Here is a 107,022-nt window from a genome sequence, read left to right on the forward strand (position 1 = left end):
GTTCGGACACGAGAGCACGCCGCTCACGCTGTCGGGTCGGGTGACGCGATTCTTCTCGGCCACCTCGAACTCGCGGATGATGTTGATCGTCGCCTCGGGCGCGATGAGCGAGAGCACGTCGACCTCCGACTGCGAGAGTTCGCGATCCTCGACTTTCACAACGTCCTTGCGGCCGAGCCGGTCCGAGGGGACGTTCATCACGACCGAAACGCCGAGCCCCTCCGAGCCGTCGATGCCGAGGATCGCGAGCACGTTGAGCGCCTGTCCGCCCTCCACGTGGTCGATGACGGTGCCGTTTCGGATCTTCGAGACGCGCAGTTCGTGGTCGCTCATCGGTCCGCCTCCTGGCCCTCGTCGGCCTCGGCGTTCTCGATCAGCGTGTCCAGAAGCGCCATCCGGACGGGGATCCCGTTGTGCGCCTGCTCGAAGTACCGGGCGTGGTCCGTTTCGTCGAGGTCGGGGGCGATCTCGTCGACCCGCGGGAGCGGGTGCATCACGGAGAGATCGTCGGCGGCAACTTCGAGGGTCTCGGCGTCGATGCGGTACTCGCCGGCGACCCGGTGGTACTCGTTCTCGTCGGGGAACCGCTCCTTCTGGATCCGGGTGACGTACAGCACGTCCAACTCCTCAAGCACGCCGTCGAGGTCGGTGTGCTCGCGGATCTGCGCGCCCGTCTCGTGGAGGTCGAAGCGAACCGAGCGGGGGAGCCGCAGCGACTCGGGACTGATGAAGTGCTGGTTCGCGTCGAACTCGGTGAGCGCGGCCGCGAGCGAGTGGACCGTGCGTCCGTACTTTAGATCGCCCATGATCCCCACGGTGAGGTCGTCGAGCCCGTGATTCTCGCGGATCGTGTGGAGGTCGAGTAAGGTCTGAGAGGGGTGTTGACCCGCCCCGTCGCCCGCGTTGACGACCGGGACCTCGACGTGTTCGGACGCCAACGTGGCCGCGCCCTCGCTCGGGTGCCGGAGCACCATGGCGTCCGCGTAGCCCTCGATGACGCGGACGGTGTCCGACAGCGACTCGCCCTTAGAGACCGAAGAGGAGTCGACGTCGCCCATGTCGATCGTGTTCATCCCGAGGCGCTTGGCCGCGCTGTCGAAGCTCATCCGGGTGCGCGTGCTCGGCTCGAAAAAACAGAGCGCGAGCACGCGTCCGGCGTGCCGGTCCGCGTAGGCGGCGGGGTCGTCGGCGACCGCTCGGGCCCGGTCGAGCACCGCCTCGATGTCATCCCGCGAGAGCTGTTTCGCGGTGATGAGGTGGTCCTGACGCATCGTCGAAGAAGGGAACTGGCACGCTCTTGAATCTCCCGGCTCGGGCCGCGGCGAGGGTGTCCACATCGGTGGGGATCGGTCGCCGCCGCGCTTCGAGATTCGAAGTCGATACCGTCCGACCGATCGGCCGACGCGACGACGCGCCGACCGACCGCGGCCGGAGACATAAGCCCATTCGGCTCCAACGACTCCCCATGTCCGAGAACGACCAAACCGATTCTGCCGACCCGGGCGACCTGCTCCCGAACGACCACGTGAAACAGGCCGCCGTCAACGGCGAGGTGACGCAACTCCACCGCGGGAATCAGTACGGCGAGGTGGGCGACACCTTCGAGGTCGACGGCGTCACCTTCGAGTTGACCGAGGTGACGGAGCGCACGCTCGGCGACATGACGGACGCGGACGCGAAACGGGAGGGGTCGCCGTCGCTCGACGCCTACAAGGAGCGGATGGTCCGCGCCCACGGCGGGAGCTTCGAGTGGAACGACGACGCAGACGTGGTGCGCCACCGGTTCGAGCGCGTGGTGTGAGGTGGCGCGGCCGGCGATCGGCCGCGTATACGCGTCTGTGAGCCGATCGCGAGGGAGTCGGGCGCGACGCGGGCGACGGGAGGAGCCCGCGCGACGCGCCCGATGAGGCTGGGGAGGCGTGAGGTGTGTTCGCTGTGCGGTGCGGGACACCAAAGGTGAGATTCGAGGGAGTACCGCGTCAGCAGCGATCGACACATCGCCGCCGGTGCGCCACGGGTCACAGACGTCCCTCCGACAACGCTACGAGACGAACTTCAGCAGGTCGTCTCGGTTGTGCTCGTGGAATCTGGTCCGGAGACACTCCTCCAAGGACTCGATGTCGCCGCGTTTCGCGCAGATCGGGGCGATGCGGTCCGACCACTGCTGCCACGGCGGGAACAGCCCGAGTCGGTCGCAGATGTCGTCGAGCCGCTCGTCGAGGTCGTCGATCTTGTCGGTCTTGTTCACGGCGACGATGGGGGCGACGCCGACGTCTTCGAGGAAACCGTACATCTCCACGTCGTGCGGGACGTTCCCGCGCTCGCGGTGTCTGTCGATGATGTCGACGGCCGCTTTCCCGTCCATCACGACCACGCCCGCGAGAATCGAGTCCGCGTTCGCTTCGAGGTACTGCACGATGTCCGTCTTGATCTGCTCGCGGCGGTCCTCCTCGACGCCGGACATGAACCCGAATCCGGGCAGGTCCGTGAACATGAACCCCTCGCTGGCCCAGTCGAAGTGGTTCGGCTGCCGGGTCACGCCCGGCTTGCCGCCGGTCGAGAAGTCGTGGCCGGTCAGTTCGCGCATCAGCGTGGACTTGCCGACGTTCGAGCGCCCCACGAGGACGACCTCGGCGTCGCGGTCCGGCCGGTCTTCGAACATGTACGTCCGTGCGCGACAGAGGCGGTTAAAATGCGCGTCGCGCGGTCGGCGGCGAGGGACCGCTTCGGTCACCCGTCAACCGACGTGACCGACCCGAGAGACCGTAGCACATATCCTCGCGCCGCTCCGAGCCTTCGTATGCGCATCGACTTCGACCGATCCGTGACGGGACCGGGCGGCCTCGACGACGCCGAGGCGTCCCCTCGGACTGTCGTCCGGGAGGCGGGCGTCGCGCTCGCTCCCCGGGTCGACCGCGTCGACGACCGGCGGGAAGAGACCGCACCGAACGGAGGTGCGGCCTGATGGGACTGTTGAGCGAACTCAAATCCGACGTGGTCGGATTCGTTCGGAATCCGACGGACGAACAGAAGCTGCTGTTCGTCGCTGTCGTCGCGATGGCGGTCGCCGATCGGTACTACTACTGGATCGATTTTCCGATCGTCGTGCGGACGACCGCCGCGGTGGGCGTCGGATTCATCGCCCTGTTCGTCGCCAGCTACCTGTATACGGGGTCGTTCGTGCCGCCGGACGGGAACGTCGACGACGAAGACGGAGACGACGCGTACGTCGACGAACTCGACCCCTGACGGCGAGAACGGTCGCGGCGGCGTTCCAAACCGTTTATACCCGCGCCGGGGGAAGGTGCGCGCATGCCGCGAGAGCAGAAGCAGGTTCGCGAACTACAGGAGGGCAGCTACGTCATGATGGACGACGCGCCCTGCAAGATCAACCACTACAGCACCGCCAAGCCCGGAAAACACGGGAGCGCCAAGGCCCGCGTTGAGGGGAAAGGCGTCTTCGACGAGAGGAAGCGCTCGCTCTCTCAGCCCGTCGACGCCAAGGTCTGGGTCCCGATCATCCAACGGAAGCAGGGACAGGTCGTCTCCGTTTCGGGCGACGACGCCCAAGTTATGGATCTGGACACCTACGAGACGTTTACCATGCGCATCCCCGAAGGTGAGGACTTCTCCTCAGACGACACCATCGAGTACCTAGAGTACGAGGGCCAGCGAAAGGTCGTCGGGTAGTCGGCGATGTTCCCGGGAGCGACGACAGACCGCGAGGCTGCTTCGTACGTGGTCGTTGGCGCTCCCCTCGATGCTACGACCACGTTTCAGCCGGGTACCCGATTCGGACCGGATCGGGTCCGGCGATTTGCCGAGACATTCGACGACTACGACCGCAAAACCGGGAGCTACTTCTCCGACCTCGGCGTCTGTGACGCCGGCGACGTGCGCCCGTGGGACGACACGGACGCGTACCTCGACCACCTCGCCGCCGAACTCAGGAGTGTCGTCTACGACGACGCCGTCCCCCTCCTCGTCGGCGGCGAACACACCGTCACGCACGCGGGCGTGGCCGCGACCGATCCCGATGTGCTCGTCGTCTGCGACGCCCACCTCGACCTGCGAGACGCCTACGACGGGAATCCCCTGAACCACGCGTGCGTCACGCGACGGGCCATCGACGACCTCGGCGTCGACCGCGCCGTGATCATCGGTGCACGCACCGGTTCCGAGGCCGAGTGGGATCGCGCCGCCGAGGCCGACGTGACCGTCGTCGCACCCGAGGACGCCCGGGCGTGGGTCGACGGCCTCGGCGGTGACGGCGGAGGTGACGACGAAGTCATCGAAGGCGACGAGTTCGTCGGAGACGATGAGTCCGTGTACTGTTCGATCGACATCGACGGGCTCGACCCCGGATTCGCGCCGGGAACGGGCACGATGGAACCGTTCGGACTCTCTCCGCGGACAGTCCGAGACCTCGTTCGGGCGGTCGCGCCACACGCCGTCGGCTGCGACGTCGTCGAGGTGAACGACCGCGACGACGGGCAGGCGGCGGCGCTGGCCGGAAAACTCCTCAGAGCGTTCGTCTTCGCGCACGCGGCCGGCGAGACGGACGACTAGGGCGAACGTGGCGGACTGTCGACTCTTACGAAACTTCGGAGAGCCGCTGTCGGGCCGCCATGACGGCCTCCATCGCGTCGATCCACTCGCGGGGGTCCGTACACCAGATGCGATCGCCTTCGATACTGACACAGAACACGGAGTCGCTTGAGGGCGTGAGCGTTACCGCGTCCACGTCCGGGCGATCGCCGAGGTACGAGTCGATCAGGCGGCGGGCCGTCTCGGCCTCCGGCTGGAGGTGACTGCCGGCGGCGTACTCGATGGCGATGTCTGCCATGCTCGTTCGAACGTTCTGCATGATTAATAACTACGCTTTGCTGGCAGCGATTGCGGCGTTCTGTGTCGCCGCGCCGCACACCTTCACGCGCTTAACGAGACTCACACGCGCTTATCGGGATGCATACGCCCTGTCTGTCGCGATCAGATCGTTACCACGCCGACCACGCCGTCAGACTCTCGTCGCGGGCGTACACCCGCTTGAGGTCCTTGGCGTACGCGAAGTCGCCGGCGTGATCGAGCTTCTCGTGTCGGTACTCGGGGGCGTCCTCGCGGATCTGGATCCCCTCGACGGTGAACTCCTCGTCGCCGAACTCGACCGTCTCGTCGACGGTGAACTCGTAGTCGCCGGGGACGTTCACGCGCAGCGAGCGCGTCTGATCCGCAGTGCCGTCCTTCGGGTGGAGTGTCACCGCAACGGCGACGTTGTCGACCGCGCGCGTCCAGAGCGTCTCGACGTCCTCGATGTCGGCCTCCTCGACGCGTTGTTCCGGGCCGACCTCGATCCCGGTGACGCGCACCTGCATCAGCGCGTCGGGGGTGTCGACGACGAACTCCTCGCCGGTCGCGACGTAGGTGTCCGCGGGCACGTCCATCTGCGTCGAAAACGACTCGCCGTCCTGTGAGACGACGATCGTCAGCTCGACGGTCTCCTCCTCGGGGATCTCGGTCTTGTACGTGTGATCGCAGTCGGTACAGCGGACGGTCGACTGTCCGCCGGGGCGCAGCACCTCGTGGACGGTCTCCTCGTCCGGCGAGCACGCCGGACAGGGGAGACCGACTCGGTCGCCGCTCTCGATATCGCTCATTAGGGCGTCGTACCCGTCCGACGCGTAAATATCCGCCCTTGTCGTCCTCGTGCGTAGGCGGATGGCGTGTGCGGCTCGCTGACGCGGACGGATCGATCGCTGACGCGGACCGAGCGCCGCTCACGTCGCGACGTGCCGCGGCCGCGCCGGTCGCACCGACCGCGACGACCGCGTCGACGGTGTACAGAAACTGGTTTACCGGTGACCGGGATACGGACGACCATGATCGTACCCGGATCCAGCTCACAGCTCCTCGCGGCCGCGCTCGCCGAGGAGACGGGACGGCCGCTCGCCACGCCGACGTACGACCGATTCCCCGACGGCGAAGGGCTCGCCGCGGTCCCCGACTTCGACGGCGAGTCGGCGACGGTCGTCGCCACGACGGATTCTGATGCAACATGGGTCGAACTGCTCCAGCTACAGGACGCCGTGCGCGAGGCGGGTGCGACGGACGTGACCACCGTGATTCCGTACATGGGATACGCACGACAGGACCGATCGTTCGGCGACGGCGAACCCGTCTCGGCGCGCGCGATGGCGCGAGCGGTGTCGACCGCGACCGACCGCGTCGTCCTCGTCAACCCACACGAGCGGGCAGTCACGGAGTTCTACGACGTTCCCGTGACCGTTGCCGACGCCGCGGCCGTCCTCGCGGATCCGCTTCCCGCAGACCTCGCGGACCCGCTGTTTCTCGCGCCCGACGCGGGCGCGATCGACATCGCCGAGACGGTCCACGACGCCTACGGCGCGGGCGACACCGACTACTTCGAGAAGCACCGCGACCGCGACACCGGCGACGTGGAGGTCTCACCGTCTGACGCGTCCGTCGGCGATCGGGACGTTGTCGTCGTCGACGACATCGTCGCCACCGGGTCGACGATGAGCGAGGCCGTCGGGGTGTTGACCGACCGCGACGCCGCCCGGGTGTTCGCCGCCTGCGTCCACCCCATGCTCGCCGCGAACGCCGTGACGAAGCTCCGGGGCGCGGGCGTCGACCGGATCGTCGGCAGCGACACGATCGAGCGGGGCTGTAGCGTCGTCAGCGTCGCCCCGGCGCTCGCGGACGCGCTCAAATCGGCTTAACCGTCGCCGGCCGGTTCGCCGTCCGGATCGCTGTCTTCGACCGGAATCTCACGGATCACCCGAGCGGGGTTGCCGCCCGCGACGACGCTCTCCGGCACGTCGCTCGTCACGACAGAGCCGGCCGCGACGACCGTGCCGTCGCCGATCGTCACGCCGGGCGTCACGGCGGCGCGGCCGCCGATCCACACGTCGTCGCCGACGGTCACGGGCTCCCCACGCTCGCGGCCCGTCGCGCGCTCTTCGGGATCGATCGGATGCGTCGGCGTGTACACGTGGACGCCGGGACCGAGCAGACAGCGGTCGCCGAAGCGGACCGGGACTACGTCGAGGAAGACGCAGCCGAAGTTCGCGAAGAAGTCCGCGCCGACCGAGATGTTATAGCCGTAGTCACAGCGGAGCGGCGGCTCGACGATCGCCTCGTCGCCACCCGCGTCGAACAGCGTGTCGAGGAGCGCCCGTCGGCGGTCGCGCTCCGCTTCGGTCGTCGCGTTGTACCGGCGGACGAGGTCGCGCGCCCTCGCGCGGTCGGCGACGAGGTCCGGGTCCGTCGGATCGTAGGTCTCGCCGGCGAGCATGCGCTCGGTCTCGGTGGGCATGGTCGGTGTGGTCGCCGCACCCCGATAGTGGTTTTCCCGCGGGCGAGGTTCCCGCAGGACGGGCCCGTTGGCGTACCGTTATTTGTCCCGGGGGCGAACCGGGAGATATGTACGACGACATCCTGGTGCCGACCGACGGAAGCGAGGCGGTCGACCGAGCGCTCGATCACGCGGTGCGGCTGGCGGGTGACCACGACGCGACGATTCACGCGCTGTACGTCGTCGACCGCCGGATCGTGACCGCGAACTCCGGCGACCTCCACGACGAGATCCTCTCGGACCTCGAAGCGCAGGGCGAGGCCGCGGTCAAGCACGTCGCGGAGCGCGCACGCGAGGCCGGACTCGACGTGAAGACTCACATCGTCGAGGGAACGCCCGACACGGAGATCGTCGCCTACGCCGACGAGGGCGACATCGACGTGATCGTCTTGAGCCCCGAAGGAAAATCACCGCGCGAGCGGATCCAGTCGCTCGGGAGCGTCTCGGACCGCGTCGCCGACGACGCGACCGTCCCGGTGTTCCTGATCAAGTAGCGAGCATCCGACCGGTCGATCGCCCACCGTGGGGAACTTAGGCCTCTGCGTTCACAGCCACGATCATGGAACTCACCGTGCTCGGCTCCGGCAGCGCGATGCCGGTTCCGAACCGCGCGCAGGCGGGCTACCTCCTCACGGACGACGATCGGACGCTGCTCGTCGACTGCGGCGAGGGCGTCCTCCACCGGCTCGCGGACACCGACCCCGGCTACGAGGGCGTCTCGACCGTCCTGTTGACCCACCACCACCTCGACCACGTCGCCGCGCTGTTCCCCCTCCTGAAAGCCCGCTGGCTCGCCGGGGCGGACCACCTGAAGGTCGTCGGACCGACCGGAACGAAGGCACTCGTCGACGGCCTGCTCGACGTTCACGAATATCTCGACGGTCGGATCGACCTCGCGGTGCGTGAGGTGTCGCCGGCGCGGTCGTTCGTGACGGCCGGCTTCGATGTCGCGGCCCGCGAGACCCGTCACTCGATGGAGGGACTCGCCTATCGGTTCTCGCCGCCAAGCACCGACACTCCGGCGGAAGCGGGCCCACTCGTGATATCGGGCGACACGGAGGCGTTCGCGGGGATGGCGTCGTTCGCGGACGGCAGCGCGGTGACCGTCCACGACTGCTCGTTCCCCGACGGGACCGACGTCTCGAACCACCCGAACCCGACCGAGCTGGGCGAGGCGTTCGCCGACGCCGACATCGACCGCCTGTTGCTCTCGCATCTGTACCCGCACACGGGAGGTCGAGAGCGGGAGATGGCGCGGAGCGTCAGGGAGGCGGGGTTCGCCGGCGAGGTCGAGGTCGCTCGGGACGGGCTCGTCGTCGAGCTGTGACGGTCGACGGCAGCCCTAGCGGTCGGACGCCGCGGCCGGGAGCAGGTCTCCGAGCCGGCGCACCGCGTCGACGGCGGTCTCGCCTAGCACGTAGGTGATCGGCTCGATGCCGAACGCGCCCTCGTGGTACACGACCGGCCGGACGCCGTCCTCCCGGAACCGTTCGCGGAGCCGGCTGTCGCGGTCCTCATAGCCGGCGTCGACCCGGAGGGGATCGAACCCACGATCTCGGGCGGCGTCGAGCAACGCCTCGTCGGTCCGGACGTTGATCGCGGCCCGCACGGTCGAGTCGACGGCGGCCGCCGCGAGAACGGTGCCGGCCACGTGACGGGACGCGCCGAACTCCGGGTTCGCCGGCACCTCGACGCGGCCGTCCATCTCGTAGATCCGGCCGGGGATCGCGGCGACGTCGGCGTGGTCGGTCGCGTCCGGGAGGGCGGTGCCGACGTTCGTCCCGACGTTGGGGACGACGCGGGCGGTTCCCTCGGTGCGGGCGAACAGCCGCGCGGCCTTCCGCACGTCGGCGAGCACCTCCCGTTCGGCCCGGAGTCGGTCGTCGTCGCCGCGAACGCACAGATCGCACCCGAGCCCCGCCAAGGCGGGCATCTCCGCCTCGTGGATCGCGCAGATCGGCCCGCGGTCTTCGAGCTCGTCGACGAGCGCCGACAGCTCCGCGAGCGCCTCGTACTCGTCGAGAGTGCCCGATTCGAATCCGTCCGCGACGGTCTCGACGGTCCTCGCAGTGTGCGGGTCGTCGGCGATCCGATCCTCGATATCGGCGTCGCCGCTCACGTAACGGCTCACCGCCGCCTGCGTGACGCCGAGTCGGTCCGCGATCTCCTGTTGCGTGAACCCCCGCTCGTCGAGCGCCCGCGCCAGCAACACGCGGACGGTGGGGAGGAACCGCTCGACGACGATCTCGCTCGGCAACTGCAGCGACATGTCGAACGGAACGCGAGCCGCCTCCTAAAAGGGTCCGCCAAGACGCGAGTACGTCGAGAGCCGGGACGGCGAATCCGAAGGCCCCGCACCGCGAAGATATACACTAGTTATATTAGTTGCTAATACTACGGAGTATCCATGGCGTTCAGCGACGACCTGCTCGACGCAGGCGCAGAGATATGGGCCGCACAGCTCGACCACCCGTTCGTCACGGAACTCGCCGCGGGTGACCTCGATCCGGTCGCGTTCCGGCGGTGGCTCGAACAGGACTACCGATATCTGTTCGATTACGCGCGAACCTACGCCGTGGCGGGCGCAAAGGCGCGCGAGGAGACGGCGATGGCGACCCTTCTCGGCGGGGCCGACGCCGTGCTCTCCGAGGAACTCGATCTCCACCGAGAGTTCGCGGCTGAGTACGGCGTGAGCGAGGGGGATCTGGCCGAGACGACGAAGACGCCGACCTGCGAGGCGTACACGAGCTTCCTCGTCCGCACGGCCCACGAGCGTCCCGTGCCGGTCGCCGTGGCCGCGCTGTTCCCGTGTATGCAGGGGTACCTCGACGTCGCAGACCACATGGCGGAGCTCGCGGCGGGCGACCACCGATACACCCCGTTCATCGAGACGTACACGAGCGACGCGTTCCGGACGGAGACGGCGGCCCTCCGTGACCTGGTCGACGACCGCGCGGCCGCAAGACCCGGCTATCGCGACGAGATGCGGGAGGCGTTCCTGACGAGCGCCCGCCTCGAACTGGCCTTCTGGGAGATGGCGTACGCCGGCGAGGGGTGGGTGGCGTGAGCGACCGATTCACGGCGACGCTCCGCGACGGAGTCGCAGACGAGTGGACCGCCGCGACCGACCACCGGTTCACGCGCGAGCTGGGCGACGGGAGCCTCGACGGCGACGCGTTCGCGCGGTACGTCGTGCAGGACTACGCGGTCGTCGAAGACCTGACCGCGGCGTTCGCGGTCGCGCTCGCGGACGCGCCGTCGACGGACGCGCGCCGCCGCTACGTCGAGTTCCTCGACACGCTCACCGACGCGGAGAACGACTTCTTCGAGCGCGCGTTCGACGCGCACGGCGTTCCGGAGGGGGATCGGACCGACCCCGACCTCGCGGCACCGACCGCGGCGTTCCGGGACCTGCTCGGCCGCGCCCGCCACGAGGGCGGGTACGCCGAGACGCTGGCCGTGCTCGTGCCCGCGGAGTGGGTCTACCTCGCGTGGGCGACCCGGGAGACGACCGACCGCCCGGCCGATCCGCTGTTCGACGAGTGGATCGAGCTGCACGCCGCCCCGCCGTTCGCGGCGTTCGTCGACTTCCTGCGTTCGGAACTCGACCGCGTCGGACCGACACTCGCTCCGTCGCGGCGCGAGCGCGTCGCCGACCTGTTCGGTCGAACCGTCTCGCTCGAAGTCGCGTTCTTCGACGCGGCGTACGGAGCGGAGGGGGTCTGATGGTCTCCACCGAACTCGCGCTGGCGGTCACCGTCGCCGCGCTGGGAGCGTTCACCGTCGCGGGCGTGCTCCACGCTCGCGGGCGCGTTCGGACCCTCGACGACTACGTCACGGCGCGGGCGACGACCGGGCCAGCAGCCACGACAGCCACTCTCGTCGCCAGCGTGATGGGGGCGTGGATCCTGTTGGCCCCCGCCGAGGCCGGGGCCGCATTCGGCGGGCTTCCCGCGGTCCTCGGCTACGCGCTCGGGAGCGCGGTCCCGTTCCTGCTGTTCGTTCCCGTCGGCCTGCGCGTCCGGGAACTGCTCCCCGAGGGGCACTCGCTGACGGAGTTCGCGCTCGCGCGGTACGGCCGGCTGATGTACGCGCTCGTGGTGACCGTCTCGATTTTCTACATGTCCGTGTTCCTCGCGGCCGAGTTGACCGGTGTGGCGGCGGCGCTCGCGCTTGTCGCCGAGGTCCCACAGCCGTACACCGCCGCGCTGATCGGCGGGTTCGTCCTGCTGTACACGGTCTACGGCGGCCTCGTCGCGAGCGTGTTCACCGACACGCTCCAAGCGATCGTGATCTTGCCGCTACTGGTAGTGAGCTTCGCCGGAGCGGTCCTCGCGCTCGGCGGGACGGGCTCGCTCCACGACGCCGCTGTCTCGGCCGACCCGGCGTTGCTCGATCCGACCTTCGGACCGGGCGTCGCCTTCGGCGTGTACGTCGCGTTCGCGGTGCTCGGCGCGAACATGCTGAATCAGGGCGTTTGGCAGCGCGTGTACGCCGCGCGCGACGATGGGTCGGTTCGTCGTGGCTTCGGCGTGGCCGCGGTGGCCGTGATCCCGCTGGTGTTGCTCGCAGGACTGTTCGGCGTCGCGTCGGCGGCGCTCGGGCTCACCGCCGACGGCGGCGCGTCCGTCGCCTTCTTCCTCCTCGTGATCGAGGCGTTCCCGGAGTGGATCGCGCTGTCCGTCGTCGTCCTCGCGGTGCTGCTCGTCGCCAGCTCCGCCGACACGATGTGCAACGCCATCGCGAGCCTCGTCACGGTCGACCTCGCGCGGCTGGTCGACACCGACAGCCGAACGCTCGGCCGCGCCGGTCGCCTGCTCACCGCGCTCGTGGCGATCGGCGCGGCCGTCGTCGGTGCGCAGGGATACAGCGTGCTCGCGCTGTTCCTCACCGCGGACCTCGTCGCCGCGGCCGTCTTCGTCCCGTTCCTCGCCGGGCTGTGGTCGACGACTCTCTCCGACCGCGGGGCGCTCGCCGCCAGCGTCGCCGGGTTGGTCGTCGGCACCGCGTACTTCCCGCACTTCGCGCCGGCGCTCGCAGCGCTGCCGGTTCCGACGCCCGCTCCATCGTTCCTCGTCGCGTTCGCGGGCGCGACGCTCGTCTCGGCGGCCGCGACGGCCCTCGCTCACGCCGTGGGCGACGACCGGGCGGATCTCAGCGGGCTCGGCGCGGAGGTTCATCGTCTCGACCAACCCATGACAGACGGCGGTTCGGAGGATGATCCGGCCGACAGCGGTTCGACGCCCGAGCAGATCGACAGCGGTGCGACGCCCGCACAGATCGATGCCGGCGCGGAGCCCGAGCCGACCGACGGGGGTGAGGAGGCGTGACGCCCGTCGTACCGGCGGCGATCGGGGCGACCGCGTTCGCCGCGCTCGTGTGGGGATCGCTGGCGCTCGTCGCGCTCGTGTTCGGCTACGTGGCGGTGGCGTACGCGCGGGAGGCGCTGTAGCCGACCGGCTGACTCGATCACCGAGATGAAATAACCGAATTCGGTTTCTCATCCCGGTGATCGAACCGGATATTTAAGCTATCCCAGTGGCTCCGTGTGAACATGGACCGGCCGCTCGCGGACGACTTCGGACGGGAGGTGACGGGCGTTCGGATCTCGCTCACCGACCGGTGCAACTTCGACTGCGTCTACTGTCACAACGAGGGGCTCGGCGACACGCGCGGACCGATGGAACCGAGCGAGTCGGAGATGAGCGCCGACGAGGTGGTGCGATTTCTGGAGGTCGTCGAGGAGTACGGCGTCGACTCCGTGAAGTTCACCGGCGGCGAGCCGATGCTTCGCCAAGATCTGGAGGAGATAATCGAGCGCACGCCGGACTCGATGGAAGTTTCGATGACGACGAACGGGACGTTCCTCCCCGGACGCGCCGCGGACCTGAAGGCGGCGGGGCTCGACCGCGTGAACGTCTCACAGGACGCGCTCGACCCCGACGACTTCGCCGAGGTGACGAAGTCGGGCGCGTACGAGCAGGTGCTTGAGGGCGTGGAAGCCGCGGTCGACGCCGGGCTCGACCCGGTGAAACTCAACATGGTCGTGTTCGAACACACCGCCGGCTACGTCGAGGAGATGGTCGAGCACGTCGCCGACAACGAGGGGCTCCAGCTCCAGCTCATCGAGTACATGCCGGAGCTGACGGGCAAGCCCGAGTGGAACATCGACATCGGGCGCGTTCACGACTGGCTCGCCGAGAAAGCCGACCGCATCGAGCACCGCGAGATGCACGACCGCAAGCGGTACTTCGTCGGCGAGGACGCGTCCAACGAGGGCGGCGGCATGATCGAGATCGTCGACCCCGTCGAGAACGAGGAGTTCTGTGCGAACTGCGGGCGCGTCCGCGTCACGCACGAGGGGTACCTGAAAGGGTGTCTCAACCGCAACGACGACCTCCGGTCGATGGGCGAGATGACCCGCGCGGAGATCGCGGAGACGTTCGAGGCCGTGGTGGCGAACCGCGTCCCCTACTACGGCGAGTACCTGATCGAGAACGACGACGGCGAGTACGAACTCAACGAGAAGTATCTCGGGACGCCGTCCGCGGCGGACTAACGCGGCGGTCCGCCGCGATCGACTCGACAATCGCGTCTCTGGTTCGATCGCGTCTCCGGTGCGAGTGCTGCCGTCCCAAGCCGTCCCGTTCCGCGCCTTTTAATCCCGTGAGCGGCGAACGACATCCATGTCCCAGCCGCGCGTCCCCGGTGACGACGAGAACACGCTGGAACTGCCGTGCGGGGAGACGATCGGCGTCGGCGAGTTGGATCTGGGAATGCGCGAGTTCGCGTGCGACTGCGGCGAGACGCACGCGGTCGTGATGGACGTGCATCCCCCAGAGCGGTTCCTCCCCGACTTCCTCGTCGAGGTGTTGCGGGAGGCGATCGAGACGACGAGCGAGGAGATGCCGGAGTTCGACACGCCGCACCTGCTCGGCGTCGTGTTAGAGGAGTTCCCCGACCGAGTCGTCGCCCACGACGCCAGCGAGAACGCTGACGTGGGGTACGCGATGGTGTGGGTGACCGACTTCGATTCGCGTCGGCTCCACGAGGTCGTCGTCGAACTCATCGTCGAACTGATGGAACACGCCGTGAGTCACGCCGACGACGACGAGGCGCTGTCGTCGTTCGAATCGGAGATGATCGAGTTCGACGTGAGCGAGTTCGTCGACCAGTACCGCACCGAGCGCGACCTCGAGGCCGAGGATCCGTACGCCTGATCAGCCAGCGCGGCCAAATTGGGCTGAAACAGGTGAAAACCGCTGTCTCAGCCCCCGTGTCTGACAGTTGTCCGACCCGTGTCTCACTGAACCCTATATGTTCAGGGACCGTACGTAAGACGCATGAGCACCGGTGAATTCGACCGGTACGACCGTATTCGCGACGTGCTCGCCGCCGCCGACGAGCCGCTGACAGCGCGGGAGATCCTCGGACTGATCGACGAGCGCGACGACCTCGACAGTCCCCACCGCGTCGCGACCGTGCTTGGTCGGCGAGCCGAGCGCGGCGAGATCGAGGTCATTGCGGAGCGACCGTACCGGTACGCCCTCGACGCGTGACCCAGTCCCCGTGCCACTAATCTGTGCCACCACGACGCACACGGTACGGCACACCATACCTTGCGAAAATCGCAAATTGACTGCGAGATTCGTATTCTATCGTCGGCCTTATTACGATGAGCGTATTCCGTCCGCTCAATGAGCGAGGACCGGACCATACTGCTCATCGGTAGCGGACCGATCCAGATTGGACAGGCAGCGGAGTTCGACTACTCCGGCGCACAGGCGTGTCGCGCCCTGCAAGAAGAGGGTGCGCGCGTCGTCCTAGTGAACTCGAACCCGGCGACGATCATGACCGACCCGGAGACGGCAGACCGGGTGTACATCGAACCCATCACGCCGGAGGCCATCGCGGAGGTCATCCGGATCGAAGAGCCGGACGGCGTCATCGCCGGACTCGGCGGACAGACCGGACTGAACGTCACCGCCGAACTCGCCGAGCAGGGGATCTTGGAAGAACACGACGTAGAGGTGATGGGGACGCCGCTCGACACAATCTACGCGACCGAGGACCGCGACCTGTTCCGCCAGCGGATGGAGAACATCGGGCAGCCGGTGCCCAAGTCGACGACCATCTCGCTCGGCGAGGACGAGTCGGTCACGGACTTCGACGAGGAGGCGTTCCGCGAGCGCGTCCGGGACGCCGTCGACACCGTGGGTGGACTCCCGGTCATCTCGCGGACGACGTACACGCTCGGCGGCTCCGGCTCGGGCGTCGTCGAGGAGTTCGACGAACTCGTTGAGCGGGTCCGCAAGGGGCTGCGGCTCTCGCGCAACAGCGAGGTGCTCATCACCGAGTCCATCGCGGGCTGGGTCGAACTCGAGTACGAGGTGATGCGCGACGCCGACGACTCCTGTATCATCATCTGCAACATGGAGAACATCGACCCGATGGGGATCCACACCGGCGAGTCGACGGTCGTGACCCCTTCGCAGGTGATCCCCGACGACGGCCACCAAGAGATGCGCGACGCCGCGCTCGGCGTCATCCGCGAGCTAGGGATTCAGGGCGGCTGTAACATCCAGTTCGCGTGGCACGACGACGGCACGCCCGGGGGCGAGTACCGCGTCGTCGAGGTGAACCCGCGCGTCTCCCGCTCCTCCGCGCTCGCCTCGAAGGCGACGGGGTATCCGATCGCCCGCGTCACCGCGAAGGTCGCGCTCGGCAAGCGGCTCCACGAGATCGAAAACGAGATCACCGGTGAGACCACCGCAGCCTTCGAGCCCGCCATCGACTACGTGGTGACGAAGGTGCCGCGCTGGCCCATCGACAAGTTCGACGACGTGGACTTCGAGCTCGGGACGGCGATGAAGTCGACCGGCGAGGCGATGTCGATCGGTCGGACCTTCGAGGAGAGCATGGTGAAGGCGCTACGCTCCTCGGAGTACGACCCCGCCGTCAACTTCGACGAGGTGTCCGATGACGAGCTTGAGTCCGAATACCTCGAACGCCCGAGCCCCGACCGCCCGTACGCGATGTTCGAGGCGTTCGACCGAGGCTACGGCATCGACGACGTGATCGACCTCACCGGCATCCACCGCTGGTACGTCGAGCGGTTCGAGAAGATCGCCGACGGGACGGCCGCGGCCGCTGAGGGCGATTTCACCGAGGCCGCCATGGTCGGCCGCACCGACGCCGAGATCGCCTCGGTCGCGACCGCCGGCGGCGTCGAGGCGGACGTGAGCGAGGTCGAGACGCAGGTGCCCGACCGCACCTACAAGCAGGTCGACACCTGCGCGGGCGAGTTCGAGGCATCCACGCCGTACTACTACTCCGCGCGCCTGCCGGAGTTCCTGCAGGGCGCGGACACCGCGGGCGCGGCCAACGAAGTCCGCGTCGACCCCGACATCGAGAGCGTCGTGGTCGTCGGCGGCGGCCCAATACGGATCGGGCAGGGCGTCGAGTTCGACTACTGCGCGGTCCACGCGGTCCGCGCGCTCCGTGAACTCGGAATCGACGCACACGTCGTCAACAACAATCCCGAGACGGTATCGACGGACTACGACACCTCCGACGGGCTCTTCTTCGAACCTATCTCCGCCGAGGAGGTCGCGGACGTGGTCGAGACGACCGGCGCGGACGGCGTGATGGTCCAGTTCGGCGGGCAGACATCAGTGAATGTCGGCGAACCGCTCAAAGCGGAGATCGACCGCCGCGGGCTCGATTGTGATATCATGGGGACGAGCGTCGAGGCGATGGATCTGGCCGAGGACCGCGACCGCTTCAACGTCCTGATGGACGAGATGGGAATCGCCCAGCCGAAGGGTGGAACGGCCACGAGCGAGTCCGAGGCACTCGATCTGGCCCACCAGATCGGCTACCCCGTGCTGGTGCGCCCCTCCTACGTGCTCGGCGGCCGCGCGATGCGCGTCGTCGATAACGACGCGGAGCTCGAAGAGTACATCGAGGAGGCGGTTCGAGTCTCGCCAGACAAGCCGATCTTGGTCGACCAGTTCCTCGACGACGCGGTCGAACTGGATGTCGACGCGGTGGCAGACGTCGGCGCGTCACACGCGCCTGCAAGCGAGACGGAGTCTCGCCCTGGCGAGGACGTGCTGCTCGGCGGCGTGATGGAACACGTCGAGAGTGCGGGTGTCCACTCCGGCGACTCCGCGTGCATGATTCCGCCGCGCTCGCTCGACGACGACACCCTCGCACGGGTCCGCGAGGTCACGGAGGACATCGCCCGCGCGCTCGACACCGTCGGCCTGCTCAACGTCCAGCTCGCCGTCACGGGCGTCCACGACGCCGACGCCGAAAGCGAGGTATTCGTGTTAGAGGCAAACCCACGGTCCTCGCGGACGGTCCCGTTCGTGTCGAAGGCGACGGGCGTCCCGATCGCGAAGCTCGCGGCGAAGGTGATGACGGACGACATTTCCCTCGCTGACCTCGACGCCGACGAGCAGATTCCGGAGCACCTGAGCGTGAAGGAGGTCGTCCTCCCGTTCGACCGCCTGCCGGGCTCGGACCCGCGGCTCGGGCCGGAGATGAAGTCGACAGGTGAGGTCATGGGCACCGCCCGGTCGTTCGGGAAGGCGTACGACAAGGCGCAGGACGCGACGAGCAAGCCGATTCCCGAGTCCGGCACCGCCGTGGTCGATCTCTCGGCCGAGGAGTTCCCCGACCCCGATACGGAAGCTGGGGAAGCGCTCGTCGAGGGGTACGCAGAGCACTTCCAACTGAGCGAGGCGACGGACCTGATCGAGGCCGCGAAACACGGCGAGATCGATCTCATCGTCTCGCGCCAGCGCGAACTGCTGGAGATCGCCGTCGAAGAGGAGATCACCTACTTCTCGACGTACGCCTCCGCGACGGCCGCGCTCGAAGCGATCGAGCACGCCGGCGACGACATCGACGTGATGGCCGTCTCCGACCGGCCGAAACGCACCGAGAAGTGGGGCGCGAGCGAGTAGCCGAGGTCCGACGAGTTCGGTCGAACCCCGGGCCGGTCGCGTGACGCTCCCGTGAACTACAGTTCGCCGTTTTCTGCCAGTTGACGGACCTCGCTCGCGCGCTCGCGGATCGCCGCCCACTCCGCGTCGTCTTTGTCGTCGACGTGCGAGTACATCAGACCCATGCGTCCGGTGCCGCGAAGCGTCTCCTCGTGTTCCCTCAGGAAGTCCCAGTAGAGCGCGTTGAACGGGCACGCGCCCTCGCCGGTCGTCCGGGAGACGGCGTACGGACAGTCGGCGCAGTGGTCGCTCATTCGGTTCACGTAGCTGCCGGACGCGGCATACGGCTTCGAGGAGAGGAGGTCGGTGCCGAACGAGCCCATCCCGACGACGTTCGGCGTCGTCACCCAGTGGTAGGCGTCGACGAACCCGAGGTGGAACCAGTCGTTGAGCGCGGCCGGTCGAGTCCCGTAGAGCAGCGCGAAGTTCGACAGCACCATCAGCCGCTCGATGTGGTGGGCGTAGCCGTACTCGCGGACGTGTCCCACCGCCTCCGAGAGACACCGCATGTCCGTCTCGCCGTCCCAGTAGGCGGGCGGGAGATCTCGGGTCTGCTCCAACTGGTTGGCCGCCGCTAGCCCGGGCATCGCCTCGCGGTAGGCGTGTCGGACGAACTCGCGCCAGCCGAGCACCTGTCGGATGAACCCCTCCGCGGCGTTGAGCGGAACCGGTGCGGCCGATTCGTTCGGGTCCGTCCCCCCGTCACCGAAGTCGTCAAGCGAGGTCACACCCGTTCCGCTGTCGCCGTGTTCTACGGGGTCGTACCCGCCCGGTTCGACGCCCCGCTCCTCGTAGGCCGCCTCGACGGCGCGGACCGGCTCGCGCGGGTCGAGGAGGCCGAGGTTGACCGCGGGCGAGAGCAGCGAGTGCGCGAGGAACGGCTCGCCGCCGACCATCGCGTCCTGATACCGGCCGAACGCAGGTAACCCGTCGCGGACGAATCGGTCGAGCGCCGCGGTGGCCTCCTCCCGCGTGACCGGCCACGCGAACCCGGACCGCGCGTCGCCGTCGCCTGCAAGCGAGTCGGTCCCCCACGTGTCGAACCGGTCGACGACCCACGCGTGGGTCTCACGGGTCAGGTCGTCTGGTTCGAATCCGGGTCGTTCGGGCGGGGACCAACCGTCCGGCGGCGTCTCGCGGTTTCGGTCGTCGTAGTTCCACTCGCCGCCGACCGGTTCGTCGCCGTCCATCAACACGCCCGTCTCCCGGCGGACGTGACGGTACCAGTTCTCCTGGCGGTAGGTGCGAGTCGCCGTGCCGTCGTCGCGGACGACGGAATCCCTCGGTTCAGCCGTCGCCGGATCGCCGGCGTCCGGGTCATCCGAGGTGCCGGCCCACGCCCGCCAGTCCGCGGGCGTCGTCCAGAACAGTTCGTTGTCGACGAGCGTCAGCGTCGCGCCGCGCTCGGCGGCCAACTCCCGGAGCCGCTCGCCGGCTCCGTGGCTCGCCGGGCGCATGAGCCGAAGATCGGCGGCAGCGTCTCCCGGATCGCCTTCCGAACCGTCTCTCGACCGATCGCGACCGGCGAGGAACGCGTCGAGTCCCTCGCCGAACGACTCGGCCCGAACGTATCGAACGTCGTGTCCGCGGTCGCGGAGGTTGTCGCGGAAGTGGCGCATCGCGGCGAACACGAGCGTCAGCTTGTGCGCGTGGTATCGCTTCCGGTCGGCGAAGCCGTGCGCTTCGATCAGCAGGACCTCGTCCGCGTCGGCGAGCACGTCGAGGTCCGGATTGAGTTGGTCGCCGAGCAGCACAGCGTCGTCCGGTCGCTCACACGCGTGGTATGACCGACACTCACATAGCTTTCGGGGGCGTCCAGCGGATTTATGCCGCGCGCTGGAGAGGTTGCCACATGGACAACGTCCTCACGAACTGGCTGCTCGGGCTGATCGCCGCCCTCCTCGCTGTGCTTGTGCTCGCGACGACCGGACCGGAGTTCCTGTTCCCGCTCGCACCGATCGCGAACGTCCTCGCGCTCGTCACCTTCCTCGCGTTCGTCATCCTCACCGGTGCGTTCCTCGTCTACACGGCGTCGTTCCGGAATCAGTGAGCGGTTCAAACTGATCGTTTCGCTCGGGTGAATTTTTGTGCCGGGGCGTCGTGGGCCGCGTATGGAGTATACAACGCTCGGGAGCACGGGCATGACCGTCTCGAAGATATGTCTCGGATGCATGAGTTTCGGCGACCCGGACTGGCGCGAGTGGGTCTTAGACGAGGAGGCGGGCCGCGAGCTGATCGACCGGGCGATCGAGCTCGGAGTGACCTTCTTCGACACCGCGAATATGTACTCGAACGGGGCCTCGGAACAGGTTCTCGGCGACGCGCTCGCGGAGTACGACCGCGACGAGTTCACCGTCGCCACGAAGGCGTACTTCCAGATGGACGAGTCGAACCCGAACTCGGGCGGGCTCTCTCGCAAGGCCATCGATCAGGAACTCGCGAACAGCCTCGACCGGCTCGGAATGGACACGATCGACCTGTATCAGATCCACCGGTGGGATTACGACACGCCGATCGACGAGACGCTCGCGGCGCTCGACGACGCGGTCCGTCGCGGCGACATCCGGTATCCGGGAGCCTCCTCGATGTGGGCACACCAGTTCGCTGAGGCGCTCCACGTGAGCGATCGCGAGGGGTACGAGCGCTTCGCAACGATGCAGAACCACTACAACCTCGCGTACCGCGAGGAGGAGCGCGAGATGCTCCCGTTGTGTGACAGAGAGAACGTCGGCGTGATGCCGTGGAGCCCGCTCGCGCGCGGCTACCTCACTCGGCCGCACGAGGATGTCGACGCCACGCTGCGCGGCGAGACAGAAGAGCACCTCTACGAGCATCCCTACCGCGAGGGCGGCGGACCCGCAGTCAACGAACGCGTCGCGGAACTCGCCGACGAGAAGGGCGTGAAGATGGCGCAGATCGGACTCGCGTGGCTGTTCTGTAAGGACCGCGTCGACACGCCCATCGTCGGAACCACGAGCGTCGAGCACCTCGAAGACGCCGTCGAAGCGCTCGACATCGATCTTTCGTCGTCGGACATTGACTGGCTAGAGGAGCCGTACGAACCAGTTCGAGTGTCCGGCCACGAGTGAGAGCGGTCTGACCGACCAAATTCGGGTGAGCGTTCCGACCACCACGAGCGGGAGGTACGATCTCCGGCGTCGACGCCTGTCAATATCGTATTCGGTGTTTTAGGAGATATATGGGCAACGCATATACAATGTGAGATAGTTACACGCACTCATGGGCGATGGGGCAGATCGCACTCCGGTCGAGTCGAGCACCGAGTACGCCCGCACGCGGACGCGGTGTCCGAACTGCGGCGACCACGTGCCGGCGATCGGTCGCGACGCCGAGACGACCGAGTGCCCGAACTGTCGGATGCCGGTTCGGGTCTGAGCGGAGTGCAGGCCACCGACAGGGGCCGGTCGGCGGCCGCGCTCGATGTGCGGAGCGACAACCCTTTTCGCCCGGGGCGTCGAACCTCCTCGCATGGCAGACGACGCCAGCGATCCCGAGGCCGGCGACGAACAGGGCGGCGACGCCGACAGTCAGGACGCTGACGCCGGAGACGGCGAAGAGAAGTCCTTCCGCGAGCGCGTCGAGGAGATCCGCGAGCGCCGCGAGGAGGAGCGCGAGGAGGGCGACCGCCCGAGCCCGGAAGAGATGATGGGCGGCGGGGGTCCGGGCGGAGCGGGCGGTCCGCCAGGCATGGGCGGTGGCGGCGGCAACCCCTTCGCGCAGATGATGTCCGGAATGATGGGTGGCGGCGGGGGTCCGGGCGGCGCAGGCGGCCCGCCGGGCATGGGCGGCGGCCCGGGCGGCCGCGGCGAGGAGGGCGGCGACCAGGTCGGCAACGAGGAGCTCGTTCGCGAGGTGCGCCAGCTCCGCGACGAAGTCCGCGACGCGACCCGTCAGCTCCAGCGCATCGCGCAGGCGCTCGAAGACGACTGAGCAGTCGCAGACGAGCGGTTCGTGGGTGCAGTTGGCACCCGTTTTTATGTATATTGTCGATCGATACGGACACCGTCGAGTCCCGTCTCCAACCGCGACCGCACCTCAGACCTCCCCAACCTCGTCCGGACCGTCCGCCGGCCGCTCGGCGGACGGTCCGGCCTCCCTCGCGCGGGCTCCTCGCGCCCTTTCTGGGGCACTCGCAGGCGCGCGCCTTCGGGACCCACAGAGCGAGGGGGTTCTCGCCGTCGGCGATTCCGCCACACCCGTTTATATGCGTCAGCCGAGCCGTTCGTCGAGGATCAGTCGGGTCTTCGTCGATTTGACCTCGTCCATCTCTCTCGCCTGCGAGATCAGTTCGTTGACCGCGCGCGTGTCCACGGCGTCGACAACGAGCACGATGTCGTCTTCCCCCGACACCTGCCAGACGAAATCGACCTCCTCCCAGTCGACCATGCGATCGCTGACCGCGGCGGTGTCGACATTCATCTCCACCGATATCTCGATCATCGCCTTCACGTTTCCCGTCCGAGTGGTGACGGTAAACCGTTCGATCACGCCCTCCTCAGTCATGCGATCGACGCGATTCCGCACAGTCCCCTCCGAGGTACCCACCCGATCTGCGATCTCCGTGTACGGCGTTCGCGCGTCCCGGCGCAGGATAGAGAGGATCCGGCGGTCGAGGTCGTCCATACATCACACATTTTCCCCGATGACTTACTCGTTACGAATATCGTAACGGAGCTTCGAACGACGCATTTATTATCCTATACGCGTACGTTTCTCGTAATGTCGGACGCCTATATCGCGCTGGCCGACGGTCGCGTGCTCGAAGCGCGCGCCCGTGCGCCGGGGCGCACCCGTGGCGAACTCGTGTTCACGACCGCGTATACAGGCTACGAGGAGTCGCTCACCGACCCTTCCTACGCCGAGCAAGTGCTCACGTTCTCGTACCCGTTGATCGGGAACTACGGTGTCCGAACCGAGCGGTTCGAGTCCGAATCCGTCCAACCTCGCGCGGCGGTCGCCCGCGAACTGACCGACGACGTCGCCGAGTGGCTCGAAGACGAGGGCGTGCCGGCGATCGACCACCTCGACACCCGCGAGATCGTCACCACCGTCCGTGAGGAGGGTGCGATGGCCTGCGGCATCGCCGCCGGACCGGACGCCACGCCCGAAGACGCCGTCGAGGAGATGGAGGCGTGCGTGCCGATGAGCGACCACGTCGACATCGGCGCGCAGGTCTCCGTCTCCGAGCCGACCGTCTACGAGGGCGGCGGCGCGGCCGATATCGCGCTCCTCGACTGCGGTGCGAAGGGCTCCATCATCTCGTCGCTCACGGAGCGGGGCGCGGACGTCCACGTGCTCCCGTACGACGCGACACCCGCGGACGTGGCCGCCGTCGAGCCCGACGTGTTATTCGTGTCCAACGGGCCGGGCGACCCCGAGAACTTCGTCGCCGCACACGAGGTCGTCGACGAGTTCGCCGGCGATCTGCCGATGGCCGGCATCTGTCTCGGCCAGCAGGTGATCACGAGCGCGCTCGGCGGCTCGACGGAGAAGATGGCGTTCGGACACCGCGGCGTCAACCAGCCCGTCAAAGACCTCCGCACCGACAAGGTCGTGATGACGACGCAGAACCACGGTTACACAGTCGACGACACCGGCCCGCTCGACGTGACGCAGGTGAACGTCAACGACGACACCGTCGAGGGGCTCGACAACGAGGAACTGGAGATCATCACCCGCCAGTACCACCCCGAAGCGAATCCCGGCCCGCACGACTCGCTCGGCTTCTTCGACGAGGTCATGGACCTCGCGCAATCCACGCCACACGTCACGGCCGACTGACCGCACGCCCGAACGCATTCGTCGATTTCTCTGTCCGTGTCGTCGCTCTCGCGTAGTGGCGGTTCTCGACCAGCGTAGTAACGGTTCTCGACCGGCGACGTTTTGGCCCGCCCGCGACGACTGACTGGCATGACCACGACGGTCCTCCTCACCAACGACGACGGTATCGACGCCGTCGGCATCCGCGCGCTTTCGGCCGCGCTCTCACGCGAGTACGACGTGACGGTCGTCGCCCCGGCGACCAACCAGTCCGGCGTCGGCGGTGCGCGCTCGTGGTGGGACACCACGGTCGAGTACACTGAGACGGACGCCGGCTACGCGGTCGAGGGGACGCCGGCCGACTGCGTCGCCGTCGCGGACGCGGCGCTCGGTCTCGACCCGGATGTCGTCGTATCCGGGTGTAACCACGGACCGAACATCGGCGCGCATATCCTCGGGCAGTCAGGGACCGTCGGGGCCGCCATGGAGGCGTCGTTCCTCGGGATCCCGGCGATCGCGATATCGCTGTACGACCGCGGGAACCTCCCCGTCCCGCCGACGCTCGGCACCGACGCGTTCGCGCTCGCTTCGACGGTCGTCACCGACCTCCTCGACGACGCGACGCGCGGCACTGACGGCGACATCGCGCTCCCGTTCGGCGCGGACGTGTTGAACGTCAACGTTCCAGCCGCGGACGACGAGGCCGCCACCCAGCCGACGTATCGACTGACTGAACCCGCTCACGGCTTCGACGTGATCGAGTTCCGTCCCGGTGAGACGGCGGCCGGCGAGACCGGCTTCGACGAGCGGCGCGGAGAAATGGGAATGGAACTCCGCGACCGGTTCTGGCGAGAGTTCCTCCGTGGCGACGTACCCGACGATCCCGGGTCAGACCGCCGCGCGGCCGTCGACGGCGAGGTGAGCATCTCACCGCTGTCGTCGTCGCGGTCCGTCGCCGCCGATCAGACGGGCGAAGTCGTCGCGATCGGCGACGAGGAGTGACCGGTTTCAGCACGCGGCTTCCAGGCAGAACGCCGGCCGATCGCGTCTCGCCTATCGTCCGCGCCTCGACCGTCGCGAGCCCCCGGTGAACTCCTTCGCGAGTCGGCCGAGGTACCACACCAACGCCAGCCCGAGCGCCACTCCGACGGCGAGCGCGGCGAGTAGCTGTGTCGGCGTCGCCCCCCACTGGAGAGCGATGAGCGGCGGCGACACAGCGACGAGAAGTAAGAAACCGGCCTTGATCTTGCGGTTCCCCGCCTCGCGCTCCGCATCGGACATCGGGCCTACCACGGACTCCACCTCGACGACCACGCAGCGTCCACAATTGCGCCCGCGTTCATGGGCGTGCAACGGTGCGAGCGAGTATCAACCCGGCGGAGTGCGTCTCCGGTACTGACGTGTCTCGGCTCGGCGGCCCTGTCGCGTCTCGGCTCGACGGACCCACCACGTCAGGCCCGACGAACGAGATGGCCGCGAACGGCGTGTTGACACTCGTCACAGATCCCGTTGAGACGCGTCGCCGTACACAGGACAGGATACGTTACTGACAGGTCCGCATACACGTACTCGACCAGCGAGCGGTGCGTGATCCCCACCTCCGCGTCCTTGCTCGTGGCTCCGTTCAGGAACGCCTGCCGCTCGCGACAGACCGCTGCACACTGCGTCCGGAGGGATGCCAGTTCGTCGTGCCGCGTCCGGAGCCCGTCGAACCCGAGCTCCGTCAGAGGAGTCTCATCGGCTTCGACGAGCCACTCGACTACGTCCTCGATCTCGTCGGCCGCCGACCGAAGCGACCGCGCTTCCGCGCCGAGCACATGCTCTGTGACCCTCAGCTCTCGCTTTCGTTCCGCGACCGCCGAGAGAACGGCGCGTTTGGTCATCGGCGTGAACCGTCCGCTTGACTCGGGAGCCAGCGCCGCCGCCAGATCGTCCGTGAGTTCCGTACGCATCGTTTCCGAGAGCGGTTCCGGCGTCTCGTGGTCCTCGACACGATAGGGATGGACCGTCTCGGCGAACGCGTCGCGAACCGGACGACACCCGTCAGTCGTCGGACCGGATCGGCCGACCGGCGACGCGGAGGCGACCATCGCGTCGCCCGACGCGGCGTCGGAACGCGCGACGGTACCGGACTGGAGTTCGATGTCGAGGTCGCGGACGGTTCGTTCGAACTCGTCGAAGGCAGTGCGCTTCTCGGTGAGCAGTTTGCGTTCGTCCGCGACGCGGTCGAGCGCCCGGCGAACGTGCGTTCGGACGGTCACGGCGCGGACACCCGAGAGGCGGTCGTCACGTCGGTCGACTCCTGACAGACGATCACGTCGTAGTACGGCAACTGCGGATCATACCGGCGGAGAGTGGCGCGGTACCGCTCCGTCTCGCGCGCGGCGGCCCGCGCCACGGCGCGGCTGTCGAAACGTAGCTCGGCCGCGGGAACCGGTCGATCGCCGTACCGCGCACAGACGAGTGCGAACTCGCCGCTCTCGCTCGCCAGTTCGCGGATCCGGTCGCGGATATCGACGAGTGTGGGTCGGGACATCGTGGTGGTGTGATACGGGCGATCTGTCGGTTATCTCCGGATCGGCACCGAGTTTGCAGCCCAGATGAACGGGTCGATCCTCGCAGCCGCTGAGAGTGCAATCCCGCCGGAGTCCGCTCGAGAGACGGACAACGTCGAGGGGCCCGGGATTCCGTGGTCCGTCGGAACGTCGTCCATACGTTTTAGGCCAACCTAAACAAACAAAACTGTTACGATTTTTGGCCGGCCTAAAACTGAGTGTGCGTGAGTTGCGGCACAGTCGCGACACCGGATCCGAACCGCAGATCGGATCGCGGTCGGCGTTACCAGAAGTGTTCATCACTTCCGTCGGACGACACCCGTTCCGATCAGTGGCCGACTGCGCGGCCGCTGGTCGGTTCCGCGAGTGAGAAATGAAAATGAGCGAGCTACAGTGCCGACACCGCAAGCGTCGGCGTCTGTGTCACTCGTTGCCGAACATCTGGCGCATCATCGGATGCATCTCCATCAACTGCTCTTCGGCGATCTCTTCGTACAACTTGTACGTGATAGAGACCGCAAGCAGCAGTCCGGTTCCGGAAACGCCTCCGATAGTGCCGAGCAGGTTCGCCATGACGGCGAGGAACCCGACCAGCGCGCCGCCGATGACGGTCACCTGCGGAATGTACCGCTCCATGACCTTCTCGACGACCTGCGGGTTCCGACGGAAACCGGGGATCTGCATCCCGGATCCTTGAATCTGCTGTGCGGTCGCTTCCGGGCCCATCCCGGTCGTTTCCACCCAGAAGATCGCGAAGATAGCGCCGCCGATGACCATGAACGTCAGGTCGATCGCTAGCCGAACGCCGATCATCCACGGCTCAACGCTCGCCGGAATTTCGCCGAGGAACCACATCCACTGCTCCCGCGTTTGAATGGGGTTCAGGTAGTAGAACAACCCGGAGATAGGCTGGCCCTGCTGGCTGTACTGTCCAAGCCACGCTGGCATCCCCGCCCACTGCGAGGAGAGGATCTGTCCGAGGAACTGAATGTTCGCCTGCAACGCGCGAACGAGGATCATCGGTAGGACAGACGCGTAGATGAGTTTCACCGGGAAGCGTCCCCGCGCACCCTTCACACGAGCGTGTGACAGCGGAATCTCGACCCGGACCGACTCGGCGTACACGACGATTCCGAAGATGAAAAGCGTCGTGAACAGCGCGAGGATGTTGCCCGGCTCGAAGAGCAGATTCTGCAGACCCTCACCGGTGAACGGCGATAACGTGCTCGGATTGTCACCGAAGATGAGCCCGTACCAGCTGGCGAAGAAGCCGTTCGCGCCAAGCGCCGAGAAGCTGAAGAAGCCACCGACGATCTGCTGACTGACCGAGGCGATGATGAACAGCCCGACGCCAGAACCGACGCCCCACTTGCTCACGATCTCGTCCATGAACAGGATGAGGACGCCGCCGGCGAAGATCTGCGCGAAGATCAGCACCTCGACGCCGAACGTGCCGACGCCGAGTGACTGTCCGACCGCCGGGTCCGCGGGGAGGAACTCACCCGTGAACACCATCGGCGCAGCAGTGAGCGCCGAGACGATGATCACCAGTAGCTTCTGGAGGCCCTGATACAACACTTGGTCGCGCGGGTCGTCCGTATCGAGCCCGAGCAGGTTTGCCCCGCCCAAGAGCTGCAAGACAATGGACGCCGTGACGATCGGACCGATACCGACCTGTAGCAGCGAGCCGGACGAGCCGGCAAGCACCGACCGGAACTGCCCGAAGAAGTCAGACCCCTGACCGACGGCCAACCCGAACGGGTTGATGTTGGTCAGGAAGAAGTACACGATCAGGACACCGGCCGTCCACGTGAGCTTCCGCTTGAACGGGACGTGACCCGCCGGTCGCTCCACTACGGGCATCCGCGAGAGCACCGGTTCGGCGGCCTCCTTCCAGCTCATGATTACGCCTCGTCGGCCTCGTCGTCTGAAGTGTTTTCTGATTCGTCAGCGGCTTCTTCGGCGCGCTCTGAGAGCGTCGCCTCGCCGCCCGCTTCCTCGATGAGTTCGACCGCACCGGCGGTGAACGCGTCGGCCGTGACGCGAAGCTCGCGGCGGACCTGTCCGCCGCCGAGCACCTTCACCACGTCGGCGTCGTAGCCGTCGTCGACGACGTCGCGCGCGTCGATGACGTACGCATCGCCGTCCTCCTCGGCGAGATCGTCCGCGGCGTACAGCGCCGCGTCCTCGTCGAGCTTCTGAACCTTGACTTCGAGGACCTCCGTCTGGGAGTCCTCAGGCCGCTTGAACCCGTGTTTGCCGAGCGGGCCGTAGTTGTGGTACTCGTGTTTCGCGCGGCCGGCCGCACCGCGGCCGCCGCGGTGACCGGCACCGCGCCGGTTCTTGTGCGTTCCGCCGCCGTGGGTCCGAGACCCGCGCTGTCTGCGGTTCTTGTCCGTCATCGCATGGCCTCCAAGAGGGAATCGATCTCCTCTGTGGTGTGGCGACCGAGTTCGCCGCCCTCGATCACCGGGTGTTTGATTCCCTCGTGGCCGCCCCGTGGCGCGTGGAGCCGCAGCGTCGGCGAGAGTCCCTGGTCTCGCAGAGACGTCTCCTCGTCGACGAGCGCCGCCGCCAGCGCTTCGAGGTCGGCGTAGTCGGTGTTATCGTCGATCCACTCGTCGTCGATGTCGGCGGAGCCTTCGAGGGGCTCGCCGCGGTGCGCGATAGTCCGCGCGACCGCGTCGACGCTCGGCTCACCGAAGGCGACCACGTCGTTCACCTTCGTTATCATACCATGATACGAGTCGGTCTCGGGAACGAACGTCGCGTGGTTGACGCGCCCGATATTCAGCATGTCGAGCGTGTCCTCGACGCCGTATTCGAGATTCACGTCGCCGCGGAGTTGCACGATCGCTTGCATCACCGACCACCCTCCTCGTAGTGGACTTCACGCGCGTGCTGGGGTGTGCGAGACTGCGCCGCGTTCTCTAAGGCGTTGAACGTCGCCTTCGCGAGGTTCACGGTCGTGCGCGTGTTGCCGTCGGAGTTCGTCCACGCGTCTTCGACGCCGGCGAGCTCCAAGATGTTCCGAACCGTCTCCGCGGCCGCCAGCCCAAGCCCCTGTGGGGCGGGCTTGATCTCGACGGTGACGGAGCCGGCTTTCCCCTCTGCCTTGCGGGTGAGGGAGTTGGTGCCGCCGGGCTGGTCCTCCCAAGAACCGGAGCCGCGATCGACGCTGATGATGTTCAGCTTCGCGACGTCGATCGCCTTCTGGATCGCGCCGCCGACCTGGTCGTCCCGGGCCTGCGCGTAGCCGAGGTAGCCGTCGCGGTTGCCCACGGCGACCACGCAGCGGAACTTCACGCGCCGGCCGGAGTCGGTCATCCGCTGGACCATGTTGATGTCCAGCACTTCGTCTTCGAGTCCCGGCAGGAGCTGGTCGACGATTTCGGCCTCCTTCATCGGGAGTCCGGAGTCGAGCGCCTGTTCCATCGACGAGATATCGCCGTTCTGTACCTTGCGGCCGAGCCGCGTCCGCGGTTCCCAGCCGTCGTTGTGTCTACTCATGGTCCTCCTGGATTGTCGCGAGCACGTCGTCGAAGTGCTCGGGTAGGTCGGCCGCGTCGAACTCCCCCGAATACAGCGACTCGTCGAGCTGCTCGGCGTACGCGGCGATGTGCTCGCCACGCGTGCGCGACCAGTCGGCCAGCACGCTGTCGTTGTGCGGGATCTCGAGGCCGGCGTCGATCGCTCCTTCCTGTACTGCGAACGTCTTGTTGCCGGGCGTCGCCGTGTTGAGTCCGATGTCGAGCACGGCCTCATCGAGGCCGGCGTCGACGGCGCGAGCGCCCGCGAGATAGCCCGTGAGGTACGCGCTGGGAAGGTTGCCCGTGGGGGCGTCCCAGCCGTACTCCGCGAGGTCCTCGCTGGAGGCGGCCGCGTGGGTCTCGTCGCCGTCGGGTCCGGGAGTGATCAGCTGCGCCCTGACGTGAGCGTTGCTCACCCGGGCGACCAGGCGAGGCTTGCCCGATTTCAGCAGGCGCAACCTCTGATGGTAATCTGTCCGGACCTCGCGGCGGCGGCGCATCGGCACCTTGTATCGTGGTCCTGTCGCCATTAGTTCGTCACCTCGTAACCGTACTGCGTCTCGATGTACGCCTCGAGACGAGCGACGTCCTCGAAGTCGCCACCGCTCGCTTTGTTGTACAGCGTGCGGTATTCGCTGGCGTCAAGCACGTCTTCGTCGTCGCGGAGTTCCTTCAGACGCGCGCGCTGTGCGCGGATCCGCGCCTTCCAGTCGTCTTTCGTGTTCTGTCGCGCGCCGGCTTTCCCCTTCCGGGTGCCGGCACCGGACTTGTGACCGTACGAGCGCTTCTCGGCGCGCTCGCGGGCCCGACCGCGGGAGTTCGTCTTCGCGTCCTTCGCGCGGATCGTCCCCTGATCTATCAGATCACGGATGTCCTCGCGGGTGATCGCGTCTTCGATCTCCTCTTGTGCGTCGGGGTCGAGCCAGACGCGGCCCTTGCCGACATCGAGCTCGTCCGCTGCGAGTCGTTTCTGCGCTTTCAGGTCACTCATCGCCGACCTCCACCTCGACGTAGGTCGGGTTGAGCACGCGAATGCCGCGCTCTTCCGCCTCGTCTTCGATCAGTTCGCGCTTGCGTCCGCCGACCTTCGAGGCGATCCGCACCGCCTGCGTGTCGCCGTCGACACCCTCGAGATCGTCCGTGTTGTGCACACGAACCTCCTCGAAGCCGCTGGGGTGCAGGTCGCGCGACGCTTTCGGCGAGCGGAACCCAGCCTCGACGACGGGGCCCTTCGCTTTCATGCGGCGGCGCTGCTTGGAGAGCCCGCCTCGCGGCTTGCGCCACGATGTCGGGATCCGCTTTTTCTTGTGGTAGTCCTGCCGGTTGAACTGCGGTTTCCCCTCGCGGTGCTTCTGTGCGAGCGCGCGAGCGGTCTCGTCGTCCAGTTCCGGCGTCTTGTCGGCGTGGCCACGGGGGCGAAGCTCCGTCTCGACCGTCTCGTCGGAGTCGGCCTCCTCGGCTGCCTCCGCCTCGGTCTCGTCTTCGATCTCCGCGTCCGCCTCCTCGTCGACCTCCAGCCCGCCGACGTCGGCTTTGATACGCGCTGCGAGCGCGTTTCCAACGCCGTCGACCTCGGAGAGTTCGGACTGAGAGGCGGCCTTCACGTCCTCGACCGTCTCGTAGCCGGCCTCACGAAGCGCGTCCGCCTTCGAGGGACCGACACCGCTGATGTCTTCCAGTTCGTCTGCCATGCGTTAGGCTCCTCCGGTGGGCTTTTCGACGATGTACACGCCGTCTTGGAAGACGCGCGTGTCCTTGTCGGTCACCTTCGTCAGCTGTTCGATGTCGGCGGCGGTCTGCCCGACGGCCTCCTTGTCAGAGCCCGTAAGCGAGACCGTCTCGCCGTCGATCTGTACCTCTGTGTCTCCGCGGATCGGCGTGCGTCGCTGTGCACGTTCGCCGAGGAAGTTCTCGATGACGACCTCGTCGCCCTCCACGGTCACCTGCATCGGGAAGTGGGCGTAGTACACTTCCATCGTGTACTCCCATCCGTCGGTGACGCCGTGGATCATGTTGGCGACGTGGCTCTCGAAGGTGCCGACCGTGGCGTTGGTCTTCGCGTCCTCGTTCTCGGCGGTGATGACCACCGACCCGTCCTCGACTGACACGTCGACGTCGGGGTACCAGAGGCGTCGCGTGACGCTCCCGTTCGGTCCCTCGACGGTGAGTTCGAGATGGTCGGTCTCGGCGGAGACGTCGTCCGGAATTTCGATTTCGACTCTATTCATTGTTAGTAGACGTATGCGATCACTTGGCCGCCGATACCCGCTTCGCGGGCCTCGTAGTGGCTCATGACGCCGTGGCTCGTCGTGACGATGAGCGTCCCGTAGTCACGGGCGGGGAGGTATCGCTTCTCCCACTTCTCGAATTCGTCTGCACCCGCGGAGTAGCGGGGCTTGACTGCGCCACACTCGTTGATCGCGCCTTTCAGTTCGACCTCGAACTTCCCGGCTTTCCCGTCGTCGACGTACTCGAAGCCGTCGACGTACCCGCGGTCGTAGAGGACCTCGAGGACGGAGCCGATGATGTTGGAGGCGGGCTCAACCGTGTACGACAGATGGCCAACGCTCTCGGCGTTGTCCATGCCGGCGAGCGCGTTGGTGAATGGATCGTTTCCCGTCATGTTCAGCTGTACTTCTCGAATCCCATGTCTCGGGCGACCTCGCGGAAGCACTGCCGGCAGAGGTTGATGTCGTACTTGCCGACGAGTCCCTGCTCGCGGTCGCACCGTCGGCAGGTGTGCCGGGAGTCGGTGCGCTTTGCGGCGTGCTCGCCCGTATCGTTGTTCGCTTCACTCATGCCGTTACCTCGACGTCGAAGTTCGTTTCGAGGAACGCGGCCGCGTCCTCGGCTGTCATCCGGTGGCTGGCCGGGATCGACGTCGTCCCCTTGTCGCGCTTGGAGACGCGGTAGCCGGGACGGACGATCGTCGTCGTCACGTCGAGCCCGTAGATCCCGATGTTGGGATTGTACTCCTGGCTCGGGAAGTCAGTGTGGTCCTCGACTCCGAAGCTCAGGTTACCCGTGTCGTCGAACTGGCTCTCGTCGACATCGACGATGTCCAATGCGGTCTCGAGGAACGCGTGTGCGTCCTCGCCGCGCAGCGTCACCTTGACGCCGATCGGGTCGCCCTTGCGGATGCCGAACTCGGCGATGGTCCGCTTCGAGGTCGTCCGGACCGACTGCTGGTCCGTGATCTCCTCGATAATATCTTCGGCGTCGGCGAGGGGTTCACCGCCCTGCCCGACGCCCATGTGGACGACGACCTTCTCGAGGTACGGCTCGCGCATCTCGTGGGCGGCGCTCTCGGATTCACTCATCCGAATCACCCGTCTCGTCATCGTCACCGATGAAGTTCTCGTCGATGACGACGAGATACTCCTCAACCGTCTCGTAGCCGTCGGTGTCGTCACCGACGGTCACGGTGTTGGATCCGGAACCGAGCGTCACATCTATCTCGTTGACCTCGCCGATACGACCGGCGTGTTGGCCGGCGACGGCGGTGACGAGCGCGCCCTCCTCGTACTCGAAGTGGGCGACGATCTCCTTCGACTCGTTGTCGACGACGATCGAGTCTTTTGTGTCGTACTCGGTGTCGGCGTCCACGCGGACGTTCGTCCCGTCGTGGAGCGTCAACTGAGCGTCCCCACCGGGGACTATCGTCTTGTTCGTTATCTTCCCGAGCCGGCTTCCGGCTGCCTCCTCGTCGACGGGTGTCAGCGCGAGCCGACCCCCCTCGTCGGGGAACACTCGGAAGAACTCCCCGCGCTCGGGGAACGCCAAGATGTCGAACATCCCGATCGGACGCTGCTCGTCCGAGATGGCGTCCCCGTTGACGAGGACCGAGTCGTTGTTCAGCGCGTAGCGCGCCTCCTTCGTCGAGTCGACGTATCCGAGCACGTCCCGCAGCAGGACGACGAGCGGAACGCCCGCCTCACCGTGCGGGCCGGCGTCGGCCTTGACGGTGAACGTGTCGGTCTTGCGCTCGACCGGCCAAGAGTTCGGTACTGCCAGTCGCTTCTGATGTCGCGTCATTCGTTATCCTCCTGGAGCCGCGCCTCCCGGCGCTCGTCTTCCAGGTTCAGTTCGGTCACCCGGACGTTGCTCGCCGGAATGGGATGGGGAACCTCCTCCCCGTCCGCCTTCTCGACGGTGACGTCCTCGACGGTGATCCGTTCTGCGGACAGGTCGACGGAAACGACTTCCGCCTCCGTACCGGCCGCGTCGCCGCGAAGCACCTCGACGGTGTCGCCAGCGTTGACGCGGACGTTCCGCTGACCGTACTCCTCGCGGAGGTCGTCCGTGAGGGTGGCCCGAACCTGCTTTTGCCGCTCGTGGAGCGGCGCGGTCTCCGACCGTTTTCGCTGTTTGCGTGGCTGTTCCGACATGATTAGACGATCATCGTCGCGGTCGAGGCGATGCTTCCGAAGCGCTCGGCGACTTCGCGAGCGACGGGGCCTTTGATCTCCGTGCCCCGGGGCTCTTCGAGGTCGTCGATGACAACGGCCGCGTTGTCCTCGAACTTCACGCGGGTTCCACTCGGACGGCGGATCGGCTTGCGCTGGCGGACGACGACCGCCTCCAGCACCTGCCGCCGCATCTCCGGGGTTCCCTTAGTGACCGAGACGGTCACCTTGTCGCCGATACCTGCCTTCGGGTGTCGGTTCTTCGTGCCGGAGTAGCCCGACACGGAGATGACCTTCAGCTCGCGTGCGCCGGTGTTGTCGGCACACGTGATGAGCGAGCCCTTCGAGAGGCCCTGTGTGACATCAGCTTTGAGCGCCTCCATCACAGATCACCCGTCAGGTTCTCGACGACGACGTGGGACTTCGTCTTCGAGAGCGGTCGCGTCTCCGCGATCGTCACTTCGTCACCGACTTCGAGCGAGTCGAGCACGCCCGGCACGTGAGCCGGGATGCGCGAGCGACGCTTCATGTACCGATCGTATTTCGGTACGAACACATCGTATTCTCGCTCGACGATGACGGTCTTTTCCATGTCCGTCGACACGACCGTTCCCTCACGGGTCTGGCCGCGGACGGAGAGTTGCCCGTAAAACGGGCACTTCTCGTAGTCGTAATCCTCCGGGTTGTCTGGCTCCGGAGGCGTGGGTACGTCGATTCCTATCGCCATTGTGTGACACCTCGTTCGGTGCGTTCGGCGGGTCGATACCGCAACCGATCGCCATCCACCGTCGCGTAGACCACGTCTTTGCACTCGCCTCGTTGGCTCGCCGGCCCCGCGCCGTCACCGTCGACGACGCTTTCGGACCCGGACGGGCCAGACTGACGGGGGCGGACCCCCGTAGTATCCGACCCGAGTTGGGACGTGGACCCCGACGACCGATCGTCGTCGGCGGCTTCATCTGTGCGAACGGTCGGCCGATCGACGAGGCCGAACTCGAACGTCGCGCCCGACTTGGGCACGCGTTTGTCCCCCGACCGCGTTCGGACCACGAGGGTGCCGAACGTCTCGGACGACACGCGACCGGCGATACCGACGTGGGCGTCGCTGTCGGCGTCAGCCACCCGAATCGGGAGGCCGACGAGTTCGTGTCGAACGAGTTGGTCGAGAGCTATCATCGTTATTCGTCGTCGAAGTCGCCTTCTTCCTGCTGGATCGTCTTGATCCGCGCGATCGTCTTCTTCAGTTCATTGACGCGACCGGGGCTCTCGGGCATCCCGCCGGCAGCCCGCTGCGCCTTGGAGTTGAGCAGTTCGGTCTCGATCTCTTCGAGTTCGACCTGTCGCTCCGCCGCGGTCATATCGCGAATCTCCTCGGTGTAGAGGATCGCCATTTATTCGTCCTCCTCGTCTTCGTCGGCCGCTTCCATCTCTGCGACGAGGTCGGCCGCCTCGGATTCGATCTCCTCGTCGAGCTCGTCGATATCGTCGGCGTCGGCATCGCCGACCGGCTCCTCGGCGGCGACGTCTGTCGCCTCCGTGGCGGTCTCTTGCGTCTCCTCGACGACTTCCTCGACGACCTCTTCGTCGATGACCTCTGCTGGATCCTCGTCGGGCACGTCGACATCCTCGTCGGCACCCACATCGGGGACCTCCTCGGGCTCTTCTTCGAGCAGCGACTCGACGCTCTCGTCGTCGACGTCGGCGGTCGCCTGCTCGACATCCGGCACTTCGGCGTCCTCTCGGATGTCGAAGTCGTCCGGGAGCTGCGCGCCCGGCGGGATGATCTTCACGTTGACACCGATCGTCCCGAGCTTCATCACCGCGACGCCTTGGCCGTGGTCGACGACCTCCTCTGCGGGCTCGCCGTTGTGTTTGATGTAGCCGCGGTTGAACTTCTCGACGCGCGAGCGTGCACCAGTGACCTTTCCGCTGAGAACGATCTCAGCGCCCAGCGCGCCGGCGTCCATGATCCGGTCGATCGTCGTGTGACCGGCCTTCCGGAAGTACCAGCCGCGTTCGAGGGCGTTCGCGAGACGGTCCGCGACGATCTGGGCGTTCAGGTCGGGCTCGTCGACCTCCTGAACGTCGATCTGCGGGTCGTCCATGTCGAAGCGGTCCTCCAACTCGGTGGTGATCTTCCGGATGTTCTTCCCGCCCTTCCCGATTACCATGCCGGGCTTCTCCGCCTTCAAGACGATCTGCGTGCCCATCGGCGTCTGAGCGACATCCATGCCGCCGTAGCCGGCGCGGCCGAGCTCGTCTGCGAAGAACTCGTTGATCTGCGAACGGCGCAGGCCGTCCTCGATGAATTGGTGTTCGTCAGCCATTAGTCGTCAGCCTCCGGGTCCTCGATGATGAGTTCGACGTCGGCGAGCGTGGTGTTCCACTGCGTCGCGCCCGCTGCGCGCGGGTTTCGTCCCGGTCGTTCGCCGACCTTGTGGGGTGCGACGTGTTTGATGACCATCTCGTCGCCGTCGAATCCCTGTTCGTCCGCGTTGTTCTTGACGTTCTCCAAGAGTTTGAGGAAGTCCTTCGCGGCCTTCTCCGGGTACCGACCCGCGTCCCAGCCGTCGATGTCGGAGCGGTGACCCGCGCCGGCGTTGTGCTGGCGCATCGGCACCGACGTCTCCTCGTCGATGACTTCTTGGAGGAACTCCTCGGCGTCGGCGACCGTCTCGCCTTTGATCTCCCGAGAGATCTCCTTGCTGTCCTTCACGCTGATGGGCCGGTCGCGGAGCATCCCCTTGGCGGTGGTCTCCGGATCGGCCTCGACGCTGTAATTGATTCCCATAGGTTACTTGAGGGGCACGAACTTCGAGGACCGGGTCGCGCCGATGCCGGCCTGACCGTGTTCGACGGTGCTTCGAGTGAGGTGGAACTCACCGAGGTAGTGCCCGATCATCTCGGGTTCGACCTGCACGCGCTCGAAGCTGTGTCCGTTGTACACGGAGAAAGTGACGCCGACGAACTCCGGCAGGATCGGCATGTCGCGCAGATGCGTCCGGATCGGATCGTCCGCCGTCGTCTCCTTGTCGCGGCTCCGGACCGTCTCCATCAGCTTCTGCTGTTCGGTGCCGAGTCCGCGAACGATACTTCGCCGCTGGCGTGCGGGGAGCAGTTCCGCGACCTCGTCTACGTCCATCTCCTGCAGCTCGTCGAGCGAGTGACCGCGGTAGGCGAACTCCTTGCCCTCGCGGCCGGTGCGGTAATCTGAACTCATTTGTTGCTACCTCGTCCGGTGCGCTTGGATGCGATGTCACCGACCTTCCGTCCCGGCGGGGCGTCCCGCGAGACCGACTTCGGCTGGCCGGGGTGTTGGCGACCACCGCCACCGAAGGGGTGGTCGACGGCGTTCATCGCGACGCCGCGGACGCGCGGGTATTTGGTCCCGCGCGCTTTCATCTTGTGGTGCTTGTTCCCGGCCTTGACGAAGGGCTTCTCCGTCCGACCGCCGCCGGCGACCACGCCGACCGTGGCGCGGCACTGGGGGTCGAGCCGTTTGACTTCGCCGCTGGGAAGCTGAACGACCGCGACATCGCGGTCATGGGTGAGAAGCGTCGCCGACACGCCAGAGGCGCGCGCGAACTTCCCACCGTCCCCGCGGTTGCTCTCGACGTTACAGACCGGCACGCCCTCGGGGATCTCCGCGAGAGGAAGCGTGTTCCCGGGCTTTATCTCCGCGCTCACGCCGACCTGTATCGTGTCGCCCACGCGCACGCCTTCCGGCGCGAGCACGAGCCGACGGTCGTCGTCCTCGAACTCGATCTCCGCGAGCGGAGCCGAGCGAGCAGGGTCGTGTTCGATCCCGACGATTTCGCCGGTGATCGTGTCCACGTCTTCGAGCTTCTTATGCGACAGTTCCGCCTTGTAGCGGTGGGAAGGGGCCCGGAACGTCGGGCCGCCGCGTCCACGCCGCTGTCCTTGAATTCGTCGTCCCATCTCAGAACACCCCGATGCGTGACGCAATCTCCGTCGCGTCGTCGTCTTCAGAGAGCGTGACCGTGGCCTTCTTCGTGCCCTTCGAGGTCACCTGCGTGTTCACGTCGACGACGCGAACGTCGTACCGCTCGGAGACTTCATCAGTGACCTCCGGTTTGGTCGCGTCGACGTCGACGACGAACACCAGCTTGTTCTTGAAGTCCATCTGATTCATCGCCTGCTCGGTGACGAGCGGGTGCTCGATGATCGAATTCATCGCTCGGCCACCTCCTCGACGGCGGTCTCGGTCCACAGTGTGAGCCGACCCGGATGTGCGCCCGGCGCGAGGTCTTCCGCGTTGACCTCGCTCGCGGTCGCGACATCAACGCCCGAAAGGTTGCGGGCGGCGCGAGACGGCTCCTCACTCGTGACGACCAAGACGGACTTCGGCTGACTGTACTTGCGGCCGCGGGTCTTCCCGCGGCCGGATCGAACGGAGCGCCCCTCCTCTGCGCGCTCGATATCGGCGTCGACGCCGACGGCTTCGAGCACGCCCAAGGCCTCTTGGGTCTTCTTGAGATCCTCGAACTCGTCGCTCACGACGAGCGGGAGGTCGAGGCTATCGTCGAACGCGTGACCGCGTTCGGCGACCAGCTCAGCGTCCGTGGTGGCCGCGATGGCCGACCGGATAGCGAGCTGTCGCTCCTTGTCGTTCAGTTTCTTCGACTGGTCTTTCTCGGCCTTCGGCGGGTGCGCGGCGCGTCCCGACACGGCGTTCGGGACGCGGCGGGCGACGTTCTCGGAGCGGGGAATGTGTGCGAGCCCGCGCCCGGAGCCGAACGACTCCGCGGGGGTTCGCAGCCCGGCGAACTCGTCGGCACCGTAGGCCTGCTTCCGGTTGGCCTGTGCGGCGGTGACCGCCCGACCGATGAGGTCTGGTCGGAACGCGGTCTCGAAGATCGCCGGCAGCTCGATGCTGCCTGCGTCCCCGCCGTCCAGGTCGTGTACTGTTGCGTTCATGATTTATCCCTGGTTGGATGCGGTGGATACGTACCGGACCTCGGGGTCGAGGCGCGGCTGGTCGTTCGGCCGGATGGCCGGGCGGAAGCGCAGCAGGCGCTTATCCGGACCGGGCAGCGAACCCTTGATGAGCGCGTACTCGCCGTCGACCTCGCCATAGTTGACGAAGCCGCCGTCGACGGAGGCGTCGTCGCCCTCGCCGAAGTCGATGAGGCGCTTGTTGAGTTCGGTGCGCTGGTGGTAGCCGGTCTGACCCTGCTGTGGAACGGTGGAGCGCACGCGGGAGGGGTTCCACGGACCGAGGTTCCCGATCCGACGCCGCCATCCCTGACGGGCGTGTTTGCCCTTCCGTTTTTGGACGCCCCATCGCTTGACGGGACCCTGCGTCCCCTTCCCTTTCGTGATGCCCGACACGTCGGTGTACTGGCCGGCGCGGAAGACGTCGCCAAAGTCGTGGGCACCGCCTTCCGCGACGAGGTCGAGACCGAAGTCGACGCGCTCTTCGAGCGATCCGCCGCCGACGCGGGTCTCCATCACGTCGGGCTTCTTCTTGGGTACATTCGCGAGCTCCGAGGGAGCTGTGTGCGTGATGACGCGAACGTCGTCGACGACATCGTCGTCGAGCAGCGCGCGAAGCGCGTCGGCGTCCTCCTCGAAGGTAGTCTCCGCCGGGAGGTCGAGCGCGCGGTCGAGCTCCTCGTGGAACTCGGTCGCCCAGACCTCTTCGACCGGCTTCTGTCCGTACGGCGTCTCTTCGTAGGCGCGCAGGGCCACCGCGTACATCGGCGGCGTCTCGACGACCGTGACGGGGACGGACTCTTCCATCCCCTCACGCGGCGAGTTGGCCTCGTCGTTGACCATGACGACGTGCGTCATACCGGCTTTGTAGCCGGCAAATCCCTGTAGCGCGGGGGCACCGTCGTCGTCAGGCCACGAACGGATACGCGGTACCTCGCTGTTGGCGCGGGTCCGCGGGCCGTAGCCCAGCGAGCCTTTTCGTGGTCGGCTTGGTTGTGGCATGTGTTTACTCCGTGAGTGTGAGCGAGCCGAGAGTCACGAACAGAGCCTCCTCCGTCCGGACGACCTCGCTCGCTTGTGCCGGGATCGTGTTCAGCCAGAGGTCGAACCCCGGATCGGGTTCGACCGGGCGACCGTCGGCGACGGCCGTCCGAATGTCGTCGGGCGAAAGCCCGAGCATCTCCGGAAGCCCTCGCTCGGGCGCACCGAAGGCGACGGTGTATCCGCCAGCCGTCCGTGCGTCCGAGACGACGTCGCCGAGCCGCGAGACGGAGAGTTCTTCTCCGTGTCGCGACGTCGCGACGGTCAGTCCGTCGCCGGCGAGTGCTTCCGATAGATCCGCGTCCACAACCTGGAAACCGTCCTCCGGCTTCCCGGTGATGCGGGCGCGGACCGGTTCTCTCGAAGAGACCCTGATGGTGACGCGCTCCCCCCGCTCGACCTCCATTCCGGAGGGAACGAGCAGGGAGATTGGGTGTTCCCGCAGCGGGGAATTGACCCGGACGCGGCCTTCAGGTCCGACCTCGGTCACGAGTCCCTGTGTTTTCGACTCTCCCCCGCTCGGGGTCGAGCCGGTCCGCCACGGCACGCGGAGCGGCGGAAGCACGCCGGCGTACCGGAGTTCGTCGCGCTCCCCCCAGAGATCCTTTCGGAGCTCCGGCGGAGTCGCAGCGTACCCCAGTACGGTTCGAACGTACTCACCGTCCCGTCGCCGTTCGCCTTCCCTGTCGGGGAAGACGACCAGTCGATCCGCCCGGAAGACCGCCGCCGCGCGGGCGACGTAGCCGAGTTTGCGAGTTGCCTCGCGATCGTCTTCGGCTTCCCGGACGACCGAAGACGGAACGCAGATCGTGAGTCCGTCTTCGGTACGCATCGTGGCGAGACTGTACTCCTCGATTTCGGATGCCGTGGTAAAAGGGTAGCGGTCCTACTTCCGGGCTGTGTGGCGTTCACACGGCCCCTGACCGGCGATTCGGCCTCGCGAATCGAGCGAACGCGTCGCACGGACAGCGATTGACCGACCAATTGCGATGCGCGGGCTAAACCTCAGGCCGGAACGAGTCGAACTATCGGCGCGTCCGCGTCGTCGACGGCGACGTAGAGGTGTCCGGACATCGGCTCGACCGCGAGCGCTCGCACGCGCCAGTCGCGGTCGGAAAGCAGTGGCTCGCGTTCAGTGACGGTCGCGCCCGTTCCCTCACCCTCGACCGTGAACCGACCGAGGTACTGCGCGGCGAGCGTGCCGGCGAACAGGTTGCCGCGCCACTCGGGGAAGGCATCCCCGTCGTAGAAGACGGCTCCGCTCGGCGGGAATCCGCCCGAGCCGCACGGCCAGTAGTGGACCGGCGCGACCACGTCTCCGCGCTCGCGGTGGCTCGGGGCGACCCGCTCGTCGGTCCCGTAGTGACACGCCTCGCTGGTGACCGGCCACCCGTAGTTGCCGCCGCGTTCGATCGCGTTGATCTCGTCGCCGTCGCGCTCACCGTGCTCGCACTGCCAGATCCGTCCCGTTTCGGGACGGACGGTCATCGCCTGCGGGTTCCGGTGGCCGTAGCTGTAGAGCGCGTTCGCTGCGTCCGGATCGTCGACAAAGGGATTGTCCGGATGCGGGTCGCCGTCGGCCGTCAGCCGGAGCGTCGACCCGAGTTCGTTCGAGCGATCCTGTGAGACGTGGTCCGGACCGAACGCCGTGTCCCGGCGGTCACCCACCGTGACGAACAGCGCACCGTCGGGGCCGAACGTCGCCCGCGACCCGAAATGCTGATCCGAGTCGAGAAACGGCTCCGCGACGTGGATCGTCTCGAAGTCGTCAAGCGCCGTCGACTCCGCGTCGAGTCGAAGCCGCCCGCTCCCGACGTGCGTCGCCGCCGCGCCCGAATCGTCCGCCGCCGCATACGTGAGATACACCCTCCGGTCGTCCGGATACGTCGGATGGACCGCGACATCGAGCAGCCCGCCCTGACCGCGCGCGTACACCTCGGGCACCCCCGCGACGGGATCGGTCGTCCCGTCTGCGGGGTCGAGGAGCGAGAGTCGACCGGGTCGCTCCGTCACCAGCAGCCGACCGTCGCCGGGAAGGAACGCGAGCCCCCACGGGTTCTCGAACCCCTCCGCGACGCGATCGACCGCGTATCTCACGTCCGCGCCGTCGTCGTCGGGCGAATCGGCGTCGGACGCGTCGCCGTTGGAACCGTCATCGCCGTCCCCGTCCTCGTCCGATGCGTCGGCGTTCGGGTCGTCAGAGTCGCCGCCGAGACAGCCGGCGAGCGAGAGCGTCGCGAGGCCGGCGGTCGCTCGGAGTGCGGTGCGTCTGTCGGCGCGCGGTGAGGTATCGGGGTTCGTCATGGCGGGGCCGTCAGTCCGTATCGACCGGTGGAACGGGAACAGGATGACGCTTGCGACGAGGGGTCGCTGCGGGGGCGTCGTTCGGCGTTCGGAACTCTTATATCTCCGCCTCGGACTATGACCGAGTGCAGAGCACGCACCGGTAGTGTAGTGGTATCACGCAACCTTGCCATGGTTGCAACCCGAGTTCAAATCTCGGCCGGTGCATTTCTCGAACGAAGTGAGGGAAATCACCGGGTGATTTGAACTCAGAAAGACGCAGCGGCGAGCGAAGCGAGCCGACCGTCTTTCCCTAGTTCAAATCTCGGCCGGTGCACTTCCTGCTGTCGTGCACCGCCCTTACTCCCGTTCGCTGCTCGCGGTTACACCGCTCGCATCGAGGTGTTCGCTCCGCTCACACCTCGCCTCGCTCACGGGAGTCTTCGGCCGGTGCAATGTGTGAACGACGTGAGCAAAATCGCCGAGTACTTTGAACAGGTAGTGCGGTGGAGCGCACCGGAGGGTGCTCGATGAGCGCGACCGACCGCCACCCCGCACCGCGGCCTCACACCTCCCCAGCCTCGGTCGGCGGCGGCCGCGGAACCGCACTGCATCGCGGCCGCCGCCGACCTCCCTCGCGGTCTGCTCACACCCGCTTTGAAGCGGGTGCTCGCAGGCGCGCCACCGCCAGACGCACTCGGCGGAGCCACAGCTTGTCCGTCAGCGGTCGGGGGTCCAGTCGCCGTCGTAGTTCACGCGCGGCCGATCGGCGTCGATCCCTATCTCACGGAGCGTCGCGGCCGCGCGCTGGACCGGTGCGGGGTCGGCGCGGTCGAGCGCGTCGGTCGTCGCCTCGGCAAAGCGAACCGTCCAGTCGGCGTCGATCACGACGCTCGCCCGGCGCGGGATGTCGGCGTGTCCCTCCCACGAGTCGGCGAGCAGACCGTACGACTCGGCGATTCCGCCGTGGAAGTCGGACACGACGGGAAACGGCAGGGCGTACCGGTCGGCGTACGCGAAGCCCGCGTACAACGAGTCGCCGGTGACGGCGACGACAGCGAGGTCGTCCCGGCCGGTCCAGCCCGCGTCCGCGATCGCGACGAACTCGGCTGTACAGGTCGGGACGAACGTCGCGGGCGCGAGACACAGGACGACCGCCTCGTGATCTCTGACGAGTCGGAACAGTTCCAGCTGCGCGGCGCTGCCGTCTCCGGTTTCGCTCCCCTTAGTCACCGCGGGAGCGGCGAAATCAGGCGCTTTGACGCCGACGTCTATCATGGCGGCACCTGCGGTCGGCGCGAACAAATATGCATCCCCAGCAGTAGTTCCGTCCCGATACCGGTCCCGTCCTCGTCACGCATCGCCGATCCGGATCGGTGGAAGTCAGACGATCCGAGTGAGCACACCGTGAAACGATCTGATTACAGCACGCTATGGCACCTGAGATCGCGTCTCACGGTGTAAGAGCTTTACCTGTTGGCGACCGAGGGGATGCGTGTTCGGCGCTCACGCCGCGACCGCGCTCGCCCTCGTCGACAGCTACGGCGCTGTCGCGATATTCGCCGTGTTCGCGCTTGAAGGCGCGCTCGTCGGCAAAGTGCTCCCGGCTCGGACGCTGTTCGTCGCGTCCGTCGTCGCCGTCGGCGTCGAGGCGGTCGCGGTGCTGCCGGTGTTCGCCGCGGCGGTCATCGGCGCGACGGTCGGCCAGTCAGTCGTCTTCACGGGCGTCCGCCGATTCGGCGTGGACCCGACCTCGCTCGCGATAGTCCCGATCGGCGCGGACCGACTCGACGGCACAACTCGCTGGTTCGACCGCTGGGGGCTGCCCGCGGTGGCGGCCTCGAACGCGGTCCCCGGCACGCGCGGGTGGCTCGCGGTCCCCACCGCGAACGCCTCGTCCGTCTCCGCGCCGCGGTTCGCCGCCGCGTCGCTCGTCGGCTCCGCCGCCTACGTCGGCGCGCTGCTGGCGGTCGGGATCGCGGTGGCGCTCGGGTTCGGAAGTGTCCTCGACCTCCTCGGTCCCGAGTGGGCCGTGGCGCTGTAGGGCCACGCTCGACGCCGTCAAACGGTCGCAGTCGGTCCCGATATACTGTCTCCCGACGAGTCACGCGTCGCAAAATCGAGTCGCCGGCCGATCCGGCGTCACCCAGCGAGCGTCGCTTCCAACCGCTCGATCAGCGCCTCGTTGCCGACGTACAGCGGAACGCGGTCGTGGATCCCGCCGGGCTCGACATCGAGGATATCGCGGTCGCCGTCGGAGGCGGCTCCGCCCGCCCGATCGACGATGTACGCGATCGGGTTCGCCTCGAACTGGAGGCGGAGTTTCCCGTCCGGGGCATCGACGAGGGCTGGGTACGCGAACACTCCACCGTAGGTGAGTACTTGGTTCACGTCGCCGACCATTGCACCGCCGTACCGCAGTTTCAGTTCTGATTCGACCTCGCGGGCGTAGTCGGTGAACTGGTCGGGCCAGTCGGGCACGCGCCCGCCGAAGCCGTAGACGGTCGGCTCCGCGGGGAGAGTCAGGTCGGCGTCGACGATCGTGCGAGTGACTCCCGTGCCGTCGTCGTCGGATTCGACCACTTCCTCGCGCACGCTCGACTCGTCGGCGACGACCATCGTCGTGATCGGGCCGTAAAGCACGTAGCCGGCGGCGACGAGGTCTCGACCGGTCGCGGGGAGCGGGGCGTCGTAGATCCCGACGACGGTCCCCATGGCGTTGTTCGACCGGAGGTTCGAGGAGCCGTCGAGGGGGTCGATGGCGACCGCGTACGCGTCACCGCCGTCGCCGACCGCACCGCCGGCGTCGACGGCGGTCTCGCGCTCCTCGCTGACGAACGACCCGACGCCGGAGACCGCGGTGATCGCCTCGCCGAGCAGTTCGTCGGCGTACAGGTCGCCGGCCATCACGCTCTCGCCGGAGGCGTTTTCGGTGCCGCTTTCGACCCGGCGTCCGGGGAGGGCGGCACGGATCTCGGGGACGGTGGCCGCGACCGCGTCGAAGACCGCGTCGACGACGCTATCGGGAGGATCAGCGTCGCTCCCGGCGTCGCGAGACTCGCCCATCGGTCACGCTCCCGCGTCGGTTTCGGCGAGCGCTTCCTCGGTTGACGCCCCCTCGAAGACGACGAGTTCCAGCGCGTCGAGTATCGCGACCGGGTCGTCGCGCTGGAACACGTTCCGCCCCACCGCGAGCCCGGATGCGCCCGCGTTCATCGCGGATTCGACGGTGCGGAGGAACGACTCGTCGTTTGTCTTCGAGCCACCGGACATGACCACGTCCGTTCGCCCAGCCATCCTGACCGTCTCGCTCATCGCGTCCGGAGAGCCCGGGTACTTCACCTTCGCGATGTCCGCGCCGAGTTCGTGAGCGATCCGGGCAGCGTACGCGATCGTCCGGTCGTCGGTCTCGTTGCGGACGCCCTGCCCGCGGGGGTACGCCCACATAACGACGCCCATGTCGTGGTCGCGCGCGCCCTCGTGGATATCGCGGAACTCCTCCGCCATGCCGATCTCGTTGTTCGAGCCGCCGTAGAGCGTGAATCCGACGGCGTCGGCCCCGAGACTCGCGGCGTACTCCGGCGAACAGTTGACCGGCGTGTTCGGCTCACCCATCCAGAGGTTCGAGGTACCGTTCATCTTCAACAGCAGCGACGCCGCGTCCTCGTAGTCCGGGTAGTACGCCTCTGCAAGCCCCTTCTGTACGGCGATCGCCGTGACCGCGTCGTGCGTCGCCAGCTCAAACACCCGCTCCGGGTCGGCGGTGTCAGGGTTCGGATCGAAATCGACCGGGCCGTGTTCGAGCCCGTGGTCGTACGCGAGAATGAGTGCTTTCCCGTCTCGTGAGATGGCGTCGGCGGCGGTTGGAAGCATCATCCGTGGTTCCAGTCACATTACCAAAAAGGCCTATGGTCGATTGGGTTGGCGGGGAGACGAACCGAGCGGTACACCGGTTCGAACTCCGTCCAATCACCGAAATATTCGATCAATAACTATCGAGGTAGTAAAGAACTACACATTATAATAGACGTTTTACATCTCGAGGGATGCGTCAGCGTACGTCTCGATGGCCCTTCCGTGACGAGGAGCGTCCGGTATCGGACGCCCGCAACACTGAGACCGGTGTCAACACCGAGATCGTCGTCGATCCGCGACGGTCGACGGTGCGTGACGCAAGACGTTACACATCTTCCGCGGAACAACCGAACCGCGGAATGGTCGGCAGACGGGTTCGTTCGACGCTCGGACGATGATTTCGACCCATCCATTGAGGAATTCTCGGTGACACGATCGATACGGCGGCCCTCCGGACCGACTGGAGATCGGTCGCCGTCGAACCCATGGCTAGCAAAACGAACGATCCGGCGGCGCACGCGAACGATCTCGTCTCGCGGCGCGCCGAGGTGTCCGCGTCGATCACGCGCGCTGGCACCAGGATCAAAGACGTTCTGACGTACAGTTCCGCCTACCTCGTGTTCATCGCGATGATCGAGGTGTTGACCGTGCATCTCGTGTTGTCGCTGCCGCTGAGTCCGGCCCCCGTCGTCGTCGGTCTGGTCACCTTCGCGGTGTACGCCGGTGACAGGATCGCCGACGCCGACAGCGACGCGCTGGCGACCCCGGAGCGGAGCGCGTTCGTGACGCGCCACCGCGAGGCGTTGTCGCTGCTCACGGCCGGTTCCTACGGCGTCGCGATCGCGATCGCGCTCACGGGCGGTCCGCTCGCGCTCGCGATCACCCTACTTCCCGGTGGGTTCTGGATCCTCTACGCCTCCGAGTGGTTCCCGACGCTCGGACGGCGGTTCAAGCGGCTGAAACGGATCCTCGTGGTGAACTCGACGATGGTCGCCTCGGCGTGGGCGATCGCGGTCGTCGGACTCCCGCTGGCGTTCGCCGAGGTCGCGGTCACGCCGCTCGCCGGGGTCGTGTTCGTCTACTTCCTCGTTGACACGTTCGTCAACACGGAGATCCCGAACGTGCGGGACGTGGAGGCCGACGCCGCTGACGGCGTCTCGACGTTGCCGGTCGTTTTCGGTATCCGCCGGACGCGACACGCTCTGTACGGGCTCGACCTGTTTCTCGTGGCGTTCGTCGGCCTGACGCTCGCGTTCGGTCCCCTCACGGTCGCGCTCGCGGGAGCGATCCTCGTCGGGCTCGCGTACGCGCTCGTCCTCGCGTGGTTCGTCGGCCGGACGAACGCGCCCGGGCGGCTCGCCATCGCCGGTGAGACCAAACACCTCGTGGTGTTCGCGCTGCTCCTCGTCTCCACGACGGGGCTCTGAGCGCGGTCGCGACGATCCGAACGGGTCTCCACGAGACCCCGATACGCTTTTTTGCTGTCATTCGTCGGGTGATTCATATACACCGATACCGTGCGTACCTCACGTGCTCCCCCCGACGACGATCGTGGTCCCGCTCCTGTTCGGCTCGGTCGCTATCGGGAGCGGTGCCGCGATCCTCGCGTGGCGGGAACGGCCGAGCCCCGGCGCGACCCCGCTCGTGTGGCTGCTCGCCGGGCAATCGATGTGGGCGACGTGTATCATCTTCAGTCTCTCTTCCAAGTCGGTCGACGGGACGCTGACGTGGACGAAACTCGGCTGGATCGGCGTCATGGCGGTCCCCGTCGCGTGGATCCTGTTCTCGCTTGAGTACACCGGGAGAGACCAGTACATCACGCGGCGAAACGTCGCGCTGCTGTCCGTCGTCCCCGTTCTCACGGTGTGTCTCGCCGTCACAGAGCAGTACCACGGGCTCCTCTACGTCCGCGCGACAGGCGTCACCGCGGACGGGACAGTCGTCGTCCAGCAGGGAGGCCTCTGGTACGGCGTCACCGCGGCGTACACCTACCTACTCGGTGTGCTCGGCGTGGTCCCGATACTCGGGCTCGTGTCGAGCCGCGCGACCGCGTTCCGCGGCCAGAGTGCGGCGCTGCTCGTCGCGATCGTGACGCCGTGGTCCACGAACATCCTCTACAACGCTGGCGCGCTCTCCTCGGCCGGGATCGATCCGACGCCGATCGCGTTCGCGGTCTCCGGTGTCGCGTATCTCGGCGCGATCAGGCGCTTCAGGTTGTTCGGAGCCAACCCGGCCCCCACGTGGCGCGCCAAGGAGTTCCTGTTCGACCATATCCACGAGGGCGCGATCGTCGTCGACGGCCACGACACGATAGTCGAGATCAACCAGACGGGAGCGGCGATCCTCGACGTTGACGCGGATCGCGCGCTCGGCTCCGCCGCGTCCGAGTTGCTCCCCGTGAGCGGACCGATACAAGCTGACGGCGGTCGGGACTTCCTGACCGTCGGGACCGAGTCGACGTCGCAGTCGTACGACGTGACCGTGACGGAACTCACCGATCGCCGCGACCACACCCTCGGCTACGTGTTCACGCTCCACAACGTCACGCGGTACCTCCAGCAACAACAGCGGCTGAAAGTGCTCAATCGGGTGCTCAGACACAACATCCGGACCGAGGCGAACATCATACAGGGGTACGCAGAGCGCACCGCAGACGAGACGGCCGAGACGATCAAGCGACGGACCATGCGGATCGTCGAACTCAGCGAGAAGGGCCGCGACGCGATCGACCTGTTCGAGGACGCCGTCGGCGAGTGGAACCAGTCGTCGCTCGACTCGCTCGTCGACGACTGCATCGCCGGTGCCCGCGACGCATTTCCCGACGTGACCTTCGACTTGGAGCGCCCCGCCGAGGACGCGACGGTTCCGAACGGTGTTGCAGTCGTGGTGAACAACCTGATCGAGAACGCCGCGGTGCACAACGACCGGGCGGATCGGCGCGTGACCGTCTCGGCGCGGGTCGACGGCGACCGCGCCGTGGTGCGGGTCACAGACAACGGTCCCGGCATCGACGAGTACGAGCTCGACATCCTCGATTCGGGCACCGAGACCCCGCTCCGACACGGGAGCGGACTCGGCTTGTGGCTCGTGAAGTGGGGTACCGAGACGATCGGCGGCTCGGTCGACTTCGAGTCCACCGAGCCGACCGGAACGGTCGCCACGCTGACCGTCCCGCTGAGCGATCCGGAGCGGCGAACGCCCGCACCGAGAGACGGGTGACGGCCGCACCGGTCACGAGGGGTTAAGATCGTGGTCGGCGAGCGCACCGATCCGGCCGTCGCCGAGTTCGCATATTTGTTCACCGAGGACCTCGGCAAGAAGATCGGAGCGGGGTTCTACAGGCGGAGCAGGCCGAGTGCCTCGGGGCTTGACCCCGAGGGTGAAGGCCGTACGCTCCGCTAAACGTGTTCCGTTCTCTCGATATCCTGCTCAATCGTGTCGGTTGAAACATCGCCTGCCGTCCCCACGTAGTACGATTCCTCCCAAAACCCACCGCCCCATAGGTACTCCTCCAAGAACGGTTCGTACTGTTCCCACATCTCCCGTGCCGTGATGCTCTTGACCGTCCGTACAATCTCGCTCGGTGCGTGCTTCGGATGGGCTGACAGGAACAGGTGTACGTGGTCGAGAGAAATGTGCAATGACAGTATTTCGTAGCCGTACTCATCGCATACGTCGCGGAAAATCGCTTCCAGCGAATCCTCGATTGAGTCGAGAATCGTGTGGCGATACTTCGGACACCACACGAAATGGTAGTTGACGTTGTACACCGTGTGATTCGACCGCTTCTCACCCATATCGAACCCAATCCACCAACACAGTTAAGTATATCTAAAGTATATACTCTTGTATGGCGAATCGCTTTGAAATCGACGGTGAGGAGGTTCTCGACGGTGAGGTCAAGCCGTTCGGGAACAGTGCCCACGTCACCGTCCCTAAACGCTGGCGTGGGACTGACGTGAAAGTCGTCCGAACCTCAGAACCCGACGGAGGAGATGATGAGTAGTAGTACGACAACCGAGTCTGCTCGAACTGCTTCCATCGTTCAGATACTCTGTGAGGCCGAGGGAAAGGACGTTGTTCTTCGGTTCGATGGGTCGATGAGTGCCCCCACATCGAAATATGACGGGTCATCGTACCACCACGACATACTCCCCAAGGCAACCCTAAACGCAACTATATCGCGTGCCAGCATCGAAGACGAAGGGGAGACGCTCATGTGTTTTGCAAAAATCTCGCTGGACGAATTAGACCGGGTGGGGATTGACCCCTTCATCGTGTACACAGAGCCGGTTGATGAACAACCAGAATACTGTGTTGTGGACATTAATGCGTCCCGTCAGTGGTGGCTTGATGAGTACGAGGAATTGACGCGAGAGGAAGCAGAACAAGCAATCAACAACGGGCGTGAAGAAGAAGTTCTGCCGCCGTGGGATGGCCTCCCCACCGTTACGGTCAACGTTGAACGCACCCTAGAGTGCCATGAAAAGTCGTATGATTCTGGATTTCATGTCCAATATGCCTCACCGACCCACGAGATTGGGTGGCTTATTGACGTTCGAATTAAATGACTACTAATCCCCTCGTCAAGACTCTGGACTTCCAACTCGACATTCAGAGTGACAACGAGGGTCTGTTGTACGACGCCACGCTCGAAGCCCGCTCGGTGTACAACGAAACCATCCGTCTCGCCAAAGAAGGCGTGGACTGGAATACGATTCCCGACCGCGTGGCCGACGACGCCAACCTCGTGAAGAACACGACTCAGCGTGTCGTCGCTAAGGCTCTCGGTGCGATGGAGAACTACTACGAGTACGACGACTTCGGACTCCCAAGCCACACCAAGGAAGGCACGTACCCGCTTCGTGCGAACTACGAGGAGGGGTACAACCTGACGCTCACCGACGAAGGGGACGTGGCGTTCCGAATCAGCGCGAAACCGTACAAACACGTCAAGGGCGTCCTCGAAGGGAGTGACGCGCACCTCGATATTCTCAAGACCGCACTCGAAAGCGATGAGTGGAAGGTTGGGACGGCAGAAGCCCTGTTCCACAACGATACTCCCGAGTTGCACGTCAACGTCACCAACACCGAACAAACCGTTCGGGACAAGGAAGACTCACGGATTGTCGTGGGTGTGGACGTGAACGAAGACAACGTGGCTCTTACCGCACTCTCCGAGGATGGCGTCGAGGACACGTTGGTTATTGACTTCCCCGAAATCAAGTTCGAGCGTCACCGCTACTTCACGATGCGAAAGCGCGTGCAGAATGCGGGGAAGGACAGCATCCACGACACGCTGGAAGGGCGTGAAGAACGGTTCGTCCGCGACCGGCTCCACAAAGTGTCTCGGCACACCGTGGAGTGGAGTCAGCAGTTCGAGAGGCCGTGCATCGTCTTTGAAGACCTCAAAGAGATGCGCGACAGTATCGACTACGGCACGCGGATGAACCGACGCTTGCACCACCTCCCGTTCCGTGCCCTACAGTTCTATACGTCGTACAAGGCGTCGTTCGAGGGAATCCCGACTGCGTGGATTGACCCTGCGTACACGAGCCAACGGTGTCCGATATGCGGACACACAGAGCGTGCGAACCGTCATAAGAAGCGGTTCAAGTGCACGTCCTGCGAGCATCAAGACCACAGCGACCGTGGTGCAAGCGTCAATATCGCCGTGAAAGGCATCAAGAAGCATCAGGACTGGAATGTGCCTGCTCTCAACAGCCTTCCCGTTGTTCGGAAGGTGCGACGGCAGGCATCGGGGGCCGTGGACGCCCCGACCGTGACCCACGCGACCGTTCGAGGCTATCAGGCCGATGGTCGGATGGGAGTATCCGACTAAACCACGGGAAGCCTCGGGGCTTGACCCCGAGGCGGTTCACGAGTACGACTAGGCGCTCTCGCGTTCCTCGTCTCCTGCCGTCCACCGCCGCGCGCCCGGGAGGAGCCCGATCAGCGTCGTCACGTACCCGAACTTGAACAGCCCGATCTGTGAGAGCGCGCCGAGGACGAACACGGCGAGGAACGCCGGCGCGGCGAGGTCGAACAACAGCGGTTCGACGGTCGGCCCCGCGGCGGCCGACTCCAGGCTCGCGGGCGTGATCGATCGGGAGGCGAACGCCGCGCCGATGAACGCCGTCGAGACGACAAGCGTCGTCCGACTTGACACGAAGCCGAACAGCGCGCCGACCGCGACGCCGGCCAGCGTCGCGCCGACGAGAAGCAGCGTGCCCTCGATTCCGCCTGCGTCGGCCGCGTAGAGGGGGCCGACCGCGAACCGTCCGGCGAATCCGCCGACGAGTCCGCCGATGGCGACGACCGCGAACGAAAGTCCAGCGTACGCGAGGAAGCCGCCGATCGCGGCACCGACCGCGACGGCCACGCCGGTCAGGACGACGCCGTCGACCGCGACGACGCCGAGGAGGCTCGGGGCGACGACGTAGCCCGCGCCGCCGCCGACGAGGATTCCGGTCAGCGTGACCGCGTACACGGAGACCGCGGCACCGACGAACGCGAGCAACAGCCCGGCGACGACCAGGCCGGCGGTGAGTGGAGTGAGCATGTGCGGACGTGGCTCCCGGTCGGCCTTAAATTGTCGAGGGGGAACGTGGCCGCGGTGGTCGCCGTCGAGCGTTCGCGAGGCAAGCGAGACGTGCGTCCCCACCCCGGGCTAGGTGGCCCGGCTTACGCCAAGAAGACGTGTCGCGGGCGGTCAGCGAGCACTTCGCGGCCCCACTGGACCGTCTCACGGAACTCGTCGGAGCCGAAGAAGGCCATCGCGTCGTCTTTCGCCTCCCACTGACTGGCGATGAACATGTCGTTCTCGTCCTCGACGTTCGTCATCAGGTCGGTCTCGACGTGGCCGTCCATCTCCGCGAGGATATCGCCGACCTCGTCGAAGGTGTCGCCGAACTCCTCGCGGTAGTCAGGCTTGACGGTGTAGAACATGCCCATCGTGCCGAAGCCGGACTCCTCGCCGGCGCGGGCGACGATACCCGGGAGTTCGGAGAGAAAACCGGCCGCCGTCTCGGCCGCGGAGGCGGTGTCCCAGATGGAGACGACCGCGGCGCGGTCGGTCGCGCGGCCCTCGTAGACGGCCGTTTTCACGTGCGTGCCGTAGTGATCGAAGTTGCCGCGGAGCCCTTCGACCTCGTCGAACAGTTCGTCGACGTCAGCCTCGCTGTACAGGACCGTCGCGTACACGTCTTCGCCGTGGGGTTTCCCAGCGTAGATATCGAGGTCGGCGAGTTCGCCGCGGATGTCCGCCGCAGCGTCGTCGGACGCGTCGCCGTGGCGGTCCTGCTGATCCCTTTCCTCGCCGTCCGCGTGCGGGTGGTCGCCCTCGACGTTCGTGCCCTCCTCGCCGTGGGGGTGATCGCCGTGTGCGGACCCGCCGCCGGAGCCGCGATGACCCTCGCCGCGACCGCCGGCGTCGCCGTGGTGACCGCTCTCGCCGTGGTGGCCGCCCTCCACGTCCGCGTCGTGGTGACCGTTCACCTCTCTACCGCCGTCGCCCGTCGGTACCGTCTCGCCGGTGAGGAACGCGCCGAGGTCGGCGGGCGGGAACCGACGCCCGATGTAGAAGTCGCCGAACTCGCCGTACCGCGAGGAGGCGGGATCGAAGCGCATCTCGTAGACGATGTCCTTGATGTCCGTTGGGTCGGAGCCGAACAGCGTGACGCCCCACTCGTGGTCGTCGAGCCCCACGGAGGAGGCGATCACCTGTTTGATCTTCCCGGCGTACTCCTTACCGACCTCGCCGTGGTCGGCCATGAGGTCGGCGCGGTCCGAAAAGGAGAGGTCGTACCAGTTGTACTCCTCGCCGCGGCGCTTGCTCATCGGGTAGAAACAGACGTACTCGTCGTCAGGGATGTCGGGCGTGAGCTTCCCCTCGATGTAGCTTCGGAGGCCCTCGTCGACCGACTCTGGATCCGCGAAGTACTCGTCGGAGACGTAGCCGGAGACCTCGGTGACGGACACGTACGAGGTCGTCCGCTCGGTGAACGCCGCGAGCGCCGTGTCCTCGAATCGCCGCTCGATCGCCGAAAGGTCATCGAGGGACGGGCGGAAGTGGACGAACAGCAGGTCGGCTTTGTGTCCGAGTACGGAGAACAGTCCAGAGTCGCCCTCGTTGGCGTCTGTGACCTGTTCGCGGTGGCGCAGGAAGGATTTTCCCTCCTCGATCGCCCGCCGTCGCTCGCGTTCTGGGGCGTCGCGCCACGCGTCCCAGTCGATCGACCGGAAGTCGTGCAGCGCGAACCAGCCCTCTTCGGTCTGTGGAGCCTCGACCATACGCCGACTTGGGACGCCGTGACTTAGGGGTTTGTGAGTCGTCTCGGCGGGCGAAAGCGGCGTCACTCCCGAAGGTTGATACCGGGCACCCGCGATTACTCGGACTATGTCCAGTGACGAGCCGTCCGTCCCGATCGTGTGCACCGAGTGCGAGACGGAGACCCGCGTCCCTCTGTCCGACCTCGAGGGGGCGCTCACCAGACACAACGACGGGAAACACGACGGCGAAGAGGTGGCCGAGGTCGACCCTGACTTGAAAGATCAGCTCGCCGACCTCGTCGCCGACGACCTCGGGCTGTTCGACGAGGCGGAGTAGGTCGACGGGACGGAATGGGTCGTCGAGATGCGTGACGTTTCGGCGCTCGATTCGGTCAGGGGATTCAGACGCGACCGCGACGCGCCGGCGACTCGAGACTCAGTCGTCTTGGGCGAGCGCGCCCCGGGGATGCCCCTTATGCTGGAGGTTCCGGTTGTCGCGCTTTCGCGTCACCGTCGCCGGAATGACCTCTGTCACCTCGGATCGGGGGCGTCCCGTGTATCCGTGACCGGAATACTCGGCGCAATGGGCCATTGCGTCGTGTGATCCCTCCCACGGGCCGGCCTCACAGTCGTCTGCGGTACAGACGAACACGATGTCTTCAGACATGTTGTCCGACCGTTCCACCGGGGCGTATAAAAGCGCTGTACCCCAATTATCAGAATAGATATCAAGTTGGGGACGAGGGTCGAGGACCGATGTCGGCGGGTCAGTCGCCGATCGCAGGCGCGCCGAACAGTTCGACGCTCGTCCCGTCGCGTCGGCAGTCTTCGAGCGCGTGTTTGGCCGTGAATCCGGCCTCGTGAGCGGACGACCCGGTGCCGACGCCGACCTGTAGCTCGACGCCGACATCGCTTTCAACGTGGGAAACCGCGTCCGTGAACGCGCGTTCCGGGAGGTCCGGGCAGACGGAGATGATGTTGTCGCCGCCGACGAAAAACGAGAGCGCGCCGTGCGCCTCCCGGAGGTGGTGCATCAGCGAGGCGTACGCCCGCTCGACGTTGATGAAGGTGTCGAACTCGTTGATCTGGTCCGTGTACTTGCCGGTGACGTCGACGACGTCGAAGTGCGCGATCTGGAGGTCGGTGTCCGTCGTCTCCGCGAGGTACTCGCCGGCGAGCACCTCGGTCCGATGCTCGTCCTGTGCGCTCCCCTCGGTCTGGAGCCGGCGGTTCGCCGACGTGAGGGCGTCGACGGGCCGCTCTGCGACCGCGGTACCGAGGCTGATACTGACCGGATACCGGTTCCCGATCGACTCCTGTAACGCCGCGTGTGCGGCGTCGTCGACGCCGTTGGTCACCGCGATCATGTTGTCGAAACGCGTGAAGAAGACGTACGCGTCGCGGTGGCCGACGAATTGCGCGATGTCGGCGAAGAGCCGCGACTGGAGCGTCTGGAGGTCCATCTCTCGACGCGGCTCGGGAGTCACGGTCCACGGCCCGTAGTTGTCGATCTGGACGAGGGTCACCTGAGTCGTCGTCACAGTAGACACCGATACGGAGTCGTGCCGCTTTATGCTTCCGTTATCCCGAAGGTGGTAGACGTACCGGATCTGAGATATGAAGCCGCCACCAGGGTTCCGGCGAGACCGTGCGTATCGAGGGAATTTTGTGCTGTCACGCTGTGGCTCGGACTGTCGATGATCGTACTTCACGCGAGTTTTCCCATCGATCCGGATCGGCGTGACGAAGCGCTCGAACTGGTCGACGACCTCGTCGATCAGTCCCAAGCGGGGATGATCGACTACCGAGCGACGACGGACCTCCAGAACCCGAACGTCATCCGGTTCTTCGAGCAGTACGAAGACGCGGACGCGTTCGAGTCGCACACCGAAACGGAACACTTCCAAGAGTTCGAAGCGGCGCTTCCCGACCTCCTCGACGGCGAGCCCGAAGTCATCCAGTTCGACGTCGACAGCGCCACCGAACTGGAGTTGTAAATTCGATCGAGCGGTAGGGTGGGGTAGTTCACCGTCCTACCTGCGTACACGCGGTTATGGAGTTCACCGTCATTCAGGGCGACATCGCCACACAGCGTGCGGATGCACTGGTGAATGAAGAAGTGTGGGGAACAGCGAAATTCGGACCTGCGTCGAATCGGGTTCAGCACCGACTGACGAGGAGCGGTCCTCGCCTTGCAAAGAGATAGGACCGTGGCGACCAGATCGAGACCATGACACTCAGCGGAGCCGTCCTCGACGTGGACGGGACGGTAGTGCGGGGCGACGACCCGATTCCCGGGGCACCAGCGGGGTACGGTCGGCTGCGGGCGGCCGGCATCGAGACGCTGTTCGTCTCGAACAACCCGACGAAGACGCCGCCGGCGTACGTCGACCGCCTCGGTTCCGCGGGCTACGACATCGACACGACGCAGGTGTTCACGGCCGGAACGGTGACGACGCGCTACCTGCGGGAGCACCACGCGACCGACGACCTGTTGTGTATCGGCGACCCGGGCCTGCTCGCCCAAGTCGCCGACGCCGGTCTCGCCACCACGGACGACCCCGAGGCTGCAGACGCGCTCGTCGCCTCCATCGACCGCGAGTTCGACTACGACGACCTCTGTACCGCGCTGTGGACCGTGGAGCGCGGCGTTCCGTTCATCGGGACCGACCCCGACGTCGTCATCCCCGCCCCCGAACGCGACGTTCCCGGGTCCGGTGCCGTCATCAACGCGATCGCCGGCGTCGCCGAGCGCGATCCAGACATCGTGCTCGGGAAGCCGTCCGATCCCGCGATCGAGATGGTCCGCGAGCGACTCCCCTACCCGCCAGAAGAGTGTCTCGTCGTCGGTGATCGGCTCAACACCGACATCGCGCTCGGTGAACGTGCTGGGATGACGACGGCCCTCGTGTTGTCCGGAGTCACCGACGAGGCGGCGGTCGCAGACGCCGCCGTCTCGCCCGACTACGTGCTCGACGACCTCGGCGATATCGACCGGGTGCTCGGTTGATCGACGGCGATCCAGTTGAGATCCGGTGTTCCACCCGATCGGCGTCAGTCCAATCGTCTCGAGAACCAGACATCCATCAGAACGGTCGAGTGCTCACATTCACCGCACGGTGAATATTTATATATCACTCCTGCTTGCGTTCGGATATGAGTGTGAGAGACTCACGCGAGGACGCGGCCGAAGACGACGAGGACCCGGAGCGGTCCGTCCGACTCATCGAGGGACACGCGGTGCAGTTCAACGAGTACCGATACTGAGTCGCCCGGCGCTCCGGCGATCGATTCTTCGACATCGCCGAGCCGTGTCGCAGTGAGGCGGTCGTTGTCGGGAGCGTTAAGTGCGCGTCCCGGGTAGCCGAGGGTGTGACACGGAGGCTCCGACGCGCGGGCGTCTTCACCGCGGTGGCCGCGCTGGCGGTCCTCGCGCCGGCACTCGGCGACGCCGCACTCGTGCCGTTTCTCGCCGTCGGCGGGCTCGCCTTCTTCGGCGTCCGCGACGGCGAGTGGTTCGAGACGCTCGCGCTTCCCGGCGACGGAGACGAGGAGCGGCTCTACGGGTTCGTCTCCTTCTCGCTGGCCGCGGCCGGACTCGCGCTGTTCGCCTCCCTCCCCCGCGCACCGCTCCCCTACGCGGCGTTCGCCGCGGCGGCGCTCGCGGTCGGCGGGGGCCGCCTCGGCCGCGAACTCGTCGGCTCCCGTTCGACCGGCGAGTTCGCGCTCGTCGCCGGCTACGTCACCGGTGGCACCGTGGGCGCGGCCCTTGGACAGGTCGGCGTGTTGGTCCAGACCGGCGGGCTGGATGGCTTCGGCGCGGCGTCCGGCGGCGTCAGCGCGGCGCTCCCCGGCGTCATTTTCCTCGCCGCAGTCGCCGCGCTGACGGCCGCGCTCGTCCGATCGCTGGTGTTCGCGCGCGACGCGCACATCACGGTCATCCTCGTCGCCTTCGCGGTCTGGGGGTTCGTCGCGCTCGACCCGAGCGTCACCGTCGCGCTCGTCGCCTTCGGACTCGGCGTGACCGTCGCGCTCGGCTACGTCTCCGTCGCGCTCGGCACCGCGTCAGTCCCCGGAATGCTGACAGGCGTGCTCTCCGCGCTGTTGGCGGTCGTTCTCGGCGGCGTCGGGTGGTTCCTTACGCTCATGTCGTTTTACGCCGTCGGGGGACTTGCCTCGAAATACCGGTTCGACGAGAAGGCGGAACGCGGCGTGGCCCAAGAGAACGAGGGCGCTCGCGGCACCGGTAACGTCCTGGCCAACTCCGCGGTCGCGCTCGCCGCGGTCGTCGGCTACGCGGCGACCGTACACGTGAGCGTTCCGGCGGCCCCGTTCGCGCTCGCGTTCGCCGGCGCGACCGCGACCGCGATGGCCGACACGCTCTCGTCGGAGATCGGTGGATTATACGACGGGCCGCGGCTCATCACGACGCTTCGCCCGGTCGAACCGGGGACCGACGGCGCGGTGACGTGGCAGGGAGAGTTGGCCGGAGGAATCGGCGGACTCCTCGTCGGCGGACTCGCCGCGGTCGGCATGCCGATCGGCGACCCGACCGTCGGCGGTGCGGTAGTGGTCTGCGGCGGCGTCGTCGGCATGACCGTCGACAGCCTCCTCGGCGCGCTGATCGAAGGCGATGTCGTCGGGAATCAAGCGGTCAACTTCCTCGCGACGCTGTCTGGCGCGGCGGCCGCGGTGGCGCTCTGGGCGGTGGTGCTTCGATGACCGGACGCTCGGACGACGCCGGGACGAAAGACGATCGGCCCGCTCGAGTCCGAACGGCCCGACCCGACGACGCCGATCGCATCCGCGAACTGCAGTCGCACCTCCGACAGCCGAGCCCGGATCTCTTAGAGTACGGACTCGCAGTGGAGTCCGTCCAAGTGAGCGTCGCCGACGGCGACGCGGCAAGCGATGTGGCAAGTGACACTCCGCCAACCGGGGATGTCGTTGGGTACCTTCTACCGGTCGACGCGCCGAGCCGTCCGGGCGTCCACATCGCGGAACTCGTCGTCGCGCCGGCCCGGCGTCGCGAGGGGCGAGCGAGCGAACTGCTCCGCGCCGGCATCCGCGACGCGTCCGGCCCCGTGACGCTGCAGGCGCACCCGGGAAACGAGGCCGCGCTCGCGCTGTACGACGGTCTCGGGTTCTCGGTCGTCGACCGTCGACCGGACACGTACGACGACGGCGACGCGCTGGTGTTGCGGCTCGATTGACGGCGACCGTGAACCCACGTCAGTGTCGACAGACAAAAGGCCTATTCGGGACGCTCGCGTCCGGCGAGACATGAGCGATGTCGATGCGGACGCCGGGGAGGCACACGGTGACGAGACGGGCGCGACCGGGCCGATCGACGTCGACTTCGGCGACGACGGGCTCGTGCCCGCAGTCGCCCAAGACGCCGACTCGGGCGAGGTATTGATGCTCGCGTACGTCTCACCGGAGGCGCTCAAACAGACCCGCGAGACCGGCGAGGCGCACTACTACTCGCGCTCTCGCGACGAGCTGTGGCACAAGGGCGGATCGTCTGGACACACCCAAGCGGTCCGTGAGGTGCGCGTCGACTGCGACGCCGACACCCTGTTGTACCTCGTCGACCAGAACGTGGGCGCGTGTCACACGGGCCACCGGTCGTGTTTCTATCGCACGGTCGACGGCGAGCACGTCGGGGAGCGCGTGTTCGACCCGGACGAGGTGTACTGAATGGTCACGCAGGAGGCGGGCGGCGGCGCGGATACGTCGGGCGAGGCGGTGACGGGAGCCGACGCTCCGGAGACCGATCCCGGACCGGTCGCCGAGGCGGGCGAGGCGGCCGCAATCCTCCGGGAGCGATACGACGAACTCCGACGGATCGAGACTCGCATCGCCGACCTCGGACGCGAGCGCGTCGAGGCCGCCGCCGACGCCTACCGCCGGGCGCACCGCGTGCTCGACCAGTACGAGGAGGACGCGGTCGGGACCGGTGATTTCGGCTCGTACGTCCAGTTCCGCGGGGAGTTCGGCGAGGCTGTCGACATCGACGACGACGCGCTCGCGGCTGACGCGTTCAACGCCGCCGACGACGCCGTCGACAAGAAGCGACTCTCCGAGAGCGACTTCGCGGCCGCCCGCGACGCGCTCGATCCCGCCGGCGAGTACGTCGACCTCCTCGGCGACTACGACGACGCCGTCGACGCGTACCGAATTGCTAGAAAAGAGGCGAAGGCGGCACGGAAGACGCTCGATTCGCGGCTCGACGAACTCCGCACGGTCGCCGAGATGGCCGACGCGGACCTCGACGCCGATGTCGACCGCCTCCGCGAGCCGATCGAGTCGTACAACGAGTCGATACGGGACGCGTTCGCGTCGTTTTACGCCTCGGCCTCCGCCCGCGAGGTGTTCGCCTTCCTCGACCGGGCCGACGGGACTCCGTTCGTCGACGTTGACGTGCCGCCGACCGACTTGGCGGAGTACGTCGCCGACTACGAGGCGGGCGAGGAGCCGCTGCCGACGCTTCTGGAGTACGCCGACTACTCAAACTCGAAGCTCGACCACTACGTCGACGATCCCGGGGCGCTCCGGACCGCGGTCGCGGTCCACCGAACCTACATCGAGCGGCTCGTCGGTGAGCCGCTGACGCTCGACTGGCCCCCGGCCGGCGGCGACGAACTCGGCTACGAGATCGACGAGCTGATCCCGCTCGTCTCGCGGGTGGCCGACGACGAGACCGTCGCGACGCTGCGGTCGGTTCGGGAGCTCGCCCGCGACGACAGCTACGAGCGCCTGCGACGCGCGGCCGAGGTGCGCGACGCCTTGGACGAGTCCGAGTTGGCTCTCATCGAACGCGGCGTCGTCGACGAGCGCGTGCGAGAGGCGGAACGAACGCGGTCAGTCGTTGAAGACGTGCTGGCGGAGACGGAACGGGCGTGAGCCGCCGAGCGCGTCGGCCGATCGGTCGCGTGCGATCGGCCAGTCACGTGCAGTCGGTCAGTCGAGCGTGGGCGCTTTTTAAGAGGCGTCGGATCCGAGGGTGTGTATGACTCGGTTCGACGCCGCGACGGAAGCAGAGCGGCTGAAGCTGTTCGCGGACGCCGCGGCCGCACATCGGAGTCGTTCGAGTGACGTGATGACCGTCGATGTCGACCCCGACAGCGACGAGACCGACGGCGGTGGGGTTCCCCCGTGGATCCAGCTCGCGGGCATGGAGGTCGTGCTCGACTGCACCGATACGGAACTCGATCGGCTGAAGGGTCTCCTCGACGAGTTTCCGGAGTTCCGGATCGACGAACTCGTCAGCCCGAAGGAGGCCGAGGGGACGAACGCGGTGATCACCGCGCGGTCCGACGCGAATCGCGTAGCTGGGTTCATCGAGCGCGTGTTCCGGGAGGTGTACGTGCTCGACGACGACTACCGGGCATGGGTAACGGCGGTTTGACTTCCTTTCTGCGCTGAAGCGCGAGGCTTTCTCCTAGATTCAACGTGACCGACCGCGCCGACCCCGCTGCTCACAGCCGGTCAGTTCTGTTTCACTCGATCCGGAAGCCGCCGTTCTCCTCGGCCGCGCGGACGAGGTCGCCGATGCTGTCGCTCGCGGTGAGTCCCTGACTCGTCGCGAATCGCTTTATTGCGACCGGCGGCACGTCGACAGTGGTGTCCGCGGCGACGAGCAACAGCCCGAGCGCCTCCGGCGTCGGCGAGTTCGGTCCGGCGTTCGAGGCGAACCAGCTCACGAGCGCGTCAAACGTCGCGGTCACGTCGTTCGAGACCATCCGCTGGCGGGTGGTGTCGCCGTCGACGTGCAGCGTCGCGTCGATTCCGTACGTGAACCCGTCGTTGTCGAAGGAACTCGCGAGCCACCGACTCACCGCTTGTCTATCGGCCGCGGGGGCACCGCCGCCGCGTTGTGTACCTCCGCCGCGCTGTGGCCCCCCGCCGCGCTGTGGATCCCCCCCAGCGTGTCCATCGGGCGCTCGTGTGCTCGCGGGCTGGCCGTCGGCCGCCTGCCGGCCGCGGCTCCCGGGTGTCTGTCCGGCGTGGTTGGCGGGAGCCTGTCCTCCGTGGCCGCCGCTCGCCGCTCCGCCCGCAGCCTCGCCGCCGGCCGCACCCTCCGCCCGCTGACCTTCTGCCGGGCGGCGCGCGTCCGGGTTCTCCGGGTCTGCGGGTCTGAACTCGGAGTCGCCTTCGGCGGCGCGGTCCGGCTGCGACCGCCCGACCTTTGGCCGGCCATTCGTCCCGACGACGTACCGGCTCTCCCCGATCTCGACGACGTTCTCGTCGTCCGTGAAGTCGAGTTCGGTGGGATCGGCTGGCGGTGCGTCGTGGTCACTCATGACGTAGTAGTTGTCGCGCGATAAAATAGGTGTTCCGGGCGGCCGACCCGCCGCGGAGGTGGTCAGGAGGCTGTTCGAGGCTCGTTAGAGCCGGACCGCCTCGCCCTCCTCACTGAAGAGGTCGGGAGCCGTCACCTCGATCTGCGTCGTCGCGCCAGCGGGCGAGACGATGTCGAGCGTCGCGTCGTCACCCTCACCGAACGACGACTCATCGGCGAACGCACCCGAAGACGGATTCAGCAGAACCGTGTACTGGTTCTGGTCGTCTAAGACCGGATCCGCGGCGAAGTTGCCATCGGAACCGACGGCAAACTCATCGGAGTTGAGGTTCTGCACATCGTAGAAGGGGTACGGTGCTGAAACATTAACCTCCTCCTCGTCTCCTACGTTACCACTAGAATTTTCTAACTGTGCAGTCACGTTCTCTCCTTCAACCAGTTCGAGACTGGAAACATCGACAGAGACTATCTCTTCAGTCCCACCAGAAACATCCTCTGTCACGTTATTGCCCTGTTCGTCAGACACATTCAGTGTCTCGACACCTGCTTCGGCATTCACACCGACTTCGATCTGTTGATCGCCCTCCCAGATGGGTGTCTGTAGGTTAGTATTATTCGCGGTATCAGGCACAGACACGTCCGATTCGGATTCGAAGGTGTCGGAGTCGTCCGTATCTTCATCGCCGCTCTCGCTGACGAGTGCGACCGTCACGGTGTTTCCGTCGCTCACATTAAGATCGGGGATAGAGATCTCGTTGATCTCTCCCTCATCGAGGTCCTCGACAGGAACAGTAACGTTGTCGGTATCTTCTTTTCCGTCACTGATATTGAGGCCCGTGATATTACTATCATCGATGGTGCTCACGCCGATCTGGACGCTCTCGGCGTCAGTCGGAACGTTCTCCTGAAGCGTGACGTTATTGGCATTCTCAGGAACCGATACGTTAAACGCTTTGTCAGTAAACACAAGGTTCTCCTGTCCACCCGGGCCGACCGCCTGAACCGTCGTATCTGTCAGGTCGATGTCGTCAGCGCCGGGTGCGCCGGTGGTCGTCACGCGAATCTCGTTGAGTGTCGAGGTATCACTGCTGACGATACCGACGGAACTCGTCACTTCGATCCGCTCAGACACGAGGTCCGTACTCTCTTCGCCGGTCGATTCCGCCTGTGACTGGAGGAATCCAGCCGTGTTGATCAGCACGCCCGCGGCGATGGCGGCAACCAGCACCATCGCGATGAACACGATGAGCGTGCCGATACCGACCTGACCGCGGTCGTTGTTAGTAATGAATTCGAACATTGTTACAGCCTCACCGAGTCGCCGTCATCGCCGACCAGCGTGGTCGGGACGCGGATTTCGGTCGTCGTCGATGCGCCGGATGCGGTCGTGAACGTCACCGTAAGCGAGTCGCCCTCGGTGAGCGCGTACCCGTCATCGTCCTCGAACGTATCCGTTGCTTGGAGATTGATCGTGACCTCGGCACGGTCGCTGTTGTCAGTCAGAACGTTGCTGTCATCAGCTGTGGTGAAGATATCGTTGGTCGCCGGCGGGTCCTCGTCGAGCTGGAACGTCTCCTGCCCAGCGGTACCGACGAGTTCGACCGATACCTCGTTGAGATCTATGTTGTCCGCGCCGGGTGCGGATGCAACAACGAACTCGAGTTCACCGATACCCCGTTCGGTGGTGTTCGCGACATCGTCAGAGATGTCGCCAGACTGACTCACGACTTGCAGTCGTTCACTCACCTGACTTGTACTCTCTTCGCCCGTTGCCTCCGCCTGCGTCTGAAGGAAGCCGGCCGTGTTGATCAGAACACCCGCGGCGATCGCCGCCACGAGCACCATCGCGATGAACACGATGAGGGTTCCGATCCCCACTTGACCGCGCTCTTCCTCGTCCAGTATTGTTTCGAACATTGGTTGTGTTGCGTTGGCCCCCGGCCTGCCCGGCGGGCGTTACCGGAGGGAGTAGGAATTCCCTATTAAACACTCTGTGCCGATTATTCGTCCTGATAAACCGCTGCTGTCTTGCGCTTTTGGGGTTAATTTTAGAAGAACAGTGGTGATATTTGAACCGGATCGAACTTCGGCGTTATCGATGGTGATATTGGTTTGTCGGGGGAGTGTCGTCGCGGATTTCGGGTTTCACTCGGCGTCGAACTGGCTCGGCGAAGGGTATCCACGCGAAACCGTCTGTGACGCTACAGCGATCGGATCGATATCGTGGTTCGTCGAGGCGGTCGTACCGACCTACCGGTCCTGAATCCGCGTCAGCTCCGACTCCGGAATCACGAACTCCTGTGTCCCGGGCTCGTACACGACGAGGCTCCCGGCGACGAGCGCCATCGAGGCCGCGAACAGCCCGGTGGTGATAAGCAGGAGCGCCTGCGCGTTCGCAAAGCCCGTTTGAAAGGCAGCGATCGGCGTCCCCACGGCAGCGACGACGACGAGACCGAACCCGACGGCGAGGTACGCCATCGCCGTTCGACCTGACGACCGGTACGCCGCGACCGCGAAGGCCACGAGCGTCGCGCTCGCACCGGCCAACACGGTAGTCGTAACGAGGTACAATCCCTCGATAAGCTCCATACCTACCGTCCTTGAACTCGACGTATAAACCCACCGTGGCGGCTATCACGGGCGATAACACCGCGGAACACGGTTGTGAACGCGATACACGGAATACAGACGTAGAATCCGCGGCGAATCGGGTTCTCGCCCTGTCGTCAGCACCGGTATCCTTTTAAGCGCAAAAAATCAACATCGATAACGTGAATGGTGGGGGACGATCTGATAACGGTTCTCGGTAACAAGTATAACACGGACATCCTGACTGCGACGGGAGACGCGATGTCGGCACAGGACCTCAGCGACGAGATCGACGTGCCGATCGCGACGTGTTACCGCCGGATCAACGAACTCGAAGAGGCGGACCTCCTCGAACTCCACGACCGGCCGCTCTCGGACGAACACCGCCGAGTGAAGGTGTACCGACGGAAAGTCGACGGCGTCGAAGTCGACTTCCGCGACGGACTCACGATCGAGGTCGAAGAGCGCTCCGGGGTGAAAAACCGGCTCGACGATGTCTGGCGGGACCTCTCGTCTGGCCAGTGACGGTTCGGCTGCGCGAACCGCCGACGATCCCTCGCTGACGATCCCCTCGTCAGAACGACGGCTCGTCGGACCGCCCCATCATCGAAAATCCGCCGGCTCGCTCGTGGACCGTGATTCCACCCTCGCCGATCTCCATCGGGAAGATGTCCGTGTCGATGTCCTGTTTCCGCATTTTCGCCACCCACACGTATCGGTTCACGCCAGAGTCGGTCGGCGTCTGGATGAAGTAGATGTTCCCGTCGGTGAGGAAGTTCTCCAGTCCGACTTCCGTATCCGGGAAGACTGCTCCCTGTTCGTTGATGAGCAGCGACGTGAGTCCGTTCGCTTTGAGGATGTCTGAGAACTTCAGGAGATACGTCCGTTTCTCCTGTTCGGCGTCGAAAAACAGCTGGAACATCGACAGCGAATCGAGCACGAGCCGGTCGAACTCCCCGTCTTCGACGGTGTCGAGGAGCCGATCGACCGCCGTCGAGAAGTCGGTCTCGCGCAGCATCTCGCGTTTGTCCAGTATCACGATATCGCCGTCGTCGACGAGGTCGCCGAACCCGTCGAGACCGATGGACTCCGCGGCACCACGGATGTCGGCTTCGTCCTCCTCGAAAGAGACGTACACGCCACGTTCGTCGTGTTCTGTGGCTCCGTGGTGGAGGTACTGGATACCGAAGATACTCTTGCCGGTTCCGGGGTTCCCGGAGACGAGCACGGTCGATCGCTCCGTGATACCGCCGGTGAGGATCGAGTCGAGCCCCTCGACCCCGGTGGAGACGAGTTCAGACATTCGTCTCCGTGTTGGCGACGAGAGTATATAAAAGACGATCCGATGGACCGACCGCACAAACGGCGACAGCTTTATTTCTCGACACACCGCCCGTTCGTGTATGTCCGGTGAAGCGTCTTCCGTCGACCCCGGTGGTGACCGGCGGTGAGCGATCCCTCGGTTCTCGTCGTCGAAGACGAGCCCGACATCGCCGCGCTGTACGCCGGGTTCCTCGACGATCGATACGACGTGGCCGTCGCCGAGACGGCCGCAGACGCGATCGACCGAATCGACGCCACCTTCGACATCGTGCTGCTCGATCGCCGGCTCCCGGACGGGAGCGGCGACGACGTGCTCGATCACATCCGCGAGGCTGGCTACGACTGTCGGGTCGCGATGGTCACCGCCGTCGAGCCCGACTTCGATATCGTCGATATGGGATTCGACCTGTATCTCACCAAACCGGTCAGCCGATCGAAGCTGCTGGCGGCGATCGACACGCTCCTGACGCGGAGCGAGTACGACGACCTCATTCAGGAGGCCGCCGCGCTCGCGAGCAAGCGCGCGGTCCTCAACTCACAGAAGCCGGCGGCCCAGCGAGAGGGGAACGAGGCGTACAACGAGCTCGTCGATCGGCTCGACGACATCGACACCGACATCGACGACCTCAGCGAATCGCTCTCCTCCGACGACTACCGAGCGATGTTCCGGGATATCGGCGAGGCCTGACCAACCGAGCGATCGCCGAACCACGGTCGCTTCTCGCTTCTGCCTCCGATTTCGGACTGTCGCTCTCGATTCCGTCAACCCTCGAATAGACCACGAGACGGATAGCCGGGACGACTCACTAGGGCTGCTGTCGACAGTTACGACCGGGTTGCTGGAAGCGTCATTCAAGTAGTTGCGGCGCTATCAGATTGTATGCCGACTGGTATCACGGGGCGTGACTTCCTCCTCGCGGGCGCGGCTGGCACGGCCGCGGTTGCCGGCTCGTATCTTGTCGCCGGCTGGTCGCGCTCGTTCGTCGTCGCTCCGCTCGACCAAGCGATCGTCAATCTGACACCCGGGCCGATCGTGACGGTCGCCATCGAGACGCTCGGCGACGACGGGCATCTGCTCCACGTCGCTCTGGCGATCGCCGTCACGATCGGTCTGTTCGGCTCGCTGTCGCTTTCCGGACGGTGGATCACGACGCGAACCGACCGTCTCTCGCTCGGCGTCGCCGCGGCCGGTGGTGGATCGTGGCTGCTCGCCGCCGGAGTGACGGGAGCACCTGTTCCGGCACTCGGGGCCGCCCTTCCCGTGATCGCGGTCACTGCGCTCGGTAGCGGAGCGTCGACGAGCGACGACGCACAGCCTGTCGACGCGGTCCGTCGGCGGATGCTCCGAACGGTGTCCGGATCGTTCGCGTTCGCCGTCGCGGCGGTGATCGGACGACACGCGGTCGAGGCGGATCCCGGCGCGGAGGACGACGGTCCCGAGTCGCTCCCCGATGCCCCGCAGTCCGACGGGATCGAGACGCGGCTCCGAGAACTCGACTCGGCCGCGATCGCGCTCGAAAGCGACGACCTCCTCGGAATGGTGAGCCCGATCGGCGAGTTCTACAACGTCGACATCGCGCAACTCGATCCAGAGGTCACCGCGAGCGAGTGGTCGCTGACGTTCGCCGGCGAGACCGACTCCAAACGAACGGTCACGTTCGACGACCTGATCGAGCGTCCCGTAGAGCACCGAGCGATCTCGCTGCGGTGCGTCGGCGAACGGCTGAACGGACGAAAGCTCGACACCGCCGTCTGGACCGGCACCCCGATCCGACCGCTGATCGAGTCGGTCGACCCGGCCGGTGACTGCAACTGTGCGATGGTCCACGGCGAGGACGACTACTACGTCCAGTTTCCGGTCGACGTGCTCGCGGAGGGTTTCCTTGCGTGGGGAATGAACGGCAAGGCGCTCCCCGCCAGCCACGGTCATCCGGTCCGCGTGCTGATCCCGGGTCACTGGGGCGAGACGAACGTGAAGTGGCTCTCGGAGATCGAGCTGTTGAACGTCGAGGAGGACGGCTACTGGGAAGAGCGCGGCTGGGAGGGGACGGGCGAGGTGAAGACGGTCGCCAAGCTCTGGGACGAGGGGGTCACGGAGCTGCCTGACGGCCGGATCGAGCTTGCCGGCCACGCCTACGCCGGGACGCGGGGCGTCGAGCGGGTCGAAATATCGACTGACGGCGGCGAGTCGTGGACCGACGCGACCCTCTCTGACCCAGTCCCTGACGTCGACATCTGGCGACAGTGGCGGCACGTCTTCGATTCCGACGGCACGCACGAGGTGGTCGTCCGCGCGGTCGACGGCGAGGGGAACCGACAGATTCGGGAGGCGTCGGACCCGTCACCGTCCGGTGCGTCCGGCTGGGTCCGTCGGACCGTCGGCGAGTGATCTCTCGGTCGTCTCCGGACGCCTCACCACTCAGAGCTGCTCGCCAACCAGTCGATCGGCCTCCGCGAGGAAGGCGTCCCGCTCGTCGGCGGGGATCGTCGCCCCCGCAGCCACGTCGTGACCGCCGCCGTCGCCGCCGACGGCGCGGCTCGCCTCTCGCATCACCGCCGAGAGGTCGAGTCCGCGCCGCACGAGCGCGTGTGAGCCGCGTGAGGAGATCTTCAATTCGTCGGCGCTCTCCTCGGCGAACGCGATCACGGGCTTCGAGCTGTCGACCGCGGGCGATCCGATCGCCATCCCGGCGACGATACCGACGATCGTCTCTCGGATTCGCGTCCCCGCGTCGAACCACTGGAGATTCTCCTCGTGGGTGACCCCCTCGGTTTTTACCCACTGGAGGCCTTCCGAAAGGTTCCGGCGGTGGGTCCGGAGCAGTCGCCGCGCCTCCGCGAGGGCGTCGCCGCGGTCGCCGAGACACACCGCGAGCCCGACGCCCGCCCGGTCGTACCGCGCAGTGGCGTTGAGCAGGGTCGAGAATTCGCTCACGTCCCGCAGTTCGGTGCCCGCTTCCTCGTCGACGAGCGTGTAGGAGGTGCCGACGAGCGCCTCGATCCGGTCGGCGGGAACGCCCGAGGCGACGGCGCGACGCATCAACCCGGAGGCGAGCGTCTGTCGCTCCGTGCCGTCCAAGTCGACCCACCGCCGCCACTCGCCGTCGCGCTTCGCGTCGACATCGAGGTCGGCGAGGAACGATATCGCGCCGGCCTCGTCGTTCGACACGCCTGGAATCGTTACGTCGGAGGCGTACTCTAGGAGCTTCGGCAGCGGTCGGGTCTGTCTCCCGTACAGGTCCAAGTCCGTCCGCGTCTCGATCACGCCCGCATCGACGCCGTCGCGGACGATCTGTGCGTTGGCACCGACGAGTTCGCCGTCGGAATCCTGCATGTCGCCGACCGCGCCGACGACGGCCAGTGCCGCGAGATCGCGGTTATCGCCGTCGGGACCTTCGAGCGCGCGAGCGAGGACGTAGCTCGCGCCGGCTCCAGACAACTCGCTCGCGCCGTTGATCCCTTCAAGCAGCGGATTGAGGTGTAACTCCGTGTCGGCGTCGGCCGGCTGGTGGTGATCTGCGACGACGGGCGTGAAGTCGCCAGCGGATTCGTGCTCCGCGATGGCGTCGAGCTGTCCGGAGCCGAAGTCGGTGAAAAGCACAGTCTCGTACGTCGTCGCCGCGATACCGTCTATTGCCGCGTCGTCGAGCTGCTTCTCGAAGACGACCTCGTGGTCGATTCCGGCGCGCGCGAGCGCCGTCGACGCGACCGCAGCGCTCGTGAGTCCGTCGGCGTCGATGTGCGACGCGAGGAGGACCCGATCCGACGCGCGCAGCCGATCGGCGCACGCGTTCGCGCGACCGGCCAGATCTGGGACGGGGGAGTCGGCGACTGCCATTACCGTCCGATGGCGCTCGATGCCCGATAAACTCACGCCTCTGACGCACATCCGGACACCGACTCACCGACAGAGGCAACAGTTGCCGTAACTGACAGTTATAGATGTGTTCAGATATATGCACTACACACATGACACGTGGGTTCAACACCCGGAGTCTCCACGCCGGTGCAGAGGCCGATCCGGCGACCGGGTCGCGCGCGACCCCGATCCACCAGACGACCTCGTTCGTCTTCGACGACGCCGACACGGCGGCGGAGCTGTACGCGCTCCGGGCGGAGGGCAACGTCTACTCCCGGATAGCGAACCCGACCGTGCGGGTCCTCGAAGACCGTCTCGCGGATCTCTCCGGCGGCACCGGTGCCGTCGCGACCGGGTCCGGGATGGCGGCGTTCGACGCGATCGCCACCGTCCTCGCGAGCGCGGGCGACAACGTCGTCGCCAGTTCGGAGATGTACGGCGGCACCGCGACGTACCTCTCTAGTATCGCGAACCGGCGCGGGATCGAGACCCGGCTCGTCGACACGCTCGACGTCGAGGCCTACGCGGAGGCGATCGACGACGACACCGCGTTCGTCCACGTGGAGACGGTGGCGAACCCCTCGCTCGTCGTCCCGGACTTCGAGGCGATCGCCGCCGTCGCCCACGAGAACGCGGTGCCGCTCGTGGTCGACAACACGTTCGCGACGCCGTACCTCTGTCGACCGTTCGAACACGGCGCGGATATCGTCTGGGAGTCGACGACGAAGTGGATCACGGGCAACGGCACCACCGTGGGCGGCGTCGTCGTCGACGGCGGGCAGTTCCCGTGGGACCACCCCGACGCCGACTACGACGAGCTCGACGGCCAGTCGCCGACGTTCCCGATCGACTTCGTCGAGCGGTTCGGCGACGCCGCGTTCGCCAACGTCGTCCGCCAGCGCGGCGTGCGGACGACCGGGGGACAGCAGTCCCCCTTCGACGCGTGGCAGACGATTCAGGGGCTCAACACCCTCCCGCTTCGGATGGAGCGCCACTGCGAGAACGCCCGCGCGGTTGCCGAGTACCTCCGCGACGACGACCGGGTGGAGTGGGTGACGTACCCCGGATTCGACGACCACGACAGCCGCGACAACGCCGAGCGATACCTCGACGGCGATGGCGGGATGGTCACGTTCGGCGTCGACGGCGGCTACGAGGCCGCGAAGACGCTGTGTGAATCGGTGGACCTGACGAGCTTCCTCGCGAACATCGGCGACGCGAAGACGCTCGTGATTCACCCCGCCTCGACGACGCACGCGCAACTGGACGAGACCCAACAGCGGCTGGCCGGCGTCTTCCCGAACATGCTTCGCCTCTCCGTCGGCATCGAAGACGCCGACGATGTGATCGCGGACCTCGACCGCGGGCTAGCCGCGGGCGAGCGCGCGGCGATCGACTCGGAGGCGTGATTCGCGTGAGCGCAATCCCGACCGACCACGGTGTCGCCGAACTCGGCGAGTTCACCTTCGAGTGCGGCCAGTCGGTCCCGAACTTGGAGGTCGCCTACGAGACCCACGGCGAGTTCGAGGGCGACAACGTCGTGCTGATCTGCCACGCGCTCACCGGCAGCCAGAACGTCGCGCGATCGCCCGCGGCTAGCCGAGACGAGAGCGCCCGCGGGGCCGGGCAGGCCGGACAGGCCCGCGCGTGGTGGGACGACATCGTCGGACCCGGAAAGGCGATCGACACGACGGAGTACTATGTCGTCTGCGCCAACGTTCCGGGGTCCTGTTACGGGACGACCGGCCCAGCGAGCGAGCGACCGGACGGACTCGACCTCCCCGACGAGCCCGACCACGACCGGTGGGGGACCGCGTTCCCGCCGGTGCAGGTCGAAGACTGGGCGCGCGCACAGCGTCGCCTGCTCGATCACCTCGGCGTGGGCCGGCTCCGGGCCGTCGTCGGCGGCAGCGTCGGCGGGATGAACGTCTTGGAGTGGGCCAAGCGCTACCCCGACGATGTCGACCGGATCGTCGCTATCGCGACCGCCGGTCGGCTGGATGCGCAGTGTCTCGCGCTCGACGCGGTCGCCCGCCGCGCGATCCGCGCCGACCAGCACTGGAACGGCGGCGACTACTACGGCGACGACCGCCCTTCGCCGGACGAGGGACTCGCGCTGGCCCGACAGATCGGCCACATCATGTACCTCTCGAAGGCCTCGATGGAGCGGAAGTTCGGCCGGCGCTCGGCCGGTCGCGACTCGTTGACCCGAGAGGAGGGCGATCTGGGACTACCGCCGGAGCCGACGGCCGCCTTCTTCCCGTACCGCGAGGTGGAGTCGTACCTCGACTATCAGGCCGAGGGGTTCAGCGAGCGATTCGACGCCAACAGCTACCTCTACCTCACGCGCGCGATGGACGAGTATGACCTCTCGGCCGGTCACGGCCACGACGCGGACGCGATAGCCGCCTTCGAGGGCGAGGCGCTGCTCGTGAGTTTCACCGCCGACTGGCACTTCACCGTCGAGCAGTCGGCGTCGCTTGCGGATGCCTTCCGCGACCGCGACGTTCCCGTGGCCCACCACGTGATCGACTCGGACCACGGCCACGACGCGTTCCTCGTGGAGCCCGAACACGTCGGACCGCCGCTCCGCGACTTCCTCACAGAGGGCGTCGAGGGTCGCGCCGTTTCCGACGACGGCGGCGACGAGGAGGACCCACGTCCCGAGTCAGACCACGCGCCCGTCCACGCGAGCCTCTTCAGGGGATGATTTAGGGATAGGTTCGGTCGAGTCCCGGCAACCGACCTAGGAGCCGGTGGCGCGCCGTGAGCGGCCGCGAACACGCGGCCGTGAACGCCCGCGAGGGAGGCCGGCGGGGGCCGCGATGCGGTGCGTTCCGCGGCCCCCGCCGGCCGAGGCTGGGGAGGCGTGAGGTGCTGGGCGGAGCGGTCGGATGAGTCTCTTGCGGCGTCCGCGCCGACTGTCCGCTTACAAAAGACAAACTGCCGTGTCGACGCGGCCGCAAGCGCGCGTCACTCGTCGCGCTCGCCGATGACCCACTTATGCGAGTAGCTCTCGCCGCAGGTGCAGTGGGCGTACGCGTGGACCACGTCGCCGTCGGCGTAGATCCCACCGACCTCCTCGTTTTGCGCCTCCGCGAACGCGAAGACGAACTGCGTCGCGTGGGCGTCGTTGGAGTCACCATTGGCGTCAGATTCGTCGGCATCGTCGCCGCCATCGGTATCGTCGCCGCCATCGGCATCGTCGCCGCCGTCGGCATCGTCGTCTCCGAACGGGCAGACGCCGCCGTCAAGCGACCGCGCGATCTCTCCGTCTGCGCCCATCGCCGTCTTCGCGAACTCCATCGCGCCCATGCCTGTGCCGGCCTCGAACGCCGAGCGGCCGGTCTCGCCGTCGAGGATCAGGCGGACGCCGCCATCGGTCTCGGTGCCGACCGATCGGAGTCGAGAGTCGTCGTCGAGGTACGCGTCGCTCACGAAGAAGACCACGTCGTCGAGCCGCTCGCCAGCGAGGAACTCGTCGAGGTTGCTCATGCCGGCCCGACGCGCGTGAGCGGTAAAAGGCGTGCGAGTCGCGCCGACGACCTGCCCCCGAAGCGATCCCGTCACACCACCTGACCGACGCCAACACAACCGACGCCAACACAACCGACGCCAACACAACCGACGCCAACACAACCGACGCCAACACAACCGCTGCCAACACGACCAAAATCGGGGTAAGTGTTAATACGTACCACTGAGATCCGTTGCGTGATGAGCGCGCAAACCCCATCCGGAGACCGACTCGTCGAGTGGGCACAGTTGGTCGACGAGACGGTTCCGGACGAGGTCCACGAGGACCGCTCCGCCGAGCGATAACTTTCACCCCGCTTCGCGAAGGCTTTAGGCCGGAGGGGGCGTAGGCCCGCCGATGGCGACCGAGGCCGCCGGTATCGACCGACCGCTGCTCGTCGACGACTACCTCCAGCACCGCCGCTACCAGTTCCAACTGGCCGACGCAGCCGCAGCCGACCACACGCTCGTCTGTCTGCCGACAGGCCTCGGCAAGACCACGGTCAGCCTGCTCGTCACCGCACAACGGCTCCACGAGGCGGGCGGGAAGGCGCTGTTTTTGGCCCCCACCAAGCCGCTTGTCCAGCAGCACGCGGAGTTCTACCGCGAGGCGCTCTCGATGCCGGACGACGAGATCGTCGTGTTCACGGGCGACGTGAAACCCGACGACCGCGCCGCGGTCTGGGCGGACGCTCGAATCGTGATTGCGACCCCGCAGGTCGTCGAGAACGATCTGGTCGGCAACCGGATCTCGCTTCGCGACGTGACGCACTGCACCTTCGACGAGTGTCACCGCGCGACCGGCGACTACGCGTACGTGTATATCGCGGAACGGTACCACGCCGACGCAGCCGACCCGCTCGTCACCGGGATGTCGGCGTCGCCCGGCGGCGACACCGAAGAGATCCAGACCGTCTGTGAGAACCTCGGCTTAGTGAACGTCGAGGTGATGACCGAGGAGGACGCCGACGTCGACGAATACACCCACGACACCGACGTCCGATGGGAGCAGATCACCCTTCCCGACGAGGTGATCGCGATCCGGGACGCGCTGAACGAGGTGATTGCAGACCGACTGGAGAAGCTCAAACGGCTTGGCGTGACGAACAAGACGAGTCCCGACCTCTCGCAACGCGACCTCAACGAGATGCGCGGGAAGCTGAAGAAGATGATGGACAACGACCAGTCGGAGGGGTACAAGGGGATGAGCACCCACGCGGAGGTGATGAAGCTCCGCCGTGCCGTCGAGCTCGTCGAGACGCAGTCGGTGGAGTCGGTCCGGCGCTACTTCGAGCGCCAACGCGAGGCTGCCCGTTCGTCGGGCGCATCGAAGGCGAGCCAGCGGATGGTCGCGGACCCCAAAGTCAGAGAAGCGATGCGGAAGGCGGAGTCGTTCGACGGGCTCCACCCGAAGTTCTCGAAGGCCCGGATTCTGCTCGCGGAGACGCTCGGGATCAACGAGGGCGAGCGGGCCATCCTGTTCACGGAGTCCAGAGACACCGCCGAGGCGCTCGTCGAGTTCCTCTCCGCAAGCTTCGCTGTCCGCAAGTTCGTTGGGCAGGGTGACAAGGAGGGGTCCGACGGAATGAGTCAGATCCAGCAGCAGGAGACGCTTGACGCGTTCAAAGACGGCGAGTTCGAGGTACTCGTCTCCACGAGCGTCGCGGAGGAAGGGCTCGACGTCCCCGAAGTCGATCTCGTGTGCTTCTACGAGCCGGTTCCCACCGCCATCCGCTCGATCCAACGGAAGGGGCGGACCGGTCGGCAAGCCGAAGGGCAGGTCGTCGTTCTGATGGCCGAAGACACCCGCGACGAGGCGTTTTTCTGGATATCGCGTCGGCGCGAGAAGAAGATGGCCAGCCAGCTCGCCGAGTTGAAGACCGCCACCGGCGATATCGAGGACTCCGTCGGCGGCGACGGGCAGGCGGGGCTTAACTCGTTCGCTGACCAGTCCACAGACGACGGCAATGCGGACGGCGACGACGGCGACGCTGGTGCGTCCCACAGCGGCGAGGACAGCGACGGGGGCAGCGTCGACGGTAACGGCGGCGACGGTAACGGCGGCGACGCCGGGCTCACCGACTTCGCCGCGAAGGCACGGGGTGGAGACGAGAACAAGACGACGACAGAAACCAACGCGGGCGACGGCGGCAGGGATGCGACCGATAGCGACGAAGGCAGCGACTCGGACGGCGTCGTCGCGACCGCCGGCGTCGAAGACGGCGTCGAGATCGTCGTCGACCAGCGCGAGCTCGACTCCTCGATCGCGAAGGACCTCTCGACGCGAGACGGCCTCCTCACGCGGCTCGAGACGCTTGCAGTTGGCGATTACGTGCTCTCAGACCGCGTGGCCGTCGAGCGCAAATCCGCAGCCGACTTCGTGGACTCGATGCTCGACGCCGACCGCTCGTTGTTCAAGCAGGTCGGAGAGCTGTCTCGCGCGTACGCCAGACCCGTCTTGATCGTCGAGGGAACGAACCTCTACGGCCAGCGCGACATCGACCCCAACGCGATCCGCGGCGCGCTCGCGTCACTCGCGGTCGACTTCGACGTAAGCGTCCTGCGGACCGAAGGCGAGACGGACACCACGGAACTGCTCGCGACGATCGCCAAACGGGAGCAAGAGACCCGCGACCGCGAGGTGAGCGTCCACGGCGAGAAGACGACGAAGACCCGCGCAGAACAACAAGAGTACGTCGTCTCCTCCATCGCCGACATCGGCCCGGTCACCGCTCGGTCGCTGTTAGAGCACTTCGGCACCGTCGAGGCGGTGATGACGTCGCGGGAGGACGACCTCCTCGACGTGGACGGCGTGGGGTCGGTGACCGCCGAGCGCATCCGCGAGGTCGTCGGCAGCGAGTACGAGTAGCGTCCCCCTACAGTTCGTAGACCTCGCCGTCGACCGCCAGTGGCTCCTCGAACGCCTCGTCGGCGGGGTAGTAGTGCGCGAGGTGGACGAGCCGCGTCTGTGTCGCGTCGAGGGCGTCAGCGAGCGAGAGCGCGCCCTCTCGCGTCATGTGCTTCGTCCCAAACGTCCGCGGAAGGCCGTCCGGGCCCTCGTGACGGCCGCCGATCGGGTGATGGTGACAGAGCGACGCCGGGACGATGGCGTCAGCCAAGAGGAGGTCGGCCCCGGCGAGTGCCTCCCGAGAGCGCTCGGGGATGCCGTAGCTGGTGTCGCCGGTGAGCGAGAGCTTCGCGCCCGTCTTCGGATCTTCGATGACGACGCCGAAACACAAAAGCGGCGGGTGGTCGACGGGGACAAACCGGACCTCCAGACCGCACGTCTCGAACGGGTCGAACGGGTCGCGGGCGTGGACGCCGATCCGGTCTTCGAGGTAGTCATACTTGCGTCGGATCGTCTCGGCGACGCTCTCGTCGGTCGCGGGATCGGTCTCGTTCGGCGCGTGGACCGGGAGCCCGTCGACGAGCCGGTAGACGTTGCCGAGTCCGTCGAGGTGGTCGAAGTGGATGTGCGTCACGATCCCGGCGTCCGGGAGCGGGACATCGGCCGCGAGGAACTGCTGCCTGAAGTCCGGGCTGAAGTCGACGAGCAGGGCCTCGCCGGTGCGCTCGTTTTCGACGTGGACGGAGAACCGCGAGCGCGACACCCCTCGTTCGCGCGCCGCCTCGCAGGTGTCGCAGTCGCAGCCGACCGTCGGTGTCCCCGTCGTGTTACCGGTGCCGAGGAGCGTGACGCGCATGGGCAGCCGTCCTCGGGCCACGGCCTTAGCGTCCGCGGTCGGAAGCGATCGCCCAGCTACTGATCGCCCGGCTGTATTACGGCCGCCGGCTGTGTTACGGCCGACGCACCCGGATCTGTCCGTCCGCGTCGACGGTGACGAAGAGGCGCGACCGGACCTCGCGGCCGCGGACCGCGTCGCCAGCGCGGTCGCCGATCGCTTTCATCAACTCCGGCGCGGTCTGGTTCACCTTCACGCCCGCCTCGTCACAAGCGTCGTACACACGCTTCGGGGCGTCGTAGAGGTCCGTCCCCTGCTCGATCTCGACCCGAACTGGCGCAGAGAGCGCTTCCGCGAACGCGACCGTCTCACGGGCCCGTTCCACGTTGTCGCGGGCGCTCGCCTCGACGCTTGAGACGTTCGCCCGCGACGTTCCGAGTCGATCAGCGATGTCCGACTGGCGGAGCCCGCGTTCCCGCAGCGCGAGCACCTCGGCCTGCCGGTCCGTGAGGACGCTCTCGGCGGCGTCGAACCCGGCCCGTTCGAGCAGATCCGCGGCATCGACGCTGTCGCGGTCGGGGTCCGGATCGCTGTCGGCCGGGGCGTCGTCTGCGACCATACCGATTCGGACGAGACGCGCGTTCAAAAAACGGCGGTTTCGAGAAGCGCGTCCCGGTGGCGCGCGACAGAAAAACCGGGTGCGCGGCGGCACAAAAAACAAGCGCGTGAGCGGCGGCGTTCGGACTGTCCGTGGGGCAGGGCCGCCCCGAGAGCCGATCACTTGCCCCAGAAGTTCTCGCGGCTGCCGAGCCGTTCGCGGTCCGGCCGGTCGCGGCGACGGTCGCCGTCGGTGTCTTCCGTGTCTGCGTCCGCGTCCGCCTCCGGGGCGTCTGCGTCAGCGTCTTGGTCGTCTTCGTCGTCTTCGTCGGGGAGGCGCTCAACGATATCCTTCGCGGTTGCGTGACTCGACTTCACGCGGTGGATCCGCACCTCGGCGCGCGCCGGCGGGAGGAGCCCGTCGACGAGCACGATGAAGCCGTCGTCGGTGCGACCGACGCCCGCCCCGCTCTCGTGGATGTCGTCGACCTCCACGACGACCTCCTCGCCGGGCTGGACGGGCTGCTGTTTCAGCTCGTAGATCGGCATGTCGTAGTGGCTACACCACTCCGCGCCGCCCTTGTTGCCGTAGTGTTGACACCCCATCCCCGTGATCTGTTCGTCGAATCTGGGGCAATCGTCGGCGAGTGGACAGTCCGCCATACCGTACAGGAGTCCGGCCGCCGTTGTAAACGTTTTCGACTCTCAGACCGAAATTCGACGGAATCGGGCGATACACGCGGTCGAGCGGCCGCTGATCGAGCGTGTGCGTGTCCCGGACACACGGTGGTCACAGGAACTCGCGAACCTCCGAGTACCACATGTCATGGTGGTCGACGGCACCGATCGCATCAGCCACGTCGACCGCGATCGCGTGCCAGCACCGCTCATCGGGAGCTGCCGGATCGAGGTTGTACGTCGCGTCCGCGCAGGTACACTCACCGTCTTCGATCACATACTCGTCCTCGTGGCCGACGACGACGGTGAAGTCCCGGTAGCGCTTCACTCGCCCCTCGCCGACCGCCTCGATGGCGCGCTTTCCGCGGTCGCCGTGGTCGTCGACGATCGCGGCAGCGATCGGGCCGGTCAGCTCGCCGGCCTCGGCAATCGCCCCGCGCCAATCGTCGACCGGCTCCATGCCGTCCCGTTCTCGCGCGGTCCGTTAAACACCGTCGGTCACCTCGATCCCCCGATCGCAAGCGATTCACCGCCCCCGATCGAAACGAAGCCGATGAGCGAGACGGACGCGCCGGAGGCAGTCCCCGTAACGGTGTACACCCGCGAGAACTGTTCGCTCTGTGTCGTCGCACGCGAGACGATCGAGGACGTGGCCGCCGACCTCGACGTGCCGATCGATCTGGAGCTGGTCGACATCGACGAGGATCCCGAACTCGCCGACGAGTACGGCGAACGCGTCCCGTACGTGTTCGTCGACGGCCATCCGGCGTTCAAATACGAGGTCGACGAGCGCGAATTGCGGCTGAAGCTGCTGGCGGCGACGTGACTGGAAACACGCTCGCGACCCGGTCGCGCAGAAACTCTCTCGACACAGGCGGGGAACGCGAACGGTCATTTTTAACCGAAGCCGCCGCAAGCGTCGGTCGATGACGAACGCGCCATCCGGGTCGTCGACCCGGTACGCGGACCCGGACGAGAACCCCTACGTCGAAGCGCCGCCGACAGACTTCGCGCCGGTCGCGGAGCTGTCGCCCGACGCGGCGGCCGAGCAGGCCGATCTCCTGCGAGCGGCGATCCGCGAACACGACTACCGGTACTACGTCGAGGCCGATCCGATCATTCCTGACGAGACGTACGACGCGCTGTTCGCTCGGCTCCGCGACCTCGAAGACGCCTTCGACCTCTCGACCGAGCACTCCCCGACGCGACGCGTCGGCGGCGAGCCGCTCGACGAGTTGGACACCGTCGAGCACCTCGCGCCGATGCGGTCCATCGACAACGCGACCGACGCCGACGCGGTCTGCGAGTTCGACGAGCGCGTCCGGCGCGGCGTCGCCGACGCAGGGCTCGATCCGGACGCGGTCGCGTACGTCTGCGAGCCGAAATTCGACGGCCTCTCGGTCGAACTCGTCTACGAGGACGGCGCGTACGTTCGTGCTGCTACCCGCGGTGACGGGATAGAGGGCGACGACGTGACCGAGCAAGTGCGGACGATCCGGTCGGTCCCCGAACGCCTCCGAGGCGACCCGCCCGCGCGACTCGCGGTCCGCGGCGAAGTGTATATGCCTCGGGACGCGTTCGCCGCGTACAACGAGAAACTGATGGAGCGCGGCGAGGAGCCGTTTGCGAACCCCCGAAACGCCGCTGCTGGAACTCTCAGACAGCTCGACCCATCCGTGGTCGCCGAGCGGCCACTCGACATCTTCGTGTTCGACGTGCTGGCGTGGGAGGCGGACGGCGGCGAGCGCGGCGGAGCACAGATGGACCGACCCGCCACCCACCGGGAAGAATTCGACGCGTTCGATCGCTTCGGACTCCGACGCACCGACCGCGTGGACGTGGTCGACGACATCGAGGCCGCGATCGACTACCGCGACCGGATCTTGGCCGACCGCGACGACCTGAACTACGCGGTCGACGGGGTCGTGCTATCAGTGAACGACCGCGCCGCCCGCGAGGCGCTCGGGTCGACCTCGCGGGCCCCCCGATGGGCGTTCGCGTACAAGTTCCCGCCGCGGACCGCGACGACGACCGTCGAGGGGGTCACCGTACAGGTCGGACGCACCGGGCGGCTCACGCCGGTCGCCGAGTTGGATCCCGTCGAGGTTGGCGGGGTCACCGTCTCGCGGGCGACACTGCACAATCCCGCCGAGATCGAGGCGCTCGGGATAAACGTCGGCGACCACGTCCGGATCTACCGCGCCGGCGACGTGATCCCCTACGTCCCCGAGGTGGTCGAGAAGCGCGCCGAGGGGACCTACGACTTCCCCGAGACGTGTCCGGTCTGTGGCGCGCCCGTCGAGCGCGACGGGCCGCTCGCTTTCTGCACCGGTGGGCTCGGCTGTCCCGCCCAGATCGACCGCGCGATCGAACACTGGGCGCGCCGAGACGCGTTGGATATCGATGGACTCGGCCCGGAGCGCGTCGAACAGCTCCGCGAGGCCGGACTCGTCGAGTCACTGCCCGACCTGTACGACCTGACTGTCGGCGATCTCACCGACTTGGAGGGATGGGGCGAGACGAGCGCCGAGAACCTGATAGCCGAGCTGGACGCCACCCGCGATCCCCCGCTCGACGCGTTTCTCGCCGGGCTCGGGATCCCGGACGTCGGCGCGACGACCGCTCGCGCGCTCGCGACGCACTTCGGTGACCTCGACGCGCTCCTCGACGCCGACGAGGACGCCCTCCGCGAGGTCGACGACATCGGTCCCGAGGTTGCCGACTCGATCCGGACGTTCTTCGACCGCGAGGAGAACCGCGCGGCGATCGCGGAGCTCCGCGAGCGAGGGGTCGATCCCGAGCCGGTCGACACCGGCCCGGACGACGGACAGGCGGACGCGCTCGCGGGCCTGACCTTCGTCTTCACGGGCTCGCTGTCGGTGACTCGGAGCGAGGCGCAGGTGCACGTCGAGGCGCACGGCGCGTCGGCGACATCCTCGGTGTCGGGAAACACCGACTACCTCGTTGCCGGAGAAAACCCCGGTCACTCGAAGCGCGCCGACGCCGACGCCGAGGGTGTCCCCGTGCTCGACGAGGCCGCGTTCGCCGACCTGCTCGCCGACCACGACGTCGAGTGGCCGCCGGCGGATCCCGAGTGATCGACCGCTCGGTAACGAGCGATTCGACCCACAACCCTTTATCGGGTGACGCGGGAACGGACGTGTATATGACCGCCATCGAACTGCGGGGCGTGACGAAGGAATTTGCCGACGTCACGGCCGTACGGGACCTCGATTTAACCATCGAGGAGGGGGAGGTGTACGGCTTCCTCGGCCCGAACGGGGCCGGAAAGTCGACGACCATCGACATGGTGCTCGACCTCGTCCGACCGACGGAAGGGACCGTGTCCGTGCTCGGACGCGACGCCACCGACGAGGGCGTCGAGATCCGCCGCCGGACCGGCGTTCTTCCGGACGGGTTCTCCGTGTACGACCGGCTTACCGGGCGGAAGCACGTTGAGTTCGCGATCCGGTCGAAATCGGTCGATGATGAGCCGGACTCGCTCTTGGAGCGCGTCGGACTCCTCGCCGACGCCGACCGCAAGGCGGGTGGCTACTCCAAGGGGATGCGCCAGCGGCTCGCGCTGGCGATGGCGCTCGTCGGCGACCCTGACCTGCTGATCCTCGACGAGCCCTCCTCCGGGCTCGACCCGGCGGGCGCAAAGGAGATGCGCGAGATCGTCCGCACGGAGTCCGACCGGGGCGCGACGGTCTTCTTCTCGTCGCATGTGCTCGAACAGGTCGACGCCGTCTGTGACCGAGTCGGCATCCTCCGCGACGGCGAGCTCGTCGCCGAGGACTCCGTCGAAGGCCTCCGCGACGCCGTCGGCAGCGAAGAGACACTTGAGATCGCCGTCGACGCGGGCGAAACGGCCGACGCGCTCGACGACGCCGTCGAGGCGGTGCTGGCTCTCGACGGGGTCAGCCGCGTCGACCGCGCCGGCGACACCCTCGTCGTGGACTGTGCCGACGGCGCGAAGACGCGGGTCATCGCGGCAGTCGAGGACGCCGGCGTCGCAGTCAACGACTTCCACACTCGCGAGGCGTCGCTCGAAGACCTCTTCTTGGCGTACACCGAGGGTGACGCGCCGTCGCCAGCGGCCGACGCCGAGATGCGCGGCGCGGCAGGCGATGCGGCGACGGACGCCCCCGACGCGACCACAGACGCCGACGAGGTGGACGGATGAGCCTCGTCGCCGTCGCGGAGAAGGACTTCCACGACGCGGTCCGCTCGCGGGGGATGGCGATCCTCGTGGCGCTGTTCTCGCTGCTCGTCGCGATATTCGCGTTCGTGATCCGCCCGAGCGGGCAAGGCGAGCAGTTCGCGACCGAGCTGCTCTTGCGCTTCTTCGTCGGGCCCTTCCTGGTGACGACGCTCGTCCCGCTCGTCGGCGTCGTGGTCGGGTACAACGCGGTCAGCGGCGAGCGCGAGTCCGGCTCGCTCAAACTGCTCCTGTCGCTGCCGCACTCGCGGGCCGACGTGGTCTTCGGCAAGGTCGTCGGTCGCGGCGCGGCGCTGTCGCTCGCGGTCGGTGCCGGGTTCCTCCTGCCCGCGATCGTCTTGGCGGGACTTTCGTGGACGGACCAGATTGCGGCGTTCAACGCCGGCTCCTACCTCGGATACACGGTGTTCGCCGCCGTTCTCGGCGTCGTCTTCGTCGCCATCGCGGTCGGCTGTTCGGCCGCCGCGTCGACGCAGCGACGGGCGCTGATCGGCGGCGTGTCGATCTACGTCCTCTTCGTGCTGCTGTGGGGCGCGATCACCGGACAGGTGCTCGGAGCCGCGAGTCCCATCGTCGACCCGCTTCCGTTTTCGACGGCACAGATCCGGACGTTCCTCCAAGTCGCAAACCCCACCGCCGGCGTCGAGGTACTGACGAACGCGTTCCTCGGTGGACAGCTGTTCACCGGCGACACGGTCAACCAACAGATCTCCGCGGCGTCGATGCTCGTGTTCTGGGCGCTCGCGCCGCCGCTCGTCGGTCTCTGGAAGTTCGACACGGACGACCTCTAGACCTAGACGCCGTCTCCGAGGGAGCGTTCCTACTCCAACACGACCAACACGTCGCCCATGTCGACGCTGTCGCCCTCGGCGACGTGTACGCTCGCGACGGTGCCGCCGCGCTCGGCGACCACGTCGTTTTCCATCTTCATCGCCTCCAGTACGCAGACCACGTCGCCGGCGGCGACCTCGTCTCCCTCGCTCACATCGACAGAGAGGATCGTCCCTTGCATCTCGGCTTCGACCGCCTCGCCGCCCTCTGCCACGTCCACGTCGTCGTCTCCGTCGTCGTCGGTCGCCTGCGGCGGGCGCTGTGTGGAACCGCTCCCGCCACTCTCGGGCGTCGGAATCGGCCGCGCGCCGCGCTCTTCGAGTTCCACCTCGAAGCGCTTCCCGTTCACCTCGACGGTGAACTCGCGTTCGGTCACCTCCTCGTCGTCGTCAGAGTCGCTCTCCGTCTCCGTGCCCCATCGATTTTGCGCGTCAGCGACTAGGTCCGGGTCGAGCTCCTCGTCGAGGTATTTCGTCGTGTGAATCCCGTCGACGAACTGCTCGTCGTCGAGCATGAGCCGGTGGAACGGGACGATCGTGACGACGCCGTCGATGTCGTACTCGGCGAGCGCGCGCTTCGACCGGGCGAGACACTCCTCGCGGTCCGCGCCCCAGACGATCAGCTTCGCGATCATCGAGTCGTAGTCGGTGACAATCTCGTCGCCCTGACGGAGCGCGTCGTCGACGCGGACGCCGATCCCGCCCGGCGGGTCGTACGTGTCGAGCGACCCCTCGTTCGCGGGCTGGAACTCCTCTGCGGCGTTCTCGGCGTTGATCCGGAACTCGATCGCGTGTCCGTCCAGTTCCACCTCGTCCTGCGAGACCGACAAGCCCTCGCCGCTCGCGACGCGGAGCTGCTCTTTGACTATGTCTATCCCCGTCAGCTCTTCCGTGACGGTGTGTTCGACCTGAATTCGGGTGTTGACTTCGAGGAAGTAGAAGGGCGTGTCCGGCCCGAGTGGCTCCGTCGGATCGCGGTCGGGGTCCTCCTCGACGAGGAACTCCACCGTTCCGGCGTTGGTGTAGTCGGCGGCGGCGACGCCGCGGCGGGCGGCCTCGCCGATCCGCTCGCGTAACTCGTCCGAGAGAGCCGGGGAGGGACCCTCCTCGATTACCTTTTGGTGGCGGCGCTGGAGCGAGCAGTCGCGCTCGCCGAGGTGGACCACATCACTCTCGTCGAGGGGGGTCTCGTCCTCACCGCCTTCGGCGGTCGGATCGTCCGCGACGATCTGGACCTCCACGTGTCGGGGGGTCTCCAAGTAGCGCTCCAGGTAGACGGAGTCGTTCGAGAAGTACGCCTCGCCCTCGCGTTTCGCCGATTCGAGCGCGTCGGCCGCCTCGTCGGCGCTCTCGACAACCTTCATTCCGCGGCCACCGCCGCCGCCCTCGGCTTTGATCGCGACCGGGTAGCCGTGCTCGTCTCCGAACTCGCGGACCGCCTCGGGTTCGGTGACGGGCTCCGTCGTTCCGGGGACGATCGGCACGTCGGCGTCAGCCATTACCCGGCGAGCGTGGGTCTTCTCGCCGAGCCGTTCCATCGCGTCGCTCGACGGCCCGACCCACGTGATTCCGTCAGCGGCCTCGACCCGCGCCGCGAAGTCGGCGTTCTCGGCGAGGAAGCCGTAGCCGGGGTGGATCGCGTCGGCGTCGGCAGCGCGTGCCGCCTCGACGACCGCCTCGCCGTCGAGGTACGAATCTGCCGCGCGCGCCGGGCCGACGTTGTACGCCTCGTCCGCGTACCGGACGTGGCCGCCGTGTTTGTCGGCGTCGCTGTACACGGCGACGGTGTCGACGCCGAGCTCCGCACAGGCGCGCATCACCCGCACCGCGATCTCTCCGCGGTTCGCGACGAGAACCTTGTCGAACATTCCTGCGGGAGTCTTCCACGATAACCCACCTCATTCTGTCGGTCCGTGCCGGCGACAGACTCGGCCCAGACGCCGAACTCAGAACCGCTCAGCGCGCCCGGCGGCGGTCCACGCGTCCGTCGGGACGCCCTCCGGGACGCGGACACGCCGGCCCTGTAAGCGATCGATCCGCCCGACGAACGACCACCGCTCTTCGTCCCAGTCGTCCGAGCCGTCGCTCTCGGCGGCCGCAGCTGCCGCGGCTGCCTCACCGTCGCGGAGGTGAGCGGCGACGGCCGCCACGATCGCGGCGGTCTCCGCGTCGTCGGCGTTCTCGGGGATCGTCAGCCCGGCGAGACCGTCATCCGCCGTCGGAGTCGGTCCGTCCGCCTCGCGTTCCTCTGCGTCGTCCGTCTCGCTCTCCTCCGAGTCGTCCGGCGTGTTCACCGCCATCAGATCGGAATGTTCCCGTGTTTCTTGTCGGGCTGATCCGAGCGCTTCCCCTTCAGCATCTGGAGGTCGGATATCAGGCGGGCGCGGGTCTCCGTGGGCTCGATCACGTCGTCGATGAAGCCGCGGTCCGCGGCGCTGTACGGGTTCGCGAACTCCTCGCGGTACTCGTCTATCAGCTCCTGTCTGCGCGCGTCCGGGTCATCGGCCGCGGCCAGTTCTTCTCTGTAGAGGACGTTGACAGCCCCCTTCGGTCCCATCACCGCGATCTCCGCCGTCGGCCACGCGTAGTTCACGTCGCCGCCGATGTGTTTCGAGGACATCACGCAGTAGGCACCGCCGTACGCCTTCCGGGTGATGACGGTGAGAAGCGGGACCGTCGCCTCAGAGAAGGCGTACAGAAGCTTCGCGCCGTGACGGATGATCCCGTTGTGCTCTTGGTCGGTCCCGGGCATGAAGCCGGGAACGTCCTCGAAGGTGACGATGGGGATGTTAAAGGCGTCACAGAAGCGGACGAACCGCGCGCCCTTCTGGCTCGATTCGATGTCGAGCGTGCCGGCGTTCACTCGGGGGTTGTTGGCGACGACGCCGACCGAGTGGCCGTCGAGCCGGCCGAAGCCGACGACGATGTTCTTCGCGAAGTTCTCCTGTACCTCGAAGAAGGACCCCTCGTCAACGACGCTGCCGATCACGTCCTTCATGTCGTACGGCTTGCGAGGCGCGTCGGGGACGATCTCCGCGAGATCGTCGTCCGCGCGCTCGGGGTCGTCCCACGGCTCTACGCGCGGCGGGTCCTCGACGTTGTTGGCGGGGAGGTACGAGAGCAGCCGTGCGATGTTGTCGAGCGCGTCCTCCTCGCTCTCCTCGGCGAAGTGCGCCACGCCGGAGGTCGACGAGTGGGTGACCGCGCCGCCGAGTTCCTCGAAGCTCACCTCCTCGCCGGTGACCGTCTCGATGACATCCGGGCCGGTGATGAACATGTGGGAGGTGTCTTTCACCATGAACGTGAAGTCCGTGATCGCCGGAGAGTACACCGCGCCGCCGGCGCACGGCCCCATGATCGCCGAGATCTGGGGAATCACGCCGGAGGCCTCGGTGTTACGCCGGAATATCTCGGCGAAGCCGCCGAGCGAGGCGACGCCCTCTTGGATCCGAGCGCCCGCGGAGTCGTTGAGCCCGACGACGGGCGCGCCCACATCCATCGCCTTGTCCATCACCTTGCACACCTTCTCCGCGAACACCTCGCCGAGCGAGCCGCCGAAGACGGTGAAGTCGTGTGCGAAAACGAACGTCTTTCGCCCGTTCACCTCACCGTACCCCGTCACGACCCCGTCGCCGGGAATCTGCTGTTCTTCCATCCCGAAGGTGTGGTTCCGGTGCGTGCGGAAGCGGTCGAACTCGTGGAACGTTCCGTCGTCGAGGAAGTAGTCGATGCGCTCGCGCGCGGTCATTTTCCCCTTCTCGTGTTGGGATTCGATCCGGTCTTCGCCGCCGCCTTTCGCCGCGCGCTCGCGCCGCTCGCGGAGGTCGTCGATGCGGTCGTCCATCGTCACGCCGGACCACCCTGAGTCATTACCTCGACGGTCACGAAGCGGCGTCAAAAGGATTCCCCTCTCCGACGTTTTCGGGATCGACGTTCGTCGAGTATCGGCACCACCGAGAACGTTGCCGTCGGAAGCGCCGCCAGTTCGGCGAGCGATCGATCCGCCGCCGATCGGTCATCACAGCCCCTGTCTTCGGTTCACACGCGGGGCTTCGGTTCGACGCTTTTAAACCTCCGATGGACCACTCTTCGGTGAGACAGGCTTCGCCTGTTTCACTGACCCGTAGGAGCGACCTGCGTACTACGGAGGTGAAAATGGCAGACACAATACAAGAGGCCGTGACCCTCGCACTCGACGATGCCCCCGAGCGGAACTTCCGCGAGACAGTGGACATCGCTATCAACCTGCGAGACCTCGACCTCAACGATCCGTCGAACCGCATCGACGAGTCCGTCGTGCTGCCGGCTGGAACGGGGCAGGAGACACAGATCGTCGTCTTCGCGGAGGGCGAAACCGCCGTCCGCGCAGAGGAGGTCGCTGACGAAGTACTCGACAGCGATGACCTCGAAGACTTAGGAGACGACGACGACCGCGCTAAGGATCTGGCCGACGAGACCGACTTCTTCGTCGCCGAAGCCAACCTGATGCAGGACATCGGTCGGTACCTCGGTACCGTCCTCGGTCCGCGCGGGAAGATGCCTACCCCACTGCAGCCGGACGACGACATCGTCGACACCGTCAACCGGATGAAAAACACCGTGCAGCTCCGGTCTCGCGACCGGCGCACGTTCCACACCCGCGTCGGTGCCGAAGACATGGGTGCCGAAGCGATTTCGGACAACATCGACGTCATCATCCGGCGACTCGAAGCGGACCTTGAGAAAGGGCCGCTCAACATCGACGGGATCTTCGTGAAGACCACGATGGGTCCCGCAAAGGAGGTACCCGTATGAGCTCGGTCCGGAAGACCGAGACGATCCCGCAGTGGAAGCGCGAGGAAGTCGACGAACTCGTCGACTTCATCGACTCGTTCAACTCCGTCGGGATCGTTGGCGTCGCCGGCATTCCGAGCCGCCAGCTCCAAGCCATGCGCCGCGAGCTTCACGGCTCCGCAGACGTTCGGATGAGCCGCAACACGCTCACCGTTCGCGCGCTCGAAGAAGTCGACCAAGGCGTCGAGGAGCTGACCCAGTACATCTCGGGTCAGGTCGCGCTCATCGGCACGAACGACAACCCGTTCGGCCTCTTCAAGCAACTCGAAGCGTCGAAGACCCCCGCCCCCATCAACGCGGGCGAGGTCGCCCCCAACGATGTCGTCATCCCCGAGGGTGACACCGGCGTCGACCCGGGACCGTTCGTCGGGGAACTCCAGACGATCGGCGCGGCCGCGCGCATCCAAGACGGCTCGATCATGGTCACCGAGGACTCGAAGGTCCTCGAAGAGGGCGAGGTCGTCGACGACGACCTCGCGAACGTCCTGACTGAACTCGGCATCGAGCCGAAGGAAGTCGGGCTCGACCTGAAGGGCGTCTACTCCGAGGGCGTCCTGTTCGAGCCGGACGAGCTCGAAATCGATGTCGACGAGTACGAGGCTGACATCCAGGCCGCCGCGGCCGCCGCGCGCAACCTCTCTGTCAACGCCGCGTACCCGACGGCAGCCACCGCCGGCACCCTTCTCGCGAAGGCGTCCGGCGAGGCCAAGTCCGTCGGACTGTTCGCGGAGATCGAGAGCCCGGACGTCGTGCCCGACCTCATCGGGAAGGCTGACGCCCAGCTCCGCGCGCTCGCGGCGCAGATCGACGACGAGGAGGCGCTCCCCGAGGAGCTGCAGGGCGTCGAAGCCGCCCCGGCCCCGGAGACGGACGACGGCGACGAGGAACAGGCGGAGGAAGACACAGAGGACGCGAACAACACCGAGGACACCGCCGATGCCGACACCGACGAGGACGACGGCGACGACGGCGGCGACGGCCTCGGTGCGATGTTCGGCTAACACTACGAGGACACACCAATGGAATACGTTTACGCTGCGCTCATCCTGAACGAGACTGGCGAAGAGATCAACGAAGACAACATCACCGGCGTGCTTGAAGCCGCCGGCGTCGACGTCGAGGAATCCCGCGTCAAGGCGCTCGTCGCCGCGCTGGAAGACGTCGACATCGAGGAAGCCATCGAGACGGCCGCCGCGGCTCCTGCCGCCGGCGCGGCCGCCAGTGGCTCCGCGGACGACAGCGCGTCGGACGACGACGGCGAGGAGGAGGCCGACGAAGCCGACGCCGAAGAGGAAGCCGACGACGGAGACGACGAAGAAGACGACGACGGCGGCGAAGGCCTCGGCGAGCTGTTCGGCTGAGACCGGACCTACCCCACGTCATCTCGACGTTCGTCGAGACGCGTTTCGAATTCTCTCATTTTCGCGCCCGCGAGCGACGGTCACACCGACGAGCGACACGCTCGTACGTGACTCACAAGCCACCGATCGCCGCCGATATCAGTCAATCGTCGGCCGGCTCGTGGTACTCCTCGGCCGAGCGGTGGTACCGCTCCGCCGGTGACCGGGCCCCCGTGTAGAGTCGCACGTCGGGGAACAGCAGGAGTACGCCGAGCACCGTCAGCGCGCCCCCGACGAGAAGTGCCCACCCCCAGCCGGTGAATATTTCGACGGTGAACTGGAGCGCCCAGACGGCGGCAGCGACCGCGAGGACGCTCACGGCGAATCCGGCGCTCACCTCCGCAGAGTCGGTCGTCATGACTGACTATTCTCCTTATCGGGAATAAGCTATCGCCGCCAGTTATTGACTATGAGAACTAAGGCAAAGGGCGGAGTGAGCGGACACCAGCGTGACCGAGTTAGGCGTCCGTTTCGAGCCGTTCGGAGGGGTCGACCGCCGTCGCGACCTCTTCGCTGTGGTTCACGGCGAGTCCGACACCGACGATCGCGCCGTACGCGGCGATCGCGAGCCAGCCGTAGCCGACGACCGTGAGTCCGTCGGGGCTCATCCCGCCGAGCACCCAGCCGAACGACACCGCGGCCCACGCGGCGAGCGCGACGACGTAGAGATTCAGCGGCGTCCCCGTGACCGAATTTCGCTCGAATCGCTCGATCCGTTCATCGGTCGCGTCCGCCTCGACGGCCTCGTCCCGCCGAGCGAACATCCCCGCGGCGACGATCGTGCCAGCCGCGGCGACGGCGAACCAGGCGTACCCGACGACCGGAATCGCCACCGAGATGACGCCGAGCGCCCACAGCGCAGTGAAGCCGCCGCCGATCACCGCGAGCGCACAGTACCCACGAAAGCACTGCGTTATCATGTGCCTCATATAAGATAAGATATTATACTGAGGTGTTATAAAATCACCGGCGAGCCGTCGCGTCACTCTCCCACCGCGGTTCAACGGCCGACAGTATCTCGAGTGATAACGAGGCCCGCGAGTTTTTACACTACTCACCGGAACTACGAGCAATGAACATTGTCGACGGCGACAGGATTGAGTGCGATCGGTGTGAGTCGGTGTTCCCGATCGAGGACGTTTCGCTGCTCGAAAAAGAGACGAACCGCGACTATGAGCGCGTGCTCTGTGCGGCGTGTCTCGGTGTCGTCGGCGTCCCCAAGGGGTACACGCTCCGTCGCGACATCAGTCACCTCGCGGGATGAGCCGTCGAGTTCTCCGATCGGACCGCCTCGCTCGCCGCTGCCTTCCCATCGAAGTGCTTTTTTAGCGGCGAGGGAAACTCGCGGGCATGGAAATCGACGCGGAACTCCGCCGGCAGATCACGGTCTCGCTGCTGGCGGCCGCGGTATTCATCCTCGGGCTGGTCGGTATCGGTGTAACCTTCGGCGGCTCGGCCGCCCTGCCCGAGGCCGGCGCTATCGCGCTCGTCGCACTGCTTGCCGGATTCGTCCTGCTGATGGCACTCGTCGGCGCGTACCTCATCCGCGCGAAAGATGAGGACGCCTGAGCGGGCTACAAATTTTCAGTCCGATTTCGCGGACGCAGATCGCAACTCAACGCTGAGTCTCACAGCGACCGCTCACAACTTTGATTTCGCCGGTCGTCTGCGCTCTCACCGATCGGTCAGGTCGTTCTCGCCGACATCGCCACCAGCCTCGTCGCGGGAGGACTCATCGTCTCCGTCACCGTCGCCTTCGTGTTGCTCGCGCCAGTCGGTAATCTCGTCGGCCGCCGCCACGCGCTTCTCGTAGTACGCGAGGGGATCGGCGGCCACCTTCATGTGGTCGTTCTCGTTGTGACAGATCCCGTAGTTGGCGAGGGTTTCGCAGGTCGGCGGCGGGTACTGCGTCCCGCGGTCGTCTCGTAGATACTCGGTCTGGTAGCGGATCCCCTCCGCGTCGAGACTCGTGTCGGCACAGAAGGCGACGACCTCGTCGGGCGTCATCCCGATCCCGACGAGAAACGCCATCAGCGCGAACGACTCCGGCGGAGACAGCTCCGCGTCCCGCTCGGCCTTCTCGATCAGGTTCGTCATGCACGGCGGGAACAGATCGGGGGCGACGACATCTATCGGCCCAGCGTACGTTCGCTCGGAGAGCAACCGCTTGAGGTCGGCCACGCCGGATTCCAACTCCGCGGCGATCTCACTGTCGTCGGCCAGCTCGAAGGGGAGCCCCTCTCGGACGCGGTCCTCGACGGCGGATTCGATCGCGCGCAGCAGGTCGTCGCGAGAGAGACGGACTGCGCCGTCGGCGAGCGCCCGGTTGACGAGTCGCCAAGACTCCCCCCACGCCGGCGACGTAAGGTCGAGGTACGACCCCACAGCGATCCGGTAGTGGTTACCCGTAGACCCTGTGTTTCCGCCGCTCATGCCCTCGCTCGCACCGCCGCCGATCCCGTTACCGCCCACACCTCCGCCGCCGATCCCGTTACCGCCGATCGAGGCGGTCGCCTCTGACCGCACCGCGTCGTCGAGGTCGAACTCGGTCAGCACGTCGGCGAGGGAGACGGTCGGCGTCGACACCGACTGCAGTTCGTCGTCGGTCGCGAGATCCTCGCGGATCCGATCCATCGCAGTCGCCGCCTCCGCGGCCGCGTACTTCTCGATTGCGGGCTCGGAGTCGAGAAGCGACACGAGGATCCGCGCGATCGGGTACGAGAGCAGCTCCGCCTGCGTGTCGTAGGCCGAATCGGCGGGGAACGGCCCACTCTCCGACTCGATCGTCCCGTCGAGTAAGGCGCGCTCGACGCGCTCGCGGGCGCGTTCGACCGCTGGCGCGTCCGCTCCGACGAGTTCCGGCAGCGACACCGCCGCGTCGGCGACGGCCTCGCGGGCGCTCGCGAAGAACGGGTACTTGGCGTCGAGCACGTCCATGTCCGCTCCGAGGTAGCAACGGCCGGCGAATAAGCGGTGCGGTCCGCGGCGGGCAGCTGTGGTCCGCGCGGGGGCGTCCCCGAGAGGCTACTCGTCGTCCGCGTCGGCGTCGTCGGCTTCCTCGACAGGTGCGCCCGGCGCGTTCGACTTCACGCTTCGGAGCCCCTGTTTCGCCTTCTGTTTTGAGGCGTATCCTTGGCCGCCGTCAGCGATGATGTTGCCGTTGTCGTGGCGGAGTCGCCAGCGCCACTCGTCCGCGTTGTCGGTGAACAGCTCGAATGTCGCGCTGCTTCCCCCCTCCTCGGGCGGTTCCTCGTCGCTGTCGACGTCGATCACGTGGCTCCCGGGCGCGTTCCGCTGGACGCTCTCGATACCAGACCGCGCGTCGCGTTTGTCGCTGTACCCCTCTCCGCCGTCGGCAATAATGTTGCCGTTGTCGTGGCGGAGCCGCCAGCGCCACTGGTCCGCGCTGTCGGCGTACAGCTCGAACGTTGCCTTGCTGGCGACGGCGTCGTCGTCTATCTCGCCGTCGGCCTCGCGCCATTCCATCTCTACCTCGAAGTGAACGGTTTCTCCGTCGCGTTCGAGTTCGACTTCGACGTCCGGCTCCGCCGCCGGGTCGACCGTCACCGTTCCCGCCTCGTCGACGGGGACGGGCTCGCCGCGGCGGAGCGCGCGAGCGATCCGTCGGAAGTACGTCGCCATCGCCTGTCGGCTCCGCGACTGCCGCGACTCGTGGACCGTTTCGTCTGTCATACGTGCTCACATCACACTCAGAACACAAAACGCTATGGCTGCGCCCCCGTTCGGACGCACGGACAGAGCTAAGTGGCGCTCTCTCGGCTGTCGACGTATGAGCGAGGAGTCGGAGGGTGAAGGATCGAGGGAGGCTCGTGAGAGTGTCGCAGAGCCGAAGGCGGTCGATGAAGACGACGAGTCGAAGGCGAACGGTGGAGACGAGCCGAAGCCGACCCGCGAAGACGACGAGGAGACGAAGGGGATCCGCGAGGGTGTCGAGGAGTCGACCGGCGACCCACGCCTCGTCGTGCTGTTGAACGCCGTGCTGTCGACGTGGCTCGCGTGGACGGCCGTGTGGGGGCTCGATCTGCTTGCCGTCGTCGACTACAGCCTCACCAACGTCGGTACTCTCGCGCTCGTGATCTTCGCGCTGACGTACGCCGTTGTGCTGCGGTGACTCCGCCCCCGCGGCGGAGACGGCCGCCGCGCGCACCACCTCGTCCGTGCGGTCGGCCGCGGTTCGCCATCTTTTAACGCTAACGCGTCCCGACATTCGGGCAATGACCATCGAAGACCGCGACGACGCGCACCTCATCACGCACGCGCTGGCGACGGACACCCTCTCGCGGCTCCGAAATGTCGAGACCGAACAGGTTGCGTTCCGCAAGGGACTGGTGAAACTTGGCCGTATCTGCGGCTACGAGATCATCGACGGCGCGATGGAGACGGAGTACGTCCCGGTCCAGACGCCGCTCGAAGAGACGACCGGCGAGCGCGTGAAAGGACTCGACGACGTGGTGATCATCAACGTCCTCCGCGCGGCGACCCCCTTCGTCGAGGGGCTGCTCAAGGCGTTCCCCCGCGCGAAACAGGGCGTCATCTCCGCCGGCCGCGACGAGGAGGCGGGGATGACCGCCGACGGCGAGTTCCCGATCACCATCGACTACGTGAAGCTACCGGAGATCCGCCCCGACGACACCGTGATCGTCGCCGACCCGATGCTCGCGACCGGTTCCACGATGTGCGCGGTCCTCGAACACGTGCTCTCGGAGGCCGACGACTTCGAGGACCTGTTCGTGCTCTCCGCGGTCTCCGCGCCCGACGGACTCGTCCGCGTGAGCGAGGCGGTCCCCGAGGCCGACCTGTTGACGGTCGCCATCGACGACCGTCTCGACGACGATGGGTTCATCGTTCCCGGCCTCGGCGATGCCGGCGACCGCGCGTTTCGGACCGTCTGAGCCTCCCCCGCCGCCGCGTGCTCCGACGGCATCGCACCGACGTACATTTAAGAACCGTCCCCGAGAGCGATCGGTATGAGCAACGCGGCGGCGAACGAGCCCTGTGACGCCTGTGGCGACCCCACGACGGACGCGCTCGCGCGGACCGTCCGGCTGAGCGTCGACCGCGCGAACATCGACACCCAGCGGCTCTGCCCCGACTGCTTCGCCGACTGGATCCGGCGGTATCAAGACCGGATGGCCGGCGGCGACAGCGACGGCGGCGACTCGGAGATAATCGTCGATTAACTCGCGCCGCGACGCGGGCGCTTCCGCTGGCAACGCCCGACTGGACCGCCCATCTTAAGCCCCGGGGGCACGGACGCCGAGGCAAATGGATCTCGCCATCGACGCGCCGGTTCCGACGGCACCAGACTGCGCCGCCGACGGCACGTGGCTCGCCTGCATCGAATGCGACGAGACGTTCGCGCCCTTCGAAGATGTCCGATACACCTGCGACGAGTGCGACGGACTGCTCGAAGTGCGCTACGACGATCCGCCGACGTTCGACGAGTTCGGTGCGGGCGCGCCGACCGACGGCCCCGACCGCGGCGTCTGGCGCTACCGCGAGGGACTCCCCTTCGATCTGGGCGTGACACTGCCCGAGGGCGACACGCCGCTCCACCGCGTCCCACGCATCGAGGAGTCCGTCGGGGTCGCCGCGCTGCGGATCAAACACGAGGGGATGAACCCCACCGGCTCGTTCAAAGACCGCGGCATGACGGTCGGTGTCCGCGTCGCCAAGGAACTCGGCGTCGGCGCGCTCGCCTGTGCGTCCACCGGCAACACCTCTGCGGCGCTCGCGGCCTACGGCGGCCGCGGCGATATGGAGACGCTCGTGCTCCTCCCGCAGGGGAAAGTCGCGGCCGGGAAGGTCGCACAGGCGAGCCTCCACGGCGCGCGCATCCTCGAAGTCGACGGTAACTTCGACGCCTGTCTCGACATCGTGCAGGAACTCGCTGCCCGCGGAGAGGCGTACCTGCTCAACTCCCTGAACCCCTTCCGGCTGGAGGGCCAGAAGACGATCGGTTTCGAGATCTTAGAGGAGTTTTACGCCGACTACGGAACGTTCCCCGACCGGATCGTCCTCCCCGTCGGCAACGCCGGCAACACCGCGGCGCTGTACAAGGGGTTCCGCGAACTCGTCCAGTCCGGCGCGCTCTCGGTCGATGAGGTCCCGAAACTTACCGGCGTGCAGGCCGCCGGAGCCGCGCCGATGGTCGAGGCGATCGAGGCGGGCAACGACGAGATCCGCCGCTGGGAGGAAGTCGAGACGCGCGCGACCGCGATCCGCATCGGCAACCCGGTCAACGCGCCGAAGGCGATCCCGGGGATCAGGAACACCGGCGGCACCGCCGTCGCCGTCGAAGACGACGAGATCACCGACGCACAGCGCGATCTCGCCGAGGAGGGCGTCGGCGTCGAGCCCGCTTCCGCCGCGAGCCTCGCGGGGCTCAGGAAGCTCCGCCGCGAGGGCGTCGTTGCCGACGACGAACGGGTCGTCTGCCTGACGACCGGCCACCTGTTGAAGGACCCGGACGCCGCTTACGCGGCCGGCGGCGACCCCGAACCCGTCCCGAACGATGTCGATGCCGTGGTCGAGCACTTGGAGGAGTGATCACGGACTCACCATTGCAGGAAACTCTCCCGGCTGGGGGAGACACAGGATGTTGATGATATAGTGCGAGCGCATACCCCCGTCTTCAGGCGCGGGAGGAGGTCAATGACTGTGGGAGTGGATGTTGCAGACCACCGCCCTCGACGAAATATTTAATTAACCATGCGGTGCCGCGAGGAGCCCGCGAGGGACGCCGCGATCGCCTTTATAAGGCGCGAGTAGCGAGGCTGGGGCGGCGTGAGGCTGCGGGGCGGTCGGGGGGAGTCAAAGGGGCAGGCGCGAGGACGAAGGCAGCCGTAGTAAGATCCCAACTCAGCGGTGCGGTGCCGTGAAATTTCCGCGACTTCAGGCGTGGGAGGATGTCAACTGTGGCGGATCTTCTGGTCTGACTACTATTTCGGGTTCATTTATGCTTCTTCAACAATATGAATCTTCTATGGCAACATCCCCGTTGGGTGAAATTGCCCCATTCAATATCGATGATCAGCGTATGTCGGTTCTTCTCGTTGATGACGACGAAGCGTTGGTCGACATGTCGTCGGCGTTCCTAGAACGTGAGGTTGACAATATCGAAACCACGACGCTCACTGATCCGGAAGCCGTTCTCGACGAACTCGTCGGGGAGAAGTACGACTGTATCGTGAGCGATTTCGATATGCCGGGGCTAGATGGCTTGGAGCTACTCAGTACACTTCGTGAAGAGGGGATCGAAATTCCGTTCGTACTTTTTACTGGCAAGGGAAGCGAAGAAATCGCCAGCCAAGCTATTACCGCAGGTGTCGACGAATATCTCCAGAAAGGAGGCCCCGAGGAGTATCCGGTTTTGGCAAACAAGATAGAGAATCTCGTCGAAAAGCACTGGGCAGAGACCCAAGTTCAGCGTGGCTTTCTAGCGATTGAATCTGCTGAAGAGGGCATCGGTATCATCGACGAGGACGGCGTCTATCAGTATATGAACGACGCCTACGCGCAGGTGTACAATCAAGACCGTTCTGACTTAATCGGGGAACATTGGGATATGCTGTACCCGCCGGAAGAGACGAAACGGTTTCACGAAGATATCCTCCCCGAACTCGAAACAACCGGTTCGTGGAGTGGTGTTTCGACCGGGGTGACAAAGCAGGGTACCCCTGTGCCTGAGAGGCTGGTCCTCACACAAATGAACAGCGGTGGTCACGTCTGTATTGTTCAAGAACTCGATAAGAACGACGAACTTGAAGCAGATCTCGCACTGAAGAATCAAGCCCTTGATGCAGCTGGTCTCGGGGTTGTTATCACTGATGCCACTCAGGAAGACAACCCAATTATTTACTTGAACAGAGGATTCGAGGAGCTGACTGGCTACGAAGAAGAAGAGGTATTGGGGCAGAACTGCCGGTTTTTGCAAGGTGAAGAGACGGCCCCAGATACAGTCGATACGATTCGAAATGCAGTTGATGAGGGTACGTCGATATCAACGGAAATTCGCAACTACCGTGCTGATGGAGAACCATTCTGGAATTTCCTTGAGATATTCCCGATCAAAGATGAGATGGGGGACGTAACGAACTTTGTTGGATTTCAGCGTGAGATCACCGACCGCCGAGCGTATACCACTAAAATCGAAGGACAACTCGACTGGCTCGGGGAATTTGGAAACGTCCTATCGCATGATTTGAAGACGCCACTCTCCGTCATTCAGGGAAACATTGAACTCGCAAAGAATCACTATAAGACTGAACAATTGGATGATGCGCTGGAGGCAGCTGATCGTCTGGAGGCCCTTGTTGAAGACTTGGCGAACGTGATGCAGCAAGGAGATCTGGTTGGTGACATTGAGTCGGTGGAACTCAACGATGTCTTCCGATCGTGGGACGCGTTCGAAACGCAACCGGAGTTGCTTGACATCCTTGACTCGAAATCAATTTTGGCAGATGAACAGGCCCTAGTCAGGTTAGCCGATAATCTCGTAAAGAATACCGTTGAACATGCCGGCACGGATACTGGAATGCGTGTCGGGACGCTCTCTGACGGCTTCTATTACGAAGACGATGGACCAGGTATCCCCGAGAACAACCGTGATGACGTGTTCAAGCCCGGATTCACGACGAAAGAAGACGGCACTGGATTTGGGATGGTGAGTATCAAACAAATCGCAATGGCACACGGCTGGAACGTTACTATCGAAACGAGTGATACTGGTGGAGTCCGATTCGAGTTCAGAGGAATTTCAGAGCCAGAATGACGCCCACCTCTTCGAATGCAATCCGGATTGAGGCTTTGTTTGAGAGGTCATCGGATTTTATCGCTATCGATGATATGACGATAGTGTTCAGCATAATCTATTTTCAGGCATTATAGGCAACACCCGCGGAGCCACACTCTTGTAAGGAATGCGGACGGCACTGGCGCGGCTACAACGAACCCGGTTCACGCCGTCCCGTTTAGTCGCGGTCCGAAAAACGCCGCCGCCGCCTCCCCGACCTCCTCGGCGCGTCCCACGAAGAAGTGGTCGGACTCGAACTCGACCGTCTCTATTCCTAACTCCTCAGCCCGCTCGACCACCGGCTCCCAGTCGGCCGTCGAGTCGCGCGTCGCGTACCAGATCCGAACGGGCACGCCGCGGTCCACGAGGTCGAAGAGCGCGGCCACGGCGTCGACGTCGGGATTCAAGCGCGCGGTCGGCGCGAGCGCGCAGACGCCTGCCAGTTCAGGATGCGCGGCGGCCGTCACGAGAGCGATCGTCGCCCCGAACGAGAAGCCGAACAGGCCGACGCGGTCGTAGCGCTCGGCCGCCCACTCCACGGCCCGGTCCGCGTCCGTGCTCTCGCCGTACCCCTCGTCCCAGTCGCCGTAATCGAACCGAAGGCAGTCGATCCCGTATTCGGCCACGGCGTCGCTCACGGCTGCCAGTCGCTCGTCGCCGCGGTGGCCGCGATGCTGAGGGTGTGGCGGACAGGCGACGACGACCCCGTTCGATCGCGTCCCGTCGGTCGCGCCGGCGTCGAGGCTGGCGCGCACGTCGCGGCCGCCGGAGATCAGAACGGTGTCAGTCACGCGTGAGTAGTGGAGAGCCGCAGTCGAGTGGGAAGTCGCAATCGAGACGCGCTCACGGAACTTGGGTCACGCGGTCGACGCCATCCAGCGCGGTCAGGTCGTCCGCGAGCGCCGCCTGATCGACGCCCGCCTCGTAGTAGAACACGATGTCGAAGGTCCCGTCTCGGAGCAGCTGCTGACACTCCCAGACGAACGCCTCGTCGTCGAGGGTCAGACCTTGGAACTGGTTCGACGAGAAGCCGGTGTCGTCGTTGCCGGCCTCGATGTACGCCTCGCCCTTGTCGGCGTGTTCGGCGATAACGTTGTTCGCCGCGACCGTCAGTTCGTGCATCTCCAAGTCCTCCTCGCCGCCGAGAGACGTGTGGACGATACAGCCGACGAGGTCGATGTCGCCCGGTTCAAGCAGGGCCTTCGTCCGCGCGTAGAGATCGGCGTCGACGGTCTCGCTCATGCCCGATAGTGTACCTCCGTTTATAAACGAATGACGGTTCTCGCGGCATCGGACGATCCTGACCGCGGACACGTCGAACGAACACTGGTCGGATCACTATCGCCGTAGTACCGTTTTCACACGCAATATTATAAAATATCAATTATACATTTGAAATTGATAGTTATGTCCTTCTAATGGACCGGAGAGATTCTGTGAACTGGTGGTGACAGGTGACTCGCCCAGAGTATCACGGATACGATGAGTCAATATTCCACGTATTCGGGAAGAATTGGATCGGTCGAGGCCGATCTACACGATCCGTCCGTCTCGTCGGCGATCCGCACACTGCCGTCAGCCCAGTGAGAATTACAAATATATGCGTGTAATACCAATCTCCGGCTTGCATAGAGTATCGGCGGTAGAATCAGCAACTATCGCCGGAATTCGGTGCTTTTGAGGCTTTGGGACCCGGTCTAGCCGATCGCTATATCTCACAGCTGTCGGCACGACGAATTCGAGTGATGTGAGAGACACGCTACCGTCTCCTCCCCTCTCGACAGATATTCTACGATACGTGGATTTATGTACCGTCGGTCGGGACGGAGCGCATGAACGAGGATAGCCAACTGCTGCGGACGACCGAAACGTCGCTCCACGTGATCGAGACGATGCGAGAGGAGGGTGAGATGACGCCCGACGAACTCGCGTCGACGCTCGACCTCTCGCGGAGTACGGTGTACAAGCACCTCCACACGCTCGGGAAGCACGGGTACGTGGTCGCCGACGGCGCGGAGTACCGGCTCGGTGGCCGGTTCTACGACATCGGGATGTTCGTCAGAAACCGCGAGAAGGTCCACGAGCTGGCGGGCAAGTACGTCGTCGAAATCGCCGATCAGGCGAACGAGGAGTCCGACTTCGGCGTCGAGGAAAATGGTCGGATCGTCACGCTCTTCGACTCGGTCGGGCCGTCGGCCCAGCCGAGCAGCCGGATCGAGAACTACGAGTACATGCACACGACCGCGATAGGGAAGGCCATTCTCGCGCGGCTCCCCGACGCTCGCGTCGACGCCGTCGTCGACCGGTGGGGGCTGCCGGCCGTCACCGACCGAGCGATCATCAGTCGGGACGCGCTCGAAGCGGAGCTGGCCGAGGTCCGCGACCGCGGGTACGCCGTCAACGACGAGGAGTCGATCCCGGGAAAGCGCGTCGCCGGCGTGGTCGCCGAGGACCCCTCCGGAGACGGGATCGGCGGGTTCACCGTGTCCGGACCGGCGTACCGAATCGAGGACACGGACCTGCATGGAGAGTTTCCGGACATCCTCGATCGCGTGGTCCCGGAGTTCGAAGCAGAACTCGCCTCACAGGACCTCGTGTGAGGCGAGGCCGAACCGTATCACTGACCCACCAACTTCGACGAACGGCGGTGAATTGTCCCAAGCGAGTGCGTGATGGCGGGAAACGCGCCGCCGTTTCGACCGAACGATCGCTTCGATTTCGGCGGACGTGAAAACAATTAAGTATCGCCTCGCTACAGGTAGGGTGCGTATGACATACCAAGCGCTCCCGTTTGCGGCGCTAGCGTTAGCGCCGCCGCTGCTCGCTATCGCCCTCGCAATGTACACCCGGCAGGTGCTCGTCTCGCTGTTCGCGGGCGTCTGGGTCGGCGCGCTACTGGTCGCCGACCTGAACCCGATCGCGGCGACGGCGCTGTCGATGGACTGGCTCGTGGAGGTGGTACGGTCGCCGTTCGACACGAAGTTCCTCATCCTCATCATGTTCATGGGGGCCGGCGCGGCGTTCATCTACAAGTCGGGGGGAATCCTCGCGCTCGAAAACTGGATCGGTCACCGGGTGAACACCGCCCGCGACTCGCAGGTGTTGACGTGGGTCATCGGCGTGTTCATCTTCTTCGACTCGTACACGAGCACGATCGTGACCGGCAACGCGACCCGCGACCTGAGCGAGGAGAACCGAAGCTCTCGCGAGATGCACGCGTACGTGCTCGACTCCACCACCTCGCCGGTCACGACGTTCGGCCCGGTCTCGAACTGGATCGGGTACCAAGTCTCCATGATAATTGTTGGGTTCGAGGCCGCTCGATTCAGTGCCGACGAACTCGGGATCACGGCGTTCGGGCTCTTCTTACAGAGCATCCCGTGGAACATCTACTGCTTCCTCGCCTTCTTCATGGTCGGCTTCATCTCGCTCACGCAGCGCTTCTACGGGCCGATGCTCGACGCCGAGTGGCGGTCGCGCTCAACGGGCCAAACCATTCGAGACGACGCGACGCCGCTGTCTGATGTTTCAACTGATGTCGGCGAGCCGAGCGAGAAGAACCCGTCTCTCGTGAACTTCTTTGCCCCGATCCTCTCGCTTCTCGTGGTCGGGCTCGTGTCGATGTGGTGGCTCGGCGGCGGGCATCAGCCGGGCGTCGATATCGCGACGGCGTTCCAAGAGACCGATGTCGCGCTCGGACTCCTGTACGGTTCCTTCGCCTTCTTGGCGGTCGGAATGATCGGCGCGCTCGGGCTCGGAACGATGGACATCGAGCAGGCGAGCGACACGGTCATCGACGGCTTCAAGACGATGATGATCGCCGCCGCGATCATCGTGCTCGCGTGGAGCATCGGGCACGCGGCGGAGCAGGTCGGCACCGCGCAGTACATCGTGGATATGATGGTCGGCAGCGGGGTGCCGGGCTCGCTGTTGCCGCTCATCGTGTTCGTCGCCGCGATGTTCATCGCGTTTACCACCGGTACCTCGTGGGGAACGATGGCTATCTTGACGCCGCTCGCGATCCCGCTCGGCTACGAGCTGGTCGGGCCGTCCGTGCTCCCCGTGTTGATGGGGGTGCTCTTCGGCGGTGCGATCTGGGGCGACCACGTCTCGCCGATCAGCGACACGACGGTCATGTCGTCGATCTTCGCCGGGTCCGATCACGTCGACCACGTGAACACGCAGATCCCGTTCGCCATGACGGCCGCGGGCGTGACGGTTGTCGCGCTGCTTTTGTACGCCGTCGGGATCACGTCCGCGTTCGTGCTCCTCCCGCTGTCCGTCGTGTTGGTCGCGGTCGCCGTGATCGGTCTGAACAAGTTCGACGCCAACCGGAAGGGGCTCCCGGAAGTGATGCCGACCGCCGACGCGATCGGTGACGACGCCGAGCGCGTCGAGGGGAGCTACGACTACCTCACGTCGCTCCCTCTGATCGCGCTCACCGTCGTCGCCGCGTACCTCGCGCTCGTGTTCGTGTTCGTGTCCTTCGGTGGGTGATTCGGCGCGGCGATCCGCTGCCGAACCCGTGCGGCGATCCGCTGCCAATCCGGCGTGGCGCTCCGCTTCCAAACTCGTGCGACCGGAGCTGTTATGAACCGGCTTCGGAATAGATGAAATCACCACACATGCCATCCGTTCACGTCATCGCTACTGGCGGGACCATCGCGGGAACCGACGGCGAACGCGGCGTGTCACCGAGCCGGTCGGGCCACGAGCTGATCGAGGCGGTCCCGCAGCTGTCCGATCGGTTCGACGCGACCGTCACGCAGGTTGCACAGCGGCCCAGCACGGCGCTTTCGACGAGCGACATCGTCGCGATCGCGGAAACGGTCGAGCGCGCCGCAGCGACCGCCGACGGCGTCGTCGTGCTCCACGGGACTGACACGATGGCCGAGACCGCCTACTACCTCGACCTCGTCGTCGGCTCGGACACGTCGGTCGTTCTGACGGGCTCGCAGCGAACGGCGACGGACCCGAGCCCCGACGGCCCCGCAAATCTCGTCGGGGCGTTCGAGGCGGCGACGCACGCGACCGTCGAGACCGGGGCATACGTGTTCTTCAACGACCGGCTCCACGCCGCGCGGGCCGTCAGGAAGCGACACGCGAGCAACCCCGGCGCGTACGACTCGGGCCACTACGGGCTCGTGGCCGAACGGACCCCCGAGGGGCTGTGGTTCTACCGCCGCCCGGAGAGCCTGTCGCCGCGGCTGCCGCAGAGCGAACTCACCGCCAGCGTCGAGGTGGTAACGACCTCGATCGGTATCGGGGGCGACGGGCTCCGAGACGCCGTCGATCGCGGTGTCGATGGGGTCGTGGTCGACGCGTCCGGGATGGGAAACGTGCCGCCCGACGTCGCCGATGCCATCGAGACCGCGATCGGCGAGGGCGTCCGGGTCGTCGTCACGAGCCGCTGCACGGACGGCGCGACGGCACCGGTGTACGGCGGCCACGGTGGCGCGGCAGCGCTCGTTGAGATGGGGGCAGTCCTCGGCGGCGATCTCGACGCGCACAAGGCGCGGATGGCGCTGCTCGCGGCGCTATCGGCACCGGCGGATATCGATATCGAGTCCCTGTTCGATCCACCGCTCTTCGAGTAGAAGTCCCCGTCGAACCGGTGCCGTCACGCTGAAGACGACGCGTCGAGCCGAACCTGACTCCACGATCGTCGGTCGAAAATAGACCGCCAAAACTATATGAAATATTAGGATAGTACAATAATACCAGAAAAAATTCATATATTCGGAGCGTACCCGTTCGTGGATCCGCTGTGGAAATACTCAAACGGGCCGCCGTCTGAGGATCCCCCGTGAACCGGATCCAGCTCGGCAACACGGTCTTCGAGGGCGCGAACAACGTCTATCTGCTCGACGGGCCGACGACCGGGCTCGTCGACACGGGCGTCGCGTTTCCCCATGTCCGCGACGAACTGCGGTCCGGGCTCGCCGATCACGGGGTCGCGTTCGGCGATATCGACGACGTGGTGGTGACGCACTGGCATCCAGACCACGCCGGGCTCGGTGGCGAGATACAGGCGGCGAGTGGGGCGGACGTGTTCGTCCACGCGGCCGACGCGCCCCTCGTCGACGGGAGCGTGCCGCCGCTGATGGCGGACCCCGACCTCCAGCGGAAGACGTTCGAAGCGTGGGGGCTCCCTGACGACGCCCGCGCGGAGCTGACGGAGTTTTTCGCGTCGGTGAGCGTGGATCTGTCGGGGTCGCCGGCCGACGTGACTGAGCTGTCCGACGGCGACGAACTCACGGTCGGGGGCGTGGATCTCGAAGCCGTCCACCTCCCGGGGCACACGGCCGGGCTCACCGGGTTCGCGTTCGACGTGGCCGAGGCGGACGAAGCCGCAGCGGCGGCCGAGACGACCGAGGCGGGCGAAGCGGTCGAGGCGGGGACGACCGACTCCGCCGCCGAGGGGCTGTTCGCCGGCGACGCCGTCCTCCCGACGTACACGCCGAACGTCGGCGGGGCGGACGTTCGGCTCGACGAGCCGCTGGCCGCGTACGCCCGGAGCCTCGTCCGGGTGATCGAGCGCGACTTCGCCGTCGCGTACCCGGGCCACCGCGACCGGATCGACGAGCCCGCGGTCCGGGCGGCGGCGATCCTCGATCATCACCGAACGCGGACGCGACGGGTGATGGACGTGCTCGACGACCTCGGGCCGGCCACCCCGTGGGAGGTGTCGGCGGAGCTGTTCGGCGCGCTCAACGAGATCCACATCCTCCACGGGCCGGGTGAGGCGTTCGCACACCTCGACCACATTGCGACCGCCGGCGTCGCCGAGCGCGACGGGGACCGCTACCGGCTCGTCGACCCGGACGTCGATGTCAACTCGCTGTTTCCGGCGACGCCCCTCGAACGAACCGATCTCGACGCTGGCGACGGATGAGCGCCAGCGACGGATGAGCGCCAGCAACGAGTGATCACCGGCGAACTGTCGGCCGGTATTTGAACACGGTGTATTGTACGATGTGTCCAAAGCTATTATCCCTTCAGGGAGCCTACTGTATAGCGATGAGTTCTACCGAATCCGTTCCCACGGACCCGATACAGCTGGATGATGCCGCCGACTTCGACGACCTCGTGGCCGAACACGACACCCTCCTCGTCGACTTCTACGCCGACTGGTGCGGACCGTGTCAGATGATGGAGCCTGCCGTGGAGGCGGTCGCGGCGGACACCGACGCCGCGGTCGTGAAGGTCGACGTGGACCAGCACCAAGATCTCGCCGGCGAGTACGGCGTGCAGGGAATTCCGACGCTGCTCGTCTTCGCTGGCGGCGAGTTGGCGAACCGGATGGTCGG

The 107,022-nt window shown here is 66.2% G+C and carries 125 protein-coding genes, 1 tRNA gene and 5 pseudogenes (2 of these 131 running past the window's edge); 64 read left to right on the forward strand and 67 right to left on the reverse strand.

Annotation, left to right across the window (positions count from 1 at the left end; translation table 11 throughout):
- Together pyrI and pyrB are read right to left on the reverse strand one after the other, a co-directional pair.
- Nucleotides 1-333 carry the 5' portion of an aspartate carbamoyltransferase regulatory subunit gene (gene pyrI, locus NO887_RS05300; RefSeq protein WP_256417418.1) on the reverse strand. It extends 126 nt beyond the left edge of the window, so the window shows 333 of its 459 coding nt (coding positions 1-333); it begins with the start codon at nucleotides 331-333; its stop codon lies off the left edge, out of view.
- On the reverse strand, nucleotides 330-1,271 hold the full coding sequence (gene pyrB, locus NO887_RS05305; RefSeq protein WP_256417419.1) for an aspartate carbamoyltransferase: 942 nt from the start codon (nucleotides 1,269-1,271) through the stop codon (nucleotides 330-332). The genes pyrI and pyrB overlap by 4 nt, the downstream gene beginning before the upstream one ends.
- Nucleotides 1,272-1,465: 194 nt before the next feature.
- On the opposite strand from pyrB, the gene NO887_RS05310 reads away from it, so the two are divergent.
- The gene (locus tag NO887_RS05310) at nucleotides 1,466-1,801 is read left to right on the forward strand and encodes an ASCH domain-containing protein (RefSeq protein WP_256417420.1); all 336 of its coding nucleotides are present in this window, start codon (nucleotides 1,466-1,468) and stop codon (nucleotides 1,799-1,801) included.
- Between the two features lie 240 nt (nucleotides 1,802-2,041).
- On the opposite strand, the gene engB is transcribed toward NO887_RS05310, so the two are convergent.
- Nucleotides 2,042-2,662 carry a GTP-binding protein EngB gene (engB, locus tag NO887_RS05315; RefSeq protein ID WP_256417421.1) on the reverse strand — a complete coding sequence of 207 codons (621 nt, stop codon included), beginning with the start codon at nucleotides 2,660-2,662 and terminating at the stop codon, nucleotides 2,042-2,044.
- 138 nt (nucleotides 2,663-2,800) lie between these two features.
- Here engB and NO887_RS05320 point away from each other — a divergent pair, with 138 nt between their 5' ends.
- The 4 genes from NO887_RS05320 to speB all read left to right on the forward strand — a co-directional run bounded on the left by NO887_RS05320 (nucleotide 2,801) and on the right by speB (nucleotide 4,569).
- Nucleotides 2,801-2,965: a hypothetical protein gene (locus NO887_RS05320; protein ID WP_256417422.1), complete on the forward strand. Its 165-nt coding sequence runs from the start codon at nucleotides 2,801-2,803 to the stop codon at nucleotides 2,963-2,965.
- Entirely contained in the window at nucleotides 2,965-3,249 is a 285-nt protein-coding gene (locus tag NO887_RS05325) for a hypothetical protein (RefSeq protein WP_256417423.1), read from the forward strand. Before NO887_RS05320 ends, NO887_RS05325 begins: the two co-directional genes overlap by 1 nt.
- Before the next feature lie 63 nt (nucleotides 3,250-3,312).
- Complete coding sequence (locus tag NO887_RS05330) at nucleotides 3,313-3,690, forward strand: translation initiation factor IF-5A (protein ID WP_256417424.1); 378 nt, start codon at nucleotides 3,313-3,315, stop codon at nucleotides 3,688-3,690.
- A 6-nt stretch (nucleotides 3,691-3,696) separates the two neighbouring features.
- Nucleotides 3,697-4,569: an agmatinase gene (speB, locus tag NO887_RS05335; protein WP_256417425.1), complete on the forward strand. Its 873-nt coding sequence runs from the start codon at nucleotides 3,697-3,699 to the stop codon at nucleotides 4,567-4,569.
- Between the two features lie 25 nt (nucleotides 4,570-4,594).
- Here speB and NO887_RS05340 read toward each other — a convergent pair whose 3' ends face one another.
- Together NO887_RS05340 and NO887_RS05345 are read right to left on the reverse strand one after the other, a co-directional pair.
- A complete protein-coding gene (locus NO887_RS05340) occupies nucleotides 4,595-4,846 on the reverse strand; it encodes a SelT/SelW/SelH family protein (RefSeq protein WP_256417426.1) in 252 nt (83 codons plus the stop codon).
- 151 nt (nucleotides 4,847-4,997) lie between these two features.
- Nucleotides 4,998-5,654, reverse strand: a complete 657-nt coding sequence (locus NO887_RS05345) for an HVO_0476 family zinc finger protein (protein ID WP_256417427.1) — start codon at nucleotides 5,652-5,654, stop codon at nucleotides 4,998-5,000.
- A 222-nt stretch (nucleotides 5,655-5,876) separates the two neighbouring features.
- On the opposite strand from NO887_RS05345, the gene prs reads away from it, so the two are divergent.
- Nucleotides 5,877-6,737: a ribose-phosphate diphosphokinase gene (gene prs / locus NO887_RS05350; protein WP_256417428.1), complete on the forward strand. Its 861-nt coding sequence runs from the start codon at nucleotides 5,877-5,879 to the stop codon at nucleotides 6,735-6,737.
- Here the strand turns inward: prs and NO887_RS05355 are convergent.
- Nucleotides 6,734-7,333, reverse strand: coding sequence for a sugar O-acetyltransferase (locus NO887_RS05355; RefSeq protein WP_256417429.1), 600 nt, complete (start codon nucleotides 7,331-7,333; stop codon nucleotides 6,734-6,736). The genes prs and NO887_RS05355 overlap by 4 nt on opposite strands.
- A 107-nt stretch (nucleotides 7,334-7,440) precedes the next feature.
- On the opposite strand from NO887_RS05355, the gene NO887_RS05360 reads away from it, so the two are divergent.
- Together NO887_RS05360 and NO887_RS05365 are read left to right on the forward strand one after the other, a co-directional pair.
- Nucleotides 7,441-7,866, forward strand: a complete 426-nt coding sequence (locus tag NO887_RS05360) for a universal stress protein (RefSeq protein ID WP_256417430.1) — start codon at nucleotides 7,441-7,443, stop codon at nucleotides 7,864-7,866.
- Nucleotides 7,867-7,931: 65 nt separating this feature from the next.
- On the forward strand, nucleotides 7,932-8,699 hold the full coding sequence (locus NO887_RS05365; RefSeq protein ID WP_256417431.1) for an MBL fold metallo-hydrolase: 768 nt from the start codon (nucleotides 7,932-7,934) through the stop codon (nucleotides 8,697-8,699).
- Between the two features lie 15 nt (nucleotides 8,700-8,714).
- Here the strand turns inward: NO887_RS05365 and NO887_RS05370 are convergent, their stop codons facing one another.
- On the reverse strand, nucleotides 8,715-9,641 hold the full coding sequence (locus tag NO887_RS05370) for a thiamine-phosphate synthase family protein (protein ID WP_256417432.1): 927 nt from the start codon (nucleotides 9,639-9,641) through the stop codon (nucleotides 8,715-8,717).
- Nucleotides 9,642-9,779: 138 nt separating this feature from the next.
- On the opposite strand from NO887_RS05370, the gene tenA reads away from it, so the two are divergent.
- From tenA to carB, 8 genes are all read left to right on the forward strand, one after another.
- Entirely contained in the window at nucleotides 9,780-10,439 is a 660-nt protein-coding gene (gene tenA, locus NO887_RS05375; RefSeq protein WP_256417433.1) for a thiaminase II, read from the forward strand.
- Entirely contained in the window at nucleotides 10,436-11,098 is a 663-nt protein-coding gene (locus NO887_RS05380) for a TenA family protein (protein WP_256417434.1), read from the forward strand. Before tenA ends, NO887_RS05380 begins: the two co-directional genes overlap by 4 nt.
- On the forward strand, nucleotides 11,098-12,702 hold the full coding sequence (locus tag NO887_RS05385) for a sodium:solute symporter family transporter (protein ID WP_256417435.1): 1,605 nt from the start codon (nucleotides 11,098-11,100) through the stop codon (nucleotides 12,700-12,702). The genes NO887_RS05380 and NO887_RS05385 overlap by 1 nt, the downstream gene beginning before the upstream one ends.
- Nucleotides 12,699-12,824, forward strand: a complete 126-nt coding sequence (locus NO887_RS05390; RefSeq protein WP_256417436.1) for a hypothetical protein — start codon at nucleotides 12,699-12,701, stop codon at nucleotides 12,822-12,824. The genes NO887_RS05385 and NO887_RS05390 overlap by 4 nt, the downstream gene beginning before the upstream one ends.
- Before the next feature lie 102 nt (nucleotides 12,825-12,926).
- On the forward strand, nucleotides 12,927-13,931 hold the full coding sequence (gene moaA, locus NO887_RS05395) for a GTP 3',8-cyclase MoaA (RefSeq protein WP_256417437.1): 1,005 nt from the start codon (nucleotides 12,927-12,929) through the stop codon (nucleotides 13,929-13,931).
- Nucleotides 13,932-14,058: 127 nt separating this feature from the next.
- Complete coding sequence (locus NO887_RS05400) at nucleotides 14,059-14,592, forward strand: DUF5815 family protein (RefSeq protein ID WP_256417438.1); 534 nt, start codon at nucleotides 14,059-14,061, stop codon at nucleotides 14,590-14,592.
- A 123-nt stretch (nucleotides 14,593-14,715) separates the two neighbouring features.
- Entirely contained in the window at nucleotides 14,716-14,931 is a 216-nt protein-coding gene (locus NO887_RS05405) for a hypothetical protein (RefSeq protein ID WP_256417439.1), read from the forward strand.
- Between the two features lie 138 nt (nucleotides 14,932-15,069).
- A complete protein-coding gene (gene carB / locus NO887_RS05410; RefSeq protein WP_256417440.1) occupies nucleotides 15,070-18,345 on the forward strand; it encodes a carbamoyl-phosphate synthase large subunit in 3,276 nt (1,091 codons plus the stop codon).
- Nucleotides 18,346-18,401: 56 nt separating this feature from the next.
- Here carB and NO887_RS05415 read toward each other — a convergent pair.
- A pseudogene (locus NO887_RS05415) lies at nucleotides 18,402-20,158 on the reverse strand (cryptochrome/photolyase family protein).
- A gap of 78 nt (nucleotides 20,159-20,236) precedes the next feature.
- On the opposite strand from NO887_RS05415, the gene NO887_RS05420 reads away from it, so the two are divergent.
- The 4 genes from NO887_RS05420 to NO887_RS05435 all read left to right on the forward strand — a co-directional run bounded on the left by NO887_RS05420 (nucleotide 20,237) and on the right by NO887_RS05435 (nucleotide 22,335).
- Nucleotides 20,237-20,434 carry a hypothetical protein gene (locus NO887_RS05420; RefSeq protein WP_256417441.1) on the forward strand — a complete coding sequence of 66 codons (198 nt, stop codon included), beginning with the start codon at nucleotides 20,237-20,239 and terminating at the stop codon, nucleotides 20,432-20,434.
- 61 nt (nucleotides 20,435-20,495) lie between these two features.
- A complete protein-coding gene (locus NO887_RS05425) occupies nucleotides 20,496-21,473 on the forward strand; it encodes an aldo/keto reductase (RefSeq protein WP_256417442.1) in 978 nt (325 codons plus the stop codon).
- Nucleotides 21,474-21,624: 151 nt separating this feature from the next.
- Nucleotides 21,625-21,780, forward strand: coding sequence for a hypothetical protein (locus tag NO887_RS05430; protein ID WP_256417443.1), 156 nt, complete (start codon nucleotides 21,625-21,627; stop codon nucleotides 21,778-21,780).
- A gap of 93 nt (nucleotides 21,781-21,873) precedes the next feature.
- Entirely contained in the window at nucleotides 21,874-22,335 is a 462-nt protein-coding gene (locus tag NO887_RS05435; protein WP_256417444.1) for a hypothetical protein, read from the forward strand.
- Between the two features lie 279 nt (nucleotides 22,336-22,614).
- On the opposite strand, the gene NO887_RS05440 is transcribed toward NO887_RS05435, so the two are convergent.
- Nucleotides 22,615-23,028 (reverse strand): Lrp/AsnC family transcriptional regulator, encoded by a 414-nt coding sequence (locus NO887_RS05440; RefSeq protein ID WP_256417445.1) that lies wholly within the window; start codon nucleotides 23,026-23,028, stop codon nucleotides 22,615-22,617.
- A 96-nt stretch (nucleotides 23,029-23,124) separates the two neighbouring features.
- Here NO887_RS05440 and carA point away from each other — a divergent pair, with 96 nt between their 5' ends.
- Nucleotides 23,125-24,186, forward strand: coding sequence for a glutamine-hydrolyzing carbamoyl-phosphate synthase small subunit (gene carA / locus NO887_RS05445; RefSeq protein ID WP_256417446.1), 1,062 nt, complete (start codon nucleotides 23,125-23,127; stop codon nucleotides 24,184-24,186).
- Between the two features lie 129 nt (nucleotides 24,187-24,315).
- A complete protein-coding gene (surE, locus tag NO887_RS05450) occupies nucleotides 24,316-25,167 on the forward strand; it encodes a 5'/3'-nucleotidase SurE (RefSeq protein ID WP_256417447.1) in 852 nt (283 codons plus the stop codon).
- Between the two features lie 51 nt (nucleotides 25,168-25,218).
- Here the strand turns inward: surE and NO887_RS05455 are convergent, their stop codons facing one another.
- From NO887_RS05455 to NO887_RS05600, 30 genes and pseudogenes are all read right to left on the reverse strand, one after another.
- Nucleotides 25,219-25,446 carry a hypothetical protein gene (locus tag NO887_RS05455; protein WP_256417448.1) on the reverse strand — a complete coding sequence of 76 codons (228 nt, stop codon included), beginning with the start codon at nucleotides 25,444-25,446 and terminating at the stop codon, nucleotides 25,219-25,221.
- A gap of 170 nt (nucleotides 25,447-25,616) precedes the next feature.
- The gene (locus NO887_RS05460) at nucleotides 25,617-26,426 is read right to left on the reverse strand and encodes a DUF7260 family protein (protein WP_256417449.1); all 810 of its coding nucleotides are present in this window, start codon (nucleotides 26,424-26,426) and stop codon (nucleotides 25,617-25,619) included.
- A gap of 14 nt (nucleotides 26,427-26,440) precedes the next feature.
- Nucleotides 26,441-26,701, reverse strand: a pseudogene (locus NO887_RS05465) (DUF7552 domain-containing protein); the annotation flags it as partial.
- 30 nt (nucleotides 26,702-26,731) lie between these two features.
- Complete coding sequence (locus tag NO887_RS05470; RefSeq protein WP_256417451.1) at nucleotides 26,732-26,878, reverse strand: hypothetical protein; 147 nt, start codon at nucleotides 26,876-26,878, stop codon at nucleotides 26,732-26,734.
- A gap of 265 nt (nucleotides 26,879-27,143) precedes the next feature.
- A complete protein-coding gene (secY, locus tag NO887_RS05475; RefSeq protein WP_256417452.1) occupies nucleotides 27,144-28,622 on the reverse strand; it encodes a preprotein translocase subunit SecY in 1,479 nt (492 codons plus the stop codon).
- A 2-nt stretch (nucleotides 28,623-28,624) separates the two neighbouring features.
- Nucleotides 28,625-29,122 carry an uL15m family ribosomal protein gene (locus tag NO887_RS05480; protein WP_256417453.1) on the reverse strand — a complete coding sequence of 166 codons (498 nt, stop codon included), beginning with the start codon at nucleotides 29,120-29,122 and terminating at the stop codon, nucleotides 28,625-28,627.
- Nucleotides 29,119-29,583 (reverse strand): 50S ribosomal protein L30, encoded by a 465-nt coding sequence (locus NO887_RS05485; RefSeq protein WP_256417454.1) that lies wholly within the window; start codon nucleotides 29,581-29,583, stop codon nucleotides 29,119-29,121. The genes NO887_RS05480 and NO887_RS05485 overlap by 4 nt, the downstream gene beginning before the upstream one ends.
- Nucleotides 29,583-30,230 carry a 30S ribosomal protein S5 gene (locus tag NO887_RS05490; RefSeq protein WP_256417455.1) on the reverse strand — a complete coding sequence of 216 codons (648 nt, stop codon included), beginning with the start codon at nucleotides 30,228-30,230 and terminating at the stop codon, nucleotides 29,583-29,585. The genes NO887_RS05485 and NO887_RS05490 overlap by 1 nt, the downstream gene beginning before the upstream one ends.
- Nucleotides 30,223-30,780: a 50S ribosomal protein L18 gene (locus NO887_RS05495; RefSeq protein WP_256417456.1), complete on the reverse strand. Its 558-nt coding sequence runs from the start codon at nucleotides 30,778-30,780 to the stop codon at nucleotides 30,223-30,225. The genes NO887_RS05490 and NO887_RS05495 overlap by 8 nt, the downstream gene beginning before the upstream one ends.
- Nucleotides 30,780-31,241, reverse strand: a complete 462-nt coding sequence (locus NO887_RS05500) for a 50S ribosomal protein L19e (RefSeq protein ID WP_256417457.1) — start codon at nucleotides 31,239-31,241, stop codon at nucleotides 30,780-30,782. The genes NO887_RS05495 and NO887_RS05500 overlap by 1 nt, the downstream gene beginning before the upstream one ends.
- Nucleotides 31,234-31,941 (reverse strand): 50S ribosomal protein L32e, encoded by a 708-nt coding sequence (locus tag NO887_RS05505; RefSeq protein ID WP_256417458.1) that lies wholly within the window; start codon nucleotides 31,939-31,941, stop codon nucleotides 31,234-31,236. The genes NO887_RS05500 and NO887_RS05505 overlap by 8 nt, the downstream gene beginning before the upstream one ends.
- Before the next feature lie 3 nt (nucleotides 31,942-31,944).
- Nucleotides 31,945-32,478, reverse strand: a complete 534-nt coding sequence (locus NO887_RS05510) for a 50S ribosomal protein L6 (RefSeq protein ID WP_256417459.1) — start codon at nucleotides 32,476-32,478, stop codon at nucleotides 31,945-31,947.
- 2 nt (nucleotides 32,479-32,480) lie between these two features.
- Nucleotides 32,481-32,873 (reverse strand): 30S ribosomal protein S8, encoded by a 393-nt coding sequence (locus NO887_RS05515; protein ID WP_004597419.1) that lies wholly within the window; start codon nucleotides 32,871-32,873, stop codon nucleotides 32,481-32,483.
- Between the two features lie 2 nt (nucleotides 32,874-32,875).
- Nucleotides 32,876-33,049, reverse strand: coding sequence for a 30S ribosomal protein S14 (locus NO887_RS05520; RefSeq protein WP_004597423.1), 174 nt, complete (start codon nucleotides 33,047-33,049; stop codon nucleotides 32,876-32,878).
- The gene (locus NO887_RS05525) at nucleotides 33,046-33,570 is read right to left on the reverse strand and encodes a 50S ribosomal protein L5 (protein WP_256417460.1); all 525 of its coding nucleotides are present in this window, start codon (nucleotides 33,568-33,570) and stop codon (nucleotides 33,046-33,048) included. Before NO887_RS05525 ends, NO887_RS05520 begins: the two co-directional genes overlap by 4 nt.
- Nucleotides 33,563-34,285 carry a 30S ribosomal protein S4e gene (locus NO887_RS05530; protein WP_256417461.1) on the reverse strand — a complete coding sequence of 241 codons (723 nt, stop codon included), beginning with the start codon at nucleotides 34,283-34,285 and terminating at the stop codon, nucleotides 33,563-33,565. The genes NO887_RS05525 and NO887_RS05530 overlap by 8 nt, the downstream gene beginning before the upstream one ends.
- On the reverse strand, nucleotides 34,282-34,638 hold the full coding sequence (gene rplX / locus NO887_RS05535) for a 50S ribosomal protein L24 (RefSeq protein ID WP_256417462.1): 357 nt from the start codon (nucleotides 34,636-34,638) through the stop codon (nucleotides 34,282-34,284). The genes NO887_RS05530 and rplX overlap by 4 nt, the downstream gene beginning before the upstream one ends.
- Nucleotides 34,639-34,640: 2 nt before the next feature.
- Nucleotides 34,641-35,039, reverse strand: coding sequence for a 50S ribosomal protein L14 (locus NO887_RS05540; protein WP_256417463.1), 399 nt, complete (start codon nucleotides 35,037-35,039; stop codon nucleotides 34,641-34,643).
- Nucleotides 35,039-35,383 carry a 30S ribosomal protein S17 gene (locus NO887_RS05545; RefSeq protein ID WP_256417464.1) on the reverse strand — a complete coding sequence of 115 codons (345 nt, stop codon included), beginning with the start codon at nucleotides 35,381-35,383 and terminating at the stop codon, nucleotides 35,039-35,041. Before NO887_RS05545 ends, NO887_RS05540 begins: the two co-directional genes overlap by 1 nt.
- Nucleotides 35,374-35,832, reverse strand: coding sequence for a ribonuclease P protein component 1 (locus NO887_RS05550; protein WP_256417465.1), 459 nt, complete (start codon nucleotides 35,830-35,832; stop codon nucleotides 35,374-35,376). The genes NO887_RS05545 and NO887_RS05550 overlap by 10 nt, the downstream gene beginning before the upstream one ends.
- A 2-nt stretch (nucleotides 35,833-35,834) precedes the next feature.
- Complete coding sequence (gene rpmC / locus NO887_RS05555) at nucleotides 35,835-36,047, reverse strand: 50S ribosomal protein L29 (RefSeq protein ID WP_256417466.1); 213 nt, start codon at nucleotides 36,045-36,047, stop codon at nucleotides 35,835-35,837.
- Nucleotides 36,048-36,983 (reverse strand): 30S ribosomal protein S3, encoded by a 936-nt coding sequence (locus tag NO887_RS05560; RefSeq protein WP_256417467.1) that lies wholly within the window; start codon nucleotides 36,981-36,983, stop codon nucleotides 36,048-36,050.
- Nucleotides 36,983-37,447, reverse strand: a complete 465-nt coding sequence (locus NO887_RS05565) for a 50S ribosomal protein L22 (RefSeq protein WP_256417468.1) — start codon at nucleotides 37,445-37,447, stop codon at nucleotides 36,983-36,985. Before NO887_RS05565 ends, NO887_RS05560 begins: the two co-directional genes overlap by 1 nt.
- Before the next feature lie 3 nt (nucleotides 37,448-37,450).
- Entirely contained in the window at nucleotides 37,451-37,876 is a 426-nt protein-coding gene (locus NO887_RS05570) for a 30S ribosomal protein S19 (protein ID WP_256417469.1), read from the reverse strand.
- On the reverse strand, nucleotides 37,873-38,595 hold the full coding sequence (locus NO887_RS05575; protein WP_256417470.1) for a 50S ribosomal protein L2: 723 nt from the start codon (nucleotides 38,593-38,595) through the stop codon (nucleotides 37,873-37,875). Before NO887_RS05575 ends, NO887_RS05570 begins: the two co-directional genes overlap by 4 nt.
- Nucleotide 38,596: 1 nt before the next feature.
- Nucleotides 38,597-38,851: a 50S ribosomal protein L23 gene (locus NO887_RS05580; RefSeq protein ID WP_256417471.1), complete on the reverse strand. Its 255-nt coding sequence runs from the start codon at nucleotides 38,849-38,851 to the stop codon at nucleotides 38,597-38,599.
- Complete coding sequence (gene rpl4p, locus NO887_RS05585; RefSeq protein ID WP_256417472.1) at nucleotides 38,848-39,594, reverse strand: 50S ribosomal protein L4; 747 nt, start codon at nucleotides 39,592-39,594, stop codon at nucleotides 38,848-38,850. Before rpl4p ends, NO887_RS05580 begins: the two co-directional genes overlap by 4 nt.
- 3 nt (nucleotides 39,595-39,597) lie before the next feature.
- Nucleotides 39,598-40,614, reverse strand: coding sequence for a 50S ribosomal protein L3 (locus NO887_RS05590; RefSeq protein WP_256417473.1), 1,017 nt, complete (start codon nucleotides 40,612-40,614; stop codon nucleotides 39,598-39,600).
- A 4-nt stretch (nucleotides 40,615-40,618) separates the two neighbouring features.
- On the reverse strand, nucleotides 40,619-41,485 hold the full coding sequence (locus NO887_RS05595; RefSeq protein WP_256417474.1) for an RNA methyltransferase: 867 nt from the start codon (nucleotides 41,483-41,485) through the stop codon (nucleotides 40,619-40,621).
- Between the two features lie 173 nt (nucleotides 41,486-41,658).
- On the reverse strand, nucleotides 41,659-42,957 hold the full coding sequence (locus NO887_RS05600) for a PQQ-dependent sugar dehydrogenase (protein WP_256417475.1): 1,299 nt from the start codon (nucleotides 42,955-42,957) through the stop codon (nucleotides 41,659-41,661).
- A 136-nt stretch (nucleotides 42,958-43,093) separates the two neighbouring features.
- Between NO887_RS05600 and NO887_RS05605 the strand changes: the two genes are divergently transcribed.
- Nucleotides 43,094-43,164, forward strand: a tRNA-Gly gene (locus NO887_RS05605).
- Between the two features lie 492 nt (nucleotides 43,165-43,656).
- Here the strand turns inward: NO887_RS05605 and NO887_RS05610 are convergent.
- Nucleotides 43,657-44,214: a redoxin domain-containing protein gene (locus tag NO887_RS05610; RefSeq protein ID WP_256417476.1), complete on the reverse strand. Its 558-nt coding sequence runs from the start codon at nucleotides 44,212-44,214 to the stop codon at nucleotides 43,657-43,659.
- A gap of 217 nt (nucleotides 44,215-44,431) precedes the next feature.
- On the opposite strand from NO887_RS05610, the gene NO887_RS05615 reads away from it, so the two are divergent.
- Nucleotides 44,432-44,980 (forward strand): DedA family protein, encoded by a 549-nt coding sequence (locus tag NO887_RS05615; RefSeq protein ID WP_256417477.1) that lies wholly within the window; start codon nucleotides 44,432-44,434, stop codon nucleotides 44,978-44,980.
- 98 nt (nucleotides 44,981-45,078) lie between these two features.
- Here the strand turns inward: NO887_RS05615 and NO887_RS05620 are convergent, their stop codons facing one another.
- Both NO887_RS05620 and NO887_RS05625 read right to left on the reverse strand, forming a co-directional pair.
- A complete protein-coding gene (locus NO887_RS05620) occupies nucleotides 45,079-46,002 on the reverse strand; it encodes a class 1 fructose-bisphosphatase (RefSeq protein WP_256417478.1) in 924 nt (307 codons plus the stop codon).
- 3 nt (nucleotides 46,003-46,005) lie between these two features.
- Complete coding sequence (locus tag NO887_RS05625; RefSeq protein ID WP_256417577.1) at nucleotides 46,006-46,809, reverse strand: class I fructose-bisphosphate aldolase; 804 nt, start codon at nucleotides 46,807-46,809, stop codon at nucleotides 46,006-46,008.
- 467 nt (nucleotides 46,810-47,276) lie between these two features.
- On the opposite strand from NO887_RS05625, the gene NO887_RS05630 reads away from it, so the two are divergent.
- From NO887_RS05630 to NO887_RS05640, 3 genes are all read left to right on the forward strand, one after another.
- Nucleotides 47,277-48,218 (forward strand): UbiA family prenyltransferase, encoded by a 942-nt coding sequence (locus NO887_RS05630; RefSeq protein WP_256417479.1) that lies wholly within the window; start codon nucleotides 47,277-47,279, stop codon nucleotides 48,216-48,218.
- A gap of 103 nt (nucleotides 48,219-48,321) precedes the next feature.
- Nucleotides 48,322-50,010 (forward strand): histidine kinase N-terminal 7TM domain-containing protein, encoded by a 1,689-nt coding sequence (locus NO887_RS05635; RefSeq protein ID WP_256417480.1) that lies wholly within the window; start codon nucleotides 48,322-48,324, stop codon nucleotides 50,008-50,010.
- Between the two features lie 30 nt (nucleotides 50,011-50,040).
- Entirely contained in the window at nucleotides 50,041-50,193 is a 153-nt protein-coding gene (locus NO887_RS05640) for a hypothetical protein (RefSeq protein ID WP_256417481.1), read from the forward strand.
- Here NO887_RS05640 and tnpA read toward each other — a convergent pair.
- Entirely contained in the window at nucleotides 50,190-50,588 is a 399-nt protein-coding gene (tnpA, locus tag NO887_RS05645; RefSeq protein ID WP_256417482.1) for an IS200/IS605 family transposase, read from the reverse strand. The genes NO887_RS05640 and tnpA overlap by 4 nt on opposite strands.
- 53 nt (nucleotides 50,589-50,641) lie before the next feature.
- On the opposite strand from tnpA, the gene NO887_RS05650 reads away from it, so the two are divergent.
- The 3 genes from NO887_RS05650 to NO887_RS05660 are packed head-to-tail and all read left to right on the forward strand — an operon-like array spanning nucleotide 50,642 to nucleotide 52,633.
- Nucleotides 50,642-50,797: a DUF2080 family transposase-associated protein gene (locus NO887_RS05650; RefSeq protein ID WP_256417483.1), complete on the forward strand. Its 156-nt coding sequence runs from the start codon at nucleotides 50,642-50,644 to the stop codon at nucleotides 50,795-50,797.
- Entirely contained in the window at nucleotides 50,790-51,362 is a 573-nt protein-coding gene (locus tag NO887_RS05655; RefSeq protein WP_256417484.1) for a hypothetical protein, read from the forward strand. The genes NO887_RS05650 and NO887_RS05655 overlap by 8 nt, the downstream gene beginning before the upstream one ends.
- Complete coding sequence (locus NO887_RS05660) at nucleotides 51,359-52,633, forward strand: RNA-guided endonuclease InsQ/TnpB family protein (RefSeq protein WP_256417485.1); 1,275 nt, start codon at nucleotides 51,359-51,361, stop codon at nucleotides 52,631-52,633. The genes NO887_RS05655 and NO887_RS05660 overlap by 4 nt, the downstream gene beginning before the upstream one ends.
- 48 nt (nucleotides 52,634-52,681) lie before the next feature.
- Here NO887_RS05660 and NO887_RS05665 read toward each other — a convergent pair whose 3' ends face one another.
- Together NO887_RS05665 and NO887_RS05670 are read right to left on the reverse strand one after the other, a co-directional pair.
- Nucleotides 52,682-53,353 carry a phosphate ABC transporter permease gene (locus NO887_RS05665; protein WP_256417486.1) on the reverse strand — a complete coding sequence of 224 codons (672 nt, stop codon included), beginning with the start codon at nucleotides 53,351-53,353 and terminating at the stop codon, nucleotides 52,682-52,684.
- 122 nt (nucleotides 53,354-53,475) lie between these two features.
- A complete protein-coding gene (locus NO887_RS05670) occupies nucleotides 53,476-55,083 on the reverse strand; it encodes a heme-binding protein (protein WP_256417487.1) in 1,608 nt (535 codons plus the stop codon).
- Between the two features lie 106 nt (nucleotides 55,084-55,189).
- Between NO887_RS05670 and NO887_RS05675 the strand changes: the two genes are divergently transcribed.
- Nucleotides 55,190-55,399, forward strand: coding sequence for a DUF8149 family protein (locus tag NO887_RS05675; RefSeq protein ID WP_256417488.1), 210 nt, complete (start codon nucleotides 55,190-55,192; stop codon nucleotides 55,397-55,399).
- Nucleotides 55,400-55,498: 99 nt separating this feature from the next.
- Here NO887_RS05675 and NO887_RS05680 read toward each other — a convergent pair whose 3' ends face one another.
- On the reverse strand, nucleotides 55,499-55,729 hold the full coding sequence (locus NO887_RS05680; RefSeq protein ID WP_256417489.1) for a hypothetical protein: 231 nt from the start codon (nucleotides 55,727-55,729) through the stop codon (nucleotides 55,499-55,501).
- 100 nt (nucleotides 55,730-55,829) lie between these two features.
- Complete coding sequence (locus tag NO887_RS05685; RefSeq protein WP_256417490.1) at nucleotides 55,830-56,603, reverse strand: GTP cyclohydrolase III; 774 nt, start codon at nucleotides 56,601-56,603, stop codon at nucleotides 55,830-55,832.
- A gap of 156 nt (nucleotides 56,604-56,759) precedes the next feature.
- Here NO887_RS05685 and NO887_RS05690 point away from each other — a divergent pair, with 156 nt between their 5' ends.
- The 7 genes from NO887_RS05690 to NO887_RS05720 all read left to right on the forward strand — a co-directional run bounded on the left by NO887_RS05690 (nucleotide 56,760) and on the right by NO887_RS05720 (nucleotide 62,473).
- Complete coding sequence (locus NO887_RS05690; protein WP_256417491.1) at nucleotides 56,760-57,059, forward strand: putative quinol monooxygenase; 300 nt, start codon at nucleotides 56,760-56,762, stop codon at nucleotides 57,057-57,059.
- 233 nt (nucleotides 57,060-57,292) lie between these two features.
- The gene (locus tag NO887_RS05695) at nucleotides 57,293-58,072 is read left to right on the forward strand and encodes an HAD-IIA family hydrolase (RefSeq protein WP_256417492.1); all 780 of its coding nucleotides are present in this window, start codon (nucleotides 57,293-57,295) and stop codon (nucleotides 58,070-58,072) included.
- A gap of 362 nt (nucleotides 58,073-58,434) precedes the next feature.
- Nucleotides 58,435-59,784, forward strand: a complete 1,350-nt coding sequence (locus tag NO887_RS05700) for a DUF92 domain-containing protein (protein WP_256417493.1) — start codon at nucleotides 58,435-58,437, stop codon at nucleotides 59,782-59,784.
- Nucleotides 59,781-60,275, forward strand: coding sequence for a GNAT family N-acetyltransferase (locus NO887_RS05705; RefSeq protein ID WP_256417494.1), 495 nt, complete (start codon nucleotides 59,781-59,783; stop codon nucleotides 60,273-60,275). Before NO887_RS05700 ends, NO887_RS05705 begins: the two co-directional genes overlap by 4 nt.
- Before the next feature lie 70 nt (nucleotides 60,276-60,345).
- On the forward strand, nucleotides 60,346-60,762 hold the full coding sequence (gene hisI, locus NO887_RS05710; protein ID WP_256417495.1) for a phosphoribosyl-AMP cyclohydrolase: 417 nt from the start codon (nucleotides 60,346-60,348) through the stop codon (nucleotides 60,760-60,762).
- A complete protein-coding gene (locus tag NO887_RS05715) occupies nucleotides 60,763-61,968 on the forward strand; it encodes a DUF7118 family protein (protein ID WP_256417496.1) in 1,206 nt (401 codons plus the stop codon).
- Between the two features lie 106 nt (nucleotides 61,969-62,074).
- Complete coding sequence (locus NO887_RS05720) at nucleotides 62,075-62,473, forward strand: DUF7975 family protein (protein WP_256417497.1); 399 nt, start codon at nucleotides 62,075-62,077, stop codon at nucleotides 62,471-62,473.
- Between the two features lie 91 nt (nucleotides 62,474-62,564).
- On the opposite strand, the gene NO887_RS05725 is transcribed toward NO887_RS05720, so the two are convergent.
- From NO887_RS05725 to NO887_RS05740, 4 genes and pseudogenes are all read right to left on the reverse strand, one after another.
- Nucleotides 62,565-63,368 carry a DUF7500 family protein gene (locus tag NO887_RS05725; protein ID WP_256417498.1) on the reverse strand — a complete coding sequence of 268 codons (804 nt, stop codon included), beginning with the start codon at nucleotides 63,366-63,368 and terminating at the stop codon, nucleotides 62,565-62,567.
- 696 nt (nucleotides 63,369-64,064) lie between these two features.
- Nucleotides 64,065-64,667 (reverse strand): annotated as a pseudogene (locus tag NO887_RS18645) (archaellin/type IV pilin N-terminal domain-containing protein); the annotation flags it as partial.
- A 2-nt stretch (nucleotides 64,668-64,669) separates the two neighbouring features.
- Complete coding sequence (locus NO887_RS05735) at nucleotides 64,670-65,284, reverse strand: archaellin/type IV pilin N-terminal domain-containing protein (RefSeq protein ID WP_256417500.1); 615 nt, start codon at nucleotides 65,282-65,284, stop codon at nucleotides 64,670-64,672.
- Between the two features lie 333 nt (nucleotides 65,285-65,617).
- Nucleotides 65,618-65,956: a hypothetical protein gene (locus tag NO887_RS05740; RefSeq protein WP_256417501.1), complete on the reverse strand. Its 339-nt coding sequence runs from the start codon at nucleotides 65,954-65,956 to the stop codon at nucleotides 65,618-65,620.
- A 186-nt stretch (nucleotides 65,957-66,142) separates the two neighbouring features.
- Between NO887_RS05740 and NO887_RS05745 the strand changes: the two genes are divergently transcribed.
- On the forward strand, nucleotides 66,143-66,481 hold the full coding sequence (locus tag NO887_RS05745; RefSeq protein WP_256417502.1) for a helix-turn-helix domain-containing protein: 339 nt from the start codon (nucleotides 66,143-66,145) through the stop codon (nucleotides 66,479-66,481).
- Between the two features lie 49 nt (nucleotides 66,482-66,530).
- On the opposite strand, the gene NO887_RS05750 is transcribed toward NO887_RS05745, so the two are convergent.
- A complete protein-coding gene (locus tag NO887_RS05750) occupies nucleotides 66,531-67,259 on the reverse strand; it encodes an RAD55 family ATPase (protein WP_256417503.1) in 729 nt (242 codons plus the stop codon).
- 144 nt (nucleotides 67,260-67,403) lie between these two features.
- Here NO887_RS05750 and NO887_RS05755 point away from each other — a divergent pair, with 144 nt between their 5' ends.
- Complete coding sequence (locus NO887_RS05755) at nucleotides 67,404-67,967, forward strand: HalX domain-containing protein (RefSeq protein WP_256417504.1); 564 nt, start codon at nucleotides 67,404-67,406, stop codon at nucleotides 67,965-67,967.
- A 192-nt stretch (nucleotides 67,968-68,159) separates the two neighbouring features.
- Nucleotides 68,160-69,668 carry a molybdopterin-dependent oxidoreductase gene (locus tag NO887_RS05760; RefSeq protein WP_256417505.1) on the forward strand — a complete coding sequence of 503 codons (1,509 nt, stop codon included), beginning with the start codon at nucleotides 68,160-68,162 and terminating at the stop codon, nucleotides 69,666-69,668.
- Between the two features lie 30 nt (nucleotides 69,669-69,698).
- Here the strand turns inward: NO887_RS05760 and recJ are convergent, their stop codons facing one another.
- Nucleotides 69,699-71,117: a RecJ family nuclease gene (gene recJ / locus NO887_RS05765; protein ID WP_256417506.1), complete on the reverse strand. Its 1,419-nt coding sequence runs from the start codon at nucleotides 71,115-71,117 to the stop codon at nucleotides 69,699-69,701.
- Nucleotides 71,118-71,248: 131 nt separating this feature from the next.
- Between recJ and NO887_RS05770 the strand changes: the two genes are divergently transcribed.
- Nucleotides 71,249-72,547: an O-acetylhomoserine aminocarboxypropyltransferase/cysteine synthase family protein gene (locus tag NO887_RS05770; RefSeq protein ID WP_256417507.1), complete on the forward strand. Its 1,299-nt coding sequence runs from the start codon at nucleotides 71,249-71,251 to the stop codon at nucleotides 72,545-72,547.
- A gap of 5 nt (nucleotides 72,548-72,552) precedes the next feature.
- The gene (gene metX, locus NO887_RS05775; protein WP_256417508.1) at nucleotides 72,553-73,848 is read left to right on the forward strand and encodes a homoserine O-acetyltransferase MetX; all 1,296 of its coding nucleotides are present in this window, start codon (nucleotides 72,553-72,555) and stop codon (nucleotides 73,846-73,848) included.
- Nucleotides 73,849-74,111: 263 nt separating this feature from the next.
- Here the strand turns inward: metX and NO887_RS05780 are convergent, their stop codons facing one another.
- Nucleotides 74,112-74,633: a DUF5807 family protein gene (locus NO887_RS05780; protein WP_256417509.1), complete on the reverse strand. Its 522-nt coding sequence runs from the start codon at nucleotides 74,631-74,633 to the stop codon at nucleotides 74,112-74,114.
- Nucleotides 74,634-75,012: 379 nt separating this feature from the next.
- Between NO887_RS05780 and NO887_RS05785 the strand changes: the two genes are divergently transcribed.
- A complete protein-coding gene (locus NO887_RS05785; protein ID WP_256417510.1) occupies nucleotides 75,013-77,523 on the forward strand; it encodes a DEAD/DEAH box helicase in 2,511 nt (836 codons plus the stop codon).
- 7 nt (nucleotides 77,524-77,530) lie between these two features.
- On the opposite strand, the gene NO887_RS05790 is transcribed toward NO887_RS05785, so the two are convergent.
- From NO887_RS05790 to NO887_RS05805, 4 genes are all read right to left on the reverse strand, one after another.
- Nucleotides 77,531-78,358: an MBL fold metallo-hydrolase gene (locus NO887_RS05790; protein ID WP_256417511.1), complete on the reverse strand. Its 828-nt coding sequence runs from the start codon at nucleotides 78,356-78,358 to the stop codon at nucleotides 77,531-77,533.
- Nucleotides 78,359-78,452: 94 nt separating this feature from the next.
- The gene (locus NO887_RS05795) at nucleotides 78,453-78,956 is read right to left on the reverse strand and encodes a Tfx family DNA-binding protein (protein WP_256417512.1); all 504 of its coding nucleotides are present in this window, start codon (nucleotides 78,954-78,956) and stop codon (nucleotides 78,453-78,455) included.
- A 158-nt stretch (nucleotides 78,957-79,114) separates the two neighbouring features.
- Complete coding sequence (locus tag NO887_RS05800; protein ID WP_256417513.1) at nucleotides 79,115-79,597, reverse strand: TRAM domain-containing protein; 483 nt, start codon at nucleotides 79,595-79,597, stop codon at nucleotides 79,115-79,117.
- Between the two features lie 127 nt (nucleotides 79,598-79,724).
- A complete protein-coding gene (locus tag NO887_RS05805; protein ID WP_256417514.1) occupies nucleotides 79,725-80,072 on the reverse strand; it encodes a hypothetical protein in 348 nt (115 codons plus the stop codon).
- Nucleotides 80,073-80,165: 93 nt separating this feature from the next.
- Here NO887_RS05805 and NO887_RS05810 point away from each other — a divergent pair, with 93 nt between their 5' ends.
- The 4 genes from NO887_RS05810 (at nucleotide 80,166) to NO887_RS05825 (ending at nucleotide 84,625) form a co-directional block, all read left to right on the forward strand.
- On the forward strand, nucleotides 80,166-80,438 hold the full coding sequence (locus NO887_RS05810; protein WP_256417515.1) for a glutaredoxin family protein: 273 nt from the start codon (nucleotides 80,166-80,168) through the stop codon (nucleotides 80,436-80,438).
- Between the two features lie 100 nt (nucleotides 80,439-80,538).
- A complete protein-coding gene (gene ligA, locus NO887_RS05815) occupies nucleotides 80,539-82,710 on the forward strand; it encodes an NAD-dependent DNA ligase LigA (RefSeq protein WP_256417516.1) in 2,172 nt (723 codons plus the stop codon).
- Nucleotides 82,711-82,778: 68 nt separating this feature from the next.
- The gene (locus NO887_RS05820) at nucleotides 82,779-83,798 is read left to right on the forward strand and encodes an ABC transporter ATP-binding protein (RefSeq protein WP_256417517.1); all 1,020 of its coding nucleotides are present in this window, start codon (nucleotides 82,779-82,781) and stop codon (nucleotides 83,796-83,798) included.
- A complete protein-coding gene (locus NO887_RS05825; protein ID WP_256417518.1) occupies nucleotides 83,795-84,625 on the forward strand; it encodes an ABC transporter permease subunit in 831 nt (276 codons plus the stop codon). The genes NO887_RS05820 and NO887_RS05825 overlap by 4 nt, the downstream gene beginning before the upstream one ends.
- A 29-nt stretch (nucleotides 84,626-84,654) precedes the next feature.
- Here NO887_RS05825 and NO887_RS05830 read toward each other — a convergent pair whose 3' ends face one another.
- From NO887_RS05830 to NO887_RS05840, 3 genes are all read right to left on the reverse strand, one after another.
- On the reverse strand, nucleotides 84,655-86,532 hold the full coding sequence (locus NO887_RS05830; protein ID WP_256417519.1) for an ATP-binding protein: 1,878 nt from the start codon (nucleotides 86,530-86,532) through the stop codon (nucleotides 84,655-84,657).
- A 78-nt stretch (nucleotides 86,533-86,610) separates the two neighbouring features.
- Nucleotides 86,611-86,964, reverse strand: a complete 354-nt coding sequence (locus NO887_RS05835; RefSeq protein ID WP_256417520.1) for a DUF8022 family protein — start codon at nucleotides 86,962-86,964, stop codon at nucleotides 86,611-86,613.
- On the reverse strand, nucleotides 86,964-88,508 hold the full coding sequence (locus NO887_RS05840) for an acyl-CoA carboxylase subunit beta (RefSeq protein ID WP_256417521.1): 1,545 nt from the start codon (nucleotides 88,506-88,508) through the stop codon (nucleotides 86,964-86,966). The genes NO887_RS05835 and NO887_RS05840 overlap by 1 nt, the downstream gene beginning before the upstream one ends.
- A gap of 311 nt (nucleotides 88,509-88,819) precedes the next feature.
- Here NO887_RS05840 and NO887_RS05845 point away from each other — a divergent pair, with 311 nt between their 5' ends.
- The 3 genes from NO887_RS05845 to rpl12p are packed head-to-tail and all read left to right on the forward strand — an operon-like array spanning nucleotide 88,820 to nucleotide 90,858.
- Nucleotides 88,820-89,458, forward strand: a complete 639-nt coding sequence (locus NO887_RS05845; RefSeq protein WP_256417522.1) for a 50S ribosomal protein L1 — start codon at nucleotides 88,820-88,822, stop codon at nucleotides 89,456-89,458.
- Nucleotides 89,455-90,498: a 50S ribosomal protein L10 gene (locus NO887_RS05850; RefSeq protein WP_256417523.1), complete on the forward strand. Its 1,044-nt coding sequence runs from the start codon at nucleotides 89,455-89,457 to the stop codon at nucleotides 90,496-90,498. The genes NO887_RS05845 and NO887_RS05850 overlap by 4 nt, the downstream gene beginning before the upstream one ends.
- A gap of 18 nt (nucleotides 90,499-90,516) precedes the next feature.
- Nucleotides 90,517-90,858, forward strand: coding sequence for a 50S ribosomal protein P1 (gene rpl12p, locus NO887_RS05855; protein ID WP_256417524.1), 342 nt, complete (start codon nucleotides 90,517-90,519; stop codon nucleotides 90,856-90,858).
- 142 nt (nucleotides 90,859-91,000) lie between these two features.
- Here the strand turns inward: rpl12p and NO887_RS05860 are convergent, their stop codons facing one another.
- Together NO887_RS05860 and NO887_RS05865 are read right to left on the reverse strand one after the other, a co-directional pair.
- Nucleotides 91,001-91,255 (reverse strand): hypothetical protein, encoded by a 255-nt coding sequence (locus tag NO887_RS05860; RefSeq protein ID WP_256417525.1) that lies wholly within the window; start codon nucleotides 91,253-91,255, stop codon nucleotides 91,001-91,003.
- 100 nt (nucleotides 91,256-91,355) lie between these two features.
- Nucleotides 91,356-91,817, reverse strand: coding sequence for a hypothetical protein (locus NO887_RS05865; protein ID WP_256417526.1), 462 nt, complete (start codon nucleotides 91,815-91,817; stop codon nucleotides 91,356-91,358).
- A 152-nt stretch (nucleotides 91,818-91,969) separates the two neighbouring features.
- On the opposite strand from NO887_RS05865, the gene NO887_RS05870 reads away from it, so the two are divergent.
- Both NO887_RS05870 and NO887_RS05875 read left to right on the forward strand, forming a co-directional pair.
- The gene (locus NO887_RS05870) at nucleotides 91,970-92,161 is read left to right on the forward strand and encodes a hypothetical protein (RefSeq protein ID WP_256417527.1); all 192 of its coding nucleotides are present in this window, start codon (nucleotides 91,970-91,972) and stop codon (nucleotides 92,159-92,161) included.
- An 86-nt stretch (nucleotides 92,162-92,247) separates the two neighbouring features.
- Nucleotides 92,248-92,466, forward strand: a complete 219-nt coding sequence (locus NO887_RS05875; protein WP_256417528.1) for a DUF7472 family protein — start codon at nucleotides 92,248-92,250, stop codon at nucleotides 92,464-92,466.
- A gap of 105 nt (nucleotides 92,467-92,571) precedes the next feature.
- On the opposite strand, the gene NO887_RS05880 is transcribed toward NO887_RS05875, so the two are convergent.
- Nucleotides 92,572-93,834, reverse strand: a complete 1,263-nt coding sequence (locus NO887_RS05880; protein WP_256417529.1) for a DNA primase — start codon at nucleotides 93,832-93,834, stop codon at nucleotides 92,572-92,574.
- 87 nt (nucleotides 93,835-93,921) lie between these two features.
- Nucleotides 93,922-94,590 (reverse strand): HVO_2922 family protein, encoded by a 669-nt coding sequence (locus tag NO887_RS05885; protein WP_256417530.1) that lies wholly within the window; start codon nucleotides 94,588-94,590, stop codon nucleotides 93,922-93,924.
- 97 nt (nucleotides 94,591-94,687) lie between these two features.
- On the opposite strand from NO887_RS05885, the gene NO887_RS18650 reads away from it, so the two are divergent.
- From NO887_RS18650 to NO887_RS05915, 6 genes and pseudogenes are all read left to right on the forward strand, one after another.
- Entirely contained in the window at nucleotides 94,688-95,029 is a 342-nt protein-coding gene (locus tag NO887_RS18650) for a DUF8107 family protein (protein ID WP_379811706.1), read from the forward strand.
- Nucleotides 95,030-95,132: 103 nt separating this feature from the next.
- Nucleotides 95,133-95,810 (forward strand): uracil phosphoribosyltransferase, encoded by a 678-nt coding sequence (upp, locus tag NO887_RS05895; protein ID WP_256417531.1) that lies wholly within the window; start codon nucleotides 95,133-95,135, stop codon nucleotides 95,808-95,810.
- 75 nt (nucleotides 95,811-95,885) lie between these two features.
- The gene (locus NO887_RS05900; protein ID WP_256417532.1) at nucleotides 95,886-96,098 is read left to right on the forward strand and encodes a DUF7569 family protein; all 213 of its coding nucleotides are present in this window, start codon (nucleotides 95,886-95,888) and stop codon (nucleotides 96,096-96,098) included.
- A gap of 85 nt (nucleotides 96,099-96,183) precedes the next feature.
- Nucleotides 96,184-97,467, forward strand: a complete 1,284-nt coding sequence (thrC, locus tag NO887_RS05905; protein WP_256417533.1) for a threonine synthase — start codon at nucleotides 96,184-96,186, stop codon at nucleotides 97,465-97,467.
- A gap of 436 nt (nucleotides 97,468-97,903) precedes the next feature.
- Nucleotides 97,904-99,049, forward strand: a pseudogene (locus tag NO887_RS05910) (PAS domain-containing protein); the annotation flags it as partial.
- A gap of 54 nt (nucleotides 99,050-99,103) precedes the next feature.
- Nucleotides 99,104-99,691, forward strand: a pseudogene (locus NO887_RS05915) (sensor histidine kinase); the annotation flags it as partial.
- Between the two features lie 185 nt (nucleotides 99,692-99,876).
- Here the strand turns inward: NO887_RS05915 and NO887_RS05920 are convergent.
- Entirely contained in the window at nucleotides 99,877-100,503 is a 627-nt protein-coding gene (locus tag NO887_RS05920) for a CocE/NonD family hydrolase (protein WP_256417534.1), read from the reverse strand.
- A gap of 52 nt (nucleotides 100,504-100,555) precedes the next feature.
- Nucleotides 100,556-100,954 carry a DUF5778 family protein gene (locus tag NO887_RS05925; RefSeq protein WP_256417535.1) on the reverse strand — a complete coding sequence of 133 codons (399 nt, stop codon included), beginning with the start codon at nucleotides 100,952-100,954 and terminating at the stop codon, nucleotides 100,556-100,558.
- Between the two features lie 590 nt (nucleotides 100,955-101,544).
- On the opposite strand from NO887_RS05925, the gene NO887_RS05930 reads away from it, so the two are divergent.
- The 5 genes from NO887_RS05930 to trxA form a co-directional block, all read left to right on the forward strand.
- Complete coding sequence (locus NO887_RS05930) at nucleotides 101,545-102,312, forward strand: IclR family transcriptional regulator (RefSeq protein WP_256417536.1); 768 nt, start codon at nucleotides 101,545-101,547, stop codon at nucleotides 102,310-102,312.
- Nucleotides 102,313-102,481: 169 nt separating this feature from the next.
- Complete coding sequence (locus NO887_RS05935; RefSeq protein WP_256417537.1) at nucleotides 102,482-104,209, forward strand: Na+/H+ antiporter NhaC family protein; 1,728 nt, start codon at nucleotides 102,482-102,484, stop codon at nucleotides 104,207-104,209.
- 128 nt (nucleotides 104,210-104,337) lie between these two features.
- A complete protein-coding gene (locus NO887_RS05940; RefSeq protein ID WP_256417538.1) occupies nucleotides 104,338-105,309 on the forward strand; it encodes an asparaginase in 972 nt (323 codons plus the stop codon).
- A gap of 209 nt (nucleotides 105,310-105,518) precedes the next feature.
- Nucleotides 105,519-106,607, forward strand: coding sequence for an MBL fold metallo-hydrolase (locus NO887_RS05945; protein ID WP_256417539.1), 1,089 nt, complete (start codon nucleotides 105,519-105,521; stop codon nucleotides 106,605-106,607).
- Between the two features lie 125 nt (nucleotides 106,608-106,732).
- On the forward strand, nucleotides 106,733-107,022 hold the 5' portion of the coding sequence (trxA, locus tag NO887_RS05950; RefSeq protein WP_256417540.1) for a thioredoxin. 52 nt of this gene lie beyond the right edge of the window; 290 of the gene's 342 nt are visible here — the first part of the coding sequence; it begins with the start codon at nucleotides 106,733-106,735; its stop codon lies beyond the right edge, outside the window.

The organism is Halorubrum laminariae, assembly GCF_024494655.1.
Classification (GTDB): domain Archaea; phylum Halobacteriota; class Halobacteria; order Halobacteriales; family Haloferacaceae; genus Halorubrum; species Halorubrum laminariae.

What these genes read in the sequence shown, in the direction of transcription:
- pyrB (WP_256417419.1), bottom strand. Translation starts at nt 1,271, where the DNA reads ATGCGTCAGGACCACCTCATCACCGCGAAACAGCTCTCGCGGGATGAC.
- NO887_RS05310 (WP_256417420.1), top strand. Translation starts at nt 1,466, where the DNA reads ATGTCCGAGAACGACCAAACCGATTCTGCCGACCCGGGCGACCTGCTC.
- engB (WP_256417421.1), bottom strand. Translation starts at nt 2,662, where the DNA reads ATGTTCGAAGACCGGCCGGACCGCGACGCCGAGGTCGTCCTCGTGGGG.
- NO887_RS05320 (WP_256417422.1), top strand. Translation starts at nt 2,801, where the DNA reads ATGCGCATCGACTTCGACCGATCCGTGACGGGACCGGGCGGCCTCGAC.
- NO887_RS05325 (WP_256417423.1), top strand. Translation starts at nt 2,965, where the DNA reads ATGGGACTGTTGAGCGAACTCAAATCCGACGTGGTCGGATTCGTTCGG.
- NO887_RS05330 (WP_256417424.1), top strand. Translation starts at nt 3,313, where the DNA reads ATGCCGCGAGAGCAGAAGCAGGTTCGCGAACTACAGGAGGGCAGCTAC.
- speB (WP_256417425.1), top strand. Translation starts at nt 3,697, where the DNA reads ATGTTCCCGGGAGCGACGACAGACCGCGAGGCTGCTTCGTACGTGGTC.
- NO887_RS05340 (WP_256417426.1), bottom strand. Translation starts at nt 4,846, where the DNA reads ATGGCAGACATCGCCATCGAGTACGCCGCCGGCAGTCACCTCCAGCCG.
- NO887_RS05345 (WP_256417427.1), bottom strand. Translation starts at nt 5,654, where the DNA reads ATGAGCGATATCGAGAGCGGCGACCGAGTCGGTCTCCCCTGTCCGGCG.
- prs (WP_256417428.1), top strand. Translation starts at nt 5,877, where the DNA reads ATGATCGTACCCGGATCCAGCTCACAGCTCCTCGCGGCCGCGCTCGCC.
- NO887_RS05355 (WP_256417429.1), bottom strand. Translation starts at nt 7,333, where the DNA reads ATGCCCACCGAGACCGAGCGCATGCTCGCCGGCGAGACCTACGATCCG.
- NO887_RS05360 (WP_256417430.1), top strand. Translation starts at nt 7,441, where the DNA reads ATGTACGACGACATCCTGGTGCCGACCGACGGAAGCGAGGCGGTCGAC.
- NO887_RS05365 (WP_256417431.1), top strand. Translation starts at nt 7,932, where the DNA reads ATGGAACTCACCGTGCTCGGCTCCGGCAGCGCGATGCCGGTTCCGAAC.
- NO887_RS05370 (WP_256417432.1), bottom strand. Translation starts at nt 9,641, where the DNA reads ATGTCGCTGCAGTTGCCGAGCGAGATCGTCGTCGAGCGGTTCCTCCCC.
- tenA (WP_256417433.1), top strand. Translation starts at nt 9,780, where the DNA reads ATGGCGTTCAGCGACGACCTGCTCGACGCAGGCGCAGAGATATGGGCC.
- NO887_RS05385 (WP_256417435.1), top strand. Translation starts at nt 11,098, where the DNA reads ATGGTCTCCACCGAACTCGCGCTGGCGGTCACCGTCGCCGCGCTGGGA.
- moaA (WP_256417437.1), top strand. Translation starts at nt 12,927, where the DNA reads ATGGACCGGCCGCTCGCGGACGACTTCGGACGGGAGGTGACGGGCGTT.
- NO887_RS05400 (WP_256417438.1), top strand. Translation starts at nt 14,059, where the DNA reads ATGTCCCAGCCGCGCGTCCCCGGTGACGACGAGAACACGCTGGAACTG.
- NO887_RS05405 (WP_256417439.1), top strand. Translation starts at nt 14,716, where the DNA reads ATGAGCACCGGTGAATTCGACCGGTACGACCGTATTCGCGACGTGCTC.
- carB (WP_256417440.1), top strand. Translation starts at nt 15,070, where the DNA reads ATGAGCGAGGACCGGACCATACTGCTCATCGGTAGCGGACCGATCCAG.
- NO887_RS05420 (WP_256417441.1), top strand. Translation starts at nt 20,237, where the DNA reads ATGGACAACGTCCTCACGAACTGGCTGCTCGGGCTGATCGCCGCCCTC.
- NO887_RS05425 (WP_256417442.1), top strand. Translation starts at nt 20,496, where the DNA reads ATGGAGTATACAACGCTCGGGAGCACGGGCATGACCGTCTCGAAGATA.
- NO887_RS05430 (WP_256417443.1), top strand. Translation starts at nt 21,625, where the DNA reads ATGGGCGATGGGGCAGATCGCACTCCGGTCGAGTCGAGCACCGAGTAC.
- NO887_RS05435 (WP_256417444.1), top strand. Translation starts at nt 21,874, where the DNA reads ATGGCAGACGACGCCAGCGATCCCGAGGCCGGCGACGAACAGGGCGGC.
- NO887_RS05440 (WP_256417445.1), bottom strand. Translation starts at nt 23,028, where the DNA reads ATGGACGACCTCGACCGCCGGATCCTCTCTATCCTGCGCCGGGACGCG.
- carA (WP_256417446.1), top strand. Translation starts at nt 23,125, where the DNA reads ATGTCGGACGCCTATATCGCGCTGGCCGACGGTCGCGTGCTCGAAGCG.
- surE (WP_256417447.1), top strand. Translation starts at nt 24,316, where the DNA reads ATGACCACGACGGTCCTCCTCACCAACGACGACGGTATCGACGCCGTC.
- NO887_RS05455 (WP_256417448.1), bottom strand. Translation starts at nt 25,446, where the DNA reads ATGTCCGATGCGGAGCGCGAGGCGGGGAACCGCAAGATCAAGGCCGGT.
- NO887_RS05470 (WP_256417451.1), bottom strand. Translation starts at nt 26,878, where the DNA reads ATGGACGACGTTCCGACGGACCACGGAATCCCGGGCCCCTCGACGTTG.
- secY (WP_256417452.1), bottom strand. Translation starts at nt 28,622, where the DNA reads ATGAGCTGGAAGGAGGCCGCCGAACCGGTGCTCTCGCGGATGCCCGTA.
- NO887_RS05480 (WP_256417453.1), bottom strand. Translation starts at nt 29,122, where the DNA reads ATGACGGACAAGAACCGCAGACAGCGCGGGTCTCGGACCCACGGCGGC.
- NO887_RS05485 (WP_256417454.1), bottom strand. Translation starts at nt 29,583, where the DNA reads ATGCAAGCGATCGTGCAACTCCGCGGCGACGTGAATCTCGAATACGGC.
- NO887_RS05490 (WP_256417455.1), bottom strand. Translation starts at nt 30,230, where the DNA reads ATGAGTAGACACAACGACGGCTGGGAACCGCGGACGCGGCTCGGCCGC.
- NO887_RS05495 (WP_256417456.1), bottom strand. Translation starts at nt 30,780, where the DNA reads ATGGCGACAGGACCACGATACAAGGTGCCGATGCGCCGCCGCCGCGAG.
- NO887_RS05500 (WP_256417457.1), bottom strand. Translation starts at nt 31,241, where the DNA reads ATGAGTGACCTGAAAGCGCAGAAACGACTCGCAGCGGACGAGCTCGAT.
- NO887_RS05505 (WP_256417458.1), bottom strand. Translation starts at nt 31,941, where the DNA reads ATGGCAGACGAACTGGAAGACATCAGCGGTGTCGGTCCCTCGAAGGCG.
- NO887_RS05510 (WP_256417459.1), bottom strand. Translation starts at nt 32,478, where the DNA reads ATGAATAGAGTCGAAATCGAAATTCCGGACGACGTCTCCGCCGAGACC.
- NO887_RS05515 (WP_004597419.1), bottom strand. Translation starts at nt 32,873, where the DNA reads ATGACGGGAAACGATCCATTCACCAACGCGCTCGCCGGCATGGACAAC.
- NO887_RS05520 (WP_004597423.1), bottom strand. Translation starts at nt 33,049, where the DNA reads ATGAGTGAAGCGAACAACGATACGGGCGAGCACGCCGCAAAGCGCACC.
- NO887_RS05525 (WP_256417460.1), bottom strand. Translation starts at nt 33,570, where the DNA reads ATGAGTGAATCCGAGAGCGCCGCCCACGAGATGCGCGAGCCGTACCTC.
- NO887_RS05530 (WP_256417461.1), bottom strand. Translation starts at nt 34,285, where the DNA reads ATGACGCGACATCAGAAGCGACTGGCAGTACCGAACTCTTGGCCGGTC.
- rplX (WP_256417462.1), bottom strand. Translation starts at nt 34,638, where the DNA reads ATGTCGGAACAGCCACGCAAACAGCGAAAACGGTCGGAGACCGCGCCG.
- NO887_RS05540 (WP_256417463.1), bottom strand. Translation starts at nt 35,039, where the DNA reads ATGGAGGCGCTCAAAGCTGATGTCACACAGGGCCTCTCGAAGGGCTCG.
- NO887_RS05545 (WP_256417464.1), bottom strand. Translation starts at nt 35,383, where the DNA reads ATGGCGATAGGAATCGACGTACCCACGCCTCCGGAGCCAGACAACCCG.
- NO887_RS05550 (WP_256417465.1), bottom strand. Translation starts at nt 35,832, where the DNA reads ATGATAGCTCTCGACCAACTCGTTCGACACGAACTCGTCGGCCTCCCG.
- rpmC (WP_256417466.1), bottom strand. Translation starts at nt 36,047, where the DNA reads ATGGCGATCCTCTACACCGAGGAGATTCGCGATATGACCGCGGCGGAG.
- NO887_RS05560 (WP_256417467.1), bottom strand. Translation starts at nt 36,983, where the DNA reads ATGGCTGACGAACACCAATTCATCGAGGACGGCCTGCGCCGTTCGCAG.
- NO887_RS05565 (WP_256417468.1), bottom strand. Translation starts at nt 37,447, where the DNA reads ATGGGAATCAATTACAGCGTCGAGGCCGATCCGGAGACCACCGCCAAG.
- NO887_RS05570 (WP_256417469.1), bottom strand. Translation starts at nt 37,876, where the DNA reads ATGAGTTCAGATTACCGCACCGGCCGCGAGGGCAAGGAGTTCGCCTAC.
- NO887_RS05575 (WP_256417470.1), bottom strand. Translation starts at nt 38,595, where the DNA reads ATGGGACGACGAATTCAAGGACAGCGGCGTGGACGCGGCGGCCCGACG.
- NO887_RS05580 (WP_256417471.1), bottom strand. Translation starts at nt 38,851, where the DNA reads ATGAATTCGATCATCGAGCACCCGCTCGTCACCGAGCAGGCGATGAAT.
- rpl4p (WP_256417472.1), bottom strand. Translation starts at nt 39,594, where the DNA reads ATGAACGCAACAGTACACGACCTGGACGGCGGGGACGCAGGCAGCATC.
- NO887_RS05590 (WP_256417473.1), bottom strand. Translation starts at nt 40,614, where the DNA reads ATGCCACAACCAAGCCGACCACGAAAAGGCTCGCTGGGCTACGGCCCG.
- NO887_RS05595 (WP_256417474.1), bottom strand. Translation starts at nt 41,485, where the DNA reads ATGCGTACCGAAGACGGACTCACGATCTGCGTTCCGTCTTCGGTCGTC.
- NO887_RS05600 (WP_256417475.1), bottom strand. Translation starts at nt 42,957, where the DNA reads ATGACGAACCCCGATACCTCACCGCGCGCCGACAGACGCACCGCACTC.
- NO887_RS05610 (WP_256417476.1), bottom strand. Translation starts at nt 44,214, where the DNA reads ATGATAGACGTCGGCGTCAAAGCGCCTGATTTCGCCGCTCCCGCGGTG.
- NO887_RS05620 (WP_256417478.1), bottom strand. Translation starts at nt 46,002, where the DNA reads ATGGGCGAGTCTCGCGACGCCGGGAGCGACGCTGATCCTCCCGATAGC.
- NO887_RS05625 (WP_256417577.1), bottom strand. Translation starts at nt 46,809, where the DNA reads ATGCTTCCAACCGCCGCCGACGCCATCTCACGAGACGGGAAAGCACTC.
- NO887_RS05630 (WP_256417479.1), top strand. Translation starts at nt 47,277, where the DNA reads ATGGCTAGCAAAACGAACGATCCGGCGGCGCACGCGAACGATCTCGTC.
- tnpA (WP_256417482.1), bottom strand. Translation starts at nt 50,588, where the DNA reads ATGGGTGAGAAGCGGTCGAATCACACGGTGTACAACGTCAACTACCAT.
- NO887_RS05650 (WP_256417483.1), top strand. Translation starts at nt 50,642, where the DNA reads ATGGCGAATCGCTTTGAAATCGACGGTGAGGAGGTTCTCGACGGTGAG.
- NO887_RS05655 (WP_256417484.1), top strand. Translation starts at nt 50,790, where the DNA reads ATGAGTAGTAGTACGACAACCGAGTCTGCTCGAACTGCTTCCATCGTT.
- NO887_RS05660 (WP_256417485.1), top strand. Translation starts at nt 51,359, where the DNA reads ATGACTACTAATCCCCTCGTCAAGACTCTGGACTTCCAACTCGACATT.
- NO887_RS05665 (WP_256417486.1), bottom strand. Translation starts at nt 53,353, where the DNA reads ATGCTCACTCCACTCACCGCCGGCCTGGTCGTCGCCGGGCTGTTGCTC.
- NO887_RS05670 (WP_256417487.1), bottom strand. Translation starts at nt 55,083, where the DNA reads ATGGTCGAGGCTCCACAGACCGAAGAGGGCTGGTTCGCGCTGCACGAC.
- NO887_RS05675 (WP_256417488.1), top strand. Translation starts at nt 55,190, where the DNA reads ATGTCCAGTGACGAGCCGTCCGTCCCGATCGTGTGCACCGAGTGCGAG.
- NO887_RS05680 (WP_256417489.1), bottom strand. Translation starts at nt 55,729, where the DNA reads ATGTCTGAAGACATCGTGTTCGTCTGTACCGCAGACGACTGTGAGGCC.
- NO887_RS05690 (WP_256417491.1), top strand. Translation starts at nt 56,760, where the DNA reads ATGATCGTACTTCACGCGAGTTTTCCCATCGATCCGGATCGGCGTGAC.
- NO887_RS05695 (WP_256417492.1), top strand. Translation starts at nt 57,293, where the DNA reads ATGACACTCAGCGGAGCCGTCCTCGACGTGGACGGGACGGTAGTGCGG.
- NO887_RS05705 (WP_256417494.1), top strand. Translation starts at nt 59,781, where the DNA reads ATGACCGGACGCTCGGACGACGCCGGGACGAAAGACGATCGGCCCGCT.
- hisI (WP_256417495.1), top strand. Translation starts at nt 60,346, where the DNA reads ATGAGCGATGTCGATGCGGACGCCGGGGAGGCACACGGTGACGAGACG.
- NO887_RS05715 (WP_256417496.1), top strand. Translation starts at nt 60,763, where the DNA reads ATGGTCACGCAGGAGGCGGGCGGCGGCGCGGATACGTCGGGCGAGGCG.
- NO887_RS05720 (WP_256417497.1), top strand. Translation starts at nt 62,075, where the DNA reads ATGACTCGGTTCGACGCCGCGACGGAAGCAGAGCGGCTGAAGCTGTTC.
- NO887_RS05725 (WP_256417498.1), bottom strand. Translation starts at nt 63,368, where the DNA reads ATGAGTGACCACGACGCACCGCCAGCCGATCCCACCGAACTCGACTTC.
- NO887_RS05735 (WP_256417500.1), bottom strand. Translation starts at nt 65,284, where the DNA reads ATGTTCGAAACAATACTGGACGAGGAAGAGCGCGGTCAAGTGGGGATC.
- NO887_RS05740 (WP_256417501.1), bottom strand. Translation starts at nt 65,956, where the DNA reads ATGGAGCTTATCGAGGGATTGTACCTCGTTACGACTACCGTGTTGGCC.
- NO887_RS05745 (WP_256417502.1), top strand. Translation starts at nt 66,143, where the DNA reads ATGGTGGGGGACGATCTGATAACGGTTCTCGGTAACAAGTATAACACG.
- NO887_RS05750 (WP_256417503.1), bottom strand. Translation starts at nt 67,259, where the DNA reads ATGTCTGAACTCGTCTCCACCGGGGTCGAGGGGCTCGACTCGATCCTC.
- NO887_RS05760 (WP_256417505.1), top strand. Translation starts at nt 68,160, where the DNA reads ATGCCGACTGGTATCACGGGGCGTGACTTCCTCCTCGCGGGCGCGGCT.
- recJ (WP_256417506.1), bottom strand. Translation starts at nt 71,117, where the DNA reads ATGGCAGTCGCCGACTCCCCCGTCCCAGATCTGGCCGGTCGCGCGAAC.
- NO887_RS05770 (WP_256417507.1), top strand. Translation starts at nt 71,249, where the DNA reads ATGACACGTGGGTTCAACACCCGGAGTCTCCACGCCGGTGCAGAGGCC.
- NO887_RS05780 (WP_256417509.1), bottom strand. Translation starts at nt 74,633, where the DNA reads ATGAGCAACCTCGACGAGTTCCTCGCTGGCGAGCGGCTCGACGACGTG.
- NO887_RS05785 (WP_256417510.1), top strand. Translation starts at nt 75,013, where the DNA reads ATGGCGACCGAGGCCGCCGGTATCGACCGACCGCTGCTCGTCGACGAC.
- NO887_RS05790 (WP_256417511.1), bottom strand. Translation starts at nt 78,358, where the DNA reads ATGCGCGTCACGCTCCTCGGCACCGGTAACACGACGGGGACACCGACG.
- NO887_RS05795 (WP_256417512.1), bottom strand. Translation starts at nt 78,956, where the DNA reads ATGGTCGCAGACGACGCCCCGGCCGACAGCGATCCGGACCCCGACCGC.
- NO887_RS05800 (WP_256417513.1), bottom strand. Translation starts at nt 79,597, where the DNA reads ATGGCGGACTGTCCACTCGCCGACGATTGCCCCAGATTCGACGAACAG.
- NO887_RS05805 (WP_256417514.1), bottom strand. Translation starts at nt 80,072, where the DNA reads ATGGAGCCGGTCGACGATTGGCGCGGGGCGATTGCCGAGGCCGGCGAG.
- NO887_RS05810 (WP_256417515.1), top strand. Translation starts at nt 80,166, where the DNA reads ATGAGCGAGACGGACGCGCCGGAGGCAGTCCCCGTAACGGTGTACACC.
- ligA (WP_256417516.1), top strand. Translation starts at nt 80,539, where the DNA reads ATGACGAACGCGCCATCCGGGTCGTCGACCCGGTACGCGGACCCGGAC.
- NO887_RS05820 (WP_256417517.1), top strand. Translation starts at nt 82,779, where the DNA reads ATGACCGCCATCGAACTGCGGGGCGTGACGAAGGAATTTGCCGACGTC.
- NO887_RS05825 (WP_256417518.1), top strand. Translation starts at nt 83,795, where the DNA reads ATGAGCCTCGTCGCCGTCGCGGAGAAGGACTTCCACGACGCGGTCCGC.
- NO887_RS05830 (WP_256417519.1), bottom strand. Translation starts at nt 86,532, where the DNA reads ATGTTCGACAAGGTTCTCGTCGCGAACCGCGGAGAGATCGCGGTGCGG.
- NO887_RS05835 (WP_256417520.1), bottom strand. Translation starts at nt 86,964, where the DNA reads ATGGCGGTGAACACGCCGGACGACTCGGAGGAGAGCGAGACGGACGAC.
- NO887_RS05840 (WP_256417521.1), bottom strand. Translation starts at nt 88,508, where the DNA reads ATGGACGACCGCATCGACGACCTCCGCGAGCGGCGCGAGCGCGCGGCG.
- NO887_RS05845 (WP_256417522.1), top strand. Translation starts at nt 88,820, where the DNA reads ATGGCAGACACAATACAAGAGGCCGTGACCCTCGCACTCGACGATGCC.
- NO887_RS05850 (WP_256417523.1), top strand. Translation starts at nt 89,455, where the DNA reads ATGAGCTCGGTCCGGAAGACCGAGACGATCCCGCAGTGGAAGCGCGAG.
- rpl12p (WP_256417524.1), top strand. Translation starts at nt 90,517, where the DNA reads ATGGAATACGTTTACGCTGCGCTCATCCTGAACGAGACTGGCGAAGAG.
- NO887_RS05860 (WP_256417525.1), bottom strand. Translation starts at nt 91,255, where the DNA reads ATGACGACCGACTCTGCGGAGGTGAGCGCCGGATTCGCCGTGAGCGTC.
- NO887_RS05865 (WP_256417526.1), bottom strand. Translation starts at nt 91,817, where the DNA reads ATGATAACGCAGTGCTTTCGTGGGTACTGTGCGCTCGCGGTGATCGGC.
- NO887_RS05870 (WP_256417527.1), top strand. Translation starts at nt 91,970, where the DNA reads ATGAACATTGTCGACGGCGACAGGATTGAGTGCGATCGGTGTGAGTCG.
- NO887_RS05875 (WP_256417528.1), top strand. Translation starts at nt 92,248, where the DNA reads ATGGAAATCGACGCGGAACTCCGCCGGCAGATCACGGTCTCGCTGCTG.
- NO887_RS05880 (WP_256417529.1), bottom strand. Translation starts at nt 93,834, where the DNA reads ATGGACGTGCTCGACGCCAAGTACCCGTTCTTCGCGAGCGCCCGCGAG.
- NO887_RS05885 (WP_256417530.1), bottom strand. Translation starts at nt 94,590, where the DNA reads ATGACAGACGAAACGGTCCACGAGTCGCGGCAGTCGCGGAGCCGACAG.
- NO887_RS18650 (WP_379811706.1), top strand. Translation starts at nt 94,688, where the DNA reads ATGAGCGAGGAGTCGGAGGGTGAAGGATCGAGGGAGGCTCGTGAGAGT.
- upp (WP_256417531.1), top strand. Translation starts at nt 95,133, where the DNA reads ATGACCATCGAAGACCGCGACGACGCGCACCTCATCACGCACGCGCTG.
- NO887_RS05900 (WP_256417532.1), top strand. Translation starts at nt 95,886, where the DNA reads ATGAGCAACGCGGCGGCGAACGAGCCCTGTGACGCCTGTGGCGACCCC.
- thrC (WP_256417533.1), top strand. Translation starts at nt 96,184, where the DNA reads ATGGATCTCGCCATCGACGCGCCGGTTCCGACGGCACCAGACTGCGCC.
- NO887_RS05925 (WP_256417535.1), bottom strand. Translation starts at nt 100,954, where the DNA reads ATGAGCGAGACCGTCGACGCCGATCTCTACGCGCGGACGAAGGCCCTG.
- NO887_RS05930 (WP_256417536.1), top strand. Translation starts at nt 101,545, where the DNA reads ATGAACGAGGATAGCCAACTGCTGCGGACGACCGAAACGTCGCTCCAC.
- NO887_RS05935 (WP_256417537.1), top strand. Translation starts at nt 102,482, where the DNA reads ATGACATACCAAGCGCTCCCGTTTGCGGCGCTAGCGTTAGCGCCGCCG.
- NO887_RS05940 (WP_256417538.1), top strand. Translation starts at nt 104,338, where the DNA reads ATGCCATCCGTTCACGTCATCGCTACTGGCGGGACCATCGCGGGAACC.